This is a genomic window from Methanofollis aquaemaris (assembly GCF_017357525.1).
Classification (GTDB): Archaea; Halobacteriota; Methanomicrobia; order Methanomicrobiales; family Methanofollaceae; genus Methanofollis; species Methanofollis aquaemaris.
Genome location: NZ_CP036172.1, coordinates 681,349 through 794,609 on the forward strand (window position 1 = coordinate 681,349; position 113,261 = coordinate 794,609).

The following is a 113,261-nucleotide window of genomic DNA, read 5'->3' on the forward strand; positions in this document are numbered from 1 at the left end:
GCATGCCGAAATGCAGGACGTTCCTGCGATCTTCGAGATCGCAGAGACGATGATGCTCGATGACTTCGTCGAGGGCAGCGACCCCGGCCTGGCCGTCGCCTCGGCCAGTCAGATCACGCCGGCCCTTCTCGCCTTCGGCAAGGACGCCAAGGGGAAGGTGCTCACCCAGGAGACGGCGCGAAGTCTTGCAAAGAACCTGGATATCATGCTCAAGGGTCTCGGCGGCACCGAGGACGGGGTCATCGGCTGCATGGCCGGGATTGGGCTTGCCCGTGCCGGGAACGACGGACGGTTCCTCCAGGTCGGGCGGGTCAGGGAGATCACCGGAGTGTCCACCGCCGAAGAACTTCTTGAGGCCGGGATCGACGCCATCATCACCCGTGACGGCAGGCAGGTCACGAAAGGGATCATCGAGGCACCGGAAGGGAAATCGGTGAAGCCCTGCCCGATCGGAGGCTGGGTCGTCCTCATCGTCGATGAACAGGACGGACACATCATCCCTGTGAAAAGAGATTGAGATGGAATTTCGCACCAGAGTCGTCGTCGCCTTTGCGCTTCTCGTCGCGATCGCAGCAACGGCTCTGGCGGTCCAGATCTCTGCCGAGGGACTCTATGGCCCTGAAACCGGCCGCGAACCTCCGGTCAGTTCGGACATGACCTTCTCGCGGGCCGACTTCCTCTACGGCCCGCAGGACTGGCGCCCGTACCTCACCCCCCTCTCCCTCAACACGCTCCCCGCCACCGGCGAGGACGAGCAGTGGTATTTCATGCTCGTCAGACTCAACGAGACGCCGCAGGGCGGCAACCCGGCCCTGTATACTCTACGCTCGGTCGCCGTCGACTATGACTTCAAAGACCTCTCCGGGACTGCCGCCTTCTATCTGTACGGCAAAAGGGCCGGGAGCGGGAGGACATGGACCAGCAGACAGGAGGGATATGGAGCCTCCGGGCTCCTGGTCACGGGGACGGCCGCACCCGGCCGCGGGATGCCGCAGGCCTCCCCGTTCAAGCACACCGGCGAGTGGGTGGAGATGAGACTTGCCAACACCCACGGCCTCGGCCCCGACGAAATCCCCACGGCGACCGTCGCCTTCTGGTTCCCGCAGAACAAAGTCGGGCAGGACGCCCTCCATATCACCACCGACCCAGCCCAACGCAAAGGCCAGGTCACCACCGACGCCGCCCCTTCGGGACGTTTCTTCATCACCCATACCGGGGGAAGCCAGGTCGGCGCTGTGTACCTCCTCGTCGCCGTGGACCGACCCCAACCCGACACCTTCTCACTCAGGCTCATGACGGAGGCGGTATGATGACCAGAAAAGAACCCTATTTCTCCCCCTATGAGATCGCCGTCCTCTCGCTCTGCGGCGCACTCATCTTTGTCTCGAAGGTGCTGATCAAAGTCCCGCTCCACTCGCCCGGCCACTCCAGTCTCTTTGTGGTGATCCCCTTCCTCGTCGGCTGCGGCGTGGTACGGAAACCCGGAGCCGCGACCTATATCGGCCTGATCACCGGACTGCTCGCCTCCTTCTTCGGACTCGAAGCCCTCCATCTCTTCGACGTCTTCAAGTACCTCGCCATGGGCCTGGTCATCGACGCCACCGCCCTGGTCTTCAACTTCAGGATGGACAACCCCGCCGTGGGCTTCATCGCCGGCGCCGCAGGGAGCATCGCAAAGATGGGGGTGAACTACAGCATCCACCTCCTCCTCGGCGTCCCGGCCACCTTCATCGTCCTCGGGGTCGGCGTGGCCTCGGTGACCCATCTCGTCTTTGGCGGGATCGGCGGGGTGATCGGCGCCCTTGTCATCGCCCGTCTCATCAGAGCAGGAGTGATCGCGGGTGCGCCCTCCTCATCCTGACCCCATCATCGATATCCATAGCCTCTCATGCACCTACCGGGACCGGGGCACGGTCCTGAAAGACCTCGACCTCTCCATCAGAGAGGGAGAGTTCGTCCTCCTTACCGGCCCTTCGGGTGCAGGGAAGTCCACGCTTCTCAGGTGCATCAACGGACTCTTTCAGCACGACGGGATACAGGGCACGGCCAGCGGCGAGGTGCGGATCTGCGGGATGGACCCGGCCGACACCCGCGTCTGTGACCTTGCACGCCTGGTCGGCACCGTATTCCAGGATCCCGACCACCAACTCTTCTCCAGCGATGTCGAGAGTGAGATCGCCTTCGGCCTCGAGCAACTCGGAGTGGACCCCGCAAAGATGAGGGGGCGGATCGAGGAAGCGGCCGGAGTTGTCGGGATCGAGCACCTCATCCAGAGAGAGGTGAACGCCCTCTCCTGGGGAGAACGGCAGCGGGTCGCCATCGCATCGGTCATCGCGATGCACCCAAAAATTCTCCTCCTGGACGAACCGACCTCGGGGATCGACCAGAGCGGCGCCGGACACCTCGTCTCGGTTCTGAAGAGGTTGAACGAGGAGATCGGGCTGACGATCGTCGTCGCCGAACACCGGTACGAACATTTTTCCAGGGTATGTTCCAGGCTCGTTTCAATCCAGGACGGCACGGTTTGCTATGATGGTCTGCCGGTGAGACCGGACCTGCAGGTATCGGAGCGCGACCAGGGCTCAGCGACCGGAGCAGATGTGCCCGACCGACCGCCCCTCCTCTCCTTTGAAGGGATCGTCTACACCTATCCCGGGGCCGCACGCCCGGCCCTCAACGGCGCCACGCTCTTGGTTCACGCCGGGGAGGTGGTCGTCCTCGCCGGCCCGAACGGGTCAGGGAAGAGCACGCTGCTCCGCCATGCCAACGGTCTCCTCACGCCTGACCGGGGTACGGTCAAGGTCGGTAAAGAGGAGATCAGAGGAAAGTCAGTGGCCGAGATCGCCTCTTCGGTCGGATTCCTGGCGCAGCATGCCGACACTCAACTTTTTGCCGAGACGATCGGGGACGAGATCTCCTTCGCACCGGAGAACCTTGGCTTCTCCCCGGAAAAAAAGGAGGCGTCGGTCAGTCGGGTGATGGGCGCCCTGGGCCTGGACCGGATCGGCCGTTTTGCCCATCCCCTCAACCTCTCGGTCGGCGAGAAACAGCGGGTGGCTATTGCGGGCATCCTTGCCATGGAGACACCGGTGCTTGTTCTCGACGAACCCACCCTCGGCCTCGACCCTGCCCGCAAGGCCGGACTCGCGGAAGGGTTGCGCCGCTTCGCGAGGGAAGGTAAAGCAGTGCTGGTCACCACCCATGACCACGAGTTCGCCACCCTCCTCGACGGGCGTGAGGTCAAGATGCAGGATGGGCGGGTCGTTCCAATGGGAGGAGAGCAGGGATGAAGCGTCAGAGAGGGGTGCATTATATCAAGGAGAGCACCTGGCTCCACCGCCTCGACCCGAGAACAAAACTGGTCGCCCTCGTCCTGCTCAGCATGGCGGCGATGGCGACCGAAGAGCCCCTCCCCCTTCTTCTCATCTTCGGGACCGTGCTCATCACCGCCGCACTCTCGCACATGACCCGTCCCTTCCTCGGGTCGCTGCGCCTCCTCATGCCGGTCCTCCTCTGTATCCTCATCATCGACGCCTTCTTCCCGCGGGCCGCCTGGGGGACGGTCTACTACTCAGCCGAATTCTGGATCTTCCACCCGGTCCTCTCCACCGGCGGACTCCTCTTCTCGGCGGCGATGTGTCTGCGCCTCCTCGCGGTCGGAGGATTTTCTTTTCTTTTCATCATGACGACCGCCTTCTCGGACTTCGTCAGGAGCCTACGAGCCTCAGGTCTCCCAAACACCCTGGCCTTCTCCCTGGGTTACGCCCTCAGGTCGGTTTCGGCCCTCACCGAGGATATCGGAAACATCATGGATGCCCAGCGGTCGAGGGCCCTTGAGTTCGACAGAGGAAATCTCGTCAAAAATCGGCATAAGATCCTGGCCCTTGCCGTGCCGGCGACTGTCTCGGTCCTCTCCAGGGCACGACAGGTCTCCGAAGCGATGCAGTGCCGGGGCTTCGGGGCCGCCGCACACCCGACCTGTTATCAGGTGCAGGGGGGAGGGTGGGAGGACGTCGCTCTGGTCGGGTGTGTCCTCCTTGGTGCCGCAGTCTCCTTCCTCTTATGATTGTCCGCAGACATTGAGCACTGCCTCCATCAGGGCCAGGGTACCCTCGACCCCGACGATCGGCCTGGCATGGAGGCGTACCCGCCCGCGCTGCGGGAAGGTGAGCCCGACGTACGGCACCCCGGGGGCGGCGGCATGTTCATATGAAGAGCCCAGGATGAGGTCGGGATCGGCCGCGGCGATGAGATCCTGCACTCCCTCCAGAGAGACGGCCGCCCCCTCGCCATTGCGCGGGGCAAGGCAGACGATCTCCGCATCGAGATAACGCCGCAGAGCGCGGGCGGCAAAGTCGGCATATGCCCGGCCCCCAAAGACCGCCACCGCAGGTGGGTCGTGACGGGAGAGGAACTTGTCGCAGAGATGATCGATCCGCTCCTCCGCGGCGTGCGCCTCCCCAACCACCGGCGTGGGATCAAGGTCCCACCGATCGGCGGCCGCCGAGATCGCGGCGACCGTCGCCTCCAGGCCGAGGAGCGAACCGGCGGCCCTGCCAACCCCGGAGGCAAGGTCGGGATTGGTCTGGAGGGTCACCGCGCCGCATCGCTTCACCTGTTCAAGGGGTCCGGCGGCGAGGGCCGCGGCCACCCGCCCCCCGACCAGGGTCACGAGCCGCTGTGTCTCATGGAGGTTGCCCAGGTAGAAAGGGTCGACCGGATTGAGCCCGTCGATGGTGAGCCCTTCCTCCTCAGCCCCCACCTCGGGGGCGACGGCCGCGAGCGCCCGCATATACCCTTCTTCCATCCTCCCGGCAAAGCCCGGACTGTCGACGACGAAGACGTCCATGCCGTCGAGCGCACCCCTGATGTCCTCGCCGATCACCGCCGGGACACAGGAGAGGACGACTGCCACCGGAAGGCCGGAGGAAGCCACTTCAGAGACGACCGAACGGAGGCGTTCCTCCGAGCCCATGATCACCTCGTCCTCGACAAGGAGGGTGGCATGCACGGGGCGCTTGAGAAGGGAGGCCGGGTAGAAGTAACAGCCCGACGAGCCGTGGATCACCACCTCCAGCCCGGTAAATCCCGAGAGGCAGGCGACCGCCCCGGTCATCGCGCACGGCCAGAGGGGATCGGGGCATGGGCACTCAGGCATGGACACGCCTCCTCCACCGGTGGAGCAGACGCCTGATCCCGGCCGTCCCGACCGGCGGGCTGTACGGAAGACTGACCCCTGCGCCGTCAGAATCGACCTGAAGATCAAGCGCTTCCATCACCCGCCGCACCGGTGTGCACTCCAGGGCCCTGAAAGTCATGGGATCGATGGAGAAGACCGAGCCGCGCAGATCTGCAAACGAGTCCAGCATCGCGCTCTGCCGCTCCTCTTCCCGGCGCACCGCCCCGTCGGTCCGCAGGCCCAGGAGCGTGCCAACCTCCTCCAGGAAGGCGATGCTCCCGTCAAGACCGATCGGAAACGAGGAAATGTACGGCGTGCCGAAACGCTCCTTCAGCGCCTCGCCCACCGGGGCCAGGGACGGTTCCCTGAGGACGTTGAGCCGACCAGTTCCGACCTGTTTGAGATCGGCATAGCGCACGTCCCGCACAAAGCGCAGCCCGACCTCAAGACCGAGGGACGCAAGCAACCGTTCCACCTCGGCGAAGTTCTCCTCCACCTCGTACTCCAGGTTCTTCTCCCCGATGATGGTGACCGTCTCCCCGGCCCCCTCGACCGGGTCGGCCTTTGCGGCCATGGTCGTGAGGGCCGCGTTCAGCCCATCGGAAAAGCAACCGCCAAGAAATCCGGCGGTCGGAAGCAGGACCACCGGGACACCGTAATCCTCGCTGCAGACCGAGGCGGCATCGTCCCCGATCGTTTCGGTGATGCAGGTGGTCAAGACGAAGATGACGCCCGGCCTCCTATCTGCCATCGCCCGGAGAGTTGCCGCCAGGTCTTCCTCGCCGCCGAAGATCACGCCCTGCTCGGAGAGCCTGGTCGGGACGATCTTCGGAATTGCGGGGTGCCCCTGCTCGGCCATGGCTGCATGAAGGAGAGAGACATTGTGGTGGGCGCAGCCCTCAGGGCCGTGTACCACCGTCACCGCGTCCTCTACCTGTGTCGTGATCGAGAGAGCACCGGTGAGGGTGCACCCCTCATATCTCTGCGAACTGGAGTGCGAGGTCTTCGAGTTCATCCATCTCAATAGGGGTGGGTATTGAAGTCCGATCGTTGGTGAGGACACGTCCGGCAAGTTCCTGGTACACCGCCGCCTGCTCGGAGTCGGGGGCGTATTCCATCACGGTCTGCTTGTGGACCTCGGCAAGTTGCACGGTGCGTGAACGTGGGATGTAGGCCACCATCTCGGAATTGATCCGCCGGGCAAACTCGCGGACCAGTTCTTCCTCGCCTGCCATGTTCTTTGCGTTGCAGATGACGCCGGCAAGACTGCAGGTCTGCTTCGAGCGCTTTGCAAGGCGTGCCACTGCCTTGGCGATGTTGTTTGCCGCATAGAGGGACATCAGTTCGCCTGAGGTGACCAGGTAGACCTCCTCGGCATAGCCTTCCCGCATCGGCATCGCAAACCCCCCGCAGACGACATCGCCAAGGACGTCGTAAACGATGACATCGCCCTGGAGCGCTCCGAGCCGTTCCAGAAGTCTGAAAGTGGCGATGATCCCACGGCCGGCACACCCGATCCCGGGCTCGGGACCGCCGGCCTCGACGCACCTCACGCCGGCAAAACCCTTACGGACCACTTCGTCGGTCGAGACGCTGTCCTCACCCTTCTCCCGTATGAGGTCAAGAACAGTCGGGATCCATACCCCCTGCATCAGCATCCTAGTGCTGTCTCTCTTCGGGTCGCACCCGATCTGGAGCACATCGAGTCCTTTTGCTCCCAGTGCTGCGGAGAGGTTTGCGGAAGTGGTGGATTTCCCGATACCCCCCTTCCCGTAGAGGGCGATCTGTTTCATATCCCGGTACTATAGGGATGCATCCGATATATAGTCGGTTGGTTTTAACACAAGAAATGTAGTTCACTCAGATCTGGAGAATCGGGCGGTATAATGGCTAATTACTATGATAATGATCTATTGGATTTATTCCATAGTGATGAATGAATACTTGGGCACCCCTGACCCTCTCGGAACTGATACACAGAGGGCAGATACACCTTCATAACGATCAGCCCTCTGCCTTCCCCGCCCACGCAATCCCCGAGGTTCCGGAGGCATCGCCCCGGCGCGAGCGTGGGGGAAGGCAAACCTTCAGACAGGCCGACCCACCAGAAGGATTCTCAACTGCCGTCTCACGCCGGGGGAAAAACCCGGATCCCTCATGGCGAGAATTGACAGGGCGGCGATTGAGCGGTGTTCCCACTCGCGGCCCTCTCACGACTGAAGGGATCGAGAGGTCCATCAGAGCCAGAAGATCCTCCGTCTCCTCACTCAAAACCCTTGACAAGGCCGACGAAGAGAACCAGGATCGGCACAAGTTCCAGACGGCCAAACCACATCAGGAAGATAAAGAGCCACTTGGAGCCCAGGCTCATATCAGGTGTGACAAAGCCGGTGCTGATCCCGTTGTTGCAGAAGGCCGAAACGATCTCGAAGATCACATTCGAGGACTCGAAGGGGGCGCCGTGCTCGAGGTGGAAAACGGCGATGGTGCAGATGAAGACGGTGAGGAAGTAGAGGATGATGATCAGCATGTTCTTCGAGACCTCGACTTCGGCGATGTTCTTCTGCACGGTCTTGCCCCCGTGCCTGAAGGGAACGACAACCTTGCCGGAGACGAAGATCCGCTTGAACCACCATGCAAGACTTTCGAGCCCGATAATCACCCTGGAGATCTTCATACCTCCGGCGGTCGACCCGGAAGAACCACCGATGAGCATGAAAATCACCAGGAAGAGAACCGTGACCGACGGCCAGGTATAGGGAGAGGTGTTCTGGAAACCGGTACTCGTGATCGCCGCGGTCGCCATGAAGAGACCCTGACGGACGGCGTCCATAGTCTCTGCGCCGGTGAGGTACACGAGATCGAGGGCGACGACCAGAAATCCGACACCGGTAAGAGCAAGGAGGGCGATGGCCTGACGGTCCCCGAAGAAACCGAACTTCCGGTTGTGATACATCAGGTAGTAGAGTTTGAAGGGCATCGCACCTGCGATCATCACCGGGATGAGAAGGAACTCGAGGTTCGCGTTCTGATAGAAGGGGATCCCCTCCGAGTGGACAGTGAATCCGCCGGTGGCGATGGCGGTCATTGCAAGGTTCGTGGCATCCCAGAGCGTGACACCGGAGAGGAGGACGAGTCCGATGGAGAGGAGCGTGATGATGATATAGATCCGCCACATCGCAAACCCGGTTGCGACGACACTCGGCATGAAGGCCTCGGTCCTGGCCTCTGAGCGGTACAGGCCCCGCTGGACAAGCCCCGAGCGGCTCGCCAGGGCGATGGTGAAGGCGACGATCCCGATCCCGCCGAGCCACTGCATGAAGGTCCGCCAGAAGAGGATGGTTTTGGGAGTGGCGTCGATGTCAGGGAGGAGGGTCATGCCGGTGTCGGTCCACCCTGACATCGCTTCAAAGATGCTGTCGGTGATCGGCATCCCGAGGCCGACGATGAAGGGGACCGAACCGATGGCGGCCGAGATGAGCCAGATAAGAGCGACGGCTGCAAGAGCCGCCGAGAGTTTGGCCTCGCGCGCAGGACGAGGCACCTGCATCAACAGTGAGCCAAGGACGACATAGATGATGGGGACAAGCCCCATAGGCAGGAGCATCTCCCATTCCCGATAGATGAGGGCGACAATGAGGGGGAGGCAGGTGACGACCCCCATAAACCTGAGGATCCTCCCGATATCAGGAGCGATAGCGGAGATATACTCTGACCTGTCCATCCAGACAAGGTTCTGCTCGTGACCTCTTATCCTTTTTCTTCTCTCTGGTTCATGGGGGGGTCTCTCCGCTCTTCGCCGGCGAGCACAAACCAGCGGTTGATGATCCGCCAGGCGAGAATGAGTTCTGCGACCTCGCCGGCCGGGAGATAGTGACGGTTCCGATAGACATCCACCCCCTCGGCACTGGTCTGTCGACCGATGGTCCTGGCAAGTTTTCTGATGGCCGAGTGGTTCAGTTCGCCGTCAAGGGTGATCGCGCTCATCTCCCTGCCGTCGAGGGAGGCGACCCTGTACCCAAGGCTGAACGGGCGGTCGGAGAGCATCAGGATCTCGCCGAGGTCGATGGAAAGACCGATCTCCATCGTTTGCCGAACCAGTGGTTTTTGATAGAGCGTGACCTGGTAGATGTCTTGCTCCAGACTCGCCTCGCGTCCGTAGCCCGAGCAGGCGATCCCGATCACCACATCGGCATATCTCCGTTGCGGGGCGATGTAGCGTTCGTAGTCAGGGAGGCGACCCTCCATCTCGGCGAGCACCTCTTCTCTCCGGTAGCCGCGCCGTTCCATATCGCGCCGCAGTTTCCAGAGCCTCTTGACTGCGGGGTCGGGGTCGACAAAGAGTGAAAAGTCAAGGAGGTCGCGCAGGGCCGGGGTGAAGAGAGTGTGGAGGCCCTCCAGGATGAGTACCCGCGCCGGGGAGAAGGGGACCGGTTCGGCAAAGGTGCCGATGGTGTGGTCGTAGACTGGTTTCTCGACCGACTCCCCGTCTCTCAAGCGCCTGACATGATCTGCCAGGAGGTCGAGGTCGTTTGCTTCAGGGACGAGGGGGGTGATCCCGAGTTTCCTGCGTTCCTCGCGATCGTAGCGGTGGTAGTCGTCGAGGGTGATGGTGGTGACAAGGTCGGGGCCGAAGATCGCCCTGATCGCACGGGTAAAGGTTGTCTTCCCTGACCCGCTGTCGCCCGCCACCCCGATGGTGAAGACTCGATCCGAACGGGCGAGTTGTTCCCTGAAGTTGGACGGTTTCATCATCCGAAATTATGAGCCCAGATGAATAAGAGTTGCGCGCACTTTTCTCCGAGGAGGATGAAATACGACCTGCCGAAATTCGAGAAGGGGTCTTCAGGCCAGGGGGTAGGTCTGCGGAGCGAACTCCCGAACCTTCGAATCAGCCCGGCATTCCAGCATATAGTCCAAATTTGATGGTTTTCCAACCATAAACATCTGATATTTCCCCAGAATCGCGCCGATTTCCGGTCAGACTCCCGGCACATACATCGGCGGAACACAATGGAAGATAGCCGAGGGGCGGCGATTGAACCGTATCCCCCCGGGTGCCCTGTCGCAATTGAGAGGGATCCATCCACACCTCGAAACAACAGAGCAAAAAAAATTATTTCCTATTCGTCCAGAGCCCGTGGATATTGCAGTAGATGCGGGTCTTCGCGTTGGTGTCGTCCAGCAGGAACTCAGCCTCAGGGGTATCGCCGGGTTTGAGTTTGTAGACACAGAGTTTGCGCCCCTTCCGCACCTCGACCCACTCGATGTGGTGCTTCTCCTCCATCGGGTGGGGGACACTTCCGATTCTGACCTTTATGCCGCCCGCAACCTTCTCAAGGACAGGCACATGCTTTTCCTTCCCGGCCTCCTCCCACTGCTCCTCCATTCTGACCATCGGCTGGCCGCAACAGACCAGTTCGCCGTCCCCGGCATGGGCGATCTTCACGACATTCCCGCATTTCTCACATTTATAGACGTCCAGGAGCTCGGTCATCATACATGCCTCCCTATGATCAGGGGACTACATCTTCATGCTTTTTAACGATTGTGTCGGCAAGTTCGACCAGCGCCGCAAGATCCTCGCCGCCCGGATAGCCCCGCACATAGACCGGTTCGATCATCTCGGCATCCAGGTGGGAGAGCGTCTCCGTGAGATGTTGCACCGTCTTCCCGCCCCAGCCGTACGAACCGATAACCGAGATGAATTTCGTCTTCGGCCTGAGAATCGAGAGGAGGTACGAGGCATGGACCGCCGCCGGGTGCGGGCCGAAGAGCACGGTCGGCGCCGCAAAGACGATCGTCGCGGCGTCGACGGCCGTCATCGCTACCTCACCGAGGTCGGCCCTGGTGAGGTCGTAGGGTTGCACCTCGACACCCCGCTCGATGAGGGCGTCGGTGAAGAAGGAGACCATCTTCGCGGTGCTCCCATGCATCGAAACATAGGGGATGAGGACCAGGTTCTTGACCGCATCAGAGGTCCACTCCGCATAGGAATCGAGGATGGGTATGGGATCGCGGTGCAGGGGTCCGTGGCTCGGGGCGATGACCTGCAGGTCAAGAGCGCTCACCCGTTCGAGGGCCGCCCTGACACTTGCCCTGAAGGGCATCATGATCTCGGCATAGTAGCGTTTTGCCGCCGGGAGGATCCGCATGAAGTCGTCGGCATAGAGTTCGCTGGTGGCGAGGTGAGAGCCGAAGAGGTCGCAGGAGAAGAGGATCCCGTCCTCGCGCTCATAAGTGAGCATCGTCTCAGGCCAGTGGACCCAGGGCGTGACCATGAACTCAAGAGTCTTGCCCCCGAGGTCGAGGCTCTCCCCGTCCTTGACGATCCGGATACGATCTTCTGGCACGAGGAGCAGGCGCACCAGGAGATCCCGGCACTTCTCGTCGGCGATGACCGTCGCCGAAGGGAACATCTCCAGGAGGAGCGGGAGTGTTCCCGAGTGGTCCTGCTCGGCATGGTTGATCACGATGTAGTCAAGGGAACCGAGCCCAAGCCGCATCAGGTTCTTGAGGATCTCCTCCTCGAACTTCGGGTCGACGGTGTCGATGAGCGCCGTCTTCTCGCTCCCCTTCACCACAAAGGCATTGTAACTCGTCCCCTGCGGGGTGCCGATCAGGGCGTCGAAGAGGCGCAGGTTCCAGTCGACGGCCCCAACAGCGTGGACGCCGGGCGCGATCTCACGTACCGCCATGCTCAGTCCACCGGCCTGAACTTATCCTTCACCGCCCCGCAGACCGGGCACATCCAATCATCGGGCAGGTCTGCAAACTCGGTTCCCGCAACGACACCTTGGCCGGGTTCTCCTTTCGCCAGGTCATAGAGATGACCACATATCGAGCACTTGTATTTTGTCATAGTATCACCTCCACAGTCGTCATTTTCTGCTATAAGTCTTCGTATCAGGAGAGATCCGAACATGCAGGAAAGGGAGGCCCTTCCCGCCGCCGGATGATTTCGTATCGGCTCAGTTCATCTTCACAAAATCACTCTTCGCCGCCCCGCAGACAGGACACGCCCAGTCGTCGGGGAGGTCTTCAAAGGGGGTACCCGGCTCGACAGCACCGTCGGGGTCTCCTTTCTCAGGGTCGTAGATATACCCACAGATTGTGCATTGATAACGGTCCATGGTTCACCGTTCTTCACCTCGCACCTTTTCTCATATATTTTTTCCGAAACGGCCCCGGACCGTCAGATCATCAGGAGCCAGGCCGCATATACCGCCCCCTGCACAAGACTCAACGGGACACCAAGCCGCACGAACGCACCAAAGCCCAGGATGACCCCGCGACGTTCGGCACCCTGTACGATGATGACATTGCTCGCCGCCCCGAGGAGGGTCAGGTTTCCGGCGATAGTACTCCCGGCGGCAAGGGCAAGCAGGTGTTCGGGGCCTGCACCGGCCTGCTCAAGGAGAGGGAGGGCGAGGGCGACAAAGGGGACGTTGGAGATGATCTGACTGGCGATCATCCCGGTTGCGATGATGGCCGGGACTCCGAGAGTTGCAGGATCCCCCCACCCAAATACCTCCTCAAGGGCGCCGCTCTCCCGCACTCCCTCCATCACGACGAACATGGCAGCGAAGAAGACGAGCGTCGGCCAGTCCACTCTGTGGAGAAGAGCGGTTCGCCACCTGGAGAGAAGGAAGGGGATGGAGGCCGATGCGGCGACGGCAGCGAGAGGGATCGCGACCCCCAAAAATACATGAGAGATGAAGGCCCTGACCGTCAGGATGAGCACGACGGTCAGGAGGGAGAGGCGGAGCAGGCCGACAAGAGCATGGTCTCCGGCAGGTGACACCGGGGCACGCCCGCACGGCCGCCCCCATTCGTCCCTGGCGGCACCGTAGAGCACGGCACAGACAACAACGAGAGCGATTGCGGTCGGAGGGGCAAGCACGATGAAGAACTGAACGAAGGGTTCGGAAAAACCACCGTGTGCCGCCACCAGCAGATTCTGCGGGTTGCCGACCGGACTGGCGACACTCCCGGTGGTCACCCCGAAGGCGAGAGCGGTCAGGAGGAGGTGAGGTTTGATCCCGGCATGCCTGGCATAACTCAGAAGGAGCGGGGTGCCGATGACGGCGATCGTATCGTTGGTGAGAAGCGCGGCGCCGACCGCGGCCAGGACGACGACAAGCGTCACCAGTGTTCCGGTCGTCCCGGCCCTGCCGAGAAGTTTCCCGGCGAAGGCGGCAAGCCACCCGCTCTCCTCAAGGGCGGCGCCCAGGAGCAGGACAGAGAAGAGAAAGATCATCACCTCCGGGTCGACGGCCATGACCGCGGCGGCAGGGGTCACGGCACCGGAGAGGAGCATGGCAACGGCTCCTCCAAGCATGATCTGCCAGATCGCCGGAGGCGGGGTGAGCACCTGCCTGAAGGCAATGAGGAGAAAGACCACCAGGGCGATGACGAGAGAAATATGCGTGCCAGCAAAGTATGTTCTCAAAAGAGATCTCTTTTCCCATGAACTCCCTCAGATCGGGATACCAATGAGGGAGAAGAGACCGATCATTCTCAGCCCGATGAAGATGGTGAGCGCGACGAACGCGTATTTCAAGAACTGTCGGGGTAAGCGGTAGGCCATGAAGGCCCCAACCTGTGCGGCGGGAATGCTCGCCGCCGCAAGGAGCGCCGCCTGGAGAAGGTCGACATAACCGATGGCGGTAGGCGGCAGGCCCGGCGTCCCGAGGCCGTTGAGCATGTATGAGGCAATCCCCCCCGTCGCGGTGAAGAGCATCACGACCATGGAGGTGGCGACGGCATGGCGCATCCCGAAGTGCATGACCACCACGAGGATCGGAACAAGGAGAACGCCTCCCCCGATCCCGGTAAGCCCTGAGACTAAACCGATCGGGAGGCCCCATAGCAAGCAGGCTCGGGTGCTAACCTGCGGGGCCCCTCCTGCCTCTCCTTCAGGGGGAGAGAAGAAGGTGCGGGCCCCGGCGGCAAGGACAACCAGCCCGAAAAAGATCTCAAGGGGTGCGGCCGGAACATGCGTCGCAATGAACGCACCGGAGACCACGCCAACCAGACTGGAGATGCCGAGGAGGACTCCGGCACGCCATACGACCGCCCCCTTCCGGTGGTGGCCGAGGGCTCCGCTCACCACGGTGGGGAGGATGACGGCAAGACTGGTCCCAAACGAGAGTCTGAGTGCGAGATCCTCAGGGATCCCGAGCGATGAGAAGAGGTTGAACTGTATCGGGACCATGATGAAACCGCCACCGACGCCGAGGAGTCCGGAGAGTACTCCGACAAGGAGGCCGGTGACGACAAGGGCAAGGAGGTAGACAAGATCAGTCATGGTCAGGGTCTATGCGCGTTCAAGAGGGGCCGACATTTCATCATTTCAGGGAATTCCATCACGTGGCCAGGTGATAGGTTTTGCTGATCTGTAGTAGGTTCATAGAAGAGATGAGATCTTTTGCGGGGCGAAAAATCTGACGATCCTGCCGAAGGCGATCCCGATGCCCTGAAACCGGGCCGACAGAGTGTTGAGTCGAGAATCTGCAGAAATTCTCTGTTAACTCCGATTTGATATATATAGATTGCGCATGATCTGTATGCGCGGTCCCGGGCAAGGAGATCCAGGAGTCATAACCTAAACTTGAGATCGACCTTTTCATCAATTAAAGATCCCCAGAGATTTTGATCCCATTCTCGACCCCTGAAAAGAGAGATCGCGCAGCCCTCACCCCACGGTCTGGGAGGGATCAGGAATATTTAAATATCAGATCCCCGAAGGAGTCCTTTGCCCCAGAGACACTATGAAGTGCGTAAGTGGGGGGACACACTTCATCTCAATGACGGGGTGTCGGAAAGTAAGGAGAAGTACAGGCTTGCCGGCCTGCCAGGCCGTCCCAACCCGGGGACGGTATGGACATGACTCCATCGTACATTCGTGCGCGCTGGCGGACGGCACCATGCTGGTTGCCGGAGTTCATCACAGCACGACCACACAGGTGTGCAGGATATATCAGGCAGAGGCCCTTTTCACTATACCTCTGTCCTGTTGGCAGGAAGGGCTGCGGTCCATTTCTGGGGGGGCGTGGACCCGCCCATCTCCTGCCGTCTCTGCCCAACCTCACCTGACTTCAACTTTTTTTCTCATCCACCGCCGACCGGCGGGAAGAGCGAGATTACGTCGTTGTTGGTGATACGAGTATCGAGACCATCCTCAAAATGGATGTTTCTGCCGTTCCGAAGGATGTTAACATGGTCCTGGAGGACACCTGGCGCCTCGAACATCGCCTCCCTGAGAGCCGGACGCTCCTGAATCAGCAGGTCAAGAAGGGCTGCGACAGTCGTACCTTCGGCCACTTCCATCTCGCGCTCGTTCTCAAGGATATTTCTAAATGTTGCAAATGATTTTACCTTGATTCTCATTTTCTGGACCTCAGTTTTTCTATCTCTTCTTTTCCCTCAACCTTCAGGACAAAGGTGCCGTGGCACGGCTTGGTATACGGGAAGATTACAGAGTCCCCATCCACGCCGATGGGTATCGGCGGCACCCCGATGAGAGCCAGGTCAAAAATCTTGTAACCCGGCTGAACCTCATAGGTTTCTCGGTAATGCTTCTTGATAAATGCTCGGTACTCCTTGAACGAGCAATGCCGGAGGAGCACCTCATAGTTGAGAGCCTCTACACATCCCATTTCATCACCCTGTCGATCGCCTTCTTCAGCGGCAAGGGGTTGTGGCCCCCTGGTGCGACCACCGTCTCACAGTCGAAGTCGATAAGCGATGCGAGAGTTTCAGCCTCTTTGCCAAAGACCACAGCCACCACACGCCCGGCCGAGACCACACTCATCGTGCCGGCATAACTGACCCCGCTCTCACGGTGCACCAGCACAAAGGAGAGGTCGTAGTCATGTTCTCCCGCAGCGATCTCTTCGATACATCCGTCGAGGTCGAGCATCTCACCGACATAGTGGTGTTCGGGGTCGGCCATCGCGAGAAGATGTCTCGCAGAAGGGTTTCCGGCGACCACCGGCAGATAACCCGACCGCCTGAGGCTGTACGCCAGGTGGACGGCAAGGCTCACCTGCGCCGGCGCCTCCGGACATCCCAGGATAATCAGACCCTTCTTTCTCTCTTTATCCGATATTTCCATTTTATGCACTCCATCTACCCTGCAACCATCACACAGACAGCGTTGATCCTCTCATGCGCGTCCTCCCGATGCCATACATATCAACTTCGCAGACTCACTCTGCCCCCACTCCTGCAACCCGCCCGGGGTGGGTGTAGACCGTGAAACGATCCCCCCTGGAGAAGCAGATGAGAGTGATCCCGGCCTCTTCTGCGGCCGCGATCCCGCGGTCGGTCGAGGCCGCCCGCGAGATGACGATCGGGATCCCGGCATGCGCGGCCTTGGCCACCATCCCGACCGGTTGCCGGCCCGTGCACCCGATGACACAGCGCGACCGGTCGAAGCCGCCGAGCACGGCATGACCGATCACCTTGTCGACGGTGTTGTGCCGGCCGACGTCGCAGGCCTTCGCAACAAGTTCGCCGTCACAAAAGAGGACCGAACAGTGAAGACCACCGGTCCGGCGCCAGTCGTCCGACTCGATGGCGGCGGTCATCCGGTAGATGTCGTCGATGCCGACCTGCAGGTCGGAGGTGATGCGAGGCAGCGGGCGGAGAAAGGAGGCACCCCCCGATGACCCGATGACCTCTTCGCCGCGGGGCCGGAGATCGGCCCGAACCCTGATCTCCTCACCCTCTACTCCGACTCCCTCGACATCCCCGGCAAGCCCCTCAGAGACGACAAAACCCGCCCCCAATTCTTCGAGTTGCTCGGCCGAAGCGACCATCTCGGTGACCGGCATACCGTTCACCAGGAGGCGGTACCGCCGTTCGGCACAGATCTCGTCAATGATCTCATTCGCCTCTCCACCCCTGACCTGGATGCACCGCCATTTATAGAGATCCATCATATCTTTCCTGCATGGATGATTTCAAGGATCCGGGCGTTGGCACGTTCCCAACCCTTATATGATATCCCCATTAACAATTGTTAATCATAACTCTCCGAATTTATGGATTGTGATTCTATGAAGCTCCCATGTGAGACTGGCGTCTGGCTGATCCTCCCGTGCATCCGGGCATGCCTTGTACAGGAATTGATCATAAAAGGGCTGCCCCAGAAGCAGGTCGCCCAGATGCTTGAGATCACACCGGCATCGGTCTCCCAGTACGCCTCAAAAAAGCGCGGCTGCAAGATCGAACTCGACACCGAGGTGATCGGTTCGATCCGGGAACTTGCCGACGACATGGTGGCCGAGCGGGTCGGGCACATGGGCCTGCGTATGTGCGACATCTGCATGCAAGTGCGCTCAGGGGGGTTGATCGAAGATGACGGAGGGCCCTGTGCCCGCACCATGTTCTGCAATATTTCCCCACAGCACGACACCGAAGAACAAATCTGAATAATCCTGTTTTCCCCCGTCTCCAGGCTGTCGATCCCTCACGCCGGGGAAGGGGTGCGAACTTAATTATCCTTGCCACGCGATAAGTAGAACGATGTATTCGCAGAGACTGGATAACCTTCCACCATACCTCTTTGCCAGAATCGACGCACTCAAAGCCCAGAAAAGGAGCGAAGGCGTTGACGTCATCGACCTGGGCGTCGGCGACCCCGACCTCCCGACGCCGGATCATATCGTCGAGGCGATGGTCAGGGCAGTCCAGAACCCTGAGAACCACCATTATCCCGCCTACGACGGGATGCTCGCCTACAAGGAGGCGGTCGCGACGTGGTATCGGAACCGCTTCTCGGTATCCCTCGATCCGGGCAACGAAGTCGTCGCCCTGATGGGTTCAAAGGACGGGATCGCCCATATCCCTGAGGCGTTCGTCAATCCAGGCGACTATGTCCTGGCCACCGATCCGGGCTACCCGGTCTACAAGACCTCGACGCTCTTTGCCGAGGGGAAGACCCACTTGCTGCCACTCCATGCAGAGAACAACTTCCTCCCGGTCCTCGATGATATTCCGGCCGACGTACTGAAGCGGGCAAAGCTCCTCTTCTTCAACTACCCGAACAACCCGACGGCCGCAACCGCACCCATATCCTTCTTCAACGAGGTCGTGGAGTTCGCCCGTGAGCACGACCTCGTCGTCGTCCACGACAACGCCTACTCTGAGATCACCTTTGACGGCTACAAAGCCCCCTCCTTCCAGGAGGCGGACGGGGCAAAGGAGGTGGGTGTCGAGATGCACTCCCTCTCCAAGACCTACAACATGACCGGATGGCGGATCGGGATGGCGGTCGGCAGCCCCGAGGTGCTCTCCGGCCTGACGCGGGTCAAGTCCAATGTCGACTCGGGGGTCTTCGACGCCGTGCAGCACGCCGGGATCGCCGCGCTCACCGGTTCCCAGCAGTGCGTCGCCGACGCCTGCGCCGTGTACCAGGAGCGGCGGGACGCCCTGGTGAAGGGACTGCGCGAGGTCGGCTTCGATGTTCCGGCCCCGAAGGCGACCTTCTATGTCTGGATGCCGGTCGAGGACTGCATGAAGACGGCGGCAACATTCCTGAACGAAGCCGGGATCGTCGTCACGCCTGGAGTCGGGTTTGGCGAGAGCGGCGAAGGTTACGTGCGCTTCGCCATCACCAGGTCGGTGGAGCGGATCGAGGAAGCCGTAGAGCGGATCGGGAGGGTGGCCCTGTGAAACTCCCGTCTCACCTCACCGTCGAAGGTGGTCACCTCTATCTCGGCGGCCGCGATATCGTCGACCTTGCGAGGACCTACGGCACGCCGCTGTACGTCACCGACCTCGACCGCATCGTCGGAAATTTTAAACGGTTCACCTCGGCACTCACCGCCCACTACCCCGCGGTCCAGGTGCTCTTTGCGGCCAAGGCGAACGGCAACCTCGCGGTGATGCGGGCGCTTGCCGAACAGGGGGCAGGCGCCGACGTCTTCTCGTCAGGCGAACTCGAACTTGCCCTGCAGGCCGGGATGCTGCCCGAACGTCTCCTCTTCAACGGGAGTTCCAAGAGCCCAGGCGACCTCGCCCTCGCCGTCGAGAAGGGCGTGCGGGTCTCGGTCGACTCGGTCGACGAACTCCGTCAACTCGAGGCGGCCGCCGCCGAGGCCGGAAAGAGCGTCGAGATCGCCTTCAGGGTCAACCCGGCCCTCGAGGTGCCGACCCATCCGAAGATCGCCACCGGGCTGAAGACGAGCAAGTTCGGGATCCCGGCAGAAGAGATCGTCGGGGCCTATGCCGAGGCGCTAGCCTGCGAGCATATCGACCCGGTCGGGATCCACTGCCACATCGGCTCCCAGATCCTGGAGGTCGAACCCTTTGCGCGGGCGGCCGGCGTGATGGTCGAGGTCGCAAAGGAGGTCACCGACCTCGGCGCCCACCTCAAGTTTCTGGACGTGGGCGGGGGCCTCGGGATCCCGTACCACCACGACACCGACTCGGCCCCGACCCCCGAGGAGTACGCCGCCGCCGTGATGCCGGTCTTCCTGCAGGGGATCAGGGACGCGGGGATCGACCCGGCCCTTTGGGTCGAGCCCGGCCGCTGGCTTGTCGGCGATTCCTCGATCCTTGTTGCCCGGGTCAACTCGGTGAAACGGGCGCACCGCACCTTCGTGAACGTCGACGCGGGCTTCAACCTCCTGGTCAGGCCGGCGATGTACGACTCGTACCACGAGGTCGTCGTCGCCAACAAAGCGGACCAACCGGCCGACGGCACCTACACGATCGCCGGCCCGATCTGCGAGACCGGCGACCTGCTGGCCCAGGACCGCGACCTCCCCGCGCCCGAGGCCGGGGACCTCGTCGCCGTCCTGGACGCCGGGGCCTACGGGTTTGCGATGTCCTCGCAGTACAACAGCCGGCCGCGCTGCGCCGAGGTGGCGGTGCGCGGCGGGAAGCACGCCCTGATGCGCCGCGCCGAGAACCTCGACGACGTCACTGCCGCAATGCAGGAGCCTGGCTGGCAGGACTGAGGAGCGACGGGAGTGCACTTTCACTACGCCCTCGTCGACGACCTCATCAGCCGGGAGGAATTTGAACAACGGGTTCGGGACCGGATGAAAGATTCCGGGGGGCTGCTTGATGAGAACGCCGCAGCCCTCCTGGTCGTCGGCGACTGCGGGAGGCAACACCTGCGGATTGCAGAGATCCGTGCCGGCCCTTCGCTCTTCTCTTTTTTTGGCAAGGTGCTCAGGGTCGGTGAGCCAGAGGAGTTTACGCGTGCCGACGGCGACCAGGGTGTGCGCGCCACCCTCCTCCTCGGCGACGCCACGGGCAGGATCGAGGTCGTGCTCTGGGACGAGAAGGCCGGGGCGGTGGCCGAGGTCGAGGAAGGAGAGGTGATCGAGGTGATCGGTCGGCTCTCGGGCAGGAACGGGTGGAGCCTCTCGGCCATGGCCCTCCGAAAGTCCAGCGTCTCCATCGAATGCCCCCTCGACACCGAGCGGAATTGCGCCTCGCCGGTCGGGACCGGTGACCTGGTGGTGAGGGTGCTGGCCATCGAGGAGCAGAAGACCTTCTCCAGGCGGGACGGTTCGGTGGGGGCGATGGTCCCGGCGATGATCGGCGACGAGACCGGGACGGCCAGGCTCGTATGCTGGGAACCAGAGATGTTTGCCGGAATCTCTCCCGGCGACTCGGTCAGAATCATCGGCACACGGCCAGGCGGCCGGAGCCAGGAGTCAGGAACCGAGTTCAGCCTCGGCGAGGGGGGGAGCATCGAACCGGTCGCCGAGGCTATGGAAGTCCTGATCACCAGGGCGGAGGATGTGCGGCCTGGCCAGACAGTCTCAGTGGCAGGAAAGGTCACGACAGTGCAGGCGCCGCACGGGTTTGTGACCCGGAGCGGGAAGCGGTCGTGGGTGCGGAACCTTGAGGTTGCCGACGCGTCAGGAACGATACGCCTTGTCCTCTGGGGCGACCAGGCCCTCGAAGAACTCGCTCCTGGCGACGAGGTGAAGGTCTATCATGCCCGCGCCCAGGAGGGACGGTACGGTGGGGTCGAGGTCTCGGTCGGGCGCGGGAGCCTGCTCATACTCCCGCACGTGCGGGAGAACGAAGTCTCTTTTGAAGGGACCGTCGTCCCCTCTCCCCTCGGGATGACCCTCGACAACGGGCACGATAGTTTTCTCCTCTCCTGCAACCTCCTCCCCGGCCAGGAGGTGCGGGTGGACGGCGTCCTGAAGGGGCGGTTGATCACCCCCTTCACTATCGAACCTGCCGTGATCAGACGCATGTCCCTGGAGCACCGTCTGGATGCTCTCTCTGTACAAATCGGTGAGAGGAAGGGACGCTGACCTCCCTCTCACCCGGACGTTCACTTTCACACCGCACACGGGAAGGAGACTATAGGGGGTGGTGCGAAAATGATATGTGTGCCCGGAGACCACCATCTCGCGTGTATTTTCCCGGCTTTCCGCACCTCTTCTGCGGGTGTGAGACCACATATCAAATGGAGTGAAATAAATCATGTCCTCTGGTTCGCTGGATCTTGAAGACCTCCCTGGCGTCGGCCCGACCACGGCCGACAAACTCAGGGAAGCAGGTTATGCAACAGTTGAGAGCATCGCAACGGCCTCACCCGCCGACCTCGCCGAAGCGGCGGAGATAGGGGAGTCAAGCGCGAAGAAAGTTATCAAGGCCGCCCGCGAACTCGCCGACATCGGCGGGTTCAAGACCGGGATTGCCGTCCTTGAAGAGAGAAAAGAGGTCAAAAAACTCAAGACCTTCGTCCCTGAGTTCGACGATCTCCTCGGCGGCGGATTTGAGACCAAGTCCATCTCCGAAGTCTACGGCGAGTTCGGATCAGGCAAGAGCCAGATCGCCCACCAGATGGCGGTCAACGCCTATCTCCCCGAGGAGTTAGGGGGGTTGGGCGGTTCGTGTGTCTATATCGATACCGAGAACACCTTCCGTCCCGAACGTGTCGAGCAGATGGTGAAGGGCCTCGAACTTGAGGACGAGGAGTACGAGGTACCCCCTCTTGAGGAGTTCCTCGAACACATCCATGTGGCCAAGGGCTACACCTCAGACCACCAGATGCTCTTGGTCGAGAGTGCGCGCGACCTCGCAAATGAACTGAAAGAGTCCGAGTACCCGGTCAGGCTCATCGTCGTCGACTCCCTCACCGCCCACTTCAGGGCCGAGTACGCGGGCAGGGGCACCCTCTCGGTGCGGCAACAGAAGTTGAACCGGCACATGTACGACCTGGCCAAGTTGGCTGAGGAACACAACGCCGTGGTCCTGGTGACCAACCAGGTGCAGTCCAACCCTGGTGTCTTCTTCGGCGACCCGACCAAGCCGATCGGGGGGAACATCGTCGGTCACGCCGCCAAGTTCAGGTTGTATCTCCGCAAGAGCAAGGGCGGTCGTCGGATCGCAAAACTGGTGGACAGCCCGAACCTGCCCGAGGGCGAGGCGGCGTTCGTCGTCGAAGAAGGCGGGCTCAAAATCTGAAGGTGGTCAGGAGTGTTCAAGGCGGTCGTCACCGATCTGGACGGAACCCTTACCGACCGGAGGCGACGGATCTCCACCGCCGCCATCGAGGCTATCCGTGACCTGGTGGACGCCGGCATTCCGGTGGTGCTTGCAAGCGGCAACACCACCTGTTCCCTGGACATCCTCTGCAAGATGATCGGGACCGACGGGAGCATCATCGGTGAGAACGGTGGGGTATACCGTCACCGGTTCGACGGCAAACTCCAGGTCGCCGGCCGCCAGGATATCTGCCGGGAGGCGTACCGCCGTATCGAGGAACACTTTGCGGAAGAGGGCAAAACTCTCACCCTTTATTCCCCGGAAAACCGTTTCGCCGACATAGCCTTCGCCCGCACGGTCAGCCCGGCGGAGACCGCAGCGATCATCGCCGATATGCCGGTCAGGACCATCGACACAGGCTTTGCGATCCACCTTCAGTACAACGGAGTCTCGAAGGGGACGGCCCTTTCAGAACTCGCAGCCCTGATGGGTCTCGTACCCGACGACTTCCTGGCGGTAGGGGACTCGGAGAACGATACCGAGATGATCAGGCGCGCAGGCGTCGGGGCCGTCGTGGGCAACGCCGTGCCGGGTCCGATGGCTGCTGCCGAATATGTTGCAGAAAAAAAGTATGGGGAAGGCTTTGTCGAGATCGTCAGAAAATATCGCCCTTACTTTCGGGAGAGATAACGGTCGACGACGATATAGTCGCGAGCGTCCTTGACAGCTTCGAAGGGTATAAGCATCATCTCACCGTCCATCCGGTACCCGGAGGGGTCAAAGGTCTGGTCCGGCTTGACGATCAGGTCGATCACCTCACCGCTGTCGAGGTCGACCAGCAGGTTTTTGATCTGGCCGACGAGCATACCATCGCTGCTCATCACCTGCTTGCGCGCAAGACTCCGTGAGAAGATTTTATTCATGGTTTTTCGGTGCGTTTCGTAAATATATATAGCCTTTGAAAAGAAGGGAGATTTGCTTTTCCGCAGAATTCTGCGGGCCTTCACCTGAGAATCTCAGATGCCATCTTGATGTCGACCGCCTTCACAGTCTTGCGGCCGGCATGCCTGGTGAGTTTGATCGCTTCCCTCGCCATCTGAGTTCCATATTCTTCCATGAGCGCAGCAAGCGCCTCACTCCCATCGGCGCTGACGCGCTCAGCACCGGCGTTCTTGATAATCCTGCCAACCGGGGCAATAGGTAGTTCACTCATTCTTCTTCATCTCCTCGGTCAACCCTGCCTCATTGCATTTAGGAGAGTTGAAATAACACATCCATTGATGTGAATACCCCTATTTATACTTGCGGGTGTCTGAATCAGGTGACGACCCTTTCATGCCACCCATCTGGATGTTCATGGGTCGCGGTCAGGGTCTTCAGGCAGGACATACTCATCAGCCGGGTGGTTGGTGGAGAGGACCGACCGCACCGGTCAGGGGCAGAGAGGGCAGAAATAAAAATAGATTATATCAATCCTTTACTGATTTTAAGCCCCCTCAGACCATACCCAGATATCACCGACATCACGCGAAAGAAGGGACATCTGGATCAGACCGGACCCACAACCCTCAGACCCCCGGCACCAGGGAGAAGTCAGGGCCACCATCCCGGGGGGGTCTGGTGGGATGGTGCGCCGTTCAACATCTCCCGCGGGAAGGCGTTGCCCCTACCCCCCGCATTGTGATCGGCAGAGAGCATATCCCCAAACCCTCTCCTGGGAAGATCATTTTCATAGTTATCAGGCATGAGGCGTGCTCTCGCTTCATGAGCGATTCTACACGACCTACAGAACCAAAATTCCTGGAAAACTACGCTTCAATCCAGACAGGTGTTCAAGCCCGGATGCTTCCGGATACGTTCCGGCAAAAAAAGATCAGAGGAGAAAGACCCTGATGATATCAGTCTGGGTGATGATCCCGATCGGCTTACCGCCCTCGACGACGACCAGTCTCCCGATCTCCTTCTCCTTAAAGCGCCGGATCACCTCGTAGAGTTTGATATCTGCTTCAGCCTTGACCACGTCGGAGGTCATCGCCCTCGTCACCAGGGACGAGGGTTCGAACCCCTGCTCGACGCCCTTGGCGAGGTCGCTGAGCGTGACAATCCCGAGGAGTTCGTCCCCGTCCATCACCGGGGCGCCGTGGATATGGCGTCTGGCAAAGATCGAGGCCGCGTCCTTGAGCGTGTCAGTGGGAGCAAGGGAAATGAGTGGCGAACTCATATAGTGCCTGACCGATTTTTTGGGCAGGGAGATCATCTCGCCGATCGAGATGAGCAGGGAACTCTGTGCCTCATCTTTGCCAAATACTTCTCCTTTGATGAGCATCTTGTTCACCGGCGTCGGACCGACGGTGATCTCGTCGCCGATATCAAAGATCTTGACGCTTCCGAGGAGTTTGATCAGGGCATGACAGATATCCGGATGACAGAGTGTCGTAAAATCTATCTCAGATACGCTGACACTCTCGACTTCAATGCCGCCCCTGGAGATCGGCACTATGTACTCGCGCTCGTACTCGCCAATGTTGAGCTCCGCGTAGGCCTGTGCCGAGGGGTTGTACCCTCCCTTCGGCCCGGGAACTCCGTCGACCAGTCCAAGTGCCTTGAGGGACTGCATCTGATTCCTGACCGTACCGGGATTGCGTTTGAGAACCTCAGCGATCTCTTCGCCCTTGATCGCGCGCGAGTGCTGATGGTATAGGGTGATGAGAGTGATGAGTATCTCTTTCTGGATAAGGGACAAATCCATAATAGAATTAGAGACTCTTCATAAATATCTTGGTTGTGGATACTGTGGATTTTGAAAGAATACCAACTGTTCCGACTGCAGACGAGGTACTGGACCGCAGTTTCCGGCGTGCTGCGAAAAAAATGCAGATGAAGACGAACAAAGATCGTGCGAACGAGGATTTTGTCAGGGCTGTCTCAAGTGCGGTCCACGACCGCCTCGTCCACATCATCCAGTCGTTCCCGATCTTCGAGGAGCAGCCACCCTTCTACGTGGACACCGTCGAGGCGCTCTTCGGGATTGAACGGCTGAAGATGGCGCTCGGGAATGTAGGCTGGGCGGCGATGCATACCAAGCGGATGGGTTGGGAGCACGGAGGGCCGCGGATCCGGAAGGCAGAGGACACCGCAACGATCAGGAGGCGGGCGGTGGCCAGGATCGCCTCGATCGTCCACCAGATCGACGACGACCTGCACTTCCTCAACGAGGCCAGGAATGTCCTCCGCAAACTCCCCGAAATCAAGGAAGACGAGTTTACGGTGGTCATCGCCGGCTACCCGAACGTGGGCAAGTCCTCGTTCATCACCCGCGTTTCCTCAGCCGAACCTGAGGTGGCCTCATATCCGTTCACGACCAAAGGGGTGATTGTCGGCCACCGGTACGAGGGGCGCCGGCGGATTCAGTTCGTTGACACACCCGGACTGCTCAACCGTCCGGAAGAGGAGCGAAACCCCATCGAGGAGCAGGCGATATCGGCGATCATCCATACCGCAGACCTGATCGTCTTCATCCTCGACCCGAGCGAGTATTGCGGTTACCCCATGGAAGACCAGCGCCGTCTCCTTGAAGCCATCAGGGCCAGGGTGAGGGTGGAGGTGCCGATGCTCATCGTCGCCAACAAGGCCGACCTCGGTGCAGAAAGCGAGGCTGAATATTCCATGTCGGCCCAGACCGGTAAGGGAGTAAAAGAAGTGCTCGAGGTTGTCCTTTCACATTATCGGGAGCCAACCCCACGCCCCGACGAGGACGCACCCGAGGAGGAAACCGAGGACAGTCCCACCGTTCAGGGGTGGGAGCCCTGCCTGCGGCCGTCCAGATAAAACAAAGTGGAGAAGCACGGCCATCCCTGCGACCGAACCGACCATGGCCCCGAGCGCAGGGACCGAGAGGCCCAGCACCGTCACTTCAGAGAGGAACACCTGGGCCGAGACGACGAGGATCGAGGGCATGATCAGATCCCCCATACCCATGATGAAGGCCCCACGTTCGTCTTTCTTTTTTCCAAGGTCCATTCCCTCGCGCCGGAACGAGAAACTCCGCCGTTTGGGAATTACAAAGAGGATAGGGGTCTTGAGTTCGATGATCCCCTCGGCAAGGGCAAGCATGTGTCTGGTCTTGTAGACCGAGATGGCATCATAGACCGCCAACAGGATGAGGAGGAGGATCACCGGCAGAATGGCGAGGGAGACCCCGAAGATCGCGGCGACGCCCGCGGCGATGAGGATGCCGAGGGTGTCGATGACGTACCACTCAGGGTACAGGAAGAGGAGGGCGGTCCCGAGCGCCGCACCTGCAAGGGCGAAAGGAAGCCCAAGTGCCGAAAGGCTGAGCGCAGTAACCCCAATGCTCCAGAATACAAAATAAAGCGTGAGGAAAACCGAGAGGGCGACGAGCCCGAGGATCACCCGCTTGCCCCCGAGTTTGATGAGGACGAGCATGAGCAGGGTGAAACCGAGGAGGAGGGCGATGAAGATGAAGGGGTTTGCGACCGATGAGGGATCTTCGAAGGCGACAACACCGGCCGCCTGCATAGGGAGGGCGAGAACGATACCGACAGCCTCCACAAGGAGGAGCATGATCGGCATCACCAACAGAGGGATGTTATTCCTGATATCCATTGCAGACCTCTTCTAATATCGTTAGGTTAATTAATGGTATTCTATTATCTAAAAGCATGGAGATCAGAGAAGTCCTCGTCGACATCGTTCTCACCATCATCCTTGTGGTCTCCACCCTCACGCTGGTCTGGCGGGTCTGGCAGGATCTGACCATGGCCGTGGCAACGACGCTGATGATGCTCTCTCTCGGCGGACTCTTTCTCTCCCTTGGTTATAAGGTCTGGCGGCTTGAGGAGAGTGTCATTGCGCGCGAGCGGACGATGAGGGTGAACATGGAGGAACTTTCCCATACCATGGCACAGAAATATGATAACACTGTCCAGCATATCGATACGACAGTGAGCGAGATCACTCGCAGGATGTACCGATAAAAGACCACACAATGTTTTTGTGATCCTTCCATGGGCGTTGCACTCAGAGATATCATCAAGGACTACCGACAGGAGACCGACCTCGAAGAGATGCGGGGGGTCGTGGCAGTCGATGCCTTCAATGCACTCTACCAGTTCCTCTCCATTATCAGGCAGCCTGACGGCACCCCGCTGATGGACAGGGACGGCCGGGTCACCTCCCATCTATCGGGGCTTTTCTTCAGGAACGTCAACTTTCTGGAGAAAGGGGTCAGGCCGGTCTATGTCTTCGACGGCGCGCCGCCGGAGTTGAAGAGCACGACGGTCGAGAAGCGGCGGGAAGTACGGGACGCCGCAGGCGAGGCGTGGAAAGAGGCGCTTGCGCGCGGCGACCGGGAGGAGGCCTACAAACAGGCAAGGGCCTCGGCAAAGATCGACGAGGCGATGATCTCGTCGGCCAAACGGTTGCTCTCGCTGATGGGTATCCCCTGTGTCCAGGCGCCGAGCGAGGGCGAGGCCCAGGCGGCGTTCATGGCACAGCGGGGCGATGTCAACGCAGCGGCCTCGCAGGACTACGACTCCCTCCTCTTTGGAGCGCCGCATCTGGTCAGGAACCTCACGGTCTCAGGCAAACGAAAGATGCGCGGCCGGACGGTGACGGTGCGGCCCGAGACTTACGACCTCCAGAGTGTTCTGGAGGGACTCTCGGTCACTCGCGAGGGGCTTGTCGAGATCGGGATCCTGGTCGGGACCGACTTCAACCCCGGCATCAGGGGGATCGGGCCGAAGACAGCCCTGAAGATCGTGCAGAAGGGGAAGTTCGTCGGGACGATTCGGGAGAAGGCCCCTGAGTTCGACCCCGAGCCTATCCGCAATTTCTTCCTTGACCCGCCGGTCACCGAAGACTACCGTCTCTCCTGGGAGAGTCCGGCGCCCGATGGGGTGGTGGAGATGCTCTGCGAGGAGTACGCATTCTCGGAAGCGAGAGTCGAGAGCGCGCTTGAGCGTTTGGGGATGAAGGCCGGGCAGAAGACGCTGGACGCGTGGTTCTGAGGGTCTGAACTTTTTTGGTCCCGGTGAATTTTTTTTCCGGGGGGATGGAGGATCTCGGACGCAGCCTTCCCGCCCCAATCTTCGCGGATCAGGGGGTGGAGGGAGAAGGCGTGATGATCATACCGGCACCCCCATCACAGAACCTTCACCTCCGTCTCGCGCCTGGAGGCGAATACCCCCCGGACTCGAAGGCCCTACGGGCCTTCTCGAACTCGCTAACGCTTGTCCCCCCCCACGATGAGGGGATGGGTGGGGGCGGCAATGAGGCGGCGGTTCCACAGCGGTTTTCACGCTCATCACACCATCACAAGGGAGAGGATCAAGGACTCTTCCACACCCAGAAGATCTCCTCAGAAAAATTTTCTCCCCGTATGCTTGAGATTCTTCAAAGCCCTAAATATATCAAGTCATACATCAGATGATTTCTATGCGTCTGATCGCTTCATTCGTCCTTCTGACACTTATTCTCACATCTATCAGCCCCACGGCCAGCGCGTCACCCTCTTTGCCGGATTCTGCCCCAAAATTCATGGAAAGGGCACCGATGAGTTCCGTCGACCTCATCCCGGTCGCCCTCCTTTCGGCAGAGGACGGTGGCTACCTCCAGGTCGTCAACGCGGTCACCTACCTGCCGGAGGATGATCCGACCTCCGCAACCATCCTCACCCGGGCCGGAGCGGACGGTTCAACCTGCTGGACTACCTCTATGGACGGCAGACCCCGTGCCGCCGTTTCAGCCCCTGACGGCGGGTGGGTCGTCGCCGGCAGCAACCAGAGGAAAGCCTGGGTCACAAAATTTGTCGATGACGGCACGCTCCAGTGGGAGCGTGTGAACACGTGGGAAGATGACTCAGAAATCCTGGCGATCGCCTGCACCGCTGACGGCGGATTCGTCTTTTCAGGTAATCTGGACAACCAGAGCATTGAAGAGAACCAGAAGAGCGAGATCTATCTCAGTCATCTCGACGCCGACGGCGTCCCAGTCCTTGAGACCTCCTGTGTCGTTTCCCGGGGTGATATCTGGGACTGTGTGACCGGTATCGCAGACGCAGATGACACGCTCTTCATCATCACCACATCTTCGCGTATCACGACCGACCCGAATGGCACCGTGCTCTCTGTAGAGAGATGGCCACATGACTTCTCAGCCGCGTTCCCTGTGCAAGACGGTTTTGTCGTTGCCGGCAGCGTGCTCCACAACCATAGGTGGGTCCAGACCCTGATAAAAATGGATCCTGACGGCTCCATCATCTGGGAGCGGCAGTATGAAGAGCTGGAACCGGCAACGATCGATGGGTTAGTCGAGGGCTCGCACGGCGAGATCGTCGCCTTCGGGACATGCTCGTACAATCGCACGTGCCCCCCCTTCACTGAATCTGTCACCGACTCCCTTGTCATGGTCTTCGGTCCTGACGGAGAACTCCGTGGGCAGAAGACCAGCGGCTATCCCGGGATAGACATGGGCAGAGGAATCGTCACGACAGACGATGGTTATCTTCTCCTGGCTGAATATGTCACTCCCCTTGAAAAAATTGATGAGTATAATCTACGGTTTCTTGCCTCCGGCACCGCCCTCTTCCCGGTCTCCGGGCGTCGGTGATCCATAGGGGAGAGGGCTCAGTGACAGGAGGTTCCGACTCCTATCTCCTAAACAGAGTACTCCCCTGAATCATTTTTTCGGCTCTAATAAATCGGGCACGAGTCTAGTGCCCGCCTTAAGCATCCCGGATGAAAATCGTTCAGAGCAGATCTCCAGGGCGTGGAAGGATCGATCCTTGATCCTTCTCCTTGTGACTGAGGAACGAACAGATATCAAGTATCGTGCCGCCTCCGCCTATATCATCCATGGGGGGACGACCGGAGGGAGTCGAGAAAGCCGTAGACTTTCGCTGACGAGCGTGAGCGTGAGCGAGATCGAGACGACGGTGAAGAGTCTGCGATTGTGGGCGGCACGTCGGATCATCATCTCTCCCCTGATCGATCGCGCCGGTGCGGAGCACGGTCCGCGCCAGATGTACACACCAGAACAGAAATTCAACACAACAAAAAAAGAAGGGTGGATCAGAGTCGCTTCCAGATATAGACGATCCGCTGCAGGGCGGTGTAATGCCCGAGCACCCCGAAGATGACGAGGAGCCATCCGAGGTACGGCATCCCGTACACCGGCGCCGCAAAGACGAGGTCAAGGACACCGGCGATGATGAGGAGCACCAGACGGTCGGCCCTGCCCAGGATCCCGCCATAGTACCTTCCCACCCCGAGGGCCTGGGCCTGGGTGCCCATGTACGAGGACATCAGCACACCCGTGAGGGCAAAGACGCCAACCTGCCATGAGGCCGCACCGCCCGCAAAGATCCCGGTGATGATGACGATATCGGCGTACCGGTCAGAGACATGATCGATGAAATCACCGCGCAGACTCGCGATCTCAAGCTCGCGGGCGAGCGCTCCGTCGAGGGCGTCGAAGACGGCGTTGACCGCTACCAGCAGGACACCCCAGGCGACCTCGCCGTAGTAAAAGGCGACGCCCGCCGCGAAGGCCGCGACCAGCGCACCGACCGAGAAGAAGTTCGGCGTAAGCCCGAGACGTTTTGACCCGGCGATCGCGGGGTTGAGGAGACCGGCGACATAGGGGCGGAGGCGGTCGAGGGTCATAGCCCCTCCATGAGATAGGAGGACCAGTCGACCGTTCCGAAAGACGGGGCAACCGTGCCGTCCATGAAGCCCTCGATGAGGTCGGCGACTTCCTCAGGGCCGAGGGCGGTGACGTCCACCTCAAGCACCCGCTCTGCGGGAAAGAGATCCAGCGTCTCGATCAGGATGACGTCCAGGGCCTCGGCTTCCGCGTTTTCCCGCACCTTTTCCCGTGCATAACCGCGCGCTGCCAGTCTCTCCTCCAGGAGATCGGGGCGGCAGCGGAGCACCACGATCCGATCACAGGGGAGGAGGTGGGCGAGATGGCCCTCCACCACCCCGTCGACCGGTTCAAAGGCCGCCGCCCATGCCTCGGCGTCTACGACCATAGTGTCTCGCTCAGGGTCATCACCGAGGACGAACGGCCCGACCGTCTCGGTGGCATGCACCACCCGGCGGCCGCGGTCGGCAAGCACCTCTGCGACCGTGCTCTTTCCTGTGCCCGGCGTCCCGGTGATCCCGACCATCATAACAGATCCCCGACCTTCTCAAGAAAGAGTTCGTTCTCCCAGTCCGCACCGATGCTGACCCTGATATACCGATCTTCAAGCCCGGGGAAACTCCGGCACGACCTGACGACGACGCCTCCCTCTGCAAGTCGCTCCATCGCCTCGTCCCCCTTCTGGGGCGCCACGTCGATGAGGACGAAGTTCGCCTCAGAGGGCGTCACCGGCAGGGGGATCTCGGCCATAAAGCGTTCTCTCCATCTCTGAACATGCGCCACGACCTCATGAATGTGTGCCTGGTCTGCAAGCGCCGCCTCCGCCGCAGCAAGGGCGACGCTGTTCACCGCAAAAGGCGTGGCCGCCTGCTCCAGATGGGGCGCAAGCCATGCGGGGACGAAGGCATACCCAAAGCGCAGACCGGCAAGTGAGTAGGCCTTGGACATCGTCCGCCCCTCGATGAGGTTGTCGTATTCCCGCATCAGCGGACGGTAGTTCACGTCAGAGAACTCGATATACGCATTATCCAGGAAGAGGAGACAGTCGGTCCCGTCCAGGATCTCCCTGACCACATCAACGGGAACAATGTTCCCGGTCGGGTTGTTTGGCGTGCAGAGAAAGGCGAGTTTTGCCCCCTGGCAGGCCTCGACAAACCGCTCCGGATCGACCGAGAAGTCGGGTTCCCGCGGAACCTCGACGACCTCCGCACCCTGCGCGGCGGCGGTAAGTTTGTAGAAGGAAAAGGTCGGGGTGGAGATGACGACCCGGTCGCCGGGTTCAACCACGGTGCGCACGACCGTCTCGATCACCCCATCCATGCCATTGCCGAGGAGGAAGGCATGGTCGCCGTGAAGCCTTCGGAGGGCATCCGTCGCCGCCGCGGGCCGGGCCGCCGGGTAACGGTTCCCTTCCTTCAGAGCCGAAAGCCCCGCGGCGACCACCGCGTCAGAAGGGGGGGCAGGGTTTTCGTTGCTGGCAAGCCGCGCCACCCTGGAGAGCCCCTGCTCGCGCGCGATCTCCTCCGCGCTCTTTGCAAAGACGTAACCGCCTGCTGTAGCGTAACACCGCCTAACGACCGAGCGCCTCATTGATCACACCGACGGCCGCGTCGATCTCCTCGTCGGTGATGACAAGGGGCGGCACGAGCCTGATGTTCCCATCGGCCGCACAGTTGATCAGCACGCCGTGCTCAGCACAGTACTGCTGCATCTCGGCACAGCGCTCGCCGACCGTGAACCCGATCATCAGTCCCACCTGCCTGGGCTTCCAGGCGGCAAGGCCCTCGGCGAAGCGTGCGCCCTTCTCCGGGATAGATGGGAGAAGTTCCTCGATCACGCTGATCGTCGCCCGTGCAGCGGCGCAGGCAAGTGGCCCGCCGGCAAAGGTGCTCCCATGCTCGCCCCCCTTGAACTCAAGACCCTTGCGGGCGACGAGCGCCCCCATGGGGAAACCGCTTGCGATCCCCTTGGCCATCGTGAGAATGTCGGGTTGCGCCTGCGTGTGCTGGAAGGAGAACCACTTTCCGGTTCTTCCCATCCCGGTCTGGACCTCGTCGATGATCATCAGGGCGCCGTGGCGGTCACAGCACTCCCTGATCCCTTCGAGGAAACCTTCTGGCGCTGGGATGACACCCGACTCTCCCTGGATGCTCTCAACGATCACGCCGGCAACATCGTCGTCGAACGCCTGCTCAAGGGCGTCGAGATTGCCGTACTCGACAAAGGTGCATGCAGGCTCAAGAGGCTCGAAAGGTTCCCGGATCGCCGGTTTGTGGGTGACGGCAAGCGCCCCCATTGTCCGGCCGTGGAAACTGTGCGTGAAAGAGATGAACTTCTTCCTGCCGGTGGCGAGACGGGCGAGTTTGATCGCCCCTTCGTTCGCCTCGGCACCCGAGTTGGAGAAGAAGGCCTTCCCCCCGACAAGACCTGAGATCTCCACGATCTTCTCGGCAAGTTCTGCCTGGTGCGGCACATAGAAGAGGTTCGAGCAGTGGATCAGTTCGTGCGCTTGCTTGCAGATCGCCTCCACCACCTTCGGGTGGCAGTGGCCGGTGCTGCAGACCGCGATCCCCGCGACACAGTCGATATATTCGCGCCCCTCCGCGTCCCAGAGGCGGGCCCCCTGCCCGCGCACGATCTCGGTCGTGCGCGAGAAGGCGGGCATATAGTACCGGGCGTCCAGTTCCCGGTAGTTCTCTGCTAACTCCATACTGTCATCATCTCATTCGTATTCGATAGTCGCAGGGGGCTTGGGGGTGATATCGTAGACCACCCTCGAAACCTCGGCGATCTCGGAGGCGATCCGCCCGGCGATCCTGACCAGGTCGTCGAAGGGCACCTCCATCGGGTCGGCGGTCATGCCGTCGCGCGAGTTCACCGCCCTCACGGCGACGACCCAGCCGAAGCACCTGATGTCGCCCTTGACGCCGGTTCCCCGGCCGAGGAGCGCTGCAAAGCACTGCCAGGGCTGGTAGCGTTCGACGAGTTCGTCCTCCACGATGGCGTTCGCCTCACGAACGACCGCGATCTTGTCGGGGGTCACCTCGCCGAGCACCCGCACCGCAAGTCCAGGGCCAGGGAAGGGCATCCTGTGCTGGATCTCGGCCGGCAGGTCCAGACCACCGGCGACGTCACGCACCTCGTCCTTGTACAGGTCGCGCAGGGGCTCGATCACCTGCTCGAACATCATGTCCAGGGGCATGCCGCCGACATTGTGGTGGCTCTTGATCCCGCCCTCGCTCTCGATCCGGTCAGGATAGATCGTCCCCTGGAGGAGGTACTTCGCTCCCGTGGCCTTCGCCTCACGCTCGAAGATCCTGATGAACCGCTCGCCGATGACCTTTCTCTTCTCCTCAGGATCGGTGATCCCCTTCAGCGCCGCAAAGAATTCATCGGCGGCATTGACTCTCTTCACGCCCAGGTCACAGAAGACCTCACAGATCCGTTCGCTTTCGCCCTTGCGCATCAGGCCGGTGTCCACATAGATGGGGATCAGGTTCTCCCCGATCGCCCGCGCCGCAAGCATCGCACAGACCGAGGAATCCACACCGCCGGAGAGGGCGACGACGACCTTCTCGTCCCCTGCCTTCTGTTTGATCTCCTCGACTGCGCGCTCGATAAACTGCTCTACCTTGACCATTGCTCAACCTCTTTTTACTGGTGTTTCTGGTTCTTGTATTCCATGCACGCCTTCACAAACCCGACATACGGCGGAGACGGCCTTGTCGGCCTGGACCTGAACTCAGGGTGGAACTGGGTTGCAAAGAAGAACGGGTGGGAGGGGAGTTCGAGGATCTCCATCCTGTTCCCGTTCGTCCCTGAAAAGACCAGCCCCCCCTCTTTCAGTTCCTCGATATACTCGGGGTTCACCTCATAGCGGTGACGGTGCCGTTCGGTGATATCCTTCTTCTGGTAGAGGCTCCAGGCCCTGGTCCCCTGCGCCACGTCGACCGGATAGTTCCCAAGACGCATCGTCCCCCCGAGGTCGGTCACATCCTCCTGCTCGGGGAGAATAGCGATTACCTGGGTGCCCTCGCCGAACTCCTCTGAGATCGCGTCCTCATAGCCAAGGGCATCACGCGCGAACTCCACGACTGCCATCTGGAAACCCAGACAGATCCCGAGGAAGGGAATCTGGTTCTCTCTGGCATATCGGATCGCGGAGATCTTTCCTGATACCCCCCGCTGGCCAAAGCCGCCGGGGATCAGGATCCCGTCCACTTCAGCGAGTTCTGCAGGTTCATAACTCTCCGCATCCAGCCACTTGATCAACACCTCGGCAGAGATTGAGCGGCCGGCGTGCTTGAGAGCCTCCTTGATCGAGAGATAGACATCCTCGATCCCGTACTTGCTGACAATCCCTATGGTCACCCGATTGGTGTAGTCCTCGGTGACGGTGCGATACCACTCGGCGTCCACACCACGCTTTTCCAGATCAAGGAGGTCGAGGACGACGTTGGCAGCCCCTTCCTTCTCAAGTTCCATCGGGACATGATAGATATCAGGGGCATCGGCCGCACTGACGACCGCGTTGAGCGGGACGTCACAGAAGTCGGAGATCTTGCGGCGCGAGTGCATGGGAAGAACCCGGTCGCTCCGGCAGACGATCATGTCTGGGCGCAGCCCGAGTTCACGCAGCGCCTTGACCGAGTGCTGCGTCGGTTTGGTCTTGAGGTCGCCCATCGTGTCGGCAGGCACCAGGGTCACATGCACGAGGGCCGTGTCGTGCGCCGGGAGATCGCCGCGCATCTGGCGCACCGCTTCGAGGAAGGGCATCGACTCGATGTCGCCGACCGTACCGCCGACCTCGACGAGGCACACTTCTGCCCGGTGGCCGTTGTTCTCGAACTCCTCGGCCGTCCTGGTAATGCAGGCCTTGATCTCGTCGGTGATGTGCGGGATGATCTGAACGGTCCCGCCCAGGAAGTCGCCCCGCCGTTCCTTCTCGATGACACTCTTGTAGATCTTGCCGGTGGTGATGTTGTGGTTGCTCGTCAACTCGATGTCAAGAAAACGCTCGTAGTTGCCGAGATCAAGGTCCACCTCGCCACCGTCGCTGAGCACGAAGACCTCACCGTGCTGTGCAGGGTTCATGGTGCCCGCATCGATGTTCAGATAGGGATCGATCTTGATTGCCGTGACCTGATAGCCACGGTTCTTCAGGATCCTCCCGATCGATGCCGCCGTTATGCCTTTGCCAAGGCCACTCATTACGCCGCCAGTAACGAATATATACTTCAAAACAAATTCCCCGCGGATATCGTCGTACCCATATCTATCTCATCATGGGATTATAGTTGTAGTGGAGAGAGGCCTTCTGGCCGAAGGAATATCGATGTATCTCTCATTTGACCCGGATATCAGGGTTCTCAATCCGCTCTCCCCCTCGGTCCCATCACCGCGAACGATGCGGTGGTCCTGGCAAGCACCCTCCCTTCCGGATCTGAGACCTCTGCCTCGGCGAAGGCGATGCGCCGTCCTTTTCTCACTACCTCGCCTCTGGCCCTGAGTGTCCCGTCCCGCACGCCCGCAAAGAAACTTGTCGTCTCGGAGATGGTGGCGATCCGTTCGTCTTCCTGGAGGAGGGTGATGATGGCCAGGGCCATCGCCTCGTCTGCCAGGGCAGTGTAGACGCCGCCCTGCAGCCAGCCAGCCCCGTTCTGCATCTCCGGCCTGACGGTCATCGAGAGTTCGGCCCGACCGTCCCCATACGAGACAGGGTCGATACCCATCAGGCCAAAGAATGGATTGGCCTCCCTACCCCTGGCCTTGATCTCTTCAAGGTAACCCATGCCTCTGTTTACACCGCTGGCCCGCATAACTCTTCCCACCGGGGAAAAATACCATATGGGAGGACTTCCTTCTCTTCAACATGGACAGCGAAGAGAAGGAAATGCTCAGAGACCTGTTGTGGCTCAATGCCGTCATCGCAACCGAACTGATCCAGATCACCGAGAACACCTCCCAGATCCTCAGAAAACAGCCCCCACCGGACTCATGTCTCAGCGAGCACGGCGAACTGCGCGAGACCGCCCTTGCAATCGCGGAGAATTACCGCTCCGGCACGGCCCTCGGACCCCACCTGCGCGGCCACCAGTGAACGGTGATGCTCTCGTCAGGATCTCCAACGTTGCCTTCCCGTCCCAATCACAATCCCGGGGATCCAGGGGAGACACCCCCACGGCGAGGATAGTTGAGGGGCGGCAAAGGTTGGCGTTTGCGTTCGCTGTTTTGTCGTGAGTGATCAAGGATATGTCTTGAGAGATGTTCTCATTGGGATCTCAAGCGTGGCTTTCCCACCTCAATCTTCGCGCGGGGATCCGGGGCCGCGACCCCGGCGAGAACATGGGGAGGGTAATTGATTCATGTTTGCGCCAGGTCATGAAGAGTATCCGCCCCCCTCCCTCCAGAGCATTCAGGACGAACTCATGAGCAGACCTGCGCGTCCCGTCCCCTCATTACAAGAATAAAGTTATGAGATACGCTCCCCCAACTACTGCTATGAAACTCGTACTCGCAATTGCACCTGACAAGTTCCGCGACGAAGAATTCGAGGTGCCGCAGAAGATCTTCTCTGAGGCAGGAGTCGAGACGGTGGTCGCCTCCACCAGGGTCGGCACCTGCCAGGGGATGGTCGGTGCGATGGCAGAGGCGACGGCCGCCTTCGCCGACCTGAACCCCGAGGAGTACGACGGCATCGTGGTCGTTGGGGGCATCGGGTCGCAGGACTATCTCTGGACCGATGCCGACCTGAAAAAACTCGTGCAGGGATGTGCAAAGGCCGGGAAGGTTGTCGCTGCGATCTGTCTCTCTCCGGCCGTCCTGGCACGCGCCGGTGTCCTTGACGGGAAGAATGCAACGGTCTTCAGGAGCCCCGCCTCCATATATGAGATGGAACGGGGCGGGGCCAGACTCGTGGAAGAGAGCGTCGTCACCGACGGAATGGTCGTAACGGCCAACGGACCTTCGGTCGCGGGGTCGTTCGCAGAGGCCGTTCTCTCGGCCCTCTCCAGATAAATAAATCGGCAGACCCCATACATGGGGGAACCGGGCCCAAAATTTTTATCCAATTGAGAATATAATTCGCTGTTGGCATGCCGTCCTGATTCACAACATCTCTGGACTTGCATATTACAGAAGGCATATATGTCTTGCTGGTCATCAAAACCTATCTGGACGCGGGAGCTGGTATACATTGGAAAGTTCAAAGTCAAACTCCCCGGATTCTGAAATCTCTCTCTTCTCCCTGGCCATGGATCAGGCAGGCGACGGCGTCCTGCTCATCGACCAGGAAGGCTCGATCATCTATGCCAACGAAGTCTTCGGCACACTCTTCGGGCTTGCAGCAGAGGGACTCGCAGGGCGCAGCGCCCTTGAGGTATTGGAGTCGGACCTCTCGCCTCTCTTCGAGGATCAGACTGGTTTTCTGAATCTGGTCGGGTCGATGTATCGCAAGGACCGGGAGATCAACGGGGGTGAATGGACACTCACAGGACCGGGGGCCCACGGGGTGGCATATTCCAGTCACCTGGTCAGGAGCGGGCCGCTCAAAGGGATGCGGGTCGACCTCTTCCGAGATATCTCCGAGCGGAAAATGGCTGAGAAACGTATTAAAATCGGCGAAAAAAAACATCACGCACTGGTCTCGTCATCCGCAGCCCCCTGCTGCACGACCGACACGACCCTCAGAATAATCTCCGCCAACAAGGCCTTCTACGACTATTTCAGTACAGAAAAGAAAGAGAGTCGTTCTCTCCCTGACCTTCTCCCACCTGAGAGCGCCGCACGGGCCACAGGTGCGCTCCATAACCTCACACCACAGGAGCCACGGCTCTCGATAGAGAATGGAGATAGCGAGTGGATCGTTCACGGCATCTTCACAGACGAGGGCACGCTCGCCGAAGTTCTCTGGGTATGGCATGAGGACTGGTTCAAGGCCGGCGAACGGGCAAAAAAGATGCGGTGCCTGTACAAATTCGTGCACCTCCTCCACAACGAGGAACTCCCGGAGGAGGAGACACTCCTGCGAGGGGCGGAGATGATCGAGAGGTCGGTCCCCTGGATCCACGCAGTCGATATTTCAGTGCCCGGTCGTCTCTCCGTGTCGGCAGGAGAAACAGAGAAAGGGACACGAACTTCACTTCCAATAGATACCGGCGACGGCCGGTGTGGTGAGGTGACGGTCTGGCACCATGAAGGAGAACAGAACCCCTCAGCTCCATCCTTCTTCCTCCTCACCATAGCCGACGAGATCACCCTCTATCTCAGAAACAGGACGGCTCAGGAATCTGCCGAACGCTCCCAGGTCACATACCAGACCCTCTTCGAGACGACCGGCACCGCCTCCTTCCTCCTCGGCCCCATGATGGAGATTCTCATGGTCAACAGGGAATTCCTCCGGATGTTTGGATATACCGAGGCCGAGATCAGGGGCGGCATGTGCTGGCTCTCGTGCGCGGACGAAGACGACCAGGACATGGTCAGACACTTCCACCAGGCGCGGCTGAGTGATCCCGAGAACACCCCCACGACCTATGAATGCCGCGCCTATGCGAAAGACGGTTCTCCGAGGGATCTCATCGTCAATGTCTCCCTCATACCAGGGACCGACCTCTCGATCATCTCTCTGGTGGATATCACGACAAAGAAAGAGACCGATCATGAACTCAGGGTGAGCGAACACCGCTACCGGCTCATCACTGAGAACGCAACCGATGTGATCTTCACCCTCGATCCTGACCTCAGTTTCACCTATGTGAGTCCCTCAGTCGGGAGGATCACCGGGATCCCGCCAGCAAACGTAATATCAAGGCCTATAGCAGACCTGCTCACCCCGGGCTCGTTTGCACGGTTCCGTGACGCCGCCATTGAAGTTCTGGCGCCGGGCGGGGGGCCCGGGCCGGAGACCGGTCGTTCAAAAGCGCTTGAGATCGAAGCACTCCGTGCTGACGGCAGTCCACTCTGGGCGGAGGTGCGGATCAACTCCCTATGCGACGCCGAGGAGGATGCAACAGTCGGCGTTATGGGGGTGATGCGGGACATCAGCGATCGCAAACTGGCTGAAGAGCGGGAGACTCAGTACGTCAGGGAACTCTCCTTCCTCTCCAATGCAGCGGTGGGCTTCGTCGACCTCCCGCCTGAAGACGAGATCTACCGGTTCATCGGCGAACATCTCTGCAGTTTCTTCGACGAGGCACTGGTCTTTGTTGCGCAGTACGACAGCCTCGAACAGAAAATCATCGTCAGGGCTGTCTCGGGAATCGATGAGGACAGAGATCCCCGCCTGTACTCCATGGCACGCGGCAGCATGGGGATGACCCTGCCCCTTCCCGAGGAACTCTACGAAGATCTGCTTGCCGGCGTACTCACACCTCTTGAGCGCGGTACCACTTCGCCACTCTTCATCGGGCAGGTAAAGAGCGCTGCCGAGACATACATGAACGGAACCGCCGGTTCGGTGCACGTGGTCGGGATCGCACGCAGTGACAATCTCTTCGGATGTGCGATCGTGGTCCGGCGAGACGACGACTATATGGAGGCCATATCAACAATCGAGACCTTTGTACACCTCTCTTCGGTGGCTCTCCAGAGGAGGCTCCTTGAGATGGAAATCGAGTCGACCAGATCCCGCCTCCAGCATATCCTCTCCTCCAGCCCGGTCACGATCTTCTCGCTGGAGCCACCCAGAGAGCGGGGCGGAGGCATGGGCCTGATCACCTATGTGACTGAGAACATCATCTCACTCCTCGGCTACGAACCCGAGGAGGTGATCTATGACTCGACATTCTGGACGACCACCCTCCACCCTTCGGACCGTCGCCGGATCCAGGACGAAGAATTCCCTGAACTCCTTGAAGAGGGACACAAAATTCTCGAATTCCGGATGCGTCACAAGGACGGGAAATATCGGTGGCTCCACTTCGAAATGCGCGTGACCAGGGACGAAGAGGGAAACCATGTGGAGGTGATCGGTTCTGCAATCAACATCTCCGAGCGCAAGCGGATCGAGGAGGCCCTCAGGGTGATGGACAGCGCGATCACCTCATCGATCAACGCGATCACCATCACCGATCTGGAAGGAGACCTGGTCTTTGCAAACAACTCGACACTCAAACTCTGGGGATATGACGAGGTCAAGCAAGTGGCGGGCAAGCCCCTTGAGAGGTTCTGGCAGCCGAAGAAGAAGGTCGGGAAGATCCTCGAACGGATCGAGAAAGACGGCGGCTGGATGGGCGAACTTGTCGGGAAGAAGAAAGGGGGCAAGAAGTTCCATGCCAGTGTCTCGGCAAGCATGGTCACCGACGAGGAGGAAGACCCGCTCTGCATGATGTTCTCCTTTATGGACATCACCGAGCGGACTGAGATCGAGGATGAACTGGCAAGATACCGCTCGCACCTGGAAGAGATCGTCTTCGAGCGGACGAAGAAACTGACTGAGACGAACGAGCGGCTCAGTGCCGAAATAATCGAACGAAAACGGGCTGAGGAGGAGATCAGGGCGCTCAGCACCTTCAGGGAAAGCATCATCGAGAACGCCACGATGCTTCTCACTGTCACGGATACCGGGGGGCGGGTCACGGTCTGGAACCAGGCGGCCGAGGAGGTCACCGGGTATGCCAGAGACGAAGTCGTCGGTGGTGCAGAGATCTGGGATCGTCTTGTCCCGGATTCAAGGCTCAGGGCAAAGGTTCTGGAGGTGGTGCGGGGCGAGTGTACCAGATATGACACTTTCAGGAATCTGGAGGTGACGGTCCGCGCCAGGGACGGAGAGGAGAAGATCCTTCTCTGGAATGCACGTACCCTCAGGGACGGGGAGGGACATCCCCAGGGGATCGTCACCCTTGCCAAGGACATCACCACACGCAAGAGGATGGAAGAAGAGATTAGAACAAGCGAGGCACGGTACCGCGCTGTGGTCGAGGACCAGACCGAATGGATCTGCCGCTTCAAGCCGGATATGGATCTGACCTTTGTCAACGAGGCATGTTGCAGATCATTTGGTCTCTCCAGAGACGAACTCCTCTCCACAACCCTCGACACCATTCTCCCCACATGGTTCGCCGACCTTCTCCCCTCGCTGGAGGAGCAACTGCGCGCCGGACGGCAGAGTGTCACCCTCGACGGGAGGGTTAAGTGCAGCAACCAGGAGGAGCGGTGGCACCAGTGGACGGTCAGGGCCATCTTCGCCCCGGACGGTTCGGTCACCGAGTATCAGGTGGTGGGCAGGGACATCACCCTGGTGAAGAAGGCTGAGGAGGAGTTTGTCAGAACCGAGAAACTCCTCTCTCTCTCAGAACTTGCAGGCGGAATTGCCCACGACTTCAACAACATCCTCACCTCGGTGATGGGCAACATCAACCTGGCCAAGATGAAACTCGCACCCGACGACTTTGTCTACCAGCGACTGACCGAGGCGGAGACGGCGACGATGAAGGCAGGCGACATCACCCGCCAGCTCTTCAGTTTCTCTGACCTCTCCGAACCTGAGAAGGATACGGTCGATCTCTCCGACCTGGCGCGCGAGGCCGCGAGTTATGCCCTGCGCGGCTCGAAGTGCAAGTGCCGGTTCGCTCTTGAACCGCTGCCGATGCCAGTGATGGGCGACGCCGCCCAGCTTCTTCAGGTTCTCCACGCCCTCATCATCAACGCAGACCAGGCAATGCCCGAGGGAGGGACGGTGACCATCGGCGCCGGCCCTGTGGAGGTCTCGGGGAGCGACCCCATCCCGATCCCGAAGGGGCGCTACGTCAGGGTCACGGTGGAGGACAGCGGCGTGGGGATCCTGCCAGAGCACATGGGCCGTATCTTCGACCCATACTTCACCACCAAGAAGCACGGGTCAGGGATCGGACTGGCGATGGCTCTCCCGATCATCAAGAACCACGGCGGATGGATGGACGTCGCGTCCGAGCCGGGGATCGGGACGACGTTCTCACTTTATCTTCCTGCAACGGCAACGGATGCGTGTGAGCAGATGAAACCCGCAGTCATTGCGCAGGGCGGGTCCGGCTCTCTCCTCCTGATGGACGACGAGGTCGGGATCCTGGAAACGACAAGTGACATTCTCAGGCACCTCGGCTACACAGTCGCAACGGCCCATGACGGAGAGGAGGCGGTGGCCAGGTTCGCCGGAGCCCAGGAGGCAAACACCCCCTTCGACGGAGTCATCCTCGACTTGACGGTACCCGGGAAGATGGGGGGCCTCGAAACCCTGAAACAACTGAAGCACCTTGACCCCGAGGTGCGGGTCCTGGTCTCAAGCGGTTATCTCAATGACCCGATCATCAAAAATCCCGGCAATTACGGGTTCTATGGGAGTATCGGGAAACCCTACATGTTCGAAGAACTGAGCCGTTCCCTTCAAGAACTCCTCGGCCATTAAGGCAACAACCATTTTTTTTCTTTGTTGAATCAGACATGAACCCTTGGCTCAAGCATACGCGATTGAAAATTGTTCAAGAGATCTTCTGATCGACATGCCTTCCCGCATGCTTGCACCGGGGGCGCTGCCCCAGGACCCCCGGGATTGTGATGGGACCGGTAAGGCAGAGAGATGATCGTTCAAAGGTTCGTGCTGTCCTCCGCCGGTCAGGCCCATGTATAGGGGTGGTCCCCCTTATTCACACGCCAGAAGAGGAATTCTACGGAGCCCTTTTTTCGGTTCTCTCTGGTGGCCCTCCCCATGGAGATGATTCAGTATGCTTATTGGGCCGCACCCCCCAGTACACCTTGTTATGACCGAGGGATCACCCGCCGACAGCAGGGAAGAGGCGTTCGCCCTCTATGAGGCCGGAAAGTACAGGGAGTCGATCGAGCGTTGCAACTCTCTCCCGGGCGGGAAGGATGATCCTTCGGTCGCTGTCCTCGTTGTGACCAACTATTTTGCCCTCAAGGAGTACGACGAAGCCGAAGTGCGGCTGCGCGACCTGATCACGCACTCGCCCGACTCATCGTATTACCACAGTTTCCTCGGAAAGGTGCTTGAGGCCGCTGGCAAGGAAGGGGGGATCGCCGCATACGCCCAGGCAGTCCAGCTCGATCCCGGAAACGAGGAGGCGCTGCGGGCCTATGCCGTGCACTTCATCGGAATGGGCGACCACCGCACTGCCCTTCCCCTTCTCTCGGCCCTCGTGTCCATCTCAGGGAAACGAGATGACACTATCGCCCTGATGCGTAGCCTCATCGAGACAGGAGATGGTGAAGGGGCGCTGAAGGTTCATGCGTCGCTCTCCGGCGGCGAGGGGGCGAAGACCGAGTACATCGATGCCCTGATGACCGCTGGAAGGTACCAGGAGGCGGCAAAGGCCGCCCTTGCGGCATACCGATCATGCCGTGACCCCGGGTTCCTGCGCCAGCACCTCGCGGCCCTGGCGGTCTTCGACCGCCCCGCCGCCCTGCACCTCTTCCCGGCCTTCCTCCAGGAATGCCCGGACGACGACCTGGCCCTCGACTATGTGCTTCTCCTCAAATCAGAAAAACGGTACCGAGAGGCGCTTGAGGCCTGCAAACGGCTCATTGAGCAAAGACCGGATCCGATTCACCAGCTTGTCGCCTGCGAACTCGTCGCAGGGACAGGTGAGAACGACCTGGCGCAGCAGGGATATGAAGAACTGATCAGAGAGGAGATCTGTCAGGGCAACGACCTCGAAACCCTCTCGATGATCGTCGGGGCGTACGAGGTTTTTCTCAAGAAGGCGTACGCCCTGACGACTGTGCCAGAGTGTTATCTCTCAGTTGTCTCAGGCGATCCGAACGTGATCAGTATGGCACGGACCGGATGGTTCTATGCCTCCTTCGGGGAGGCGAAAGAGGCACGCGAGTGGCTGTATCGAGCCTATCGACTCGACTACCTCAACGGCGGGGTCGAGTATGCCAGGTTCCTGGCACAGGAGGGTGACCTGCGCGAATGCGAGAAGGTGCTCCTCTATGTCCTCACCCACCTCAAAAAAACCGGCGACCTGGTGCGGGTAACGAAGACGGTCCTCGAAGCGGAGAACAGGTGGCAGAGAATGCAGCGCCTGGTCGACGCACTCCTCGCCCGGTTCTCGGCAGAGATCAATACCCTCGGACCCGAGGGGGTGGAGGTCTTTGCCAGGGTCTATCTCTGCGCCGCCGAGGGGGCGCTTGAGGCCGGGGATTACGTGCGGTGCAAGGAGTGCTGTCTGTATGGATTTGATCTGACCAGAGAACATACCCGAGAGTTCTTCGAGATTATCACCCGCTGCAAGAAGGCGACGGTGGCCGAACGACCGGTCCTCCCCTTCGGCGTCACCGGACCGACCGGGAATAGCAAGGACAGGGAGAGCAACGATCTCCCGGACCTCGGGCTTGATGAGCGTGAAGAAGCGCTCGTCGCATTTTTAAAACAGCACAGAGAGAGCAATGAAGAAGAACTCCGCAAAGTGCTCGGGACACGGCGGGTGAGCGGTGCGGTCAACCGGCTCATCAAGAAAGCGGCAGACGCCGGGGTCTCCCTCATCGAGAAACAGGGGATGGGCGAGCACGGCGAGATCTATGTCTACTGCGGGAAGTGAAGGGGATGAACGAGAAAAAGACTGAGAGCATCGGGATCATCAACGCCCTCAGGCGCGGCACGGTGCCGGCCGCAGGGCTCGAACGACTTGCAGTCGGACTTGAGGTTGAAGGACGCGTGATCGGTGGGCAGCTCGATTACATCGCCTCGGGAGGGGCGGATATCAAGTTTGTGCGGGGGGACTATGGGAGCGGGAAGACCTTCCTGGTGGCGCGGGCGCTTGAGATCGCACGGGAGAAAGGGTTTGCGACCGCCCATGTGATGATCTCGGCCGACACTCCGCTCCACAAGTTGAGCGCCCTCTATTACCGGATCCTCTCCTCGATGCGCACGGCCGAGCACGAGAACGCCCTCAAAGAAATCATCGACAACTGGACCTTCTCGATCGAGGAGCGGATCATCGATGTGGAGAAGACTGAGGAGGACGAAGCTCTGGAAGCCGGGACAGTGGCGCGGATCGAGGAGGCGCTCACCGACATCTCGACGGTGAACCCGGCGCTGGCCGCGGCGTTGCGGGTCTACTACACCGCCAACAACGCAGGAGATTTCCATCTCGCCCAGGCGGCGCTCGGCTGGCTCTCCGGCGAGCCTCATATCGGTCGCGACTTTCGCCGGGCGGCGGGGGTAAAAGGCGAGGTGGACGAGGTCTCGGCACTGGTCTTTCTCCAGGGGATCGTCCGGGTGATCAGAGGGGCCGGGTACCGCGGTCTTGCCGTGGCCGTCGATGAGGTCGAGACGGTTCAGGCCCTTTCTTCCAACCTGCGGCAGCGGGGTTACAACAACCTCCGCCAGATCGTCGACGCCGCAGACCGCGGCCAGATGCCAGGTTGCTACTTCCTCTTCACCGGTACGCCGGCCTTCTTCGAGGGTTCGAAGGGGATCAGGTCGCTCCCGCCGTTGTACGACCGGCTGAAGGTTGTTGGGGATGACGGGTATACCAATCCTCTCCAGGCCCAGATCGAACTCTCCCCCTTTGACAGGCAGAAACTTGAGGCGGCCGCCCAGAAGGTCTGCGAGATCTACTCAGACGCGTCCGGCCCGGTGGACCGGGAGCGGGTCTCCCACCGTTTTGTCAGGGGAATGATCGATGGAGTTACCTCACGGTTCGGCGGGCGGGTGGACGTCATCCCGCGGGTCTTCCTGCGCGAGTTCGTGGATGTCCTGGACAAGTGCGAGCTCTACCCCGACTACGACCCAACAAAGGCCTATGCTTTTGATGCCGGGAAAGTGAAGCAGGAACTGAACGAGGAGGAAGAGGCCTTCTTTGAGGTCGAGTTCTGAGGAGTGAATGAGATGGGTGAGAGATCCGGGAAACAGAAATATGCAGCAGAGGCCTCTGATGGCGAGGAGGTGGACGACCTCTTCCTCCTCAAGACCTTCGAGGTGAAGCAGAAGAAGGACGGGAGCCCGTACATCTGGGCCGAGATCGCCGATGTCACCGGTACGCTCTCCTGCTTTATCTGGGGTGTGCAGGGGTGTGGGGACACGGTCATGGAGACCGCCTCCTCCCTGCGACCTGGCGAGGTGTACCGGGTGAGGGGATTTGCAAAGACCTACAATGGCTCGGTCCAGATCTCGGTGAACGATGGAATCTCCAACCTTGCCGAACCGGTCCCCCCCACCGATGTCGATCCAGATGACTATGTCTCGTCGCCGGTCAAAGACCTGGACCTGAAGGGCGGGGTGCTCAGGATGGCCGGCGAGATCTCAGATCAGGTGCTCGGCCAGATGGTGCTGGAGGTGATCTCGTCGGTCGATGGGTTCTTCATCAAACCTGCAGCAAAGGGAAGGCACCACGAATACCGGGGGGGACTTGCAGAGCACACGCTTGAGACGGCCAGGATCGCCCTGGCGGCCTGCGATGCCACACGGACCGATGCCGACCGCGACCTGGTCATCGCCGGTGCCCTCCTTCACGACATCGGGAAGGCCTTCTGTTTCGAGGAGCAGGGGCTTGGCTTCGCGGCGCGGCCCGAGTACGACCTCGTCGGCCACGTCACCATGGGGGTCTCCTATATCGCTCCATTCGCAAAGAAGCGTCTGCCGGCAGAGAAGGCCGCCCACCTCCTCCATATCCTCCAGTCCCACCACGGGCCGCACGGCGAGGTGTCCTGCCAGACGCCCGAAGCCTGGACAGTCCACCTCGCCGACCTGACCAGCGCCACCCTCAGGGAGGCCGCAGACGACCAGGCCGATCTCGTCCCGGGAAGCGGGAAGAGAAATGGCTGGCGGTCAGGGGGACCGGTCTGGCGTTTCGGCTGACAGGCACCCTGAAAATATTTTATTCGATGGGCTCGCTGATGCTCGGCTCCCGAGAATAATTCTTTTGGCTTTGTAGAAATCGTCTTTATAGTTCTCTTCGATGGGGGGCTTGCCGCCCCCCGAACCCCCCGCCGAAGATAGGCAGTGGGAGCCCCCGGCATAAGCATGAGGGAAGGCGATGGATTCAGTTCACAGGGGGTTGAGGTGATGAAAAGAGGATGTTTTCTACAGAGCCCTTATTTTATTGTCAGAGGGCCGCTCTGACAAAAGGGAGAGGGTTTACCATGAAAAAGACCGGAGGTCCACTGGGGCGGCGGCCCCCCGGCAGAGAGACCTCCTCGGAGGATTTGCTATGAAATAGTTTTCAGGTGTATGCCTGAGGCGAGTTCTCTCGGTTCTATACATGCAGAGAGTAAGACAACACCATCCTTACACAATCCCGAACATCCCCAGAAATGGCACCCCCATCCTGCATTGCGCATTCTCCACCACCCTCGTCCCGGCATCCCGGGTTCTCCTACCGAGGACGACTGTCCTTGTCCGGGCGGGGACGGCATGGACTTCGGCAGAGTACCCGATCCGTTCCCGCAAGATGGTACATGCCTCTTCCAGATCGGAGGTGATGCAGAGGGTCTCACCTGCTGCCCGGTCGACCACGATATACCGCATGGCCGGCACTTCCTGATAGTTCATCCCAACCAGTGTACTTTGGATCATTATTAATGATGACCTTTTAATCAGTGACCGCATCCTCCGGACTTCCCGCACATGAAAACTGTGGAGGAGGAGGGATGAAGGAGAAGCCATATTAGAGAACCCATCTCCAGGATCCAGGTATTATTGTGTAGTTTTTTGGCTCTGTAGTATTCTGCATGAGGCGAGAGGACGCCTCAAGCATACGGAATGAAAATTTCTCGTCGTTAGATCACCCATATTAAGACAGGAGAATCGGTGGAGACCTTAATCCGTCGCCGCCCCCGCCTATCTCATCGTGGGGGTGTCCGGGAGGCAACGCCCCCCGGCGCGAGACGACGGTGAAGATTCTGCGACGAGGATGGCCGTTCTGATCGACGTGCCTTCCCCTATCATATACGCGGGGGGCACTGCCCCCGGACTCCCTGGATAAAGATAGGGGCGGGAAGGCGAAACGATGGACATAAAGAGAGGATTGCGTCCTCAGTGCTATCTTCGGGTGGGGGCGGCTGGGCGACCAGCCTCGCGCAATGAGAACCACCCAGAGGGTTTCAAAAGAACCCCAAAAACAAAAAAAAAGAATTCACTCCCGCCGCTGCCGGCGGAGCCGCACCGAGTTGGCATGAGCATGGAGACCCTCGGCGGTGGCGAGCGACTCGACGATATCGCCGAGCGCCTCGGCACCCTCCCTGCTGAGCATCTGGACCGACGAGGTCTTGCAGAAGTGGTGGATGTCCAGGCCAGAGTACGTCCTCGCATATCCTGCGGTCGGGAGGACGTGGTTGGTCCCTGAGGCATAGTCCCCGAAGGCGACTGCCGTGTACGGTCCGACGAAGATGGAGCCCGCATGGTGGACGGCGTTGAGGGCGGCCATCGGATCTGTGACCTGGATGGAGAGATGTTCGGGGGCGACCTCGTCCATCGCTGCGACAGCCTCGTCGAAGTCGGCGGCGACAACATAGCCGGAGTTCTCAAGGGCGGCCTCGATGATCTCACGGCGTTCGGCTGTCTCGAGTTGCCGCCTGATCTCGGCGCCGACGCGCGCAGGGAGCGCAGGATCGGTGGTGACCAGGACGCACCCGGCATGGGGGTCGTGCTCGGCCTGGGCAAGGACGTCGGCGGCGACGAAGACCGGATCCGCGCTCTCGTCGGCGAGCACTCCGATCTCAGAGGGGCCGGCCGGAAAGTCGATCTCTGCGTGGTCTCTCAGCATCATCTTGGCCGCGGTCACAAAGACATTCCCTGGCCCGACGATCTTCTGGACCGGGTCGATGGTCTCGGTCCCCAGGGCCATCGCAGCGATGGCCTGCGCCCCGCCGATGCGGTAGCACTCGTCCACCCCGGCAAGATCGAGGGCGACAAGGGTGAGAGGGTGGATGGGAGGCGGCGAGCAGACGCAGACCTCTGCAACCCCGGCCACCTGCGCGGGGACCGTGGTCATCAGCGCCGTAGAGGGGTACGCCGCACGGCCGCCCGGGACATAGGCCCCGATCCGGTCGAGGGGCGTCGTCTTTACGCCCAGCACCACGCCGGGTTCTACCTCCTCAAGCCAGAGAGAACGGTTGCGCTGCAGTTCGTGGAACCGCCTGATATTGGCCTCAGCATCGGCGAGGGCGTCGATCAGGGCGTCGTCCACCTCGTCGTACGCCGCCTCGAACTCCTCAGGAGCGACCGCGAGATCTTCAAGGTCGATATGGTCAAACTTCCTGGTGAGGGCATAGAGTGCCTCGTCCCCATCCTGTTCCACCGCCCCTACAATCCCGGCAACAGCCTCCCGCACCCCGGCGAGGTCGGCCCGCCGCTGTTCCTTCCATGCAGCAACATCCAGCGCCTTCCACATAGTGCGAAAAGATTCGACACATGAAGGCATTAAGACTTGCTGTAATTCTGGAGAATAGTTGATCAAAAAATATGAATTCAGAAGAATTATTTGAGAGTGATACCAATTTAGAATATGATGAATTCAAAATCCCTGCTGATGACTGCAGTGCTGCTCCTTTGCGCCGCAGTCTTCCTCTGCGGGTGCACCGGCACCCAGACAACCGACGCCACCGACGGAGCCACCACCCCGGCGGCCGGCGACGAAAATGCCACTGTAACAGCCACAGAGACCGTTGCCCAGGCAGAAGAAAGCGTCCTGAACGTCTACCATGCCGGCAGCCTGGCCAAACCCTTCGAGGAACTCGAACAGACATTCGAGGTCGCGCACCCCGGTGTCGACGTCAGGCTCTATGCAGGCGGCTCGACCAAGCTCGCCCGCGAGATCACCGAACTCGGCAAGAGCGCCGACGTCTATGCGACGGCCGACTACTCGCTCATCCCCGACCTGATGGTCCCGGCAGAGAAGGCCGACTGGTACCTCACCTTCGCCAAGAACCGTCTTGTCCTCTGCTACACCAACGAGAGCAAGTACGCCGACGAACTGAACGACGCCAACTGGTACACGATCCTTGCAAAGGACGACGTCAACTGGGCCTTCTCCGACCCGAACCAGGACCCCTGTGGGTACCGCTCACCGATGGTCATTCAGCTCGCAGAACTGCACTATGGCGACGACCAGATCTTTGAGAACACCGTCAGCGCCCACAGCAACATCAAGGTGACCGAGGAGAACGGCACCTACACCATCCACGCCACCGAGCCCGCACCCGAACTCCCGCTCCAGATCCGCCCCAAGAGCGTCGAACTCGTTCAGATGCTCCAGGCCGGCGGACTTGACTACGCCTGGGAGTACAGGAGCGTCGCTGTCCAGAACGGCCTGAACTTCCTCGAACTCCCCGAGGCCGTCGACCTCTCGTCCGTCGAGTATGCCGACACCTACAAGAAGGTGCAGATCGACTGCACCGGCGGCATGAAGGTCGCGACACCGGTCGTCTACGGCGTGACCGTCCCGACGAACGCCGAGCACTCTGCAATGGGCCTTGAGTTCGTGAAGATGCTCATCGGCGAGGAGGGCCAGGCCATCATGAACGGCCAGGGCCAGCCCCCGATCGTTCCGGCCAACGGTTTTGGCGATGTCCCCGCCGAACTCGCGGACCTCACCGCCACCCCCTAACTTCTTTTTTTCCGTGCCGATATTGTCTCCAGATCAAAACGCTCTTTTCCAGATAAAGAACAAAAGAACAAACTGTTTGTAAGGTTCAGAATATGATCATGGGAAGAAGACGCCCCCTCCCTGACCGCTGTCTCCTCTCCTTCGCCGTCATCGGGAGCCTGCTCGTTCTCTACACGCTCCTTGCACTCCTCAACATGGCGGCCGGAGAACTCTCCGACATCCCGCACCTCCTGCGGGTGGCGGCCGAAGAGAAGGTCATCGGCACCATCCTCACCACCATGGAAGCAGGCCTGGCCACCGTCATCATACTCCTCTTCCTCGGTATCCCATTGGCATATGTCCTGGCCAGGACTGACTTCTGGGGGAAGGGGATCGTGGAAGCGCTCATCGACATGCCCCTGATGCTCCCGCACACGGTCGCGGGGATCATGGTATATATTCTCTTTATGCGGCGGGGACTCATCGGTGCCCCTCTTTATGAGGTCGGGATCGTCTTCGAGGAGGCGTTCGCGGGGATCGTCGTCGCGATGCTCTTTGTCTCGGCGCCATACTTCGTCGACGCTGTCAGGGAAGGGTTCGAGAAGGTGCCGGTTCACCTCGAAAATGTGGCCCGCACCCTGGGGGCCACCAGGTTCCAGGCATTCACCAGGGTGGTGATCCCCCTGAGCGTGCGCCACATCTTCAACGGTTCGATCCTGGCGTGGGGCCGGGCGATCGGAGAGTTCGCCGCAGTTGTCTTCATCGCCTATTATCCGTTCGTCATCTCGACGCTCATCTACAACACCTTCACGACCGATGGGATCAAGGAGAGCACGTCAGTGGCATTTGTAATGATCGTGGTCTGTTTCGCCGTCTTTGCGGCGCTCAGGATCATCATGAAGCATGTGGGGAGGTACGATGATCGAATTTGAGCATGTATCACTGGAACTTGGAGATTTCGCCCTGAAAGACGTGAGTCTCTCGATTCGACGGGGGGACCACTATTGTATCCTCGGGCCGTCGGGGGCCGGGAAGACCGTGGTCCTTGAGGCGGTCGCCGGCCTTCACATTCCACGGGAGGGACGCGTCCTCCTGCGGGGCGAGGACGTCGGCGACATCCCGCCTGAACGACGGGGAGTGGCGCTGGTCTACCAGGACTACTCGCTCTTTCCCCACATGACGGTCAGGAAGAACATCGGCTTTGGCCTGCGCCTCAAAAAGATTCCCGGAGACGAGATCGAAAGAAGGGTGGACAGACTGCTGGAGCGCTTCTCCATCACCCACCTGGCCGACCGCCACCCCCTTACGATGAGCGGGGGCGAGCAGCAGCGGGTGGCGATCGCAAGGGCACTCGCGACAGAACCAGACATCCTCCTCCTTGACGAACCCTTCGCCGCCCTCGACCCGGTCACAAAAGAGACGTTGATGGACGAGCTCGCGAGGGTGAGGAAGGAGACCGGGCTGACGGTGGTCCAGGTGACGCACGCACGCGAGGAGGCGCTGCGGCTTGCGACGCGGATCGCCGTCATCATCGATGGTTGTCTTGTCCAGGAGGACTCCAGGGAAGGAGTCTTCGACGCCCCGCGTACGGTGGAGGTGGCGCGTTTTGTGGGGATGGAAAATATCGTCGACGGCATCGTGGCCGAAAACCAGGACGGGCTTGCATCGGTCAGGGTCGGAGACCGGACTCTCTTCGCCCTCTCAGATGTCCAACCGGGTGTCAGGGTCTCGGTCGCCTTCAGAGCGGCTGATGTGGTCCTTGCTCGCCCTGGAACAGACGGGAGCACGGCGCGCAACCACTTCAAAGGAGTGGTCACCGAGGTCATCCCAAGAGGTGGTCCCCTGGTCATGGTCAGGGTCAACTGCGGTTTCCCGCTTGTCGCCATGATCACCCGCCAGTCGGCGGAAGAAAGCAGTATCTCGGCTGGCGACGAGGTCCTGGTCAGGTTCAAAGCGAGCGCCGCCCTCGCCATCCCGGCAGAACGACCGACACCCCCTTAAACCCCACCAGACCATACGTTCTTCAATGCAGGAGAACGAAAACCCCCTCTCTTCCATGACCGGCGTTCACCGCATTGAGATGGGTGTGAACGGCCGGGTGCAGGGCGTGGGCTACCGGAGTTTTGTGGCAGGATGTGCCGCACGAACCGGCGTATCGGGATATGTCCGAAACCTCCCTGACGGCACTGTCGAGATCGTTGCCGAAGGGGATGCTGCAGACCTCGCCACCTTCCTCGATGCCGTCGAGGCGCAGGACGAACCGGTGATCTCGGTCGAGGGGATCACGATCTCCCTCACAGAACCCACCGGCGAATTTACCGGGTTTGACGCGAGGTTCGGAGACCGGAAAGAAGAGATCTTCAAGCGGAGCATGCTCGCCCTCGACCTGATGAAGGAGGTCCTCAAGACCGAAGAGAACCTGCTGGCTGAGCAGAAGAAGACGAACAAACTGCTCGAAGAGATCCTGAAGATACGACAGCAGTGAATGTCGTTCGGGTCGAAGCCATATGAGAGTCCCCTCTTTATCCTGAACGCATTTTTGTCGCCCCGATCACGGCGACCAGGGCGGCGGTGAAGCCGTTGGTGGCGACGATCGCCGCATCGTCCCGCAGGGCACCGTATACGAACCAGAGGGTGAGGCCGGCGAAGAGGAGGATCAGCATCAGGGCCGAGAAGTCATGGGCCGAACGCGTGCGGAGGGTCCGTATCACCTGGGGGAGGAAGGAGACGGTGGTGAGCAGGCCGGCACAAAAACCGATGAGCATGGTCGCGTCCATGCATCTCCTCTCCTCCTCTCGGTCATAAACCCATCTCAGAGAGTGAGAGTTTCTCCCTGGCGCAGAGTTGTTCGTGCAAATCCGGCCCGAAGGGTGATGCCCCACACATTCAGGAAGAGCCGGCACCCCCGAGGAAAGGAGAAAGGTCTATGTCATCGCGCGGTAGAGGGGGAGGCATGGACCGCTCGGCCTGGTACGCCTCGCTGAAGAAGCCATGGTTCACCCCACCTGCAAGAGTCTTCGGACCGATCTGGGGGGTGCTCTACCTGCTGATGGCGGTTGCGGCGGTCATCGTGATCATCGAAGACGGCCCCGATGCCCCAGCAGCACTCCTGGCATTTGCGGTGCAGCTTGTCATCAACCTCCTCTGGCCCTCCGTCTTCTGGGGGCGCCGCTCCCTCTTCGGAAGTTTCGTGGTGATCCTCCTCCTGTGGATCGCGGTGCTCGCGACGATAGTCCTCTTCTCCCGGGTCTCAGATCTGGCCGCCGCCCTCCTCCTCCCTTACCTCATCTGGGTGAGCCTGGCCACCCTCCTCAGCGGTGCGATCTGGCGACTGAACCGCACTCAGTCAGCGTGAATTTCACGCGTTTTTGTCGGACTGAATATCGAGAAACACCATATTCATTCAGGATACAAAAAACAGATCATATAACCGACCTCCTCACAGGCGAGTGCCTCCGTATGCCGGCCGCTGTCTCTTCACCCACCCTTGAAGCCCTCACCGTGAAAGTGGTCTCCATATTTCCCGAGAACACGAAGAAGGGGATCCCACTCATCCATGCCGGAGTCCTGCTCCTCGATCCCGACTCCAGCCGATCCCTCGCTCTCATCGAAGGCAGTTCGCTCACAGCCCTCCGGACCGGTGCCGCATCCGGGTTGGCAACTGACCTCCTCGCCAGGTCGGAAAGCCGGGTCGCGGCGGTCATCGGTGCGGGGGGCCAGGCCCGCACCCAGGTGGCGGCAATCTGCAGCGTCAGACCGATTGAGGAGGTGCGAATTTATGCAAGGCAACCCGGGCACATCGAGGACATTATCAGGGAAATGGCAACCCGTTCAGCCAGAGAGGCGGTCAGAGGGGCAGATATCGTCTGCACCGCGACCTACTCGACGAAACCCGTCTTCCCGGACGCCTCTCTGGAACCCGGAACACACATCAACGCAATTGGGACCTATACACCAGAGATGCATGAGGTTCCGTCCGAGACCGTCCTGCGGGCACAAGTGGTGGTCGACCAGAGGGACGCCGCCCTCGCGGAGGTCGGGGATCTGTGCGTCCCGATCCGAGCAGGAATCGTCGGCCCCGAGATTTTCAGGGCAGAGAACGGCGAGATGGCCGCGGGCATCGTTCCATTCGAAAGGTTATCTGACGAAGTCACACTCTTCAAGTCGGTTGGCCTCGGTGTCCAGGACACTTTTGCCGCCGCAAGAGTGTACCGGAACGCCCATAAGATGGAATTGGGGACAGAAGCCGTCCGGGACTCCACATGAGGAGAGAGACCACGGTACGCCGGCCCGGACCTACAGGTTCAATACCTATCATTTATCTTCTGCCCCGGAATATCCTCTATTGGAGATGGAGTTCATGGAGCATAACCTGTCAGAGAGCCAGAAGAGGCTGGAGGTTCTGAAATCTCACGTTTCCCGAGACGAAGACTTCGTCACTGCCGCCTCTATCCTCGAGTCCCTTCCTACGCCATTCGTAGCACTCTCGCCATCCGGAGATCTTATCGATCTCAACCGGGCCGCCGCCGACCTCTTCGAGATTGACCAGGAAAATGCTGTCGGCCAGCCTGCAGAGGAGGTCTTTTCAGCCGGCTGCGCCCACACCCTTAGAAAGATCACACAACGTTCCACTGATTTCTGCGTCGTCTCCCGCGCCACCCTGAACCATGCAGGCAGGGACTACGCAACCCGCGCCGCCCCACTCATACACGACGAGATAGTCCGCGGTGCAGTCATTGTCATCGATCTGTCCACACCCTCGGCCCCGGCCAGAAACCTCGCACCGGTCCGCGCAGCCGACGGCGCGGGTTACTGGGTACCGATCTATATCCCGACCACAGGTGAGGGGCCGGACGCCACTTTCCACTTCCGGTGAGTGGTGCCCGGTCATCACTCAAGTATCTGATACTTTTTTCGTAACTCTATGGTCCCGCGCCATCTCCTCTTCGCACCGGAATGCACAGTCATAGCAATTGCCAGAAAGAGATCGTGAAGCGCGTGGTATGGCGCCGCCCTCCACCGATCCTCACCGTGGGGGGGGTCGAGAGGGGTTGCCCTCCGGTGCGAGAGAGTGACAAAAATTTCTTTGTTATTCTGTGGGGCGGCCCGTCGGATCGACATGCCTTCCCGCACGCTCGCACCGGGGGCGCTGCCCACGGACCCCCTTGCGATTGGGGCGGGAAGGCGGAGGGGGATCATGAAGAGGATAGTGTCGTTTCCTATGTTCTCTTCACGCGAGGAGAGAGATATCGTTCAATTGCATCGCGCTGGCGACATTTTGTCCTTGATGTTCCAAAAGGCGGCAGGACCGCAGGGCCGATCCGAAGGGACATTCATACATTCCAAAAAAGTATTACCATTTTGAAAATAATTATGACCCATGGACCTACCACCCCACAAGAGGGAGAGTGTTCTCCCGCTCCCGGTCGTCCTCATCTCGACCATCTCCTCTGACGGCACGCTCAATGTCGCACCCTGGGGAAACATCACTCCGATCCTGCGGCCTCTCGACGAGATCGTCCTTGCATCATGGCTGAAGCGGGACACCCTCGATAACATCAGGGCGACCGGCGAATTCGTCGTCAATGTCCCAACCGCCGGGATGAGTCGCGAAGTGATGATCTGCGCACGCCACTACCCCCCCGAGATCGATGAGTTTGTGGAAGCAGATCTCATACCCCATCCCTCGAAAACCGTGCGTCCCCCGGGCATCGAGGGGTGCATTGCATGGATGGAGTGCACCCTGGTCGAGGAGATCTGCAGGGAAAAATATGTCCTTGTCATCGGGAAGGTGGAACGACTTGAGGCCGACGACCGCTTTTTCACCCCGGACGGAGAGATGGACCCCGCCGTGGCGAAGCCGCTCTGCATGCTCTGCGGGAAGAGCGGGATGCGGTTCACCCACCCGGCCGGAGACGGGGAGTACCGATCATATGCCGAGATGTTCTCCTGGGAGAAAGGTGCGTGAAAGGGACTGTCTAGAAGCCCTTGATCGTTCTCCTCACGAAATGGCAGCGAGCGGGAACAGAGCCCCTCGCCACCCCCCGTCTATCTTCACGCCGGGATTGAGGAGTCACCCCCGGGAGGAGCAAAGATTTCAGGAATCCATCTCCCGTTGTGCTGGTTTCTGAGAGTTTCGCTCCCGGATAAAACAGAACCTGAAAATATAGAGGGGATTCCCCCTCAAGGGCGGGCAGGAGAATTCAAACAAAAAAAAAGGAGATTTACTCCTTCTGGAAGATGTTGAAGATCTGGTCGCTGCCGGTGCCGGTAAGCCTGTCCCTCTCTTCGTTCTCCTCGACAAGGGCAAGGAGCGGGAGGGTCATGTCGACGCCCGGCACGAAACCGAACATCTCCTGGAGGTCGACCTGGAGCGCGTGCATGAACAGCGAGTTCGGGATGTCCATGGCACAGAGTTCCTGGCACTGACCGCAGTTGATGCAGGAGTCGGAGATGTGGGCGAACCTGATGAGGTGGAACATGAAGTTCGGCGGTATCTCACCGGGCTTGACCAGGTACGGCTTCTTGGTGGAGCACTCGACACAGTAGCAGATCGGACAGTTGTCGATGCACTGGTAGCACTTGATACACCGGGAAGTCTCGTTCAGGATCTTCTTCAGACGGTCGCTGCCCTCACCGAGAGCTTCGAAGTCCCTGGCACGCCAGGAGTCGCCGAGCTTGAGCATGGCGTTCTCGACCTTGCCGCGGATCTCGATGCCCTTCGGGTTTGGTGCCTCGGTGGCAAGCTTGCCCGCCTTTGTGGCGGCGTCGAGGAGCTCTGCACCCTTCTCGGAGCAGACTTCGACGAAGGTGGCCTTGCCGGCCTTGTCGCCGATGACACCCCAGTTCCCGCAGGCGAGGTCTGCCTGGCGCGGAACCTTCATCTTGCACCGGCGGCAGTTGGACCTGCGGCCGTAGCCTTCCTCTTCGAGCTCGTCGATCTTGATGCCCTTGTGGCCGTCGGCGGTCTCGATGATGAACTGGCCCTTATCGATCTCCTCCTTGAGGACGGTGTCGGGGTCGGTCTCGAACTTGTCGGCGATCATCTTGCGGGCGGTGACCGGGCTGACCGTACCACCACAGTTGAGACCGATCATCACGACATTGTCGAGGTTGATCTGCTGCCTCTTGGCAAGTTCGTAGATACCCATTGCATCGCAGCCCTTGACGGTGACCGCGATCTTCATGTCGTTAGCACCGTTGAGGTACTTCTTGAAGAGCTTGGAGAGGAGGAGCGTCCCGCAGTGGAGGGAGCCCGCAGCCTGCGCAATCTCTTCGGGGTCGGTGATGAGGGTCGGGACAGCGTCGTAGATGTCCGCACCCTTCTTCACGGCAAGGACCGCGTCGACCATCTTGCTCTCAAGGGCGTACTTGAGGAGCGAGGAAACGGCACCGCCGCACTCGCCCTTTGCAAGGAGGTCCGCATCGGTCGACCATGCGTAATACATATCGCCTTTTGCTGACATTTTCAGGCCTCCTGGATCTTTTCAACCTTCACCGCACATGCCTTGAACTCCGGGATCTTCGCGATCGGGTCGAGGACGTTGTTGGTGAGAACGTTTGCTGCGCACTCGGCAAAGTGGAACGGCATGAAGGTGACACCCTTCATAATGTCCTTCGTGACCTTCGCGGGCACGTTGATAGTACCGCGGCGTGAGGTCGCCTTGACCATCTCGCCATCGACGATACCAAGGGCCTTGGCGTCCTCGGGGTTGAGCTCGATCCAGCCGGTCGGAACCTCGGCGTCGAGGTGCTCGGAGCGGCGGGTCATGGAGCCGGTGTGCCAGTGCCAGATGCACCTGCCAGTGGTGAGGACAAGCGGATACTCCTCGTCCGGAACCTCTGCAGGCGGCTTCCACTCGATGGGGTGCATGACACCCATGCCATCAGGGTGGGAGCACTTGCCGATGTGGAGGATCGGGGTGCCGGGGTGTTCCTCGGTGGGGCATGGCCAGTGAAGGGCCTCGGGCTTCTCGAGCCGCTCGTAGGTCATCCCTCCATAGGACGGGGTGAGTGAGCGCATCTCGTTGAAGACTTCCTCTGACGTCTGCCAGGGGAACTGGTCGGCATAACCCATCTTCGCAGCGAGTTCGGCGATGATCTGCCAGTCGAGTTTGGCCTGGCCGGGTGCCTCCTGAGCCTTGTGCCACATCTGGACACGGCGCTCGGTGGAGGTCTGCGTGCCGTCCTTCTCTGCATAGCAGGTGGCCGGGAGCACGACGTCGGCGAGAGCAGCGGTCTCGGTCATGAAGATATCCTGCACGACCATGAAGTCGAGGCTCTTAAGAGCGTGCTCGACGTGGGTGATGTCAGGGTCAGAGAGCATCGGGTTCTCGCCCATGATGTACATCGCCTTGAGCTCGCCAGGGTTGTCGGTGAGGACGTCCATCATGACGGTGACTTCGTAGCCGTTCTTCGACTCGCAGATGCCGTCGGGGAAGCCCCATCCGTCGGCGAACTTCTTGTGGACGGCCGGGTCGATGACCTTCTGGTAGGCGGTGAAGACGACCGGCAGCGCACCCATGTCGCAGGCGCCCTGCACGTTGTTCTGACCACGGAGTGCGTTCACACCGCCTCCGCGCTTCCCGATGTTGCCGGTGAGCATCTGGAGGTTTGCGGTGGACTTCACATTGTCGACACCGACGGTGTGCTGGGTGATACCCATTGAGTAGAGAAGGGCAGACGACTCGGCGGTCCCGATCCACTCTGCAGCGGTCTTGAGCTGCTCTGCCGGGATGCCGGAGATCTTCTCGACATTCTCGGGCAGGTAGTCGTCCTTCAGAACGACAGCTTTCAGCTCTTCATAGCCCTTTGCACGGTTCTGTACCCATTCCTTGTCTTCCCAGCCATTGCGGATGATCTCACCCATGATACAGTTCAGGATGGCGACATCGGAGCCAGAGCGGAACTGCATGTACAGGTCAGCCTGCTTGCCGGTGGCGGTGAGACGCGGGTCGGCGTAGATGATCTTCGCGCCGTTCATCTTGGCCTGGGCGATCTTGCGGCCGATGAGCGGGTGCTGCTCAAAGGTGTTGGACCCGATGATAAAGACACACCTGGACTCGGCAATGTCGAGAATCGAGTTGGTCATCGCGCCGGAGCCGAAGGAGGCGGCAAGCCCTGCGACGGTCGAAGCGTGGCAGAGACGGGCGCAGTGGTCGATGTGACGGGTCTTGAGAGCGCCGCGGGCGAACTTCATCAGAGCGTAGTTGTCCTCGTTGGAGGTACGGGCCGATGAGAGGCAGGCAATTTCGTCGGGCTTGTAGGACTTGAGCTTCTGGGCGATGAGGTCATAGGCCTCGTCCCAGGTCGCCTCGACAAACTCGCCGTCCTTCTTGATGAGCGGCGTGGTGAGGCGGTCCTCACGGTTCACAAATTCCCATGCATAGGTGCCCTTGGGGCAGACCTTACCCTCGTTGACCGGAGAGCGGTGGTACGGCTGGACGCCGCAAACCTTTCCGTCCTTGACAACGAGGTTGAAGGAACACCCTGTACCGCAGTACGGGCAGGTCGTTCGAACATACTTTACGTCCATGGAAAAACCTCGGATACAGAAAAATCTCAGAGACGCCATATAAGGTTACCCCTTCTCGCGGCGGAGTTTGGTGAATAATAGTGGACGGGCGCCTCCATACCCTCCGATTCCGGCAACACTTATCATTAACTGGCAATGCTTTTGGTTTACCTACCCCTGCTGATAGATTAAAAAAGTGGGGGAGCGCAGTTGTAGTACATGCAGGTGCCTGTGCCACCCATGCTCGCCGACCTTGTTGCGACCTCTTTTTCAGCCCTTGATGGTGCGGAGTTCTCAGACCTCACCCGCTGCCCGGAGTGCGGCGGGGTGGTGCGGGGGCACGACATGAAAAAACGGCGGTTTGCGGTGATCAAAACAGCCCGGGGGCGCTCCGAGATCACAATCTGGGTACGGCGGTATTACTGTACCCACTGCGGGGCACTCTGTTCGGCCCCGGCTCCATTCTATCCTGACACCAGGGTGGGGGCACCGATCGTCGACCTCTGCCGGGTGCTTGCCGGGGAGTACTCCTTCAACCAGGCGTCGAAAATCCTTGCTGCAATGGGCATCGTCCTCGACCGCGGCTCGGTCCGCAACTATGCCGCCCTCGACATCGGCACGGTCCCGTCCATCGAGCTCTGGGGCCTGTGCCTGCCCGGCTCTCTCCTCTCAATCATCTCCCTGACCATCGGCCGGAGTCAGTCGACTCCCGTCCCAGGGGCAGAAGTCCTCGCGGCCTGCGGTCTCCCAGCCACAGACCGGACACCGCTTCATCCTCACCGGCCCCCGCCCGAAATAGGGGAGGAGCGGGATGAAAAGGAAGAGAAAGAAGAACGGGAGCCCCAGGAGATAGCAGACCACCGTGATCAGGAGTGAACCTGCCAGGAGGAGCAGGCTCAGCGTATACCGTCGCGTCCCGCCACCTCCAGGACGGCGTACGCAGGCAGGGCGTCGGCCAGACCCCTGAGTTCGCGGTTCAGGTCAACGCCGGAGAGCATCCCTGCAAAGAGCGACGATCCGATCCCTCCGCAGATGACTGCATTGCACCCACTTGTTCCCATACAGGTGCTGACCGCTCTGACGATCATCCCGGCCTGAGCCGTCCAGCACTGGGTGGCGATCCCCTGAACCGCCTCTTCGCCGATCTCCTTGAGGTCGGCGCAGACGACCCTGGCGAGTCGGCGCATCGCCGCCTCCACCGTGACCGGGCCGCCATCAGGGGTGGCGGCGGTGTAGTCTTCAGGAGCGATCTGACCGAGGACCAGGTGGGCGTCGCCGCTGCACGCAAAGTACTCGGTCGAGACCGGGGTGAAGATTCCCCCCACCTCGACGGCCCTTACCAGGGTGGCTACGTTTGTCCTGAGCATGCCGGTGTAGACCAGGTAGCCCTGCTGGAGGCGGAGGAGGTCGGTGAGGCCACGGAGGTCATCGAAGCGGTTGAGCGGGACGATGTCCGCCGTGGTGCTCCCGACATCCAGGAGGACAGTCTCTGGGTAGCGTCCCCGGAGATAATCCGCAGAAGCCAGCCAGTTGGCGGCGGCAAGCTCCGATACCGGACCATCGTGGAAGGCCCCGTCGGTCCCGTAGAAGAGGGCGTCAGGGAAGGACTCCTGCACGGCCTCTACGATAAACCGGATCCCTTCATTTTTGGAGGAGAAACTGTCGGCAAGCTCGCCGCTCATCACGACGGCGGCGTTCTCCCCGTCCTTCGCATAGGGAGCGAGCAGGTCGGCGAGCGGGGCCTCGGTCCAGAGGGGGCAGTAATGGATGTGGGCACCGGTCCGGTCCACCACCTTCAGGTTCGCCCCGCCGACATCGATGCCGATCATAGGAGCATCACCCGGCCTTCGCGGTCGAACTCAACTCTTCCTTTGAGATGCACGCCGTCGGCCGGCACCTTCCCGCAGGAGGCGTCGACGAGGAGGTCGGCGATCTCTTCTTCCATGCAGGCGGCGATCCCGACCATGCTCGTCGTCATCCTGGGGTTCACCTCCAGCACATAGGGGCGGTCGCCGACGACCAGGTCGACGCCCACATATCCCTGGCACCCGAGCACCATCGCCGCCTGCACCGCGGTCCTGACGATCTCATCCTTCATCGGGTGGTCGACCGGGGTCTCGCCGCCATGATAAGCAAAGTACCCGTCCTCGCCGAGGGTGATCTTCTGCCGGTTGAGAGAGAGGACGAGCGGCCCTGCCCCCGAGAAGTAGAGACAGGCCTCGCCGACGATCCGGCTCCCGATAAGGCTGACCGAGAGGGGTTCGCCCTCGATATATTCCTGCCCGATCTCGTCGGGGCCTGGCGCCGCCTCAGTGAGTCTGGTGTTGTAGGTGTCGCACCCACGGATTGGCTTGACCACCTTGAGCCCATCGGTCTTCTCCGCGGGTACCGGGATGCCGTGCGCGGCAAGCACCTGGAGAGACCGCTTCTTGTTGGCACAGAGAGCGACATTCATCGATCCACACCCGATGTTATGCGTGCAGTCCTCAAGTTTCTTGGTGAGAGGGGCGAGGAGGCGGTCGGGGGCGATGACCAGCCCGACATCGCAGTCAGGGGCCATATCCTCGATCTCGGCCATCAGGTCGCCGCCGCGGGGACAGACCACCTCGTAGCCGCAGCGTGCAAAACTCTCGGAGAGGATCTTCAGCATGGCCCGCCCTTCCACCGCAAGGTCGGGGTCATGGAAGACGGTATATTCAGCAAGAAATGCCCTCATTCCCTACTGCGTTGGCATCGACCGGTGATGTAGATATTGATCGCAAACGACTATCAGGGAGGCGGGCATACCCATTCAACCAACGATGGACCGAAAGATTCTTCTCACCAATGACGACGGCGTGTACTCCAACGGGATCTGGGCGGCGTACGAGGCGCTCTCAGAGATCGCTGATGTAACCGTCGTTGCACCTGCCACCCAGCAGAGTGCGGTCGGACGCTCGATCTCGATCTTCGAGCCGATCCGTGCGACGAAGATCTCAGTCAACGGGGTGCCGGCCTATGCTGTCGGCGGCAAACCGACCGACGCGGTGATCATCGGGCTCTTCGCCCTGGATCTCAAACCTGACCTCGTGGTGAGCGGGGTCAACATCGGCGAGAACCTCAGTTACGAATCGATCATGACCTCGGGCACGGTGGGAGCGGCGCTGGAGGCGGCGAACCACGGGACACCCTCGGTCGCCTTCTCCCTCCAGGTCTGGGACCAGGGCGACAAGTTCGACGACCCGCGCCATGTCGGGAGCAATTTTGAGGAGACGAAGACGGTGGTGCGGGACGTCTGCGAACGGATCTTTGCACGCGGGTTCCCGGCAAAGACTGATGTCGTCAATGTGAACATCCCCTCGGAGGTGCGCGGCGATTACGAGGTCACCCACCTGGCGCGCAAGCTCTTCCACACCGGCGTGGAGCGGCGCCTCGACCCGCGCGGGAGGCCATATTTCTGGATCAACGGTCCACTGGTCGAGGACGCAGAGGAAGGGACCGACGTCCATGCGATCAGAAAAGGAAATATCTCGGTCACGCCGATCACCCTCGACTGCACGGCGGCCGGGGCCGACGCCGGCATGCATGATCTCCTGAGATAGGAAGGCGTCGGCACCTCTTATCTGTCCGGCCCTCCATACTTTTTTTCAATGAGCAAACAGGACAACCTCGATATAAAGCGGGTCGCTGGCGTCGCAGCCGCAGAAGAGGTACAGGACGGTATGGTGGTCGGCCTCGGCACCGGGTCGACGGCACATTATGCAATCCTCAGGATCGGCGAACGGATCAGAGCGGAGGGGCTCTCGGTCGTCGGGATCCCGACCTCGTACCAGTCGGCGATGCGGGCGCGCGCGGCCGGGATCAGGGTGGCCGACCTCGCCGACTACCCTGAGATCGACCTGACCATCGACGGCGCCGACCAGGTGGACGCGGCCTTCAACCTCATCAAGGGCGGCGGTGCGGCGCACACCCGCGAGAAATGTGTGGCGATGGCATCAAAGCGCATCATAACCGTCGTGGACCCTTCAAAACTCTCGGAGCACTTGAATGTCCCGGTGCCGGTCGAAGTCGTCCCTTATGCGGCCACGCTCGTTGAAAAACAGATCGAGGCCCTCGGGGGCAGGTCGGTGCTGCGAGAAGGCGTGAAGAAAGACGGCCCGGTTATCACCGACAACGGAAACTTCGTCTTCGACTGCGACTTCGGGACGATCGCCGATCCTGCAGGGCTTGAAGCGCGCCTGAACGCCCTCACAGGCGTCCTGACGTGCGGGATCTTTACGGAATTTGCAGAAAAAATATGTGTTCTCGTTGGTGAGAGCAAGGGGTGCAGAACTCTTACGAGATAAGGCCCCTGGCCTTCTCGATTAGAGCCAGCTGGTTATCAACCTCTTTTCTTTTATTTTTCTCAATGACGTCGATGATCTCGTTTATCGGCTTGGAAAGCGTGTAGATCTTGACCGGACGCCCTTTGCTCTCGGCTTTGCTCTCACGAGTGTTGATCCACTTCTTCTCCTTGAGGTAGCGCATCGCAATCGAGACCTCAGGCTGTCTGAGGTCGGTACCGCGCTCGATCTCCCGGGAAGTTGCCTCATCGGTGTTGGCAAGGTAGACGAGTACCTTTGATACATTGCGCTTGATCCCGATATCGATGAGGAGTGTGGCGAACTCTTCTTCTTTCTGAGTAAAGTACAGGACTTCTTCTGCTTTCATAATGTTCACCCAGTTGACCAATATTAGGTTTCGTATTGGAAATATAAGAATATTGGCGAGGGTTATATATCGCGCATGATAATCTCAGGTACAATATCATCTTGCAAAAGAAGTGCGTCGCGTGCCTGGATCCCCATGACAACCCGCCGATATAAGGTTCCCAATGGCTGAAGGGGGTCTCCTCACCAAATATATTGACGCAATAATTAAAAAAGGTATAGCTTAGAGGAGACCGAGATTTGAGAGATCTGTAATGATCTTTCTGACAGCGAGGCGCGCGTCCTCGGGCTTCTTGCCGCCGGTGATGATCAACTTCCCCGAACCGAAGAGGAGGACGACTACCTTGGGCTCTTCAAGGCGGTAGACAAGGCCGGGAAATTGTTCGGGTTCGTACTCGATCCGGTCGAGGTTGAAACCGATCGCGATCTTGTTCAGGTTGATCGGTTTGCCGAGGTCAGCGGAGGTGACAATATTCTGGATCGTATAGGTGAGATGTTCGTCGATCTCGATATCCAGGTCACGAAGTTTGCCTCCCAGGATCTCAAGTCCCTGGCTGAGACTTTCAACGCTTTTTGCCCCGGTCAAAACGACTTTCCCTGAGCCGAAGACGAGAGCGGCGATCTTCGGATCCTTCATCCGGATGACAACACCGGGAAACCGTTTCTTGTCGTAGTCAGCCCCGGGGATGCGCGATGATATCGTCGGGAGGTCAAGGGAATCGGTTACTTTGGCAGAGGCAACGATATTTTCTATCTTCAGGGATTCCTCTGGGGTACCGTGCATGTTATAAATGACGTAAAAAAGGTATATAAAGAGTTGGTCGATTATTCCTCCAGGGTCGAGAGGTCTCCCAGATCCATCCCGAGCTCCTGCGCCCTGAGCACCCGGCGCATGATCTTGCCGCTCCGGGTCTTGGGGAGGGTATCGACAAACTCGATCTCGGTCGGCATGGCGATCGGCCCCACAGTCATCCTGACATGGTAGCGCAGGTCCGAAACAAGACGGTCGCTTCGGGCCTGGCCGTCTCGGAGGATGACAAAGGCCTTGATCTGATTGCCCTTCACCGGGTCGGGGATCCCGATCACCGCCGCTTCGGCCACCGCCTGATGAGAGACAAGGGCTGACTCCACCTCTGCCGTGCCGATGTTATGGCCGGCGACGATGATCAGATCGTCGGCCCGGCCGATGACCATGATGTTGCCGTCATGCCCCTTCACTGCGAGATCGGTGGCTGTATAGACGTTGTCGATGGTGGTCCAGTACTTTCGGTAACGCTCGTCGTTGTGGTAGACGCCCCGCAACATCGAGGGCCAGGGCTGCTGGATCACCAGGTAACCGCCGTTTCCGGGCTCGACCGATTTGCCGTCCTGATCGACGACGTCGGCGACGACGCCCGGGATGGGCCGGCCGGCAAATCCAGGCCGCATCGGTTCGCCGACCATCGTGGTGATCATGTGCATCCCGGTCTCGGTCTGCCACCAGGTATCGATGATCGGGCACCGTCCGCCGCCGACGTGGTGGTAGAACCACTCGAAGGCCTCGGGGTTGAGAGGCTCGCCGACCGAAGCGAGGATCCGCAACGAACTGAGGTCGTATTTCGCAGGCCACTCCTCACCCACCCGCATGAACATCCTGATCGCTGTCGGGGCGGTATAGAAGACAGAGATGCCGTAGTCACGGATCAGTTTCCACCATATCCCGGCGTCAGGGTAATCGGGGGTCGACTCGGTGAAGAAGACCGTCGCCCCGTTGAGAAGGGGACCGTAGACCACATAGGAGTGGCCGGTGATCCAGCCGGGATCGGCGGTGCACCAGTAGACGTCGTCCTCTTTGAGGTCAAGGACGTACTTGGTCGTGTACTGGGTGCCGACGGCGTAGCCGCCGCAGGCATGGACGATCCCCTTTGGCGCACCGGTCGTCCCGCTGGTGTACAGGAGAAAGAGCGGGTCTTCCGCGTCCATCACCTCGGGCTCACAGGTATGTGGTTCGTTCTCCATCAGTTCCTCGAAGTCGACCTCCATCTCAGAGTGGAGTTCGACCCTGGGATCGTCCCGGCGCAGCACGATGATCGTCTCGATACTCGGTGCGTTGACTACCGCTTCCTCTACAATCGGCTTGAGCTGGATCGCCTTGCCGCGACGCATGGAACTGTCCGCGGTGATTACGATCCTGGAGCCCGAGTCCCGGATCCGCTGGTTGAGGGCGTTGACACCAAACCCACCGAAGACGACCGAGTGAACCGCACCGATCCGGGCGCAGGCCAGCATGGCGATGACCTGCTCGGGGATGACCGGCATGTAGATGCAGACTCGGTCACCTTTTTTCACACCGATCCGCTTGAGGCCGTTGGCCAGTCGACAGACCTGCCGGAGAAGTTGGCTGTAGGTGTAGGCCTTCTCCTCGCCTTTCTCTCCACGCCAGAAGAGGGCAACTTTGTTTGCCCGGCCGTTCTTCACATGCCTGTCCAGGCAGTTGTAGGTAATGTTGATTTTCCCATTCAGGTACCACCGGGCATACGGAAAGTCCCACTGCATCACCTCATCGAATGGTTCGAACCACTCGAGTTCTGCTGCACGTGCCTTCCAGAACGCCTCAGGATTGGTGACGAATTTCTGGTACGCCGTCTGATAGTCTCCGATCCACGACCGCTCCCGGTAGGAGGGATCGGGTCGGTAGTACTTCGGGGCCTCGAGAGGCACAGCAAAATCTTGCTCCGTCATGGGGCACCTCGGATTGCCATCAAAAATACCGGCGGTATTTTGATGGACCAATCTACACGATCAATAGTGAATGTTCATTAAATATTTTGTGGTAAGCCACATACTCGCTTAATTTTAGAATTTAAGCCCATACTTCGACAATCTGCGATACCACGATAAATCAACATGATCGTACGTTATGAATCGCGCAGCTGGGTAATTTCACCGATTTTTGATAAATTACCGTAAAATTGTTCATTTTACGATCTGATCAGACCACACCCGGATTCAGATCATGCCTCGATCTTCGGCGATTGCCGATGGGCGCTTCAACAAATTCAAAAAGAACTTAAAGGCAGGAGTATGACACTATGGTGTCAATCCAATAAATATTTCATATCAGTGCATGTACCGAATGTTGTCGCATTTGAGAGCGCTGTTCCCTGATCCTGGCCGTCAAGATGCCTCAGATGGCTGCTCCGGGTCAGTTAGTTCCCAGTATCTGAGAGGAAATTCCATGGCAAAGAGAATGCTGAGTGAGGCAGAGGGTTATGACCTGCTCCGGGAGTATGGTGTCCCGACCCCTGGCTTTGAGATCGTCACGAGCGCCGATGCTGCTGCGAAGGCAGCGTCGGCCATCGGTTTCCCGGTCGTCATGAAGATCATATCCCCCCAGATCGTCCACAAGAGCGATGCTGGCGGTGTGGTTGTGGGGATCTCGGGGGCTGCCGAGGCAAAGAAAGCATTTACGCAGATCGTCGAGTCTGCGAAAGAGTATGATGCTGAAGCTGAGATCAAGGGTGTCATCATCGAAGAGATGGCAAAACCGGGTCTGGAACTCATCCTCGGTGGAAAAACCGATCCGGCCTTCGGAAAGGTGATCACCTTCGGAATGGGCGGAACCCTTGTCGAGTTGATGAAGGATGTCACCCTCAGAATCCTCCCGGTCTCCGAGGAGGAGATCAGGACGATGGTCAGGGAGATCAACGCCTACCCCCTCATCTCCGGTTACCGCGGGATGAAGCCGAAGGACGAGGAGACCCTGGTCGAGATCATCGCCGGAGTGGCAAAGTTCTTCGATGAGAACCCCCAGGTAACCGAGTTCGACATCAACCCGATGCGGTTGTATGAGTCGGGCGCCTGCGCAGTGGATGCAAGGGTCATCGTGGACGATGATTACCAACCCGCCGAGCGCAAAGAGCGGACCTTTGTCCCGCCCGAGTACTTTACCCCGCGCTCGGTCGCGGTCATCGGAGCCTCATCGGACCCGCAAAAGATGGGCTATGCCGTCCTTCACAACCTCCTCCACTTCCCGGGCCAGATCTACCCGGTCAACAACAAGCGGACCGAGGTGCAGGGGCTGAAGGCCTACCCAACGGTGACGGCGGTCCCCAACCCGGTCGACCTTGCGGTGATCACCGTCCCGGCAGTCCATGTCCCGCGAGTGATGCAGGAGTGCGGCGAGAAGAAGATCCCGTTGGTCGTGGTCATCACCGCCGGGTTCAAGGAGGCCGGCGAGGAGGGCAAAGTCCTCGAAGAGCGGATGCTCGACATCGCCAGGCACTATAATATCAGGATCGTCGGCCCCAACTGTCTGGGCCTGATCATCCCCCCCAGGGGCCTGGACACCACCTATGTCCACGAGTCACCCGAGCCCGGCAGCATCGCCTTTATCTCACAAAGCGGTGCGATCATCAACACAGTCGTCGATTGGAGCCTCAAGCAGGAGATCGGGTTCTCGGCGGTCTTCTCGGTGGGCAACCAGGCCGACCTCGACTTCCTGGACTATCTGCGGTTTGTAGAGCAGGATAAGAGCACCAGGGCGATCATCCTGTACATCGAGCAGCTCACCAACGGCAAAGAGTTCATGGAGGTCGTCTCAGAGGTGGCGAAGAAGAAGCCGGTCGTTGCGATCAAGTCAGGCTCCTCACAGAAGGGGCAGAAGGCAGCCTCATCCCACACCGGTTCGCTCTCAGGCTCGTACGAGGTCTACATGGAGGCGTTCAGAGAGGCGGGTGTCATCCCGGTGCGGGCGCTTCGCGGTGCCTTCGAGGTGGCCGAACTCTGTGCTTCGCCTGGCGGGTACCCGAGAGGCAGGCGTGCGATCGTGATCACCAACGCCGGCGGGTTCGCCGTTCTCTCCTCTGACTATGCGGAGATGTACGGCCTCGATCTCATCGATCTTCCACCAGAGATCCTGGAAGAACTCAACGAGTTCCTTCCCGACTACTGGAGTCACGCAAACCCCCTCGACCTCCTCGGCGACGCCTCGGAGAAGCGGTTCCAGCAGGTCTTCGATGTGCTTGCCCGTCACTCCGACCTCTGGGACATGGCCTTTGTGGTCGGGTTCCCGAACCTGGTCCTGGACTCCGAGCATCTGGCCGACCAGATTATCAGATTCAGCGGGAAGACCGAGAACCTGGTCGTCGCTTCCCTCCTGGGCGGCGAGTGCATGGATGCGGGCAAGAAGGTGCTCAAGGGGCACCAGATCCCCGACTTCGACGACCTCGAACAGACATTCAAGGTGGTCGGCCGCGTCGTCTGGCAGCGGTGCAGGGCAAAGTCCATCGGACTGCCCTGAATTCTTTTTTTCCCGGCCCTGTAGAAAACCTCACTTTTTCTAGGTTTGAGTATGATTCAACCGCCTTCCCCCATGCTCACGCCGGGAGCTCTGCCCCCGGCATGGTGGTGTGGGAAGGCACGTCGATCTGATGGCCGCCCCCCGGACCCCCCACGAACCGAAGATAGACAGGGGCGGCGATGGAGTGAGGTCTCCACCAGTTCTTCTGTCTTGAAAAGAGAGCGATCAAGCGGCGAGAAATTTTCATCCCGTATGCTTGAACCCCACTTTCAGGCCCGATTCTACAGAGCCTTTTACCCTGTATTCTGACCGTTTCGGCACCCCCTGGAGAGAATGATGCCGCAGTCCCCGGAAGGGTTCACCCCCCCCACCGCACCAAACTATTATCTCCCTCCACTGCTATTTCCCTCCAGAGGGGACCAGAGATGGAAACCAGCAGATTGTATGTCGGGAATCTGACCTATTCGGTAACCGAAGAGCAATTGGAGGAACTCTTCTCCAACTATGGCGATGTCAAGAGCGTCAAGATCATCGGGGACAAAGGGTTTGGGTTTGTCGAGATGAACACCGCCGAAGAGGCGGAGAAAGCACAGGGAGCTCTGAACGAGACCGAATTTGTCGGACGCACGCTGCGGGTGGAGGAGGCCCAGCCGCCCCGCCCGCGAAGAGAATATCGGAGATATTGATCTCTCCATTTCATTCTCTTTTCATGTGCACCGTGCGGCAGGGTGCAGACAGTTTTTCAGCAAATATCACAAGGACCAGATTCGTAAAAATCCTTCTCCAGATTTTGTAGAATGAGGCATGAACCGGGAGCACGCCTCAGACATACCGCAGGAACATTGTTCTGAGCAGTGCTTCTGAGTGTGGAGGGATCCCTTTCCTCGCGACAGGGCAACAGAGAGTATCCCATTCACTTGCCGCCCCTGCTATCCTCTGTCCATGGGGGTTCCGAGTGTTAAGGGCACCATGATCCCTCCCCTCGCGACATGGCAGCGGGAAGGACGCCGCACCTCGCCGCCCCCCCCTCCTATCCCCACAGATGGGGGGGGGTCCGTGGGGTTGCTCCCTAGTGCGAGAGAGTAACTAAAATTTCTTCGTTTTTCTGTGGGGCGGCCTGTCTGATCGACGTGCCTCCCCCCATCTTCTGCTGGGGGACCAGGGGTGACCAATCCCCGTCATTCAGAGATCTTCACCAGCAACTCCTCGATATGATCGACCTTCCTCTCCATCACCTCGACCCGCCCGGCAACCGCCGTCATGTCCACTCCATTTTTCTCCGCCGTCAGGGCATCCAGGTAGCCCTCGACCCAGACCTTCACCCGTCCGGCGCAGAAGCAGAGGCCGAGATATCCATACACCAGAAGGAAGAGATAGAAGAGTCCTGGCCATGTGACCCCGGCGACGTGCGGATTCGCCAGCGAGACAAGAACGATGAGAATCAACCCCACCGTCACCGCCACCGTCGTCCAGGCAAGCCATCCCTCGTCTGATATCCTGTCAAGATCCATATCGACCCACCTCACTCCGAGACCTTCACCAGGATATCCTCAATATGTTCCAGTTGCTTCTCCATATGTTCGAGTTTCTCGTTCAGGACTGCCATCCTTGCGTTGGTCTCCCCTGCACCGGTCTTCTGCTCCACCAGGGCGTCAAGGTATCGCTCAAGCCATGCCTTCACCTTCACGACGATGATGGAGAGAACCATATAGGCCAGAATCAGCGGGATCAGCAGACGAGAAACAAATGCCAGGGGGATGATCAGGAAACTCAGGTCGAGAGCGAGAGTAGACGCCAGGACCAGAGAGACGATCATCAGCATCAACAACCCGATCACCAGCCAGGTCAGCCAGTGAAATTTACGTACTCTTGCACAGTGCATTTTTACTCCTCACGCAGGTTTTTGATCAGGTCCAGGTCCACAACCAGTGCAAAGGGGACGGCCCGATAATACCGTCTCATCAGGGGAGGGTCGTCGGTGACGCGCGCGGTCCCGACAGCCAGCCCCCGCTTCTCCAGTTGCTTGAGATAGATGGTGACGAGCGGGCGCGAGATCCCGAGTTCTTCCGAGATCTCCCGAGCATACTTCTCCTCCTCTGCAATCGCCCTGAGAATCCTGAGCCGCTGCTCGTTTCCCAAGAAGCCGAGCAGGTCAGAGAGCTCTTTGAGGGCGGTGGTCGAGGACATCAACAGGTGTAAATTTAATTTTACATAAAATAAAATTTACGTTCAAATATATTACATAAATTGATCTCTCAAGAATTATCCGCCGCACCAGATATCGTCCGGGCGGCCCACTCCCCCCTCTCAATACACATCCAGATCGCAGATGAGATAACCACAAACTTCCGATGTCATGTGGATCAAAAATCCAGGCACCGAAAGAGAGGGTCTCGATTTGATCATGAAGTATACGCACTCAGGACGGATGATGCGGGGGCCAAGATATTAATATCAGATCACTGATTAACCGCCCATGGCCGGTATATCACGACCCCTCGGGGTCACTATCGTGGGCTTGTTGTATCTTTTTCTTGGGATAATCGGACTGCTTGCCGGGATCACCGTGTTCGTGGCGGGGACCGCTCTTGAAGTGTCCGGAGCAGGCGCTTTTGCAGGGGGCATTGTCATTCTTGTCGCGCTTATCAACCTTGCAATAGGGATTGGATGTTTCAAAGGCTGGGGATGGGTATGGACCGTCGCTGTTCTCTTTGCATTCATCAATATCCTGATAGCCTTCTATAACTGGTGGGTGGCGGGCCACAGCATGGCAGGACTCACCGCAACGCTGGTGAGCATCATCATCCCGTTGATCATCCTCTGGTATCTCTACAGAGACAACGTGAAGGCCTTCTTCGGGAAGACCTGACTCTCTTACTTTTTCCTTCATTCCCGGGCCGGGCACAGATCCGACCAGATACAGCCATATTCAACTCTGTTTCGGGAACAGAGACCTCAATTCCGGACCGGAGCGCGGCCGGATCCCTACCCCTCCAGAATAAAGCCGGTTCGTAAAACGCATAGAGCAGAAGGGGATTATATGTGCCCTCTGGTGGCCCACATGAGTGGAGGAGACATCATGGGGCCCCATCCCACCCGGAACAGCAAGTGTGGACCGGGGAGTACCTCCGGAAATCACCGCGATTGGAAAGGAGAATGTGGCTTTTTCGTCCTCTTCAAAGCCCATATGGACAAGATGTCCAACCTCGCCCCGGGGAATAGAAGAAAATCAGGGGAAAGGATCAAAGTGGGGGGGGAAGATCGACTCAAGTTCAGGTATAATACTCCCTGGGAAGACCATATTCATCGCATTCCCTCTCTGACAGGGATGACGAAAATGTCGCTTCAGGATCCTCCCCCCGCACCCATTTCAGGTCTTCAAGCCCCTGAACGACCATCGTCACAATCGCTTTTTTGAGATATTCCTCAAGAGACATGTTCCCGCTCTCAACCGCGGACGCATAGTACCGGTCTACCAACTCAAACTCACGGTCAGAAAAATCGATCTCAAGTACAGGCATGCACGCGAATATACTTCAAAACATTATAACCGATCCGATATGAATCAGAAGAGAGACCTGGCCATCGTCCAGGAAAATACCCTGCATCGAGTTGAAGAAGTGGGGGGTGGAGAGTTCTGATGAAACGGCTCTGTTGCATTCCTCTTCTGGCGTGACCATGAGGGGCTGCTCACACCCTTGCCCCTCCGTGATGGACCGGCAGAGGATGGGAACCCCCTCTGAACGATTCCCCGCCCGCCTTCCCACCCTATCGCAATCACGGGGGTTCCGGGGGCAGAACCCCCGGCATCGATGTTTGGGAAGGCATGATGATCAGATGTGCCGCCCTCATCGCAGAATTTTCATCGCCCTCTCGCGCCGGCGGGAGGCTCCCAGACCCCCACGACGAAGATAGCCGAGGGGCGGCACGATGCTCGACTTCGATTCGCTCCTCGGTCGCAAGGAGGAGGATCAAGAATCGATCAAACTCTGATATGAAATTTTCATCCCGTATGCCTGAGCCCCGGGTTCATGCTCAATTCTACAGAGCCAGAAGCCGGATGAGTTCATCCAGAGAAAGGAGATACACACACGACACCAGATACATCATCCGGTCTTCATGCATTGAATCATTTTCAGAAGAAGTGCGAGGGGAGCGATTCGAACGCTCGAACACCTGCGTGACAAGGCCCTCAACCTTGCGCCTTTGACCTGGCTCGGCAACCCTCGCCCGAAAAAGCGGGTTGGAGAACTGATGTCCCCAATACCTGTATGCTTTTCTGAGACTTAATCGTATTCCCGCCAGGTGTGGCTGCACTTGGTGCAGCGGAAGAAGCGGACCTCGCTCTCATCAGCACTCCGCAGCTGGCGCAACCACCAGAAGGCGATCTTGTTTCCACACTCAGGGCACAGTACGTTGGTCGTCGGGAGAGTCTGCGCCGTCTCCTCATCGTCGACGATGGTGATCTCTTTCTCGGTGCGGATGGTCGTGATCTTCAGGTCGTCCTCCCTCTCAATTGCCTGAATATAACCGCACTTGCGGCACTTCATCTGACCACCCGATGACATCATCAGGCTGTTGCACTTCGGGCAGAATATCATCTATCCATTATTGGGAGGCATGCCTGATTAAGCCTTGGATATCTGACATTCACGAATGAGACCCGGAAAACTCAGGATTTTTACCCCCTTGAGAACGGTTAATTATAAGCGCAGGCAAATAGTGGGTGATGGAAGCACTCCTCCTCACCGCAGCCTTCGTCTCCTTTATCCTCTTCCTCATTCCGGGAAGACACAGGCCGTACGCCGGGATCGCAGGCTGGCTCTCGATGTCGCTCTTCCTCTTCGCCGAGGTTCCCCACTACCTCTCCATCAACAACTTCCTGTATCCCACCATGGCAGCCCTCTCGATTCCTTTCATGTACGTGACCACAAAGAGGCTGCTCGCCGGGGATACAAATGTTCAGTACCTCACCCGTGCCGCGGCGGTCGCCGTCCTTGTCTATCTCCCCTTCGCCTACACTCCCCTCGGCGACTGGCTGATCGGCGTCGTCACCGGAGAGGTAGGATGGCTTCTCAACCTCGTCGGCGTCCAGTTCTCGATGTATGACTGGAACATGTTTATCAGAAACGGACTACGTGTCGAGATCATCCTCGGATGCACCGGGATCCAGAGCGTCGCCATCATGCTCGGTGTGGCCGCCGCCGTCCCGACCGAACTGCGCCAGAAGATCCTCGCCGTCCTGGTAGTTGTCCCGACGATCTATATCCTCAACCTTGTCAGGAATGTCTTCGTGATCACCGCCTACACCGGGCAGTGGTTCCCGTACTTCCCCGAGATCGCCAGCAACGGGGAGTATGGCTACGAGAGTTTCTTCTGGGCCCACAACGTCCTCTGCGAACTCGGGGCCCTCGTCGCTCTGGTGATCATCGCCTACGCCCTCTTCGCCCTCATACCAGACCTCGGCCGGATGGCCGGCGGACTGTATCAGGCCTACCGCGACGACCTCACGAGAGTGATCTCGAGAGATAGATGATCCGCTGGATCGCCGAGAGGTTGGTGCAGAAGGCAATAACCAGGACCGAAATCCAGGCATACCCAAGCGACGCCCCGACGATGAGGACGATAAGGGTCTCGGGCCTGCCGAAGAACCCGACCCCCTCAAGAGGGTCGTGGATCTTCCCGCCGACCCGGTCGGAGAACCCGACCTCGGCATAGACCACCGGTTTGATGAAGGTATTGATCATCGAACCGAAGATCGCAATGGCGACGACCGCAAAATCAGCCTCAGGCGGGAGAGGAAAGAACCTGGAGAGGATCGCCATACCCGAAAGCCCGACGCCAAGGATGGCCAGGGCATCGACGTACTTGTCGAAGACCCAATCGATCACCGCGCCGAAATCGGTCTGGCACCCCTTCTTCCTGGCGACCGTCCCATCCACCAGATCGAGGATAGCCGAGACGAGCAGCAGAAGACTTCCCACCAGGAAGGAACTCATTGCATAGGCGACCATGCAGAAGACTCCAAATAGCAGGGAGAGATAGGAGATCTGATTGGGGCTGAAGCCGGCTCTTATAAATATGTCGGCGATAGGTTCGAGTTTAGAGATGAGACGCGGCCTCAGCGCCGTAATATTCATATCAATATTAAGGTCTGCTCAAAGCCATAAGGGTTGCTTCGATACCGGCACCACGGACCCGACCCTCTTTTAAATCTCAGACGTAATATAGAGACAGAGATGACAGCGATACCGACGCGACCGCATGTGCTGATGATGTCTGAGATCACGGTGGACGGCAAACTCACCCTGAAAAGGGGGGCGTCCAGCAAGATTCTCATGCAGCACATGGCCCCAGAAACCGAGGTGCTCCTCCACCAGACCCGCGCCGAATGCGGCGCCATCATGGTCGGGTCCAGGACCATTGCCATCGATAACTCCTACCTGACCGTCCGCCTTGTCGAGGGCAAAAGCCCGCTCAGGGTCATCCCCTCCAGCATGGCCGCCATATCCCCTGACGCCAACGTGCTCAACAGCGACGCACCCACCCTCGTCGCCGTCTCGAGGGCGGCACCTGAAGAGCGGGTCGCCGCGATCCGGGCGAAAGGCGCCGATGTCGTCGTCTGCGGGAAGGAACATGTCGACCTCCCTGCTCTCATGCAGGTGCTCAGGGAAGATTACGGCGTTGAGAAGATGATGATCGAGGGCGGCCCGACCCTCAACTGGCATATGTTGAGACATGGCCTTGTCGACGATATCCGACTCATCCACCTCCCCTTCATCGTGGGCGGCGAGGACACGCCCTCCCTGGTCGGAGGGATGCATATCGAGTCAGAGGACGAGATGATCCGCCTCGATCTCAAGAAGTATTATATGTGCGGGACCAATCTGGTAACCGAATACACGGTCCAGTATGGGAATAATGAATGAAATTTCTCAGGGAAGAACTTGAACGCGTGCAAAAAAGGCGGAGACAGAAGAAATGGCTCGTCACAGGAGGGGCCACTCTCTTCGCCGCCATAGTCTCCGTCGTCATCATTTCTTTTGTCCTGATGCCCACGGTAACCGGGGAGGAGGTCGCCGTGATCAGGGTGGAGGGCGAACTCCTCACCGGCGACTTCTCTGGCGGAGGGTACGTGGGCAGCGAGGCCATCGGGAAAGAACTCAGAGAGGCCGCCGACGATCCCTTTGTGGAGGCAGTGGTGTTGCGGATCAACAGTCCTGGAGGCAGTCCTGCCGCCGCCCAGGAGGTGATCCGGGATCTGGAGTACACCCGGACGAAAAAACCGGTCGTCACCTCGATGGGAGACATGGCCGCCTCCGCGGCGTACCTCATCGCCGCGCACACCGACCGGATCTACCTCTCCCCCGACACCGTCACCGGGAGCATCGGGGTGATCTGGCTCTTCCCTGACGAGAGCAAGTGGATGGAAGAAGAGGGCAGGCAGGTCGAGGTGGTGAAGTCGGGGGAGCAGAAAGATATGACCTCACCGTTCCGCCCCCTCACCGATAAAGAGCGGGCATATGCCCAGAAGATGGTGGATGAGAGTTTCGAGACCTTCATCGCCGACATCATGGAGGAACGCCCAGTGAAACGCGCCGATGTCGAGACGGCCAGGGTGATCAGGGGTGAAGAGGCTCTCTCCATCGGGCTCGCCGATGAGGAGGGGAACCTCTTCGATGCCATCGACGGGGCAAAGGCCCTCGCAACCACCTAGTGGCAATTCAAGAACAAAAAGTCGCCAACACGATGCAATTGAACGAGATCTCTCTCTATCCTCGCGTGAAGAGAATGTCGAGAACAACACCATCCTCTTCATGATCTCCTCTCTGCCTTCCCGGCCCAATCGCAATCTCAGGGGTCCGGGGGCAGCGCCCCCGGCGCGAGCGTGGGGGAAGGCACGTCGAACCGAAGGGCCGCCCCACAGAAAAACGAAGAAATTTATGTCACTCTCTCGCGCCGGGGGGAGACCCCCCGGAACCCCCCATCGCGAGGATAGGGACGGGTCGGCAACGAAGCGGTGATCCCGCTCGCTGCCCCGCCATGAAGAGCGTGATCCGAGGCCCCAAGGTCGGACCATTTGAGTGATGAACCGCCACTAGATCATCGCGTGCGGGTCGGCCTTCATGAACTCCCGGCATACCGTGGTGGCATAGTGCCCGGGTGGGAGGGCGAAGGCGAGGCTGACGTCCTGCCCGGCGACCTCTGCCTTTATCTCAGTCCTGACAGCGATGGGCCTGAGTGTTCCCCGGTAGCGCAGCCCGACAAAATCGGACGCCCGCCCGAAGTCTTCCGCGGTGACCCCGTCCTCCTCAAGGAGGGCGGTCATCCGCTCGTCGTCTTTCCCGATGGTCTCTCTTGGTTCTGAACCCGGCATGAAGAACGCGACCGCACACCGTCCCCTCTTCATATGGACCGAGACGATCCGTTTATTCTTCTCGGTCACCGTGTCCTCACGCCCGTTCGCAAAGAGAAGCCGTTCGCCAGGGAGAGGATCGTCAAGATTGGTCCCATCGGCAAGGCGCATCGAGAGCACCCTGTTGAAGAGCCAGGACTGGTAGGCCGAGACGAACATCGAGAGGAGCTTTGGCGGCAGGTTCTTGAGGGCCGCGGCATAGTCACCTGGTGCTCCGGCAAGCCCGGAGAGCACGGCCCGCTCAAAGCCGAGGTGGTGAGGAAGGGCGGCGATCGCCGGGCCGGGATCCCCGGTCTCAAGAAATGTCCGTCTCGTCTCCTGCACGTCGGGCGACTCATCAGGGAAGGCGAGGCCGACATAGGTATCGACGGCGGCCTGGTAGTCGCCGCGCAGGATCTCGCGGCCCACCAGGTGGGTGACCGGCCTGACCACCCCAAAACGCTGGAGCCCAAAGTAGTTGGGGAGACCGGTGGCGGCGGCGGCGGTGCAGGCCTCTACAGTGGCCTGGAGTGCCGGGCCGGTGCAACCCCTCACCATGATCGAGAAGCGGTTGCCGGCAAGCCCGCCCAGGGCAAGTTGGTGCTGGCTCCGGCCGACCGGTTGGAGTTCGATCTCCTTGAGGTGCACTCTCGCGACCGCCTCCTCGTCCACGTCATATATGGAGATATACTGGGTGGTGACCGCGTTCTTGTCCTTGGTCCCGGCCCAGGCGATCCGTCGGTGGGAGATCCCCATTGCCGAGGCGATGGACTTCATCGCATGCTGGTGTTCCCAGTTCCGTTTGGTGAGCCGGCAGATGAGGTACGAGCCCTCATCCGCAGGTTCAGCGAGCGGAACTTCCTCGACCTGGAAGTCCTCGGGAACAGCGCGCAGCACCCCGCCAACACCCGGAGTGTCGGTGACGTACCATGCCATTCCCAGGTCGACCTCCAGGGGGTAGGGTGTCCGCATCATAGGAGCGTGAGGTTTCCGGTGATCTGGTCGAGGATCTCGCTCTTCGCCGGGCCGAGGCCCAGGGCAGTGATCGTCCCCGGTGGGATCTCGGTCATCCCGGCATCCTGGATGAGTGAGGTCGAGATCCCGGCGAGTTCGGCGGCGGCCTTCAGTTCATAGAGGGCGCGCTCCCCCGATACCTTGAGCACGACCTTCTTCTGTCCCTCGGAGAGCCATGCCTTCTTCGTCTCTTTCCCGGCATGCTCATAGGCCATGACGGCTGCATGGGCGACCTGGGCACACTTCTTGCCACAGCTCATCTTGACATCAGTCCTGATGACCAGACACTGCTTCCACTTGAACACGGGCTCTTTGGACATCCACACCCTGTTGGCGCGGAGGGGCAATAAGCCATGGGCATCGGGACATTCATGTAGGGGAAAGGGAGAGATAACCTCCACATGTATGACGTAGCGGTGGTCGGGGCCGGGCCTTCAGGCTCGGCGGCGGCACGGGCGTGCGCGGAGGCCGGGCTCTCGGTCCTCTGCATTGAGGAACACGCCGCACCCGGGTTCCCGGTTCAGTGTGCGGGCCTTCTCTCGTGCCGGGCATTTTCCGGGTGCGAGGTCTCCGACCGCTCGGTCCTCAACACAGTTCAAGGAGCGCGGGTCGTCTCCGACCTCGGTGCTGAGGTCTTTTTCGACGCACAGGAGACCAAGGCCTATGTCGTCGACCGTGCCATTCTGGATGAGGAGATGGCCATGGATGCCGCATCTGCGGGGGCCGTGTTCTGGCCGAAGACCTCGGTCGTCGGGCGCGAGGAGGGGCGACTGGTCACCCGCGGCGCCTCAGGTCGCCGGGACGTCGGGGTGAAGATGGTCATCGCCGCCGACGGGCCGCGCAGCAGCATGGCGCGGATGCTCGGCCTTGCCCGCGCACCGGTCTACCTCTCCGGGGTCCAGGCCGATATCCCCCTTGATCTCGACACCAGGTATGTGGAAGTCCACCCGAACGCCGCCCCACAGTTTTTCGCCTGGGTGATCCCGACCGGTGAGGGGCGGGCGCGAGTCGGGCTCTGCGGGACCGGAGGGGTGCGCGAGGCCTTCACACGCTTTGCAAGCCGGTATCCCACAGGCTGTACCCACCTGGTTACCGGGACCATCCCGCTCGGCACGATGCCGCGGACCTACGGGCAGCGGACCCTCTTTGTCGGGGACGCCGCCGGGATGGCAAAGCCCACCTCAGGAGGCGGGGTCTATACGGGGGTGCGCGCCGCGCGGCACGCCGCCGGGGTTGCGGCCTCCTGCTGCGAGGCCGACGATTTCTCGGACCGCACCCTCGCCGCATACGAGCGGCGGTGGCAGGCCGATTTCGGCCAGGAACTCTCCCTCGGGATGCGCCTCTTCAGGCTGAGACAGGAACTCTCTACCGAGAAGATGGACGTCCTCATCAGAACCCTCTCCGACCCCGGCGTCACCGACCTTATCGTGGAGCACGGTGACATGGACCGACCCGGCGATCTTGTCCGTAGACTTATGATAAAACCAAAAGTCCTGCTCGGGCTTGTAACCGTCGCCGGACCTGCAGTACGCGTACTTTTGAAAGAAAATATAGTACAAGTGAACAAGTAACACTTATATCCAATTAGGTGACACCCTTAACCGATAGACATGCATATACCTGATGTGTTCATCCCACTCTGGCAGAGTGCGATCTACTGGGTGATTGCCCTTGTATTCATCGCGCTTGCACTGCGCTGGGCACGAAATGAACTGGACGACGAGAAAGTCCCCCTCATCGCCGTCCTGGCTGCCGGGATCTTTGCCATTCAGGCCTTCAACCTCCCGGTCGGCATGGGCACGACCGGCCACCTGGTCGGTGGCGCCCTCGCGGCTATTGTCCTCGGCTCGCCCTATGCGGCGGTTTTCGTCCTCACCCTCGTCCTCCTGGTCCAGGCCGTCGTCTTCGGCGACGGCGGGATCACCACGATGGGCGCGAACATCATTAACATGGGCGTCATCGGTGGGTTCGTCGGCTTCTACACCTACCAGGGCGTCCTCAAGGCCGCAAAGAACCCCTACCTCTCCGCAGCGATCGCTGCGTGGCTTGCCTGTCTCATCCCGGCCCTCGCGGCCTCGGTCGAGATGTTCATCGCCGGCACATTCCCGCTTGTCGAGGGCATGATCGCCATGGGCACTTACCATGCCGCCATCGGGGTCATCGAGGCAGTGATCACGGCCGGAGCCGTTTACCTCATCGCATCGGCGCGTCCTGAACTGATGGACACCTCTACGGGGGCGACGGCCTGATGGAGACCAATCAGTTCGTGGCGATCGGACTTGTCGTGGCCATCCTCATCGGGGTCACGGCCGTCTTCTTCGCTGCAGGCGACCCTGACGGCCTGGAGAGTACAGCCATCGTCGTACAGGGCGAGAAGGATCTCTTTGGCCCCACCCCTGAGGACGCCGACGCCGAAGCTGTCGGCCACGAGGGCGGTTTCGAGTACGAAGCCCCGATGCCAGACTACTCGATGGGAGAGGAAGGCGGAAAGATGGGTGAAGTGATCGCCGTCGTAGTCGGCATCATCCTCGCGCTCTTAATCGTCTTCGGTGTTGGCAAGGCGGTCACCGCCTCAAAACACTGAACATTTATCCTTTTTTGGAGAAACTCTGTACTGATGCATATCATCGAGACCCGGGATCTCACCTTTGCCTACCCGAACCGTCCCCCCGCCCTCGACGGTGTGAACTTCACCGCGGGCCGGAAAGAGAGAGTTGCGGTGATCGGGGCGAACGGTGCCGGGAAGAGCACACTTTTCAAACACCTGAACGGGATCCTGATGCCATCTTCGGGCGAGGTGCTCGTTCACGGAGAGGCCGTCACGAAACGAAACCTGCGCGAGGTGCGCAAGGCTGTCGGGCTTGTCTTCCAGAACCCCGACGACCAGGTCTTCTCACCGACCGTCGAACAGGACATCGCCTTCGGGCCGGCCAACCTCGGTCTTGATGAGGAGACGATCGCCCATCGGGTGGAGAGTGCCATCAAGCTCATGGCCCTCGAAGACCTGCGCGACCGTCCGCCCCACCACCTCTCAGGGGGGGAGAAGAAGAAGGTGGCCATCGCCGGGATCCTCGCGATGGAACCTCAGGTGCTCGTCCTTGACGAACCGACTGCCGGACTCGATCCGCAGGGCGTCACCGACCTGATCAGATTTGTGAACACCCTTCCCGAACAATTCGGGATGACGGTGATCTTCTCCACCCACCACCTCGACCTCGTCCCTGAACTTGCCGACTCGGTCTATGTGATGGACCACGGCAGGGTGGTGGACCATGGACCGGTGCCCGCGATCTTCTCGCAACCAGACCTGCTCGAACAGACCCACCTCGACGTTCCGGTCCTCCAGCGGTTGATGAGCGACCTGCGCGATGCCGGGGTGCCGATCGATGAGGGCTACACCTATGAGGAGATCAGGGAGGCCTTCAAAGGGGCATACCGGGGCCGGCCATGATCGAGAAACTCTTTGATATCGAGGAGGTAGCCCAGGGCACCAGCCCGGTCCACCGGTGCGACGCACGGGTGAAACTCATCATCAGTTTTGCCGTGATCATCGCCGCCGTGGGTCTGCCGTATACCACGGCGGCCTACCTCCCGTCCGCCCTCTTCCTGGGGTTCTTTACGATTCTCTGGGCATTCGCACGTCTTTCTCCAACAATATACCTTAAACGTCTCCTTCTTATCCTGCCCTTCGGGTTCTTCCTCATCTTCTTCCAGATCTTCTTCACCAACCCGCACTATGTCGAGTTCCATCCTCTCGTCACCCTGCCCCTGGGGATTCAGATCTATGCCGAGTCGGTGGAATTCGCATCCATCCTGGGGGTGAAGTTCCTGGCCTGCATCTCTTTCATCATCCTCCTCTCATCGACGACGACAATGCAGGGGATGCTCGAAGGAGCGGGAAGGCTCGGTCTCCCGGCCGAGTTCACCCTCATCATCGGAATGATGATTCGCTATCTCTTCCTCTTCGCCAGGATGTACCTCCAGATCGGCGCGGCCCTCCAGACCAGGTGCTTCAATGCCTTCGACCGTTCCCTCCCCTATCGCTACCGCATGAAGATGCTCGCCTACACCATCGGGACAGTCTTTCTCCGCTCTTTCGAGCAGGGGGAGCGGACCTATACAAGCATGCTCTGCCGGGGGTACGGACGGGACTCACACCTCTTCATCACAAAAAAGCCGCTCAAAATTGGTGAGTGGGCCTTCCTCGCTGCGAGTCTTGTCGTCGTCCCGGCCATCGCACTCCTTGGCTGGTTCCTCTGAGAGACAATTCTTTTTTTCAGGGCTCTGTTGAATCCGGCATGAGGCGGGAGCACGCCTCAAGCATACCATAAGCATATCCCAAAACTCCCTGAGGCTTGAACATCGCCTTGAACTGGAGTCTTTCCTTACAGATGTTCTGAACCCTATCCTCCATCGGGGGGCTGGCAGCCCCCCGGACCCCCGCTGATGAAGATTGACAGGGGATCGCATCCCGTCTTCACGATTATCACTTTGCCTTCCCGCCCCAATCTTCATCCCGAGGGTCCTGGGGCAGAGCCCCCGGTGCGGTAGTGTGGGAAGGCATGAATGCATGGTTGCGCAACGAAGAGGAGAGGATCCCCCCACCACATCCATTGCTCTCTTCTGGGAGGGGGAGGTCTGGAGAGTTTTGGGATGACCTCCATATGAAAATTGTTCTGAGCAGCGCTTCGGAGTGTGGGAGGATCCTTGATCCCTCTCAATCGTCGCACCCCGGCGAGGCGCGAAAAGGAAGGCGAACGATCAGAGAGACACGACATCATGGAGAGAGTTTCAAGAGAGCCAGGGGAACCATACCTTTTTTCTCGGACGGCGGTGATCCCCTTCTCATGGAAAGCAGATTCGGTAGGGGATTTGTGATCCCGATCGTCGCACTCAGCAAACATTTTGCCCTCAAACCCGAGCAGGCCTTCCTGGGGGCGGCCGACCATCTCACCGAACGGTCCTCCCCGACCAGTTCAGAGGCACCAGGGTCGAAGACCTCGTCACCCAGCTCCGCAAGCAGGTGATCTGGCACCAGCCAGGGACCGCGGACACCGATGATGCCGAGGCGGTGAGGAGAACACTGGACCGGTTGCTTGTCGAGATCGACCGTGTTCTGGGGGTCGAAGACCCGCAGATCGGGGTCTATGATTAACGAACAAGAGTACCTTAATGAGGATATACAACCTATATATGAGATTGTGAATCCACGATCTTTTGCTTCCTTTATTATATCGGAGGTCATCGATGAAAGAATCGTATGATGCCTCTCATATCACCGTACTGAAGGGGCTCGAGCCGGTGCGCGAGCGCCCCGCCATGTACATCGGGAGCACCGACACGAGGGGGTTGCACCACCTTGTCTACGAGGTGGCGGACAATGCCATCGACGAGGCGCTCGCCGGGTACTGTGACCATGTGAGGGTCGTCCTCGGCGTCGATGGTTCGTGTTCCGTCGTGGACAATGGCCGGGGTATCCCGGTCGACAGGATGGAAGGCGGTAAGAGTGCCCTTGAAGTGGTGCTCACCGTCCTCCACGCAGGCGGCAAGTTCGACAAGAGCACCTACCAGGTCTCTGGGGGTCTTCACGGTGTCGGTGTTTCGGTGGTCAATGCCCTCTCGACCAGGTTGACGGCAACCGTCTATCGAGACGGAAAGGTTCATCAGATGGAGTTTTCCCGGGGCATCGTGACCCGGCGCCTCACCAGACGGGAGGAGAGCCTCGATGAGTTGAAGACCAGGTATGTCCAGGTCTACGGCACAGAAGGCGAATGGGAAGAGATCGGGGACGACAGGGATCGCTTCCTGGATGAGTTCGGCGGCCGACTCACCGGGACGAAGATCAGTTTCCTGCCCGACCCGGCGATCTTCGAGACCGTCACCTTCGACTTCGAAGTCCTCGCCCACCGGATGCGCGAACTCGCCTTCCTCAACTCAGGGATCACCATCTCGATCCATGATGAAAGAACCGGCGAAGAAGAACGCCACTGCTATGAAGGCGGGATCAGCGAGTTCATCCGACACCTCACCGCAAGCACCGAGAAAGTCCATGAAGAAATCGTCGCCTTCGATCGGAAAGACGAAAAGAACAAACTCGAGGTGGAGGTCGCCCTCCAGTATACCGCCACCTACAAAGAGCAGATCTTCACCTTCGTCAACTCGGTGAACACCAGAGAAGGAGGCACGCACCTCGAGGGCTTCAGGAGCGCGATCACCCGCGCGATCAACACCTCGGCAAAGAAGAACAACCTCATCAAGAACGGCGGGTCGGTGCGGGGCGAGGATGTCAGGGAAGGGCTTTGTGCCGTCATCTCCCTCAAGATCGCAAACCCCCAGTTCGAGGGACAGACCAAGATGCGCCTCGGCAACTCCAACGTGCGGGGTATCGTCGACTCCCTCGCCTACGCCTCACTCACCGAATACTTCGAGGAGAACCCGAAGGTGCTCCAGGCGATCGTCAACAAGGTGCTCCTTGCCGCGCGGGCACGCGAGGCCGCCCAGAGCGCCCGCGAACTGGCACGGCGCAAGAGCACCCTGGAGAGCACCGGCCTCCCCGGCAAACTCGCCGACTGCTCGGAACGCGACCCCGCAAAGAGCGAGGTCTACATCGTGGAGGGCGACTCTGCAGGTGGCTCGGCCAAACAGGGACGTGACCGCCGGTTCCAGGCCATCCTCCCACTTCGGGGCAAGATCCTCAACGTCGAGAAGGCCTCCCCCCACAAGATCCTGAAGAACGCCGAGATCCAGGCACTCATCTCCGCGATCGGCACCGGCGTTGGGGAACACTTCGACGCCGACAGGGCACGCTACCATCATATCGTCCTGATGACCGATGCAGATGTGGACGGAGCGCACATCAGAACCCTGCTCCTCACCTTCTTCTTCAGGTACATGCCCGAACTGATCGAACGGGGCTACGTCTACATCGCTCAGCCGCCGCTGTTCAGGGTGAGCAAGGGCAAAAAAGAGCGCTACACCTACAGCGAGGAGGACATGAAAGAGACCCTCGCCGAGATGGGTGAGAAGGGCGTGAGCGTCCAGCGGTACAAGGGTCTTGGTGAGATGAACGCCAACCAGCTCTGGGAGACCACGATGGCCCCCGAGCACCGGGTGCTCAAGCAGGTGTTGATCGAGGATGCCAGTTATGCGAACGAGATCTTTGAGAGACTGATGGGCGACGACGTCGAGCCGCGGCGCGAATTTATCTGGAGACATGCACAGGAGGTAAAGAACCTTGACATCTGAGACGGCCGAGGGGCGGCGGGTGATCCCGGTCACCGTCGAGAACGAGATGAAGTCCTCGTACATCGACTACGCGATGAGCGTCATCATCGGCCGGGCCATACCTGACATCAGAGACGGCCTCAAGCCGGTCCACCGCCGCATCCTGTACGGGATGTGGGAGATGGGCAACACCCACGACAAACCCACCAAGAAGAGCGCGAGCATCGTCGGTCATGTGATGGGCAAGTACCACCCGCACGGCGACGCCGCGATCTATGACACCATGGTGAAGATGGCGCAGCCCTTCTCATATCGGTACATGCCGGTCGAGGGACAGGGCAACTTCGGGTCCATCGACGGCGACTCGGCTGCGGCGATGCGGTACACAGAGGCTCGGCTCACTCCTCTCGCCGAGGGGATGCTCGACGACATCGATAAGGAGACCGTGGACTTCACCCCCAACTTCGACGAGTCGACCAAAGAACCGACCGTCCTCCCAGGAAAGATGCCAAATCTCCTTCTCAACGGTTCATCGGGAATCGCCGTCGGGATGGCGACAAATATGCCGCCGCACAACCTCAGAGAGGTCTGCGACGCCCTCTATACCTATATTGACGACCCCGGCGTCACGGTCGATGAACTGATGCACAAGATCCCGGCCCCCGACTTCCCGGGCGGCGGGGTGATCATGGGCACGGCCGGGGTCCGGTCGGCCTATCTGACCGGACGGGGCAAGTGCGTCGTCAGGGGAGTCGCGGAGATCGAGGAAGAGGGGAAACATCCCAGGATCATCATCACCGAAATTCCCTTCCAGGTGAACAAGGCGAACCTCGTCGAGCAGATCGCAAACCTGGTCAAGGACAAGCGGATCGAGGGGATCACCGATATCCGCGACGAGTCCGACAAGGACGGGATCAGGGTCGTCATCGACCTCAGGCGCGACGCCATGCCCCAGGTGGTCCTGAACCAACTCTACAAGCACACACCCCTGGAGAGCACCTTCGGGATCAACAACCTGGCCATCGTCAATGGGCGGCCGATGGTGCTCGGTCTCCCGGCACTGCTCGGCCACTTCCTTGACCACCGCGTCGAAGTGGTCCGCCGGCGGACTGAGTTCGACCTGCGCAAGGCCCAGGAACGGGTTCATGTCCTCAACGGACTGGCCCTTGCCCTCCAGAGCATCGACGATGTGGTCGCGGCCATCAGGGCATCGAAGAGTGCCGAGGATGCCCGCGAGGCCCTGATCACCAGGTTCGGTCTCGACGAGATCCAGGCGAACGCCATCCTCCAGATGCAACTCCGCCGCCTCGCGGCCCTTGAGCAGCAGAAGGTGCTCGATGAGCGCGAGGCCCTCGGCAAGGAGATCAGACGGTTACAGGAGATCCTCTCCGACCGGACCCATATCCTTGAAGAGATCAAGAAAGAAGTTGCCGCGATCAGGGAAGAGTTCGGCGACGAGCGCCGGACGCAGATCTCGGTGGCCGAAGGCGAGATCTCCAAGGCCGATCTCATCGAGGACAAACCGGCCCTGGTCTCCCTCACCGCCACCAACTACATCAAACGTCTTCCGCTGGAGACGTATCGTCAGCAGCGCCGGGGCGGACGGGGTGTCATCGGGATGACCACCAAAGAAGACGACGTGGTCACCGATGTCTTCGTGGCCGCCACCCACGACTATCTCCTCTGCTTCACCAACCTGGGCCGGCTCTACTGGATGCGGGTCTGGGACATCCCTGAGGCGGTCCGCACCGGGAAAGGGAAGGCGATCGTCAACCTTCTCAACCTGAGCGGGGAGGAGCGGGTCACCACCATCATCCCGACGCGGGACTTTGAACCGGGGCGGTTCCTCTTCTTTGCAACAAAAGGAGGTATGGCCGTAAAGATCCCACTCGAAGAGTTCTCCAGACCACGGCCGAGTGGGATCCTCGCGATCAAACTGAAAGAGGGCGACGAACTGGTGGACGTGAAGATCACCGACGGGAAGCAGGATGTGTTCCTGACGACCCGGAAGGGTCAGAGTCTCAGGTTCAATGAGGACGAGATCAGATCCCTCCACCGCAACAGTCAGGGCGTAATCGGGATCAGACTGCGGCCAGAAGACTGTCTTGTCTCTCTTGCTCTGGTGGAGAAGGATTATCTTCTCACCGTCACCGGGAAAGGGGCCGGCAAACTGATCGTGTTCGATGAGTTCATGGGCCACCACCGCGGCACGATGGGTGCCAGAAATATCAGACCCATCTATGGAGACAAGGTCGTGGCAGCCAGGGCGGTCTCGGCAGATGACGAGATCATCCTGATGAGCACCTCGGGGATCGCGATGCGGACCAGGGTCTCCGAGATCTCGATCCAGAAACGGGACACCCGCGGGGTGCGGGTGATGAAGATGGGCGAGGGCGATCAGCTTGTCGGATTCGCCATCGTCCAGATCGAGGAAGAGAACTGAGAGGTCGATCTTCGGGAGCCAGGCCATACAGGGTCGGCTCCCTCCTTTTTTTTGTTGCTTATCGTCACCGGCGGAGGTTCGACCGGTCGAAGAGATGCGAAAACACTCCCCGGATACTCTGCTCTGCCATACTCCACCAATCCCCATCGCGGGGGATGGGGTGCAGTACAGATCCGTGAGTCTGTACACTGTACCGTCTCCCGTCTGGGGGAGACCCCCGACCTCTCCACACCACAAAGATAGACAGGGGACGGGAACACCCCCTGAACGATCACTCCACGCCGATCAGACAGGCCGCCCCACAGAAGAACAAGAAATTTCACCCTGATCTCTCTCGCCGGGGGAGATCCCCCGGACCCCCTCCGGCAGAGGTATGCTTTTCTATCAGGCGACCGATGCTCACACATGGTGCATCAGGAACGGATCACGGTGACCACCAGGGGCGAAGGCGACATCGTCGACCTCACTCCGGCGGTGCACCGATGTGTGGAGGCAAGCGGGACGGAGAGCGGGGTCTGCACCCTCTTTGTCGTCGGTTCGACGGCGGCGATCTCGACGATCGAGTACGAGGATGGGGTGCTCGACGACCTGAGGGGCGCCCTCGAGCGGGTCGCTCCTTCAGATATCATCTATGCTCACGACCAGCGGTGGGGCGACGGGAACGGACGATCACATGTGCGTGCCTCGTTCGTCGGTCCTTCGCTCACCCTGCCGGTGGAGAACGGGTCGCCGGTGCTCGGCACCTGGCAACAGGTCGTCCTCCTTGAACTTGATATCAGGCAGCGCCGTGAAAGAACGGTTGTCTGTACGGTGCTGCCTTAAAAAATGGATCTCAGATTAAGCACGGAAAAATATTTTCCGTGAAATCCTGTTCAGTCAAGCGGAACCGTTTCAAGCTGTGAGACCAGTTCCCAGATCCGGGTGCGGGCGTGAACCGGCATGTTCGGATCATTCGAAACCTCATCGATGGTCGAGATGGCCTCAGCCGCACGCAGACCAATGCTCTTTTGATCGTTCATGAGAAGAGACTTGGTTTCATCAGCAACCCTGCGGATGTTACGAGGGATAGTGTTGTCTTCAGAAATATGCTGAAGCATCTGAATACACACATTTATTGTTTCCTCTGGAGTGGCCATTGACAATCACCCTTTATTACTATATACCCCAGGTTCTTATATACATTGATTTATCAGACCACCGGTGGCAGAGATGACAGAGAGAAAACCAGAGGATATCATGGCGGAATACCTCCTGAAAGGAGGCAAAATGCTCGCTAAAGAGTGCAAGGCCTGCGGATCTCCGATGTTCGAGTACAAAGGCGAGACACTCTGCGTCGTCTGCGCAGAGAGGACGGTACGGCAGGAGCGCGAGCCGCCCGCACCGATGCCCGCCGCACCTGCCGCACCACCCGCCAGGGCAGGCACCGCCGAGGCCGGGATCGAAGCGGCGGTCACCGCCCTCTGCACGCGGGTCGAAGGAGAGAACGACGAGCGCCGGTGCCTCACCCTGATGCAGGCGGTGCTTGCCGGCGCTGAAGCCCTCAAGATCCTCCGTCACTCATAAGGCCGACTGGATACATCCCTGATCCCTTCGGCCCTCTTCTTCCCGATCCCTTTCACCTGGCTCAGGTCGTCGACCCCGGCGTCGATGACCGCCTGCACCGAACCGAAGTGTTCGAGGAGGGCGCGCGCGTGTTTCAGCCCGACCTCAGGGAAAGACGCGACCACATATTCCTGCTCTTCTTTTGCGGTCCGGTACGATTTTTTCGGCTGGACCGACCGTTCGGTCCGCTCGCTCCCCTCTCTTCTGGCGATGACAGCGAGCATCTCCGCAGTCTCGTCGGCGTCTCTGGTGAAGAGGACCGAGATGCCGAGGTCGATGGTGATCGCGGCGAGCGCCCCTCTGATGGCGTTGGGGTGGATGTCTCTTGCCGCATAGAGATCACCCTCCCCCTCGACGATCAGGACCGGGCGGGTGGCCGCCGATGCCAGGGCCCGCACCTGCCCCAGGAGGTCACGCTCGACAAGAGTGTCGGCAAAGTCCCGGACGGTCTTACGCTCCACCAGGACACGGTCGCCGACGGCATAGTCCCCGACCTCAAGGCGGGTGAGCGTCACCCGGAGCCCCAGGTCGGAGAGCACCTCGGCGACCCTCGACGAGGTCTCGCGGTCGTCGACGGTGATCGCCGGTCCCTCCTGTTCCGCAGCGGGGGCGGGGGCGGCGGCAAAGGCGCCGATGCTCGTCTGCCCGGCAACCGACAACCTGGGCGAGACCTGACCGCCGTTGTTCCCGAGTTTTTTGATCCCCTTGAGCATCTGGCGCTCGCGGTTGAGACTCACGTACTTGTAGACCTCGTCCGAGGTGCCCTTTGTGGTGAGCACGACAATCCGGCCCGCCTCATTCCGGCCGGTCCGTCCCTTTCTCTGGATGCTCCGGATCTCTGAAGGGACAGCCTCATAGAAGACGACCAGGTCGGTGGACGGGACGTCCAGGCCCTCCTCCCCGACCGAGGTGGCGACGATCGCCGGGAACTCGCCCTCCCGGAAACGTCTCAACACCTCGATCTGCTGCTTCTGGGTGAGCCCCTTCTCCGCGTCTCTGGTCGCCTGCCCGACAAAGCGCTCGGCATGGACCCCGGCCGCTTTCAGGGCCTCGACCAGATGGCCGACCGTGTCCCTGAAACTGGCAAAGATGATGGTCCGGCTTTCGGGATGCTCGCGCACCTCTTCGAGGACGAGATCGATGGTCAGCCCGACCTTGGGGTGGAGTTCGGTCTCCCACCCGGCGGCGCGAGCGCAGAGCCGCCGGAAGACCGGGTCTCCAGCAAGCCGCTTGCTCGCCTTCGTCCCCGAACCCGACCGCCCCTCGGAGAAGAGTTTCTCCAGGTAGGTCCGCAGGGCCGTACTCCCCTGCGACTCGGCGAGGGAGACGGCGTGTCTCACCTTCATGATCTCGGCGTACACCGAAGCCGCCATAAACCCCGCGGGGTCGTGCTGCGCGATCCTCGCCTGGACCTGGGCGTTGAGAGCATTGAGCGCCTTCATCGAGAGTTTCTCGCGTGCAGGCACCCTGAACCCCGCCTCCCCCAGGGCGTTGAGGCGCGAGTCCAGGAGACGGTTGAGGTCGCCGACGGCCTCCGCGAGTTCGTCGGGAAGGTCGACCGAGAGATAGTCCACGTCGCGCTCGTGGATGTACGGGCGGACATCGTCATCATGCTCGGTCCGCGCCTCCACCTGCACGACGCCGAGGTTTGCCATCACTTCCTCCACCTTCCCGTGGTCCCCGCCCGGCGAGGCGGTCATCGCAAGGAGAAGAGGTTTCCCGGCTGTCGTCAGGTACCGGCGCGTCAGAAAGACATACGCGTAGTTTCCGACCGCCCGGTGACACTCGTCCACCACCAGGAGGGTGACCTCCCCCAGGTCGTAGCGTCCGGCGATGAGATCGTTTTTCACCACCTGCGGGGTGGCAAAGACCGCCTGCGCACATTCCCAGATCGCCTTCCGTTCATCGGGTGCGGTATCCCCGGTAAAGAGAGCACAGGCTCCCTCAGGGAGGTTGAGCCGTTCGGAGAAGAAACGGAGGTGCTGCTCGACGAGCGGTTTGGTCGGGGCGAGCACCAGGAGCCTGCCCCCTTCCTGATACAGCCTGGAAGCCGCGGTGATCAGGGCGACGGCGGTCTTGCCAAGTCCCGTGGGCAGGACCACCATCGTGCTGGCGTCGAGGGCCTGGAGGGCGATGGCGAGTTGGTATCGCCGCTCTTCCAGACACTCGGGCCTGATGAGGGGGTGGCTGATGTACTTCATTCTTTCTTCAAGTCGGCGAAGATGGTGCGGCCCCTGATCAGAGAGAGCAGGGTTGGAACCAGATCCTCGGTCCTGACCCGCACCTGTTCCATGGAGTCGCGGTCACGGAGGGTGACCGTGCCCGCGTCCTTTGTCTCGGTATCGACGGTCACCGCAAAGGGCGTCCCGACCTCGTCCTGGCGGCGGTATCGGCGGCCGATCGCGCCGTTGTCGTCGTAGTCGGCGAGAACACCGGCGTCCTGGAGGTCGGCGGTGATCTCTCGTGCAATGACGTCGAGGCCGTCCTTGTTCACCAGCGGGAAGACCGCCACCTGGACCGGGGCGATGCAGGGGGCGAGGCGGAGCACCTTGCGCACCTCGCCGTCGATCTCTTCCTCGTCATAGGCATGTTCGAGGACCGAGTAGATCATCCGGTCAATCCCGTACGAGGGTTCGATGACATGGGGCATCACCTCGGCGCCCCGCACCTCGACCTCCTCCTCGCTGACCGTGTAGAGGTCGCCGGGCACAAAGATCGTCTCGCCGTCGACGACCACCTCGGCACCGTCAGGACCGGGCATCGCCTCGGCCAGGGCGGCGGCGATCTTCGCGGCCTTGCCGCGATACTTGGGGCCGAGCACACCCATGTTGGAGACGATCCGCTTTCTCGTCTCCCTGCGCGCCTCAGCGAAAGGCACAAAGACGGTCATGGAGTCACCGCTCTCGGCCGCATGGGCCCTGAGGTCGTAGTCGGTGCGGTCGGCGATCCCGACGATCTCGACCCAGCCGAAACGCCCGGAGTACACCTCGGCGTCCCAGCAGTCGATGGCATAATGCGCCCGCTCGTCAGGGAGGTGCTGCCTGAAGCGTGTCCGCTTCGGGTCGACCCCGATGGCGACCATGAGTTCGTGGGTGAGGGCGAGATAGTAGGCGATATACTCGTTGGCAATGATCCCCTCATCCACCGCCTGGCGCATCGTCTTTGTGATCGCCTCGGTATTGTTCTGCTGCTGCTCGATCCCCCAGAGGTCGACGGGGTAGTCGGCGTAGCGCGAGAAGGCCGGATGAGTCTTCTCCTGGGGGTTGACGAAGATCTCGGCCTCGGCCTGGGTGAACTCGCGCAGGCGAATCATACCCTGGCGCGGGGAGATCTCGTTCCGGTACGACTTGCCGATCTGGACGGCGCCGAAGGGGAGTTTCTGCCGGTAGAAGCGCGAGAGCCTGGAGAAGTCGGTGAAGATCCCCTGAGCGGTCTCAGGTCTGAGGTAGCCCTTCCGCTGCGAACCAGGGCCGATGGTTGTCTGGAACATCAGGTTGAAGTCGAAGACCTCGGTCTGTCCGAAGGTCTCGCCGCAGGAGGGACACGCGGCGTCGGTGATGGCGGCCGCCAGTTCTTCTCTTGAGAGGACCGCGCCGTTTTCGATCCCGCACGCCTCGGCAAGGTGGTCTGCCCTGAAATATTCGTTGCAGTGGGGGCACTGGCACATCTTGTCGGCAAATCCCTTCACATGTCCAGAGGCGAGATATATTGACTCGGTCCCGACGGTCGGGCACTCAATTTCATAGTAACCCTCTCTGATGACGTAATAACGTCTCCAGATATTTTCGATCCGCCGCTTCATCATGGCACCGAGGGGGCCATAATCGATGAAGCCTGCAACAGCGCCATAGAGCTCTGCCGAGGGCCAGACAAAGCCGCGCCGCTTTGCGAGTTCTATGACTTTATCGTAGATGTCACTCACTGCGATCAGTCCTGGTGTATTATTTTGGCCATGGGATTATATAGTCCCACTTTCCCTGCCACAGATGGGGCGGCGTGCAGAGGGAGAGGGGCGGCATGCATGGGATCGTTGTCGCAGAACCGCGCAGAGGACCACGCCCAACCCGACGCGCTCACAAGACATTTACAGGGGAAAAGTCCGGATCTCACCTCATCGGATGTCGGAATGATCCTGCGCACACCAGTGGAAAAATCTGAAAATATATGGCAATATAATAAGAGTATCTTTTTTTAAGCAGTGCCCTTTTTACCCCATACATCTAAAATATTCCAATATCTCCGATTGAATCCCTCTGGTCCTGCCGGGGATTAATTAAAAATTTTTAAATATGATCAGACGTATTCTATTTCAGACCTAGTGTGGTATTGCCATGCCAGCAGAAAAGAGAAAAAAGGAACTCCTTGCACTCTTCCAGGACCTCACCAGCAAGACGGAGATCGTCGAGCCGATGAAAAAGATCCATGGGAGTCTCAGGGACCGTGATGCGGTGGGGCGTGAGATCGCTCTCATCATGCGCGAGATCCTTGACCGGGGTTTCTTCCAGACCAAGCTCTCCCCCCGCCAGCTGGCGACGCTCGTCATTGCCTTCAACGAAGACAAGAATGACACCGAGATCGCCCGCGAGCTTGGAAACGAAAAACTGGCGAAGACTGTTGCCAGGGCACGGGTCAGGATCAAACTCTTCCGTGAGTCTGACTTTGACATGCCCTTCGAGCGTACGCTCCTCACCGATCTGGTCGATTCAGGGAAGACGATGAACGACATTTCCCAGATTCTGGGGATCAGTTCCTCGTCCCTGCGCGAGTACCGGCATGTGATCGCCATGGACGAGGACGCAACTCTCGATCCCTACCTGGAAAGGATCAAAGACGTGATTGAGGACCGCGACCTTTCAGAGCAGATGACCAGTGGTGTCGCTAACGACGGGCTTTCCGAGGCGATCGACGCGACTGAAGCCGAGATGGTCGACGTAACGTAACGACCTGCCAGGCGGCCCTTCAGTACCACCTTTTTTACTCCAGGACACAGATCTGCGTGTATGAAGATCCAGTGGCTTGGACATGCATGTTTTCTGCTTGAAGGGAGCAGGACCATTCTGATCGATCCGTTCGTTCCTTCAGGCGAGATCCCGACCGACCCGGATATCGTGGCCGTCACCCATGGCCACGGCGATCATCTCGGGGCGGCGGCGAGTGTCGGAAAACTGACGGTAGCGGTGAACGAGATCGCAAAGTACCTCGCTGCACAGGGCATCCCGACCGAAGAGATCAATATCGGGGGGACAGTCGAGGTGGACGGCGTCTCGTTCACGATGACGCCGGCGCTCCACTCTTCATGGCTTGAGGAGGCGGGCAACGGGTATTATGGCGGTGTTGCAGCGGGGTTCGTCATCAGGATGGACGGCGTCACCGTCTACCACGCAGGCGACACCGGCCTCTTCTCAGACATGAAGTTGATCCGGGAACTCTACCGCCCCGACGTCGCCCTCCTCCCGGTCGGCGGGCGGTACACGATGGGGCCCAGGGAGGCGATGATGGCGGCCGAGTTCGTGGGGGCGAAGATTGTCATCCCGATGCACTACAACACCTGGCCGCCGATTGCCCAGGATCTTTCAGGCTTCAAGACGGCGATCGAACGGACGACCGACATGAACGTGGTGCTTCTTGCGCCTGGCGAGAGTCTTGAGATGTAAAATAGGGCTCTGTTGAATCAGGCATGAACCCCTGGCTCAAGCATACGGGATGAAAATTTCTCGTTGCAGTTCTCCTGAGTGCGGAGGGATACTTGATTCTTCTCCTTGCAACAGGGCACCTGAAGGATACGGTTCCATCGCCGCCCCCGGCCATCTTCACTATGGGGGTCCGGGATTGCGATTGGGCCGGGAAGGCGGAGGGGAGAACATGAAGAGGGTGGTGTCGTTCCCTCTGTTCTCTTCACGCGAGGAGAGAGATCTCGTTCAAGTGCATTCTCCTGGCGACCTTTTGTTCTTGACTCGCCACCAGTCGAACGTCAGCCCGGTTGTCTGGAAAAAAAGGTGCCGGATCGTTCAGGCCGTCTCGACCTTCGAGGCCTCTCCGAGCCCGAGTTCTTCGACGGCAATATCGCGCATCCTGAACTTCTGGATCTTGCCGGTGACCGACATCGGAAAGTCTTCGACGAACTTGAAGTATTTCGGAATCTTGAAGCGGGCGATCTGGCCGGTGCAGAAGTCGACGATCTCCCCGGGTGTGATGCTCTGTCCCTCCCGCGGCTTCACCCAGGCCATCAGTTCCTCGCCGTACCTCACGTCAGGCACCCCGATCACATAGGCGTCGGCGATCTTGGGGTGGTGGTGGAGGAACTCCTCGATCTCTCTGGGATAGATGTTCTCGCCGCCCCTGATCACCATCTCCTTGAGCCTGCCCGACATCCTCACATAGTCCTCCCCGTCCATCACCCCGAGGTCGCTGGTATGGAGCCAGCCATTGTGGTCCAGGGTGGCGTGACTGGCCGAGGGGTTGTTGTAGTAGCACTTCATCGCCATATACCCCCTCGCGCAGATCTCACCGATCTCGCCGCGCGGCACGATCCGTTTTGTCGCCGGGTCGATGATCTTGATCTCGGTGTGCGGGAAGGGCCGGCCTACCGTCGTCACCCGTTTCTCCAGGGGATCGTCGACGGTGGTCATCGTGACACCCGGCGAGAGTTCGGTCTGCCCGTAGACGATGACGATGTCTCTCATGTTCATGAGCGTGTTGACCTGTTTCATCACCTCGATCGGACAGGGCGAACCGGCCATGATCCCGGTGCGCAGGGTGGAATAGTCGTATTTCGAGAACTCATGGTGCGAAAGTTCGGCGATGAACATCGTGGGCACGCCGTGGAGGGCGGTGCACCGTTCGTTCTGAACCGCCTGCAACACCGCCTCCGCGTTGAAGACCGGCGAAGGGATAACCATCGTCGAGCCATGGGTGACGCAGGCCATGTTCGAGAGCACCATCCCGAAGCAGTGGTAGAAGGGTACCGGGATGCAGAGACGGTCCTTCTCGGTGAAACCCATCCCCTCGCCGATGATGAACCCGTTGTTCATCACGCCGTGATGGGTGAGCACCACGCCCTTGGGAAACCCGGTCGTCCCGCTCGTATACTGGATGTTGATGGCGTCGTCGAAGTTGAGCATCTCCTCGCGCTCTTCCAGTTCGTCGGGACTGATCGCCTCTCCCCGCTTGATCATCTCGTCCCAGGTGAACATGCCGTTGTACGGGATGTCGCCCATGAAGACGATGTTTTTCAGGAACGGGAACTTCTCTGTCGAGACCCTGCCGGGCCGCGCCTCGATCGCCTCGGGGCAGGCCTCGTAGACCATGCCGACATAGTCGGAGGTCTTGAACCGTCCCTGCACGATAAGGGTCGAGACTTCGGCCTGCTTGAGGGCGTACTCCAGTTCAAAGACCCGGTACGCCGGGTTGATGTTGACCAGGATGGCCCCGATCTTCGCAGTCGCAAACTGGGTGAGGGTCCACTCGGCGTAGTTCATCGCCCAGATAGCAACCCGGTCGCCGCGCTCGACGCCGAGCGCCATAAGGCCACGTGCAAGAGAGTCTACCTGGAGAAGGAACTCCCGGTACGTCCAGCGGATGTTCTGGTGCACAGATACCAGGGCCTCGTTCTCCGGGTATTGTGCGGCTATACGGTTGAGCATGGCGCCGATGGTCTCGCCCATCAGCGACAACTCTGAATGTCCGCATGCATAGCTGCCCGTGACCATAGGTTTTCGTACATACTGGTGCGAGAAGATCTTATATCATTAGTGTTCGCCGAACACAATTATTAAGTCAGAAGAAGGCGCATATGAATAATACATTCGGGGTCGTGGCCTAGTCCGGAATGGCGACGGGCTCCAGCGGTCTTTGCGTGTGATGAACAATGGGTCTACTGATCTGATGATGACCCGTTGGAGCGCTGATGCATGTCTCGCTCCCCGCGCATGTCGGAGAGACCCGTCGATCGTGAGTTCAAATCTCACCGACCCCACGTTTTCTGACTCATTCCGGTGATTTCATCTCTTTCTGCTGCGATTATACCATCAACTCATGCAAGGAGAAGGATCCCTCTTTCTACGATATGAGCCAGTATCCATAGTATTAACGACAGCACATCCATCTGGAGGCTGCGAGTGGTCGACGTGCGGTCCGGGACGATCGTGACAGAGGCTTCCTTTCATCGTCTTCTGGATCCCGGGGTTTCAGAACTCTCTCACTCCCGGACAGTTCTCCAATTTTCCTGCCCCCCGTCACTTTATGTATAAGCGCGTGCCATCTATATGCAGCATTAATTGAAGGGATTTCTATGTATCTGATAGGTGAAGCTCTCGTTGGAACTGGCGCGGAACTCGCGCACATCGACCTTGTCATGGGGGATAAGAACGGACCGGTAGGGATGGCCTTTGCAAACGGTATGTCGCAGCTCTCTGCAGGCCACACTCCGCTCCTTGCAGTGGTACGTCCGAACCTTCTCACCAAACCGGCCACCCTCATCATCCCGAAGGTGACCCTGAAGAAGGGCGAGCAGGTGAATGAGATCTTCGGCCCGGCCCAGGCCGCCGTCGCAAAGGCCGTCGCCGACTCGGTTGAGGAAGGAGTCTTTGAGGGGATTGACCTTGACGAGACGGTCATCCTCGCAAGCGTCTTCATCGCACCCGACGCGGAGGACTACAGCAAGATTTACCGGTACAACTATGGCGCCACCAAACTTGCCATCACTCGTGCCATCCAGAAGTTCCCTGACACCGAGACCCTCCTCTACGAGAAGGACCGGTCCACCCACGCTGTCATGGGCTTCAAGGTCCAGCGTCTCTGGAACCCGCCGTACCTCCAGGTCGCCATGGACCTCGTGGACATGGCAAAGGTCGAGGCCGTGCTCACTGCGGTCCCGAAGAACGACCATGTCCTCTTCGAGGCCGGCACCCCGCTGATCAAGCAGTTCGGGCTGAATGTCCTCTCCGAGATCAGGAAGATCCGGCCGGACGCCTTCATCATCGCCGACCTCAAGACCCTCGACACCGGCAACCTGGAGGCCCGGATGGCCTCTGACGCCGGTGCCGACGCCGTCGTCATCTCCGGTCTCGCCCCGACCGCCACCATCGAGAAGGCGATCGAAGAGACGAAGAAGACCGGCATCTACTCGGTCATCGACATGCTCAATGTCAAGGATCCGGTCGCACTGATCAGGGAACTGAAGGTCAAGCCGGACATCGTCGAACTCCACCGCGCCATCGACGCCGAGGGCGACGAATATTCCTGGGGCAACATCCCGGCGATCAAGGAGGCCGCAGGCGGCAAACTCCTCGTCGCCACCGCAGGCGGGGTCAGGCAGCACGTCGTGCAGAAGGCCCTCGACTCTGGCGCCGACATCCTGGTCGTCGGCCGTGCGATCACCGCGAGCAAGGATATCGGTCATGCCGCCGACGAGTTCCTCGAGCGGATGGACAACCCGGAGATCGATCAGTTCCGGATTATGACCGATTTCTAAATCTCTTTTTTTTGCTCCTGATCCAGCATGCTCTCTGTCGGAGGGCGACCATTGTATCTCCGTACCGAAGCCCGGTCGCGTGCGGGGGTCGGGGAGACGGCAGAGCGGCAGATCAGATGAGATGATCGCATCATCAGTCGACCGGTGCCTGACCTCGCCGCCGGATGCCGGTTCGGAGGGTTATTTTTTCCAATACCAAGAGACAATTGAGATGATCAAAGGGAGAGACATGAGCGAAAAGATCTATTACTTCGACCACGCCGCAACGACCCCGACCCATCCTGAGGTCGTCGCCGCGATGCTCCCGTATTTCACCGAACACTTCGGCAACCCCTCTTCCCTGTACGGCCTTGCCGATGAGTCGCGCGAGGCGGTGACCCATGCCCGCGGGCAGGTCGCCGACGCCCTCGGCGCCTCGCCCGGCGAGATCTTCTTCACCGCCGGCGGGACCGAGTCGGACAACTGGGCGCTGAAGGGCGTTGCCCTGGCGAACCGGGAGAAGGGCGACCACATCATCACCACCGCCATCGAGCACCACGCCATCCTCCACACCTGCGAGTTCCTGGAGAGGCAGGGTTTCTCGGTCACTTACCTGCCGGTCGACCGGTACGGTATGGTCGACCCGGCCGCGGTCGAGGAGGCGATCACCGACCGGACCATCCTTGTCTCGGTGATGACCGCCAACAACGAGGTCGGCACCATCCAGCCCATCGCCGAGATCGGCGCCGTCGCCCACAAACACGGCGTCCTCTTCCACACCGACGCCGTCCAGGCCGTCGGGAACGTGCCGATCGACGTCGATGCGATGCAGATTGATCTCCTCTCCCTCTCGGGCCACAAGTTCTACGGACCCAAGGGGACGGGAGCGCTGTACATCAGGGACGGCGTCGCCATCGAGACCTTCGTCCACGGCGGCGGGCAGGAGAAGGGCCGGCGCGCCGGCACCGAAAACCTTCCCGGCCTCGTCGGCCTGGGTGCGGCCATCAAGCGGGCGTGCGACGACATCCACGGTCACACGGCGCGGGTGGCGCAACTGCGCGACCGCTTCCTCGACGAGATCCTGGAGAGTGTGCCCGAAGTCACCCTCAACGGCCACCCGACCGAGCGCCTCCCCGGCAACATCAACATCTCGTTTGCCGGGATCGACGGCGAGGCCCTCCTCACCCTCCTCGGCATGCAGGGCGTCTGCGCCTCCACCGGAAGTGCCTGCTCCTCCGGCGAGGAAACGCCCTCCCACGTCCTCACCGCCATGGGCGTTCCCCCCTCCCTCGCCCGCGCCTCGCTCCGCCTCAGCCTGGGCGACCTGACCACCGAAGCAGATGTCGACTTCCTTCTCGACACTCTTCCCGACGCCGTCGCCCGCCTGCGCAGACTCTCACGTGGGCATGCCTGAGAGCGAAGGGTTTTGTGAATACCATACCAAGAGGTGATCAGATGCAGTTCACAGAGACCGTCATGGACCACTTCACCAACCCGCGCAATGTCGGGGTGCTGGAGGACGCGGATGCCTTCGTCGAGGTGGGGAGTTCAGAGTGTGGGGACACCACCGCCCTGTACCTCAAGATCGAGGAGGGCCGGATCGTGGACGTCAGGTTCAGAACCCTGGGGTGCGCCGCGGCCATCGCCTCCTCCAGCATGGCCACCGAGATGATCAAGGGCAAGAGCCTGGAAGAGGCCTGGGCGCTCACCAACCGCGAGGTCGCCGACGCCCTCGGCGGCCTCCCCGAGCCGAAGATGCACTGCTCGGTCCTGGCCGAAGATGCGATCAGAGAGGCGATCAACTCGTACCGGGAAAAACAGGGGCTTGAACCCTGGTGAATCTCTTTTTTTAGCCATTTAGAAAAACTCGATCACTCTCCCGCACCATGGCAGCGAGGGAGAGCACAAGCCCTCACCACCCCCCGTGAAGAGCGTGATCCGCGTCCCCGGGGTCAGACATTTAGGGGTTGACACGACACTCGCGTCAAAGAGATCACTTATATGTACTGCATCCGGTAATGACTCCTGACCCTTGCGGGCGGACAGCCTGATGGGGGCATGGAGAAAGAGCATTATGGTCGGGATCACAAACAGCGCGATCGACCCCAGTACACCGATGAAAACGTCGAGCGCCGCCCTGGCAGGTTCGGTCGTCACGTATGTCGGTCGGGTGCGGGCTGAGGAGGGCGCCAGCGGGCTTTCGATCGAGGCGAATGTTGAGCAGGCAACGAAGAGCCTGAAATCGATCCGGGACGATGCAGTCAGGCGTTTCGGCCTGAGTTGCGCACATGTCGTCCACCGCGTCGGGGAGGTCAGCGTCGGGGACGTGGTTCTTCTGGTGGCCGCAGGGGCACCTGAGAGAAACGTGGCCTTCGAGGCATGCGAGTACATCGTCAATGCCGTCAAGGAAGAGAAAATCGTCAGGAAACAGCCCCTGCTCGCAGCCTGAGATCGACAACAGGGCTAACCGGTCCACTCCAAACTACTTTTTTTTCCTTGCATGGGACAGGAGAGAGAACCTTAAACCTGGTGCCACACTACCCGGACGCATGTCCTACACCCTCAGCCTCATCCCGGTCGAAGAGAAGGAGAAACTGGTCGAGAGGTACGCCGATGAGATCAAATACGAGGTGAAGTCGGAGATCTTCGGGTGCTGCATCAAACTCCTCACCGACGATAAAGAGACGAAGGAGCGGTGGGAGGAGAACTTCTATTTCATCTCCCAGAACATCCGCTCTCACGGCCGTCTCTACCATCTCAGGGATCCCATGGCCCCTGAAGACACCCTGCTCTACGACCCGCAGTCCAGGACCGCCTTTCTTATCAATGTCGCCTATTACGGTCTGGTCAAGTCCCTCGCCCTCTCGGTCGCGGGAGATGTTCTGGAGGAGGAGCACGGAACCCACTCGGTCCATGGTGCATGCATTGATGCCGAAGGCTGGGGTACCGCGATTCTCGGCGAGTCGGGGGCGGGCAAGACCACCCAGACATACGGCCTCCTCCTGGACTCGCGGGTGCGGGTGGTCTCAGACGACTGGTTCTTTGCCAGGGTCTACGGGAACGATGTATTCGCCTATGGTTCAGAGAAGAATTTCTATATCAGGGCCGACCTGTCCGGGGCATGGCCGGAGTTCGAGGAACTGATCGGCCGGGCCGACCTCGACGCCGAGGAGCGGGGGGTGGTCGACCTCAGGTCTGTGGTCGGGAAGGGCCGGGTGCTGCCGATGACCACGCTGAGGACGGCGGTCTTTCTCAGACGACATGAAGGAGGGCCGGTCCGGTGCGTCCCCCTCGATCCTGAGGAAGCCCTCGAAGTTGCATCGGCCTCCGGGTACTTCAACCCTCATCTCCTGGTCAGGACTCCCTTCAGGGAGGAGATACGCCGTCGCTTCTTCGCCTCGCTCCTCGGGGCGACCAGGGTCTTCGAGGTCACGGCCGGGCCGACGCCCGCCGAGACGCAGGAGGTGTTGCGAGAGATTGTTCTGGGGTGGAGGGGGGAGTGAGGGATCCTTGCTCTCTTTCCTCGTGACATTCTCTCTCATCACGACATGGCACGGGCGGGAACGCCGCTCAATCGCTCCCCCCGGTGCGAAAGAGCACGTTCGCATTCATCATTCTTTTTTCAGGGCAGCCCTTCTGAACGATCACCTTTCCACACGCTCGCACCGGGTGCGCTGCCCCCGACGCGTATGGTATGGGAAGACGTGATGATCCGACGTGCCCCCCTCAATCACAGAATCTTCACCGCCATCTCGCGCCGGGGGGAGACCTCCCGGAGACCTGTGATGAGAAATTTTCATCGCGTATGCTTGAGCCAGGGGGTCAGCCCGATTCTACACGGCCTCACCGTCAGGCAACTGCAGGGCGACCTGAACCGTGGCATCCCGGACAGGTGTCCGGCGGTCAGTCTCATCGACGCCGCGGTGGCTGAAAAGCCGTACAAGATCGAGATGAAACGCCGGGAATATTATTTCTCATTCGATTACCGGACCTATCGCGAGTGGGCGGCGAAGGGGGACGTCTGGCTTGACGACGATCCCGACTCTTTCACCCTCGCGCCCGGTTTCCACTTGCGGGGTGAAAACCAGACGGCCGCAGAGGAAAGCCGATCCTGACCCGGATCTGCGTACAGAGTACATAGAGAGAAGTGTGTACAGGTACCCCCAATAATTTTCACACATTTCAGAGAACACCCGGCACCCCTGATCGGTGGCCGGGCATCTCCGGCTGTGTTCTCAGGACGGGTGCGAATGTGGAAACGATGGGGGAGAGTCAGGCATTCGGGCCGCCGTTTTCGGATCGACCGGCACAGGTGACGGCGCTCGGGGTGCCTAAACAGAAGCACAAGAGTGAAAACCATTGCAAAGGTGTAAATTTCGATCCCGAGAAACGATGAAAAAAAGCGTGTTGTAGAATTTTACATGAGACGAGGGGTACGCCTCAAGCATAAGGGATGAAAATTACTCGTCGCTCGATCTCCGGGTGTTGAAATGGTTTCGATCCATCTTTTCAGGACATAGGATCAGTGGAGGCCCTGTTCAATCGCCGCCCCTCGGCTATCCTCATACGTGGGGGGGCCCGGGGGGTCTCCCCCCGACGGATCTCTCCACGGTCCTTATTCGGACACCGATGCACGGTGTCGCTCAAGCAGTCCGGCGATCGCCTGCCGTGCGCCGTCCAGCACCTCGGCCTCGCCGGGGACGACGCGGTCCTGCATCAGGACGCGGCCGTCGCAGAGCACGGTGGTGACCGCGCCGCCGTTGCAGGCATAGACCGCATTGGAGGTCGGGTTGTACAGCGGAGTGTTGCAGGCGGCCCGGCGATCGAGGAGAACCAGGTCGGCCGGGGCACCGACTTCAAGTTGTCCGCCCTCGAAGCCGAGTGCCGCGGCGCCGTTTGCGGTCGCCATCTGGAGGGCCTCGCCTGCCGGGAGGATAGTTGGTGAGTGCCAGAAGAATTTCTGGAGAAGGGCGGCGAACTTCATCTCCTCGAACATATCGAGATTGTTGTTGGAGGAACATCCGTCGGTCCCGAGACAGAGTCCGGCACCCCGTTCCTTCAGCAACCCATACGGCATCGCCCGGCCCACGGCGAGTTTCATGTTACTCGCCGGGTTGTGGGAAGCGAAAACGCCGCGGTCACCCAGGAGGGCGCAGTCGTCCGAATCGAGCCAGCAGCAGTGGGCCGCGACGGTCCTCGGGGTGAGTAGCCCGCACCTGTCCAGCACCTGCGTGGGGCGCACCCCGGTCTTGGCGACACAGTCAGTCACCTCCTTCTCGGTCTCGGCCAGATGGACGTGGATGTTGATATCCTGCTGACGGGAGAACTCGGCGCACCAGGAGAGCCCCTCCTCAGAGACGGTGTACACAGAGTGAGGACCGACTGCTGCCTTGATCCTCGGGTTGTTCATCGCCTGGATTGACGAGGCCAGCGCCTTGGTCGCCTTGATCTCTTTCTCCCGCTTTTCCTCGTCGAAGAGGTCGATGAAACCGTACGAGAGCTGCGCCTTTATCCCCATCGTCTCGACGGCCCTTGCGGCGTCTTCCATGAAGAAGTACATGTCGTTAAAGCCGACCGTCCCGGACCGGATCATCTCCAGGCACGCGAGTTGCGTTCCCCAGTAGACGTCCTCTCCCGTCAGGTGCGCCTCAAGCGGCCAGATCTTCTCTGAGAGCCACTCCTGGAGAATCATGTCGTCGGCGTACCCCCGCAGCAGGGTCATCGCCGCATGGGTGTGGGTGTTGTACAGCCCCGGAATGGCAACCGCACCCCGACCGTCGATGACGACGTCGGCCTCGCCGCCGGCGTCCTCGCCGATGGCCGCAAACCGTCCGCCCTCGATTGTGATGTTCACCCGTCTGCCCTGTACCTCGACGTCCCGTACCAGGACATCCTCTCCATTGTATGTCTCTTTCATCACTTCACGCTCCCAGTGCATGCACGACCGCACCGACCAGATCCTCGGTCCGCCTCGCGTATTTTTTCGAGGTGGCGAGGATATGCTCATAGGTGAGCACCTCGTCGGAGAGGCCGTTTGCGTAGTTGTCCACCGTGCAAACCGCGGCGAACGGGATCTCAAGTTCGCGCGCAAGCGTCGCCTCGCTCGCCACCGTCATCCCGACGACATCCGCGACCTTCGCCAGGGCCCGCACCTCTGAGACCGTCTCGATCCTGGGCCCCCGCGTCTGGGCATAGGTTCCCCCGACCTCGGCGGTGGGGATGGCCCCGGAGATCTGCCTGACCAGGCCCTGGTCCAGGGCCGGCATCACATGCTCGATGGCGTGATTATGGAAGGACGGGATATCAGTGAGGCTGAGATAGTCGGTCGGGAGCACCACTGTCCCCGGCTGGATGAGGGGCTTCAGCGAACCGACCGAACCGAAGGCGACGATCTGGTCCACACCGCAGAGGGCGAGTGCCGCCATCTGGGCCCGATAGTTGATCTGGTGGGGCGGCCGGTCGGCCTGGTGCCTGAGCATCAGGGCGATTTCGCCGACATGCACGGCGGCCGGGCCGTAGGGGGTCCAGACCATCTTCTCCTCCAGTGCCGGAAGGTCACAGTACAGGAGGCTGGTGCCGCCGATTATCCCGAGCATCAGCGGCCCCTCCTCTGCTCAGCATGCGTGCCTGCCATCAGGAAAAGTTTGGTCTTCTGAGGGTTAAAAACCACGCCTTTTTAGTCTCTGCCGTCTCATATCGCAGAGTCGGGATGGATATGAGCCGATTCCATATAGTTGACGATGAGACGATCGGGCGCGGCGGGTGCACGGACATCTACTTTGCGCGCTGTGAAGAGGTGCTTGAGAAGGAAGGAAAAGACCCGGTGGTCACGGCAGAGGTGACGACAGCCGGTATGCCATATGAGTGGGGGATCTTCTGCGGGCTTGACGACGTCCTCACCCTCCTCTCCGGCCTGAAGGCGGACGTGGAGGCCATGCCTGAGGGGAGCGTCTTTCACCCGAGAGAACCGGTGCTCAGAATCACGGGGCGATACCGTGACTTCGGAGTCTTCGAGACCGCACTCCTCGGTTTCCTCTGCCATGCCTCCGGGATCGCCACCGCCGCCGCGCATATCAAACATGCGGCGGGCGAGCGGAAGATCTACTCCTTCGGGTCGAGACGCCAGCACCCGGCGATCGCACCGATGATCGAGCGCTCGGCCTGGATCGGCGGCGTGGACGGGGTCTCGAACACCACCGCTCCGGCCGGAATGCCGGTCGTCGGGACGATGCCGCACGCCTTTGTGATGTGCCATGACAACCCCGAGGAGGCATGGACGGCCTTCGACCGCTACGCCGCGCCCGAGGTGCCGCGCCTGATGCTCTGCGACACCTTCGGCGACGAGAAGGAGGAGTGTCTCAGGGCGGCCGAACTCGGGTTCACCAGGGGCGTGCGCCTGGACACTCCGCGCTCGCGCCGGGGAGATATGCGATCCATCCTGGAGGAGGTGCGCTGGGAACTCGACAGCCACGGGCATGAGGATGTCGAGATCTTCCTCTCAGGCGGGATCACGAGAGAGGACATCCTCGCCTACCGGGATCTCGTCGAGGCGTTCGGGGTCGGCGGGTCGATCGCCAACGCCCCGGTCGTCGACTTCTCCCTGGACATCGTCGAGGTGGAGGACAGGAGCGTCGCCAAGCGCGGGAAGTGGAGCGGCGTCAAGCAGGTCTACGCCCTCCCCGACGGCCGGCGAAAACTTCTCCCGATCTCCGCACCTGCTCCTGAAGAGGCCACACCGCTCCTGGTTCCGACGGTACGGGACGGGAAGATCACGACATCTGCAGAGACCGCGGAGGCGAGGGCGCGCGTCCTCGCATATCTTGCCGGGATAGCATGATCTGCATGACCTGTGGGTGTCCCGGCCCAAATCCATTTATTAGATGGCATTCAATATTGTAGGGTACCACTGGGCCGATAGATCAGGGGAAGATCGCTTCCTTGGCATGGAAGAGGCCGCGGGTTCAATTCCCGCTCGGTCCACTCGTTTTTGAAAAGAACACCATTGTGAGATTCATCGTTGAAATGAATTCTTTGCAGAATCAGGCATGAACCCCTGACTCAAGCATACGCGATTGAACATTGCTCTGAGCAGCGTTTCAAGATCTGAAAGGATACTCCTCCCTTGCGCCGGGACACCAGAGAGTATCTCGTTCAATCGCCGCCCCTCGGCTATCCTCTGTCCGTGGGGGGGCCAGGGGGCGGCCAGCCTCCCGGAGAAATAGCCATCCCGAGGATTGCCGCAGAGTCAGAAAAAGAGTCCCCTTCCCCCCATTTCCGAACACGGATTCCCACCCGCTGAATCCCATTGGGGGGGAGGAGGCTCGCGGCAAGGTCAGATACTGTTCAGCCGGTAATCGTACCGTCCGCCGGTGATACGGTTCATCACGATCTCGTTTATCCTGTCGAGGGCACTCTCGGGGAAATACCCCGAAGTGACGCTCGAACCCCCGGTCGAGGAGAGCATATACACACTTCCCCTGGAGACCCCGAAGACCCTGGCGACCGGACCCTCCGCGATCCAGACCATCTGCACCTTGTCGTAGTTCATGACAACAGTCTCGCGGTCGACGGCGCCGTTCACAAACGTGAAAAGGTCTTCACCGGCGTCAAACTCCGTGACCCTGTAGGAGACGTGCGCAGCATAGATGATCGCGAGGATCGCCAGCGCCGTACCGAGGGGCAGCACGAACGGCACGACCGCGCCGGCGATGCCGACGCTCCCGGTCAGGGCGGCTCCCTCGCGGAAGACGTAGAGTGAAGGGATGAGCATCGCCGCAGCCAGCACCAGGGATGCGAAGACCGCCCGTATCAGGAGCACACGCTTTGCGCCTTCCGGCTGCCTGTCTGGATCGCGTTCGTAGACGAACTCCGGCACCAGTTCCCGGAGAATCCTCTGCTGAGTTGCATCATCTTTGAGCAGGCAGAGAACAGGGCGCGAACTCTCGCCATCCTCTGAGACCAGCCCCACCACCTCCGCCTCGATGCACGACCGCCCCAGCAGCCTGGCCGAGAGCGTGCTCTTGACGCGGACGGCGTTGATCCGTGAGACGCTGAAAGCTGTCCTGTAAGTCCTGATCAGACCATGCTGCAGGTAGATCGTGTCGCCCCGGCGGTAGACCTTGTAGTTGTAGTACCGGAGTATCAACGAGACCGACGGCATAATCTGGATCCCGACGAACATCAGGAGAGAGATCATCGCCCCTGCACCCGCCTCGACCCCAACGACCGTGGAGAGGTAAAGTTCGAAGACCGAGTAGGCCAGGAACACCGAGCCCAGTATGGTCTGGTAGGTCGAGACGCTGAAGAGACCGTGTATGATCACGTCCACCGGAGTGAACATTGCCAGGGACTCGATCGTCTCCTCCTCGTCCGGGGAGATTTCATGATCATAGAGGCGTTGCGACATCTCGGAGCGTATCCTCTCGGCCACGTCCTGCCTGAACGTCAGGACCGCTTCCGGGGCCATGGCGCTGGTCCCGGAGTTGATGTTGATCAGCACCTTCGATGTCCCGAAGAGCCGGTTCGAGATGTCCCGGTTCACGTTGACCGATGCCATCTTTGCGTAGGGGAGGGTCTTTTTCATCTGAAAGAGGGTGTCCCTCTCGACCACGACATCGGTCTCGTTGAACCGGATGGTCGTTCTCTTCCACTGCCGGTAGTAGAAGAGGAGGAGCACGACCGGAGAGAGCGCGAGGATACCAGGGAGCGCGGAGAGATCGATCCATGCACCGAGGAAGATCAGCACCACCACGATCGAAATAAACGTCCTGGCCGTGTTTTCCACGATAACGGTCGGGTGGCACCTGACTTTTTCGCCGGCCATATTCATCTCCTCTCTTCACTCGCCCCTGCGATCCGGTCCTGAAGCATCCGGCCGATCAGGGTGTTGAGCAGGTCGGCGACCTTCTCCGCCTCCTCGATCTCCAGATATTCGATGGTCGCATCCCCACCTGCGGTGGTGATGGTGACATCCCCGAGCCCGAGCATGGTGTTGATCGGCCCCCTGGAGACTTCCACCTGGTGCACCCGTTCGATCGGTACCAGGATGTGGCGTATTACGAGGATTCCGTAGCGGACGTCCACCTTGTCCGCCGTGATCTGATACCTGTACCGGGCGTAGTAGACCGGCGGGGCCGCCACGATGTAGACCAGGACGATCGCCAGGACCGCCAGTGCGGCGTATTGAACAAGATCGTAAGACGGGCCCAGGTACTCCCGCGAGAAGAATCTCAGGAGGAGATAGCCCACCAGGAGTACTGCGTATGAGATGGCATACCCGATGTACATCGAGACCATGCACTTCCGGTTCAGCCTTCTGTAGCCCTCGCCTCCTGCACCCGTCTCATGAACAGGTTCGCCCTCATCAACCGCAGGTTGCCCTCGAAACGGGCCGGGGATTGGCATAAGTAGAGTTTTTCACCCGGCGCAATTGAAGGTATGGTCGAGAGGGGGGTGCGCTCCTTCGCCCATGGGCCTCACTCCGGCCGGGAGGCGGGCATGTCATGCTCCCTCTCTCCGCCCCGGTGCCGGAGGGCGCCATTGTGGTGCACCCGAAGATGGATGATGCGCGGGACCGGGTTATCTCCCGGCTCCGGGACCGCGCGAGGGGGGGTTCGGGGAGCGGCCGGGCCCAATCTTTATTATGCGATCACGATCAACAGTATAGGGTAGCATTGGGCCGATAGATCAGGGGAAGATCGCTTCCTTGGCATGGAAGAGGCCGCGGGTTCAATTCCCGCTCGGTCCATCACTGTTTTACGACATCTTGATCATGTGCTTCCGGTTTGTGTAGAACTCCACGTACCCCCCGACGACCTGGACACTCAAAAAAGAAGAACTTGAGATCCGCCCCTACTGACCGAACCCGAAGATCGAGATACTGATACTCGGCACCAGCGGTTCTCCCTCCGGCTGAACCGCCTCGATACCGATGCCGGCCTCAGGGTCGGAGACCGCCATCCTGACATTGAGCACATCCTCAGCCCGGAGCAGAACAACCATCTGGCCGGTGATCACATCCCTGTGGCCTTCGTCCTCCTTCGTGGACTGCCAGCGGATATTGCTGTTCGGGACGTCCACCCCGTTGACCGTGAGCCAGAAGTCGGTGTACGCAGGTTCAGTCACATTCTCGGTGGCATTCAGCATGCCCACCTGCGGCGTGAAGACGATAAAGTACACGCCGTCACTACTGACCGAGATATTCTCTCCCTCCAGTGTGACCCCGAATGCGGCATCGATCTGGTCCATCACAATAGAGACCGGAGCCGTGCTGTTGGGCTGCTGGGTGATGCTGCTCGAAAACCGGGCAAAGTTGAACCCTGCCATCGGTGCAGCAGCATTTTCCGGTTCGATTATGAGCTCGGTCTCGATCTCATCCCCCAGCCCGGTGACATTCTCCGACTCATTCACCGCAGAAGCCATGCCGAAGGCACCGACACTCAGTACGGCTGCGATCACAAGAACCAACAATCTTCTCATTCTTCATCCCCCCATGAATCCCCGAAAGATACAGGATACATTCTCCTGTCCCTTCTCCGACGAGGCAGTCATCCTCCCTGCTCCCGCTATATTATTATTTCTGAGAAACGCTCATAAAACAAAGTTTCAGGCGACCCAATGAGAGACAGCGCAGGAGTTTATCGAGGGTACATCCCGGCGCGTAAACTATCCGGTCCATTCAGAGAGTGGTCCCGGCAACCTGCACCGACCGCACACACATCAAAAGGCGCGGGAAGAGTAGCCATGGCCGGCACACACATTTTTCGTGAACAAACAGCACCGATTGAAATCAGCAATATGGCATTAGAAT

111 protein-coding genes, 4 tRNA genes and 1 pseudogene (1 of these 116 running past the window's edge) are annotated in these 113,261 nt (G+C 60.0%); 62 read left to right on the plus strand and 54 right to left on the minus strand.

Translation table 11 applies throughout. The features are described from left to right. The 6 genes and pseudogenes from RJ40_RS03200 to RJ40_RS03220 all read left to right on the plus strand — a co-directional run. Nucleotides 1–517, plus strand: partial view of an ABC transporter substrate-binding protein gene (locus RJ40_RS03200; protein WP_265581913.1) — the 3' portion only. The gene continues 188 nt to the left of window position 1, outside the view; only the last 517 of its 705 coding nucleotides appear in the window; its start codon lies off the left edge, out of view; it ends in the stop codon at nt 515–517. 1 nt (nt 518) lies between these two features. After that, nucleotides 519–1,310 (plus strand): hypothetical protein, encoded by a 792-nt coding sequence (locus RJ40_RS03205; RefSeq protein WP_265581914.1) that lies wholly within the window; start codon nt 519–521, stop codon nt 1,308–1,310. After that, a complete protein-coding gene (locus RJ40_RS03210) occupies nt 1,307–1,861 on the plus strand; it encodes an ECF transporter S component (protein ID WP_265581915.1) in 555 nt (184 codons plus the stop codon). Before RJ40_RS03205 ends, RJ40_RS03210 begins: the two co-directional genes overlap by 4 nt. Next, nucleotides 1,842–2,363: pseudogene (locus RJ40_RS13065) on the plus strand (energy-coupling factor ABC transporter ATP-binding protein); the annotation flags it as partial. The gene RJ40_RS03210 and the pseudogene RJ40_RS13065, both read left to right, overlap by 20 nt. Next, a complete protein-coding gene (locus RJ40_RS03215; RefSeq protein ID WP_449405522.1) occupies nt 2,337–3,290 on the plus strand; it encodes an ATP-binding cassette domain-containing protein in 954 nt (317 codons plus the stop codon). The pseudogene RJ40_RS13065 and the gene RJ40_RS03215, both read left to right, overlap by 27 nt. Further along, nucleotides 3,287–4,066, plus strand: a complete 780-nt coding sequence (locus tag RJ40_RS03220; protein ID WP_265581917.1) for an energy-coupling factor transporter transmembrane component T family protein — start codon at nt 3,287–3,289, stop codon at nt 4,064–4,066. The genes RJ40_RS03215 and RJ40_RS03220 overlap by 4 nt, the downstream gene beginning before the upstream one ends. Here RJ40_RS03220 and RJ40_RS03225 read toward each other — a convergent pair. From RJ40_RS03225 to fdhD, 15 genes are all read right to left on the minus strand, one after another. After that, nucleotides 4,061–5,158, minus strand: a complete 1,098-nt coding sequence (locus RJ40_RS03225; protein WP_265581918.1) for a nitrogenase component 1 — start codon at nt 5,156–5,158, stop codon at nt 4,061–4,063. The genes RJ40_RS03220 and RJ40_RS03225 overlap by 6 nt on opposite strands. Next, on the minus strand, nt 5,151–6,194 hold the full coding sequence (locus tag RJ40_RS03230) for a nitrogenase component 1 (RefSeq protein WP_265581919.1): 1,044 nt from the start codon (nt 6,192–6,194) through the stop codon (nt 5,151–5,153). Before RJ40_RS03230 ends, RJ40_RS03225 begins: the two co-directional genes overlap by 8 nt. Continuing rightward, nucleotides 6,154–6,972, minus strand: coding sequence for a Ni-sirohydrochlorin a,c-diamide reductive cyclase ATP-dependent reductase subunit (cfbC, locus tag RJ40_RS03235; RefSeq protein WP_265581920.1), 819 nt, complete (start codon nt 6,970–6,972; stop codon nt 6,154–6,156). The genes RJ40_RS03230 and cfbC overlap by 41 nt, the downstream gene beginning before the upstream one ends. A gap of 470 nt (nt 6,973–7,442) precedes the next feature. Beyond that, nucleotides 7,443–8,903, minus strand: a complete 1,461-nt coding sequence (locus tag RJ40_RS03240) for a TrkH family potassium uptake protein (RefSeq protein WP_265581921.1) — start codon at nt 8,901–8,903, stop codon at nt 7,443–7,445. A gap of 26 nt (nt 8,904–8,929) precedes the next feature. Next, nucleotides 8,930–9,934, minus strand: a complete 1,005-nt coding sequence (locus RJ40_RS03245) for a phosphoribulokinase (protein WP_265581922.1) — start codon at nt 9,932–9,934, stop codon at nt 8,930–8,932. Nucleotides 9,935–10,295: 361 nt separating this feature from the next. Beyond that, nucleotides 10,296–10,679: a desulfoferrodoxin gene (locus RJ40_RS03250; RefSeq protein WP_322743891.1), complete on the minus strand. Its 384-nt coding sequence runs from the start codon at nt 10,677–10,679 to the stop codon at nt 10,296–10,298. Nucleotides 10,680–10,695: 16 nt separating this feature from the next. Next, nucleotides 10,696–11,877: an FprA family A-type flavoprotein gene (locus tag RJ40_RS03255; RefSeq protein ID WP_265581923.1), complete on the minus strand. Its 1,182-nt coding sequence runs from the start codon at nt 11,875–11,877 to the stop codon at nt 10,696–10,698. 2 nt (nt 11,878–11,879) lie between these two features. Then, complete coding sequence (locus tag RJ40_RS03260) at nt 11,880–12,041, minus strand: rubredoxin (protein WP_265581924.1); 162 nt, start codon at nt 12,039–12,041, stop codon at nt 11,880–11,882. 109 nt (nt 12,042–12,150) lie between these two features. Continuing rightward, entirely contained in the window at nt 12,151–12,312 is a 162-nt protein-coding gene (gene rd / locus RJ40_RS03265) for a rubredoxin (RefSeq protein ID WP_265581925.1), read from the minus strand. 62 nt (nt 12,313–12,374) lie between these two features. Beyond that, the gene (locus RJ40_RS03270; protein WP_265581926.1) at nt 12,375–13,631 is read right to left on the minus strand and encodes an SLC13 family permease; all 1,257 of its coding nucleotides are present in this window, start codon (nt 13,629–13,631) and stop codon (nt 12,375–12,377) included. A 27-nt stretch (nt 13,632–13,658) separates the two neighbouring features. Continuing rightward, a complete protein-coding gene (locus tag RJ40_RS03275; RefSeq protein WP_265581927.1) occupies nt 13,659–14,489 on the minus strand; it encodes a sulfite exporter TauE/SafE family protein in 831 nt (276 codons plus the stop codon). Nucleotides 14,490–15,292: 803 nt separating this feature from the next. Beyond that, nucleotides 15,293–15,571, minus strand: a complete 279-nt coding sequence (locus RJ40_RS03280; protein ID WP_265581928.1) for a ubiquitin-like small modifier protein 1 — start codon at nt 15,569–15,571, stop codon at nt 15,293–15,295. Beyond that, nucleotides 15,568–15,840 (minus strand): DUF1894 domain-containing protein, encoded by a 273-nt coding sequence (locus RJ40_RS03285; RefSeq protein ID WP_265581929.1) that lies wholly within the window; start codon nt 15,838–15,840, stop codon nt 15,568–15,570. Before RJ40_RS03285 ends, RJ40_RS03280 begins: the two co-directional genes overlap by 4 nt. Beyond that, nucleotides 15,828–16,298: a DUF1890 domain-containing protein gene (locus tag RJ40_RS03290; protein ID WP_265581930.1), complete on the minus strand. Its 471-nt coding sequence runs from the start codon at nt 16,296–16,298 to the stop codon at nt 15,828–15,830. The genes RJ40_RS03285 and RJ40_RS03290 overlap by 13 nt, the downstream gene beginning before the upstream one ends. A gap of 94 nt (nt 16,299–16,392) precedes the next feature. Next, complete coding sequence (gene fdhD / locus RJ40_RS03295) at nt 16,393–17,127, minus strand: formate dehydrogenase accessory sulfurtransferase FdhD (RefSeq protein WP_265581931.1); 735 nt, start codon at nt 17,125–17,127, stop codon at nt 16,393–16,395. A gap of 117 nt (nt 17,128–17,244) precedes the next feature. Here fdhD and RJ40_RS03300 point away from each other — a divergent pair, with 117 nt between their 5' ends. From RJ40_RS03300 to RJ40_RS03325, 6 genes are all read left to right on the plus strand, one after another. Continuing rightward, on the plus strand, nt 17,245–17,619 hold the full coding sequence (locus tag RJ40_RS03300; protein WP_265581932.1) for a transcriptional regulator: 375 nt from the start codon (nt 17,245–17,247) through the stop codon (nt 17,617–17,619). A gap of 94 nt (nt 17,620–17,713) precedes the next feature. Further along, entirely contained in the window at nt 17,714–18,862 is a 1,149-nt protein-coding gene (locus RJ40_RS03305) for an LL-diaminopimelate aminotransferase (protein ID WP_265581933.1), read from the plus strand. Beyond that, nucleotides 18,859–20,151: a diaminopimelate decarboxylase gene (lysA, locus tag RJ40_RS03310; RefSeq protein ID WP_265581934.1), complete on the plus strand. Its 1,293-nt coding sequence runs from the start codon at nt 18,859–18,861 to the stop codon at nt 20,149–20,151. The genes RJ40_RS03305 and lysA overlap by 4 nt, the downstream gene beginning before the upstream one ends. Nucleotides 20,152–20,163: 12 nt before the next feature. Then, complete coding sequence (locus RJ40_RS03315; RefSeq protein WP_265581935.1) at nt 20,164–21,474, plus strand: OB-fold nucleic acid binding domain-containing protein; 1,311 nt, start codon at nt 20,164–20,166, stop codon at nt 21,472–21,474. 172 nt (nt 21,475–21,646) lie between these two features. Continuing rightward, entirely contained in the window at nt 21,647–22,633 is a 987-nt protein-coding gene (gene radA, locus RJ40_RS03320; protein WP_265581936.1) for a DNA repair and recombination protein RadA, read from the plus strand. A gap of 12 nt (nt 22,634–22,645) precedes the next feature. Next, nucleotides 22,646–23,344, plus strand: a complete 699-nt coding sequence (locus RJ40_RS03325) for a phosphoglycolate phosphatase (protein WP_265581937.1) — start codon at nt 22,646–22,648, stop codon at nt 23,342–23,344. Here the strand turns inward: RJ40_RS03325 and RJ40_RS03330 are convergent. The 3 genes from RJ40_RS03330 to RJ40_RS03340 form a co-directional block, all read right to left on the minus strand. Next, entirely contained in the window at nt 23,326–23,577 is a 252-nt protein-coding gene (locus tag RJ40_RS03330) for a PRC-barrel domain-containing protein (RefSeq protein WP_265581938.1), read from the minus strand. The genes RJ40_RS03325 and RJ40_RS03330 overlap by 19 nt on opposite strands. Before the next feature lie 80 nt (nt 23,578–23,657). Further along, entirely contained in the window at nt 23,658–23,867 is a 210-nt protein-coding gene (locus RJ40_RS03335; protein ID WP_265581939.1) for a histone family protein, read from the minus strand. 660 nt (nt 23,868–24,527) lie between these two features. Further along, the gene (locus tag RJ40_RS03340) at nt 24,528–25,403 is read right to left on the minus strand and encodes a CBS domain-containing protein (RefSeq protein WP_265581940.1); all 876 of its coding nucleotides are present in this window, start codon (nt 25,401–25,403) and stop codon (nt 24,528–24,530) included. A gap of 44 nt (nt 25,404–25,447) precedes the next feature. On the opposite strand from RJ40_RS03340, the gene RJ40_RS03345 reads away from it, so the two are divergent. Continuing rightward, complete coding sequence (locus RJ40_RS03345; RefSeq protein ID WP_265581941.1) at nt 25,448–26,482, plus strand: NOG1 family protein; 1,035 nt, start codon at nt 25,448–25,450, stop codon at nt 26,480–26,482. Here the strand turns inward: RJ40_RS03345 and RJ40_RS03350 are convergent. After that, complete coding sequence (locus tag RJ40_RS03350; protein WP_265581942.1) at nt 26,372–27,280, minus strand: presenilin family intramembrane aspartyl protease PSH; 909 nt, start codon at nt 27,278–27,280, stop codon at nt 26,372–26,374. The genes RJ40_RS03345 and RJ40_RS03350 overlap by 111 nt on opposite strands. Before the next feature lie 56 nt (nt 27,281–27,336). Here RJ40_RS03350 and RJ40_RS03355 point away from each other — a divergent pair, with 56 nt between their 5' ends. The 3 genes from RJ40_RS03355 to RJ40_RS03365 all read left to right on the plus strand — a co-directional run bounded on the left by RJ40_RS03355 (nt 27,337) and on the right by RJ40_RS03365 (nt 30,283). After that, nucleotides 27,337–27,651 carry a hypothetical protein gene (locus RJ40_RS03355; RefSeq protein WP_265581943.1) on the plus strand — a complete coding sequence of 105 codons (315 nt, stop codon included), beginning with the start codon at nt 27,337–27,339 and terminating at the stop codon, nt 27,649–27,651. A gap of 30 nt (nt 27,652–27,681) precedes the next feature. Continuing rightward, on the plus strand, nt 27,682–28,683 hold the full coding sequence (fen, locus tag RJ40_RS03360) for a flap endonuclease-1 (RefSeq protein WP_265581944.1): 1,002 nt from the start codon (nt 27,682–27,684) through the stop codon (nt 28,681–28,683). Between the two features lie 544 nt (nt 28,684–29,227). Beyond that, on the plus strand, nt 29,228–30,283 hold the full coding sequence (locus RJ40_RS03365; protein WP_265581945.1) for a hypothetical protein: 1,056 nt from the start codon (nt 29,228–29,230) through the stop codon (nt 30,281–30,283). A 461-nt stretch (nt 30,284–30,744) separates the two neighbouring features. On the opposite strand, the gene RJ40_RS03370 is transcribed toward RJ40_RS03365, so the two are convergent. The 7 genes from RJ40_RS03370 to RJ40_RS03400 form a co-directional block, all read right to left on the minus strand. Then, nucleotides 30,745–31,338, minus strand: a complete 594-nt coding sequence (locus RJ40_RS03370) for a CDP-alcohol phosphatidyltransferase family protein (protein ID WP_265581946.1) — start codon at nt 31,336–31,338, stop codon at nt 30,745–30,747. Next, complete coding sequence (locus RJ40_RS03375) at nt 31,335–31,847, minus strand: adenylate kinase family protein (RefSeq protein ID WP_265581947.1); 513 nt, start codon at nt 31,845–31,847, stop codon at nt 31,335–31,337. The genes RJ40_RS03370 and RJ40_RS03375 overlap by 4 nt, the downstream gene beginning before the upstream one ends. Beyond that, complete coding sequence (hisC, locus tag RJ40_RS03380; RefSeq protein WP_265581948.1) at nt 31,844–32,908, minus strand: histidinol-phosphate transaminase; 1,065 nt, start codon at nt 32,906–32,908, stop codon at nt 31,844–31,846. Before hisC ends, RJ40_RS03375 begins: the two co-directional genes overlap by 4 nt. Then, nucleotides 32,889–34,028 (minus strand): aspartate aminotransferase family protein, encoded by a 1,140-nt coding sequence (locus RJ40_RS03385; protein ID WP_265581949.1) that lies wholly within the window; start codon nt 34,026–34,028, stop codon nt 32,889–32,891. Before RJ40_RS03385 ends, hisC begins: the two co-directional genes overlap by 20 nt. A 12-nt stretch (nt 34,029–34,040) precedes the next feature. Next, nucleotides 34,041–34,958: a glutamine-hydrolyzing GMP synthase gene (guaA, locus tag RJ40_RS03390; protein WP_265581950.1), complete on the minus strand. Its 918-nt coding sequence runs from the start codon at nt 34,956–34,958 to the stop codon at nt 34,041–34,043. A gap of 14 nt (nt 34,959–34,972) precedes the next feature. Next, entirely contained in the window at nt 34,973–36,559 is a 1,587-nt protein-coding gene (locus RJ40_RS03395) for a CTP synthase (RefSeq protein ID WP_265581951.1), read from the minus strand. A gap of 128 nt (nt 36,560–36,687) precedes the next feature. Further along, complete coding sequence (locus RJ40_RS03400; RefSeq protein ID WP_265581952.1) at nt 36,688–37,110, minus strand: PaaI family thioesterase; 423 nt, start codon at nt 37,108–37,110, stop codon at nt 36,688–36,690. An 80-nt stretch (nt 37,111–37,190) separates the two neighbouring features. Here RJ40_RS03400 and RJ40_RS03405 point away from each other — a divergent pair, with 80 nt between their 5' ends. The 6 genes from RJ40_RS03405 (at nt 37,191) to RJ40_RS03430 (ending at nt 48,113) form a co-directional block, all read left to right on the plus strand. Further along, nucleotides 37,191–37,418 (plus strand): hypothetical protein, encoded by a 228-nt coding sequence (locus RJ40_RS03405; RefSeq protein WP_265581953.1) that lies wholly within the window; start codon nt 37,191–37,193, stop codon nt 37,416–37,418. A 401-nt stretch (nt 37,419–37,819) separates the two neighbouring features. Next, nucleotides 37,820–38,335, plus strand: coding sequence for a DJ-1/PfpI family protein (locus RJ40_RS03410; RefSeq protein ID WP_265581954.1), 516 nt, complete (start codon nt 37,820–37,822; stop codon nt 38,333–38,335). A gap of 178 nt (nt 38,336–38,513) precedes the next feature. Then, nucleotides 38,514–43,700: a hybrid sensor histidine kinase/response regulator gene (locus RJ40_RS03415; protein WP_265581955.1), complete on the plus strand. Its 5,187-nt coding sequence runs from the start codon at nt 38,514–38,516 to the stop codon at nt 43,698–43,700. A gap of 352 nt (nt 43,701–44,052) precedes the next feature. Then, nucleotides 44,053–45,852 (plus strand): tetratricopeptide repeat protein, encoded by a 1,800-nt coding sequence (locus tag RJ40_RS03420; RefSeq protein ID WP_265581956.1) that lies wholly within the window; start codon nt 44,053–44,055, stop codon nt 45,850–45,852. Between the two features lie 5 nt (nt 45,853–45,857). Further along, on the plus strand, nt 45,858–47,132 hold the full coding sequence (gene brxD, locus RJ40_RS03425; protein WP_265581957.1) for a BREX system ATP-binding protein BrxD: 1,275 nt from the start codon (nt 45,858–45,860) through the stop codon (nt 47,130–47,132). 12 nt (nt 47,133–47,144) lie between these two features. After that, nucleotides 47,145–48,113 carry an HD domain-containing protein gene (locus tag RJ40_RS03430; protein ID WP_265581958.1) on the plus strand — a complete coding sequence of 323 codons (969 nt, stop codon included), beginning with the start codon at nt 47,145–47,147 and terminating at the stop codon, nt 48,111–48,113. Between the two features lie 429 nt (nt 48,114–48,542). On the opposite strand, the gene RJ40_RS03435 is transcribed toward RJ40_RS03430, so the two are convergent. Together RJ40_RS03435 and hisD are read right to left on the minus strand one after the other, a co-directional pair. After that, nucleotides 48,543–48,830, minus strand: coding sequence for a hypothetical protein (locus tag RJ40_RS03435; RefSeq protein ID WP_265581959.1), 288 nt, complete (start codon nt 48,828–48,830; stop codon nt 48,543–48,545). A gap of 559 nt (nt 48,831–49,389) precedes the next feature. Continuing rightward, nucleotides 49,390–50,646 carry a histidinol dehydrogenase gene (gene hisD / locus RJ40_RS03440; RefSeq protein WP_265581960.1) on the minus strand — a complete coding sequence of 419 codons (1,257 nt, stop codon included), beginning with the start codon at nt 50,644–50,646 and terminating at the stop codon, nt 49,390–49,392. 114 nt (nt 50,647–50,760) lie between these two features. On the opposite strand from hisD, the gene wtpA reads away from it, so the two are divergent. The 4 genes from wtpA to RJ40_RS03460 all read left to right on the plus strand — a co-directional run bounded on the left by wtpA (nt 50,761) and on the right by RJ40_RS03460 (nt 54,325). Then, on the plus strand, nt 50,761–51,861 hold the full coding sequence (wtpA, locus tag RJ40_RS03445) for a tungstate ABC transporter substrate-binding protein WtpA (protein ID WP_265581961.1): 1,101 nt from the start codon (nt 50,761–50,763) through the stop codon (nt 51,859–51,861). 98 nt (nt 51,862–51,959) lie between these two features. After that, a complete protein-coding gene (locus RJ40_RS03450) occupies nt 51,960–52,772 on the plus strand; it encodes an ABC transporter permease (protein ID WP_265581962.1) in 813 nt (270 codons plus the stop codon). Beyond that, nucleotides 52,759–53,841: an ABC transporter ATP-binding protein gene (locus RJ40_RS03455; RefSeq protein ID WP_265581963.1), complete on the plus strand. Its 1,083-nt coding sequence runs from the start codon at nt 52,759–52,761 to the stop codon at nt 53,839–53,841. Before RJ40_RS03450 ends, RJ40_RS03455 begins: the two co-directional genes overlap by 14 nt. A gap of 25 nt (nt 53,842–53,866) precedes the next feature. Further along, nucleotides 53,867–54,325 (plus strand): acylphosphatase, encoded by a 459-nt coding sequence (locus RJ40_RS03460; protein WP_265581964.1) that lies wholly within the window; start codon nt 53,867–53,869, stop codon nt 54,323–54,325. 37 nt (nt 54,326–54,362) lie between these two features. On the opposite strand, the gene RJ40_RS03465 is transcribed toward RJ40_RS03460, so the two are convergent. Continuing rightward, nucleotides 54,363–54,617: a SemiSWEET family sugar transporter gene (locus RJ40_RS03465; RefSeq protein WP_265581965.1), complete on the minus strand. Its 255-nt coding sequence runs from the start codon at nt 54,615–54,617 to the stop codon at nt 54,363–54,365. Nucleotides 54,618–54,793: 176 nt separating this feature from the next. Between RJ40_RS03465 and RJ40_RS03470 the strand changes: the two genes are divergently transcribed. The 4 genes from RJ40_RS03470 to RJ40_RS03485 all read left to right on the plus strand — a co-directional run bounded on the left by RJ40_RS03470 (nt 54,794) and on the right by RJ40_RS03485 (nt 57,808). After that, nucleotides 54,794–55,195, plus strand: a complete 402-nt coding sequence (locus RJ40_RS03470) for a TspO/MBR family protein (protein WP_265581966.1) — start codon at nt 54,794–54,796, stop codon at nt 55,193–55,195. Then, complete coding sequence (locus RJ40_RS03475) at nt 55,192–56,106, plus strand: ornithine cyclodeaminase family protein (protein WP_265581967.1); 915 nt, start codon at nt 55,192–55,194, stop codon at nt 56,104–56,106. Before RJ40_RS03470 ends, RJ40_RS03475 begins: the two co-directional genes overlap by 4 nt. Before the next feature lie 94 nt (nt 56,107–56,200). Then, a complete protein-coding gene (locus RJ40_RS03480; RefSeq protein ID WP_265581968.1) occupies nt 56,201–56,716 on the plus strand; it encodes a PAS domain-containing protein in 516 nt (171 codons plus the stop codon). A 504-nt stretch (nt 56,717–57,220) separates the two neighbouring features. After that, on the plus strand, nt 57,221–57,808 hold the full coding sequence (locus RJ40_RS03485; protein ID WP_265581969.1) for a flavin reductase family protein: 588 nt from the start codon (nt 57,221–57,223) through the stop codon (nt 57,806–57,808). A gap of 256 nt (nt 57,809–58,064) precedes the next feature. Here the strand turns inward: RJ40_RS03485 and RJ40_RS03490 are convergent, their stop codons facing one another. Both RJ40_RS03490 and fdhF read right to left on the minus strand, forming a co-directional pair. After that, nucleotides 58,065–59,306, minus strand: a complete 1,242-nt coding sequence (locus tag RJ40_RS03490; protein WP_265581970.1) for a Coenzyme F420 hydrogenase/dehydrogenase, beta subunit C-terminal domain — start codon at nt 59,304–59,306, stop codon at nt 58,065–58,067. 2 nt (nt 59,307–59,308) lie between these two features. Continuing rightward, entirely contained in the window at nt 59,309–61,375 is a 2,067-nt protein-coding gene (gene fdhF / locus RJ40_RS03495; RefSeq protein WP_265581971.1) for a formate dehydrogenase subunit alpha, read from the minus strand. Nucleotides 61,376–61,573: 198 nt separating this feature from the next. On the opposite strand from fdhF, the gene RJ40_RS03500 reads away from it, so the two are divergent. Continuing rightward, on the plus strand, nt 61,574–62,230 hold the full coding sequence (locus RJ40_RS03500; protein ID WP_265581972.1) for a hypothetical protein: 657 nt from the start codon (nt 61,574–61,576) through the stop codon (nt 62,228–62,230). Between the two features lie 20 nt (nt 62,231–62,250). Here the strand turns inward: RJ40_RS03500 and RJ40_RS03505 are convergent, their stop codons facing one another. Both RJ40_RS03505 and RJ40_RS03510 read right to left on the minus strand, forming a co-directional pair. Continuing rightward, complete coding sequence (locus RJ40_RS03505) at nt 62,251–63,183, minus strand: hydantoinase/oxoprolinase family protein (RefSeq protein WP_265581973.1); 933 nt, start codon at nt 63,181–63,183, stop codon at nt 62,251–62,253. Continuing rightward, nucleotides 63,180–64,070 (minus strand): ATP-grasp domain-containing protein, encoded by an 891-nt coding sequence (locus RJ40_RS03510; protein ID WP_265581974.1) that lies wholly within the window; start codon nt 64,068–64,070, stop codon nt 63,180–63,182. The genes RJ40_RS03505 and RJ40_RS03510 overlap by 4 nt, the downstream gene beginning before the upstream one ends. An 85-nt stretch (nt 64,071–64,155) precedes the next feature. Here RJ40_RS03510 and surE point away from each other — a divergent pair, with 85 nt between their 5' ends. Both surE and rpiA read left to right on the plus strand, forming a co-directional pair. Continuing rightward, a complete protein-coding gene (gene surE / locus RJ40_RS03515) occupies nt 64,156–64,935 on the plus strand; it encodes a 5'/3'-nucleotidase SurE (RefSeq protein ID WP_265581975.1) in 780 nt (259 codons plus the stop codon). Between the two features lie 48 nt (nt 64,936–64,983). Beyond that, nucleotides 64,984–65,679: a ribose-5-phosphate isomerase RpiA gene (gene rpiA / locus RJ40_RS03520; protein WP_265581976.1), complete on the plus strand. Its 696-nt coding sequence runs from the start codon at nt 64,984–64,986 to the stop codon at nt 65,677–65,679. On the opposite strand, the gene RJ40_RS03525 is transcribed toward rpiA, so the two are convergent. The 3 genes from RJ40_RS03525 to acs all read right to left on the minus strand — a co-directional run bounded on the left by RJ40_RS03525 (nt 65,669) and on the right by acs (nt 68,763). Further along, nucleotides 65,669–66,043, minus strand: a complete 375-nt coding sequence (locus RJ40_RS03525) for an ArsR family transcriptional regulator (RefSeq protein WP_265581977.1) — start codon at nt 66,041–66,043, stop codon at nt 65,669–65,671. The genes rpiA and RJ40_RS03525 overlap by 11 nt on opposite strands. 222 nt (nt 66,044–66,265) lie before the next feature. Further along, nucleotides 66,266–66,826 carry a TATA-box-binding protein gene (locus RJ40_RS03530; protein ID WP_265581978.1) on the minus strand — a complete coding sequence of 187 codons (561 nt, stop codon included), beginning with the start codon at nt 66,824–66,826 and terminating at the stop codon, nt 66,266–66,268. A 41-nt stretch (nt 66,827–66,867) separates the two neighbouring features. After that, nucleotides 66,868–68,763: an acetate--CoA ligase gene (gene acs / locus RJ40_RS03535; RefSeq protein ID WP_265581979.1), complete on the minus strand. Its 1,896-nt coding sequence runs from the start codon at nt 68,761–68,763 to the stop codon at nt 66,868–66,870. 496 nt (nt 68,764–69,259) lie between these two features. Here acs and RJ40_RS03540 point away from each other — a divergent pair, with 496 nt between their 5' ends. Next, nucleotides 69,260–71,323 (plus strand): acetate--CoA ligase family protein, encoded by a 2,064-nt coding sequence (locus tag RJ40_RS03540; RefSeq protein WP_265581980.1) that lies wholly within the window; start codon nt 69,260–69,262, stop codon nt 71,321–71,323. Nucleotides 71,324–71,748: 425 nt separating this feature from the next. Next, nucleotides 71,749–72,009 carry an RNA recognition motif domain-containing protein gene (locus tag RJ40_RS03545; protein WP_265581981.1) on the plus strand — a complete coding sequence of 87 codons (261 nt, stop codon included), beginning with the start codon at nt 71,749–71,751 and terminating at the stop codon, nt 72,007–72,009. A gap of 492 nt (nt 72,010–72,501) precedes the next feature. On the opposite strand, the gene RJ40_RS03550 is transcribed toward RJ40_RS03545, so the two are convergent. The 3 genes from RJ40_RS03550 to RJ40_RS03560 are packed head-to-tail and all read right to left on the minus strand — an operon-like array spanning nt 72,502 to nt 73,510. Next, nucleotides 72,502–72,834, minus strand: a complete 333-nt coding sequence (locus RJ40_RS03550) for a hypothetical protein (RefSeq protein ID WP_265581982.1) — start codon at nt 72,832–72,834, stop codon at nt 72,502–72,504. A gap of 11 nt (nt 72,835–72,845) precedes the next feature. After that, on the minus strand, nt 72,846–73,205 hold the full coding sequence (locus RJ40_RS03555; protein WP_265581983.1) for a hypothetical protein: 360 nt from the start codon (nt 73,203–73,205) through the stop codon (nt 72,846–72,848). Between the two features lie 2 nt (nt 73,206–73,207). Beyond that, nucleotides 73,208–73,510 carry an ArsR/SmtB family transcription factor gene (locus RJ40_RS03560; RefSeq protein WP_265581984.1) on the minus strand — a complete coding sequence of 101 codons (303 nt, stop codon included), beginning with the start codon at nt 73,508–73,510 and terminating at the stop codon, nt 73,208–73,210. Between the two features lie 289 nt (nt 73,511–73,799). Between RJ40_RS03560 and RJ40_RS03565 the strand changes: the two genes are divergently transcribed. Beyond that, nucleotides 73,800–74,192: a hypothetical protein gene (locus RJ40_RS03565; RefSeq protein WP_265581985.1), complete on the plus strand. Its 393-nt coding sequence runs from the start codon at nt 73,800–73,802 to the stop codon at nt 74,190–74,192. Nucleotides 74,193–74,595: 403 nt separating this feature from the next. Here RJ40_RS03565 and RJ40_RS03570 read toward each other — a convergent pair whose 3' ends face one another. From RJ40_RS03570 to RJ40_RS03580, 3 genes are all read right to left on the minus strand, one after another. Beyond that, nucleotides 74,596–74,844, minus strand: a complete 249-nt coding sequence (locus RJ40_RS03570; RefSeq protein ID WP_265581986.1) for a hypothetical protein — start codon at nt 74,842–74,844, stop codon at nt 74,596–74,598. A gap of 624 nt (nt 74,845–75,468) precedes the next feature. After that, a tRNA-Leu gene (locus RJ40_RS03575) sits at nt 75,469–75,553 on the minus strand. Between the two features lie 56 nt (nt 75,554–75,609). After that, nucleotides 75,610–75,924 carry a transcription factor S gene (locus tag RJ40_RS03580; protein WP_265581987.1) on the minus strand — a complete coding sequence of 105 codons (315 nt, stop codon included), beginning with the start codon at nt 75,922–75,924 and terminating at the stop codon, nt 75,610–75,612. A 128-nt stretch (nt 75,925–76,052) separates the two neighbouring features. Here RJ40_RS03580 and artA point away from each other — a divergent pair, with 128 nt between their 5' ends. Beyond that, nucleotides 76,053–76,859, plus strand: a complete 807-nt coding sequence (gene artA / locus RJ40_RS03585; RefSeq protein WP_265581988.1) for an archaeosortase A — start codon at nt 76,053–76,055, stop codon at nt 76,857–76,859. Here artA and RJ40_RS03590 read toward each other — a convergent pair. Continuing rightward, nucleotides 76,831–77,463 (minus strand): CDP-alcohol phosphatidyltransferase family protein, encoded by a 633-nt coding sequence (locus RJ40_RS03590; protein ID WP_265581989.1) that lies wholly within the window; start codon nt 77,461–77,463, stop codon nt 76,831–76,833. The two genes, artA and RJ40_RS03590, sit on opposite strands and share 29 nt — an antisense overlap. A 99-nt stretch (nt 77,464–77,562) precedes the next feature. Between RJ40_RS03590 and RJ40_RS03595 the strand changes: the two genes are divergently transcribed. Beyond that, nucleotides 77,563–78,252 (plus strand): dihydrofolate reductase family protein, encoded by a 690-nt coding sequence (locus RJ40_RS03595; protein WP_265581990.1) that lies wholly within the window; start codon nt 77,563–77,565, stop codon nt 78,250–78,252. Next, on the plus strand, nt 78,249–79,040 hold the full coding sequence (sppA, locus tag RJ40_RS03600) for a signal peptide peptidase SppA (RefSeq protein WP_265581991.1): 792 nt from the start codon (nt 78,249–78,251) through the stop codon (nt 79,038–79,040). The genes RJ40_RS03595 and sppA overlap by 4 nt, the downstream gene beginning before the upstream one ends. Before the next feature lie 381 nt (nt 79,041–79,421). On the opposite strand, the gene truD is transcribed toward sppA, so the two are convergent. Both truD and pth2 read right to left on the minus strand, forming a co-directional pair. Then, the gene (gene truD, locus RJ40_RS03605; protein ID WP_265581992.1) at nt 79,422–80,693 is read right to left on the minus strand and encodes a tRNA pseudouridine(13) synthase TruD; all 1,272 of its coding nucleotides are present in this window, start codon (nt 80,691–80,693) and stop codon (nt 79,422–79,424) included. After that, the gene (gene pth2 / locus RJ40_RS03610) at nt 80,690–81,052 is read right to left on the minus strand and encodes a peptidyl-tRNA hydrolase Pth2 (protein ID WP_265581993.1); all 363 of its coding nucleotides are present in this window, start codon (nt 81,050–81,052) and stop codon (nt 80,690–80,692) included. Before pth2 ends, truD begins: the two co-directional genes overlap by 4 nt. Nucleotides 81,053–81,133: 81 nt before the next feature. On the opposite strand from pth2, the gene RJ40_RS03615 reads away from it, so the two are divergent. The 10 genes from RJ40_RS03615 to RJ40_RS03655 all read left to right on the plus strand — a co-directional run bounded on the left by RJ40_RS03615 (nt 81,134) and on the right by RJ40_RS03655 (nt 91,221). Next, complete coding sequence (locus RJ40_RS03615; protein ID WP_265581994.1) at nt 81,134–82,303, plus strand: geranylgeranyl reductase family protein; 1,170 nt, start codon at nt 81,134–81,136, stop codon at nt 82,301–82,303. A 39-nt stretch (nt 82,304–82,342) separates the two neighbouring features. Then, nucleotides 82,343–82,981, plus strand: a complete 639-nt coding sequence (cbiM, locus tag RJ40_RS03620; protein WP_265581995.1) for a cobalt transporter CbiM — start codon at nt 82,343–82,345, stop codon at nt 82,979–82,981. Next, nucleotides 82,981–83,316, plus strand: coding sequence for a PDGLE domain-containing protein (locus RJ40_RS03625; protein WP_322743892.1), 336 nt, complete (start codon nt 82,981–82,983; stop codon nt 83,314–83,316). The genes cbiM and RJ40_RS03625 overlap by 1 nt, the downstream gene beginning before the upstream one ends. A 33-nt stretch (nt 83,317–83,349) precedes the next feature. Continuing rightward, nucleotides 83,350–84,183, plus strand: coding sequence for an ATP-binding cassette domain-containing protein (locus tag RJ40_RS03630; RefSeq protein ID WP_265581996.1), 834 nt, complete (start codon nt 83,350–83,352; stop codon nt 84,181–84,183). Further along, nucleotides 84,180–84,992, plus strand: a complete 813-nt coding sequence (gene cbiQ, locus RJ40_RS03635; protein ID WP_265581997.1) for a cobalt ECF transporter T component CbiQ — start codon at nt 84,180–84,182, stop codon at nt 84,990–84,992. Before RJ40_RS03630 ends, cbiQ begins: the two co-directional genes overlap by 4 nt. Nucleotides 84,993–85,579: 587 nt before the next feature. Continuing rightward, the gene (locus tag RJ40_RS12990; RefSeq protein ID WP_322743893.1) at nt 85,580–85,759 is read left to right on the plus strand and encodes a hypothetical protein; all 180 of its coding nucleotides are present in this window, start codon (nt 85,580–85,582) and stop codon (nt 85,757–85,759) included. After that, entirely contained in the window at nt 85,756–85,887 is a 132-nt protein-coding gene (locus RJ40_RS12995; protein ID WP_322743894.1) for a hypothetical protein, read from the plus strand. Before RJ40_RS12990 ends, RJ40_RS12995 begins: the two co-directional genes overlap by 4 nt. 92 nt (nt 85,888–85,979) lie before the next feature. After that, nucleotides 85,980–87,977, plus strand: coding sequence for a DNA topoisomerase subunit B (locus tag RJ40_RS03645; protein WP_265581998.1), 1,998 nt, complete (start codon nt 85,980–85,982; stop codon nt 87,975–87,977). Further along, nucleotides 87,967–90,399 carry a DNA gyrase subunit A gene (gyrA, locus tag RJ40_RS03650; RefSeq protein ID WP_265581999.1) on the plus strand — a complete coding sequence of 811 codons (2,433 nt, stop codon included), beginning with the start codon at nt 87,967–87,969 and terminating at the stop codon, nt 90,397–90,399. The genes RJ40_RS03645 and gyrA overlap by 11 nt, the downstream gene beginning before the upstream one ends. A gap of 405 nt (nt 90,400–90,804) precedes the next feature. Beyond that, nucleotides 90,805–91,221 carry a secondary thiamine-phosphate synthase enzyme YjbQ gene (locus RJ40_RS03655; RefSeq protein ID WP_265582000.1) on the plus strand — a complete coding sequence of 139 codons (417 nt, stop codon included), beginning with the start codon at nt 90,805–90,807 and terminating at the stop codon, nt 91,219–91,221. A gap of 50 nt (nt 91,222–91,271) precedes the next feature. On the opposite strand, the gene RJ40_RS03660 is transcribed toward RJ40_RS03655, so the two are convergent. Next, complete coding sequence (locus RJ40_RS03660) at nt 91,272–91,535, minus strand: UPF0147 family protein (RefSeq protein ID WP_265582001.1); 264 nt, start codon at nt 91,533–91,535, stop codon at nt 91,272–91,274. 100 nt (nt 91,536–91,635) lie between these two features. On the opposite strand from RJ40_RS03660, the gene RJ40_RS03665 reads away from it, so the two are divergent. After that, on the plus strand, nt 91,636–91,962 hold the full coding sequence (locus tag RJ40_RS03665; RefSeq protein ID WP_265582002.1) for an Sjogren's syndrome/scleroderma autoantigen 1 family protein: 327 nt from the start codon (nt 91,636–91,638) through the stop codon (nt 91,960–91,962). On the opposite strand, the gene RJ40_RS03670 is transcribed toward RJ40_RS03665, so the two are convergent. After that, on the minus strand, nt 91,953–94,202 hold the full coding sequence (locus RJ40_RS03670; protein ID WP_265582003.1) for a DEAD/DEAH box helicase: 2,250 nt from the start codon (nt 94,200–94,202) through the stop codon (nt 91,953–91,955). The two genes, RJ40_RS03665 and RJ40_RS03670, sit on opposite strands and share 10 nt — an antisense overlap. Continuing rightward, nucleotides 94,199–95,923, minus strand: coding sequence for a glycine--tRNA ligase (glyS, locus tag RJ40_RS03675; protein WP_265582004.1), 1,725 nt, complete (start codon nt 95,921–95,923; stop codon nt 94,199–94,201). Before glyS ends, RJ40_RS03670 begins: the two co-directional genes overlap by 4 nt. A 409-nt stretch (nt 95,924–96,332) precedes the next feature. Here glyS and RJ40_RS03680 point away from each other — a divergent pair, with 409 nt between their 5' ends. Both RJ40_RS03680 and RJ40_RS03685 read left to right on the plus strand, forming a co-directional pair. Beyond that, entirely contained in the window at nt 96,333–96,941 is a 609-nt protein-coding gene (locus tag RJ40_RS03680) for a response regulator receiver protein (RefSeq protein ID WP_265582005.1), read from the plus strand. A 60-nt stretch (nt 96,942–97,001) separates the two neighbouring features. Continuing rightward, nucleotides 97,002–97,655, plus strand: a complete 654-nt coding sequence (locus tag RJ40_RS03685; RefSeq protein WP_265582006.1) for a metal-dependent hydrolase — start codon at nt 97,002–97,004, stop codon at nt 97,653–97,655. 354 nt (nt 97,656–98,009) lie between these two features. Here RJ40_RS03685 and RJ40_RS03690 read toward each other — a convergent pair whose 3' ends face one another. After that, on the minus strand, nt 98,010–99,710 hold the full coding sequence (locus RJ40_RS03690) for an AMP-binding protein (protein ID WP_265582007.1): 1,701 nt from the start codon (nt 99,708–99,710) through the stop codon (nt 98,010–98,012). 98 nt (nt 99,711–99,808) lie between these two features. Here RJ40_RS03690 and RJ40_RS03695 point away from each other — a divergent pair. The 7 genes from RJ40_RS03695 (at nt 99,809) to RJ40_RS03725 (ending at nt 105,567) form a co-directional block, all read left to right on the plus strand. Continuing rightward, nucleotides 99,809–99,976, plus strand: a tRNA-Trp gene (locus tag RJ40_RS03695). 315 nt (nt 99,977–100,291) lie between these two features. Next, nucleotides 100,292–101,473: a bifunctional 5,6,7,8-tetrahydromethanopterin hydro-lyase/3-hexulose-6-phosphate synthase gene (locus tag RJ40_RS03700; RefSeq protein ID WP_265582008.1), complete on the plus strand. Its 1,182-nt coding sequence runs from the start codon at nt 100,292–100,294 to the stop codon at nt 101,471–101,473. A 229-nt stretch (nt 101,474–101,702) separates the two neighbouring features. Then, the gene (gene nifS, locus RJ40_RS03705; RefSeq protein ID WP_265582009.1) at nt 101,703–102,866 is read left to right on the plus strand and encodes a cysteine desulfurase NifS; all 1,164 of its coding nucleotides are present in this window, start codon (nt 101,703–101,705) and stop codon (nt 102,864–102,866) included. Nucleotides 102,867–102,907: 41 nt separating this feature from the next. Then, entirely contained in the window at nt 102,908–103,291 is a 384-nt protein-coding gene (locus tag RJ40_RS03710; RefSeq protein ID WP_265582010.1) for an iron-sulfur cluster assembly scaffold protein, read from the plus strand. Nucleotides 103,292–103,526: 235 nt separating this feature from the next. Further along, nucleotides 103,527–103,901, plus strand: a complete 375-nt coding sequence (locus RJ40_RS03715; protein WP_265582011.1) for a molybdenum cofactor biosynthesis protein MoaE — start codon at nt 103,527–103,529, stop codon at nt 103,899–103,901. 100 nt (nt 103,902–104,001) lie between these two features. Next, a complete protein-coding gene (locus RJ40_RS03720) occupies nt 104,002–104,955 on the plus strand; it encodes a phosphoenolpyruvate carboxykinase (ATP) (RefSeq protein WP_265582012.1) in 954 nt (317 codons plus the stop codon). Nucleotides 104,956–105,237: 282 nt separating this feature from the next. After that, on the plus strand, nt 105,238–105,567 hold the full coding sequence (locus RJ40_RS03725) for a hypothetical protein (protein ID WP_265582013.1): 330 nt from the start codon (nt 105,238–105,240) through the stop codon (nt 105,565–105,567). Nucleotides 105,568–106,067: 500 nt separating this feature from the next. Here RJ40_RS03725 and RJ40_RS03730 read toward each other — a convergent pair whose 3' ends face one another. Both RJ40_RS03730 and RJ40_RS03735 read right to left on the minus strand, forming a co-directional pair. Then, complete coding sequence (locus tag RJ40_RS03730; protein WP_265582014.1) at nt 106,068–107,369, minus strand: amidohydrolase family protein; 1,302 nt, start codon at nt 107,367–107,369, stop codon at nt 106,068–106,070. A gap of 4 nt (nt 107,370–107,373) precedes the next feature. Continuing rightward, complete coding sequence (locus tag RJ40_RS03735) at nt 107,374–108,048, minus strand: MTAP family purine nucleoside phosphorylase (RefSeq protein ID WP_265582015.1); 675 nt, start codon at nt 108,046–108,048, stop codon at nt 107,374–107,376. 119 nt (nt 108,049–108,167) lie between these two features. On the opposite strand from RJ40_RS03735, the gene RJ40_RS03740 reads away from it, so the two are divergent. Continuing rightward, complete coding sequence (locus tag RJ40_RS03740; protein WP_265582016.1) at nt 108,168–109,289, plus strand: nicotinate phosphoribosyltransferase; 1,122 nt, start codon at nt 108,168–108,170, stop codon at nt 109,287–109,289. Nucleotides 109,290–109,360: 71 nt separating this feature from the next. Next, nucleotides 109,361–109,432, plus strand: a tRNA-Ala gene (locus RJ40_RS03745). Between the two features lie 352 nt (nt 109,433–109,784). Here RJ40_RS03745 and RJ40_RS03750 read toward each other — a convergent pair. Further along, nucleotides 109,785–111,275, minus strand: coding sequence for a PH domain-containing protein (locus tag RJ40_RS03750; RefSeq protein WP_265582017.1), 1,491 nt, complete (start codon nt 111,273–111,275; stop codon nt 109,785–109,787). 2 nt (nt 111,276–111,277) lie between these two features. Next, entirely contained in the window at nt 111,278–111,856 is a 579-nt protein-coding gene (locus RJ40_RS03755) for a PH domain-containing protein (protein WP_265582019.1), read from the minus strand. A 271-nt stretch (nt 111,857–112,127) separates the two neighbouring features. On the opposite strand from RJ40_RS03755, the gene RJ40_RS03760 reads away from it, so the two are divergent. Beyond that, nucleotides 112,128–112,199 (plus strand) — tRNA-Ala (locus tag RJ40_RS03760). Nucleotides 112,200–112,303: 104 nt separating this feature from the next. Here RJ40_RS03760 and RJ40_RS03765 read toward each other — a convergent pair. Then, nucleotides 112,304–112,930 (minus strand): hypothetical protein, encoded by a 627-nt coding sequence (locus RJ40_RS03765; RefSeq protein WP_265582020.1) that lies wholly within the window; start codon nt 112,928–112,930, stop codon nt 112,304–112,306. Nucleotides 112,931–113,261 lie beyond the last annotated feature (331 nt).

Coding starts and splice junctions, on each gene's coding strand:
- RJ40_RS03205 (WP_265581914.1), top strand. CDS start 519: ATGGAATTTCGCACCAGAGTCGTCGTCGCCTTTGCGCTTCTCGTCGCG.
- RJ40_RS03210 (WP_265581915.1), top strand. CDS start 1,307: ATGATGACCAGAAAAGAACCCTATTTCTCCCCCTATGAGATCGCCGTC.
- RJ40_RS03215 (WP_449405522.1), top strand. CDS start 2,337: ATGCACCCAAAAATTCTCCTCCTGGACGAACCGACCTCGGGGATCGAC.
- RJ40_RS03220 (WP_265581917.1), top strand. CDS start 3,287: ATGAAGCGTCAGAGAGGGGTGCATTATATCAAGGAGAGCACCTGGCTC.
- RJ40_RS03225 (WP_265581918.1), bottom strand. CDS start 5,158: ATGCCTGAGTGCCCATGCCCCGATCCCCTCTGGCCGTGCGCGATGACC.
- RJ40_RS03230 (WP_265581919.1), bottom strand. CDS start 6,194: ATGAACTCGAAGACCTCGCACTCCAGTTCGCAGAGATATGAGGGGTGC.
- cfbC (WP_265581920.1), bottom strand. CDS start 6,972: ATGAAACAGATCGCCCTCTACGGGAAGGGGGGTATCGGGAAATCCACC.
- RJ40_RS03240 (WP_265581921.1), bottom strand. CDS start 8,903: ATGGACAGGTCAGAGTATATCTCCGCTATCGCTCCTGATATCGGGAGG.
- RJ40_RS03245 (WP_265581922.1), bottom strand. CDS start 9,934: ATGATGAAACCGTCCAACTTCAGGGAACAACTCGCCCGTTCGGATCGA.
- RJ40_RS03250 (WP_322743891.1), bottom strand. CDS start 10,679: ATGATGACCGAGCTCCTGGACGTCTATAAATGTGAGAAATGCGGGAAT.
- RJ40_RS03255 (WP_265581923.1), bottom strand. CDS start 11,877: ATGGCGGTACGTGAGATCGCGCCCGGCGTCCACGCTGTTGGGGCCGTC.
- RJ40_RS03260 (WP_265581924.1), bottom strand. CDS start 12,041: ATGACAAAATACAAGTGCTCGATATGTGGTCATCTCTATGACCTGGCG.
- rd (WP_265581925.1), bottom strand. CDS start 12,312: ATGGACCGTTATCAATGCACAATCTGTGGGTATATCTACGACCCTGAG.
- RJ40_RS03275 (WP_265581927.1), bottom strand. CDS start 14,489: ATGACTGATCTTGTCTACCTCCTTGCCCTTGTCGTCACCGGCCTCCTT.
- RJ40_RS03280 (WP_265581928.1), bottom strand. CDS start 15,571: ATGAGAATCAAGGTAAAATCATTTGCAACATTTAGAAATATCCTTGAG.
- RJ40_RS03285 (WP_265581929.1), bottom strand. CDS start 15,840: ATGGGATGTGTAGAGGCTCTCAACTATGAGGTGCTCCTCCGGCATTGC.
- RJ40_RS03290 (WP_265581930.1), bottom strand. CDS start 16,298: ATGGAAATATCGGATAAAGAGAGAAAGAAGGGTCTGATTATCCTGGGA.
- fdhD (WP_265581931.1), bottom strand. CDS start 17,127: ATGATGGATCTCTATAAATGGCGGTGCATCCAGGTCAGGGGTGGAGAG.
- RJ40_RS03300 (WP_265581932.1), top strand. CDS start 17,245: ATGAAGCTCCCATGTGAGACTGGCGTCTGGCTGATCCTCCCGTGCATC.
- RJ40_RS03305 (WP_265581933.1), top strand. CDS start 17,714: ATGTATTCGCAGAGACTGGATAACCTTCCACCATACCTCTTTGCCAGA.
- radA (WP_265581936.1), top strand. CDS start 21,647: ATGTCCTCTGGTTCGCTGGATCTTGAAGACCTCCCTGGCGTCGGCCCG.
- RJ40_RS03330 (WP_265581938.1), bottom strand. CDS start 23,577: ATGAATAAAATCTTCTCACGGAGTCTTGCGCGCAAGCAGGTGATGAGC.
- RJ40_RS03335 (WP_265581939.1), bottom strand. CDS start 23,867: ATGAGTGAACTACCTATTGCCCCGGTTGGCAGGATTATCAAGAACGCC.
- RJ40_RS03340 (WP_265581940.1), bottom strand. CDS start 25,403: ATGGATTTGTCCCTTATCCAGAAAGAGATACTCATCACTCTCATCACC.
- RJ40_RS03350 (WP_265581942.1), bottom strand. CDS start 27,280: ATGGATATCAGGAATAACATCCCTCTGTTGGTGATGCCGATCATGCTC.
- RJ40_RS03355 (WP_265581943.1), top strand. CDS start 27,337: ATGGAGATCAGAGAAGTCCTCGTCGACATCGTTCTCACCATCATCCTT.
- fen (WP_265581944.1), top strand. CDS start 27,682: ATGGGCGTTGCACTCAGAGATATCATCAAGGACTACCGACAGGAGACC.
- RJ40_RS03365 (WP_265581945.1), top strand. CDS start 29,228: ATGAGTTCCGTCGACCTCATCCCGGTCGCCCTCCTTTCGGCAGAGGAC.
- RJ40_RS03370 (WP_265581946.1), bottom strand. CDS start 31,338: ATGACCCTCGACCGCCTCCGCCCCTATGTCGCCGGTCTCCTCAACCCC.
- RJ40_RS03375 (WP_265581947.1), bottom strand. CDS start 31,847: ATGATGGTCGGGATCACCGGGACGCCGGGCACAGGAAAGAGCACGGTC.
- hisC (WP_265581948.1), bottom strand. CDS start 32,908: ATGAGGCGCTCGGTCGTTAGGCGGTGTTACGCTACAGCAGGCGGTTAC.
- RJ40_RS03385 (WP_265581949.1), bottom strand. CDS start 34,028: ATGGAGTTAGCAGAGAACTACCGGGAACTGGACGCCCGGTACTATATG.
- guaA (WP_265581950.1), bottom strand. CDS start 34,958: ATGGTCAAGGTAGAGCAGTTTATCGAGCGCGCAGTCGAGGAGATCAAA.
- RJ40_RS03400 (WP_265581952.1), bottom strand. CDS start 37,110: ATGGGTTACCTTGAAGAGATCAAGGCCAGGGGTAGGGAGGCCAATCCA.
- RJ40_RS03405 (WP_265581953.1), top strand. CDS start 37,191: ATGGACAGCGAAGAGAAGGAAATGCTCAGAGACCTGTTGTGGCTCAAT.
- RJ40_RS03410 (WP_265581954.1), top strand. CDS start 37,820: ATGAAACTCGTACTCGCAATTGCACCTGACAAGTTCCGCGACGAAGAA.
- RJ40_RS03420 (WP_265581956.1), top strand. CDS start 44,053: ATGACCGAGGGATCACCCGCCGACAGCAGGGAAGAGGCGTTCGCCCTC.
- brxD (WP_265581957.1), top strand. CDS start 45,858: ATGAACGAGAAAAAGACTGAGAGCATCGGGATCATCAACGCCCTCAGG.
- RJ40_RS03430 (WP_265581958.1), top strand. CDS start 47,145: ATGGGTGAGAGATCCGGGAAACAGAAATATGCAGCAGAGGCCTCTGAT.
- RJ40_RS03435 (WP_265581959.1), bottom strand. CDS start 48,830: ATGATCCAAAGTACACTGGTTGGGATGAACTATCAGGAAGTGCCGGCC.
- hisD (WP_265581960.1), bottom strand. CDS start 50,646: ATGTGGAAGGCGCTGGATGTTGCTGCATGGAAGGAACAGCGGCGGGCC.
- wtpA (WP_265581961.1), top strand. CDS start 50,761: ATGATGAATTCAAAATCCCTGCTGATGACTGCAGTGCTGCTCCTTTGC.
- RJ40_RS03450 (WP_265581962.1), top strand. CDS start 51,960: ATGGGAAGAAGACGCCCCCTCCCTGACCGCTGTCTCCTCTCCTTCGCC.
- RJ40_RS03455 (WP_265581963.1), top strand. CDS start 52,759: ATGATCGAATTTGAGCATGTATCACTGGAACTTGGAGATTTCGCCCTG.
- RJ40_RS03460 (WP_265581964.1), top strand. CDS start 53,867: ATGCAGGAGAACGAAAACCCCCTCTCTTCCATGACCGGCGTTCACCGC.
- RJ40_RS03465 (WP_265581965.1), bottom strand. CDS start 54,617: ATGGACGCGACCATGCTCATCGGTTTTTGTGCCGGCCTGCTCACCACC.
- RJ40_RS03470 (WP_265581966.1), top strand. CDS start 54,794: ATGGACCGCTCGGCCTGGTACGCCTCGCTGAAGAAGCCATGGTTCACC.
- RJ40_RS03480 (WP_265581968.1), top strand. CDS start 56,201: ATGGAGCATAACCTGTCAGAGAGCCAGAAGAGGCTGGAGGTTCTGAAA.
- RJ40_RS03485 (WP_265581969.1), top strand. CDS start 57,221: ATGGACCTACCACCCCACAAGAGGGAGAGTGTTCTCCCGCTCCCGGTC.
- RJ40_RS03490 (WP_265581970.1), bottom strand. CDS start 59,306: ATGTCAGCAAAAGGCGATATGTATTACGCATGGTCGACCGATGCGGAC.
- fdhF (WP_265581971.1), bottom strand. CDS start 61,375: ATGGACGTAAAGTATGTTCGAACGACCTGCCCGTACTGCGGTACAGGG.
- RJ40_RS03500 (WP_265581972.1), top strand. CDS start 61,574: ATGCAGGTGCCTGTGCCACCCATGCTCGCCGACCTTGTTGCGACCTCT.
- RJ40_RS03505 (WP_265581973.1), bottom strand. CDS start 63,183: ATGATCGGCATCGATGTCGGCGGGGCGAACCTGAAGGTGGTGGACCGG.
- RJ40_RS03510 (WP_265581974.1), bottom strand. CDS start 64,070: ATGAGGGCATTTCTTGCTGAATATACCGTCTTCCATGACCCCGACCTT.
- surE (WP_265581975.1), top strand. CDS start 64,156: ATGGACCGAAAGATTCTTCTCACCAATGACGACGGCGTGTACTCCAAC.
- rpiA (WP_265581976.1), top strand. CDS start 64,984: ATGAGCAAACAGGACAACCTCGATATAAAGCGGGTCGCTGGCGTCGCA.
- RJ40_RS03525 (WP_265581977.1), bottom strand. CDS start 66,043: ATGAAAGCAGAAGAAGTCCTGTACTTTACTCAGAAAGAAGAAGAGTTC.
- RJ40_RS03530 (WP_265581978.1), bottom strand. CDS start 66,826: ATGCACGGTACCCCAGAGGAATCCCTGAAGATAGAAAATATCGTTGCC.
- acs (WP_265581979.1), bottom strand. CDS start 68,763: ATGACGGAGCAAGATTTTGCTGTGCCTCTCGAGGCCCCGAAGTACTAC.
- RJ40_RS03540 (WP_265581980.1), top strand. CDS start 69,260: ATGGCAAAGAGAATGCTGAGTGAGGCAGAGGGTTATGACCTGCTCCGG.
- RJ40_RS03545 (WP_265581981.1), top strand. CDS start 71,749: ATGGAAACCAGCAGATTGTATGTCGGGAATCTGACCTATTCGGTAACC.
- RJ40_RS03550 (WP_265581982.1), bottom strand. CDS start 72,834: ATGGATCTTGACAGGATATCAGACGAGGGATGGCTTGCCTGGACGACG.
- RJ40_RS03555 (WP_265581983.1), bottom strand. CDS start 73,205: ATGCACTGTGCAAGAGTACGTAAATTTCACTGGCTGACCTGGCTGGTG.
- RJ40_RS03560 (WP_265581984.1), bottom strand. CDS start 73,510: ATGTCCTCGACCACCGCCCTCAAAGAGCTCTCTGACCTGCTCGGCTTC.
- RJ40_RS03565 (WP_265581985.1), top strand. CDS start 73,800: ATGGCCGGTATATCACGACCCCTCGGGGTCACTATCGTGGGCTTGTTG.
- RJ40_RS03570 (WP_265581986.1), bottom strand. CDS start 74,844: ATGCCTGTACTTGAGATCGATTTTTCTGACCGTGAGTTTGAGTTGGTA.
- RJ40_RS03580 (WP_265581987.1), bottom strand. CDS start 75,924: ATGATATTCTGCCCGAAGTGCAACAGCCTGATGATGTCATCGGGTGGT.
- artA (WP_265581988.1), top strand. CDS start 76,053: ATGGAAGCACTCCTCCTCACCGCAGCCTTCGTCTCCTTTATCCTCTTC.
- RJ40_RS03590 (WP_265581989.1), bottom strand. CDS start 77,463: ATGAATATTACGGCGCTGAGGCCGCGTCTCATCTCTAAACTCGAACCT.
- RJ40_RS03595 (WP_265581990.1), top strand. CDS start 77,563: ATGACAGCGATACCGACGCGACCGCATGTGCTGATGATGTCTGAGATC.
- sppA (WP_265581991.1), top strand. CDS start 78,249: ATGAAATTTCTCAGGGAAGAACTTGAACGCGTGCAAAAAAGGCGGAGA.
- truD (WP_265581992.1), bottom strand. CDS start 80,693: ATGATGCGGACACCCTACCCCCTGGAGGTCGACCTGGGAATGGCATGG.
- pth2 (WP_265581993.1), bottom strand. CDS start 81,052: ATGTCCAAAGAGCCCGTGTTCAAGTGGAAGCAGTGTCTGGTCATCAGG.
- RJ40_RS03615 (WP_265581994.1), top strand. CDS start 81,134: ATGTATGACGTAGCGGTGGTCGGGGCCGGGCCTTCAGGCTCGGCGGCG.
- cbiM (WP_265581995.1), top strand. CDS start 82,343: ATGCATATACCTGATGTGTTCATCCCACTCTGGCAGAGTGCGATCTAC.
- RJ40_RS03625 (WP_322743892.1), top strand. CDS start 82,981: ATGGAGACCAATCAGTTCGTGGCGATCGGACTTGTCGTGGCCATCCTC.
- RJ40_RS03630 (WP_265581996.1), top strand. CDS start 83,350: ATGCATATCATCGAGACCCGGGATCTCACCTTTGCCTACCCGAACCGT.
- cbiQ (WP_265581997.1), top strand. CDS start 84,180: ATGATCGAGAAACTCTTTGATATCGAGGAGGTAGCCCAGGGCACCAGC.
- RJ40_RS12990 (WP_322743893.1), top strand. CDS start 85,580: ATGGAAAGCAGATTCGGTAGGGGATTTGTGATCCCGATCGTCGCACTC.
- RJ40_RS03645 (WP_265581998.1), top strand. CDS start 85,980: ATGAAAGAATCGTATGATGCCTCTCATATCACCGTACTGAAGGGGCTC.
- RJ40_RS03655 (WP_265582000.1), top strand. CDS start 90,805: ATGGTGCATCAGGAACGGATCACGGTGACCACCAGGGGCGAAGGCGAC.
- RJ40_RS03660 (WP_265582001.1), bottom strand. CDS start 91,535: ATGGCCACTCCAGAGGAAACAATAAATGTGTGTATTCAGATGCTTCAG.
- RJ40_RS03665 (WP_265582002.1), top strand. CDS start 91,636: ATGGCGGAATACCTCCTGAAAGGAGGCAAAATGCTCGCTAAAGAGTGC.
- RJ40_RS03670 (WP_265582003.1), bottom strand. CDS start 94,202: ATGAAGTACATCAGCCACCCCCTCATCAGGCCCGAGTGTCTGGAAGAG.
- RJ40_RS03680 (WP_265582005.1), top strand. CDS start 96,333: ATGCCAGCAGAAAAGAGAAAAAAGGAACTCCTTGCACTCTTCCAGGAC.
- RJ40_RS03685 (WP_265582006.1), top strand. CDS start 97,002: ATGAAGATCCAGTGGCTTGGACATGCATGTTTTCTGCTTGAAGGGAGC.
- RJ40_RS03690 (WP_265582007.1), bottom strand. CDS start 99,710: ATGGTCACGGGCAGCTATGCATGCGGACATTCAGAGTTGTCGCTGATG.
- RJ40_RS03700 (WP_265582008.1), top strand. CDS start 100,292: ATGTATCTGATAGGTGAAGCTCTCGTTGGAACTGGCGCGGAACTCGCG.
- nifS (WP_265582009.1), top strand. CDS start 101,703: ATGAGCGAAAAGATCTATTACTTCGACCACGCCGCAACGACCCCGACC.
- RJ40_RS03710 (WP_265582010.1), top strand. CDS start 102,908: ATGCAGTTCACAGAGACCGTCATGGACCACTTCACCAACCCGCGCAAT.
- RJ40_RS03715 (WP_265582011.1), top strand. CDS start 103,527: ATGGTCGGGATCACAAACAGCGCGATCGACCCCAGTACACCGATGAAA.
- RJ40_RS03720 (WP_265582012.1), top strand. CDS start 104,002: ATGTCCTACACCCTCAGCCTCATCCCGGTCGAAGAGAAGGAGAAACTG.
- RJ40_RS03725 (WP_265582013.1), top strand. CDS start 105,238: ATGAGAAATTTTCATCGCGTATGCTTGAGCCAGGGGGTCAGCCCGATT.
- RJ40_RS03730 (WP_265582014.1), bottom strand. CDS start 107,369: ATGAAAGAGACATACAATGGAGAGGATGTCCTGGTACGGGACGTCGAG.
- RJ40_RS03735 (WP_265582015.1), bottom strand. CDS start 108,048: ATGCTCGGGATAATCGGCGGCACCAGCCTCCTGTACTGTGACCTTCCG.
- RJ40_RS03740 (WP_265582016.1), top strand. CDS start 108,168: ATGAGCCGATTCCATATAGTTGACGATGAGACGATCGGGCGCGGCGGG.
- RJ40_RS03750 (WP_265582017.1), bottom strand. CDS start 111,275: ATGGCCGGCGAAAAAGTCAGGTGCCACCCGACCGTTATCGTGGAAAAC.
- RJ40_RS03755 (WP_265582019.1), bottom strand. CDS start 111,856: ATGCCAATCCCCGGCCCGTTTCGAGGGCAACCTGCGGTTGATGAGGGC.
- RJ40_RS03765 (WP_265582020.1), bottom strand. CDS start 112,930: ATGAGAAGATTGTTGGTTCTTGTGATCGCAGCCGTACTGAGTGTCGGT.